Source organism: Limnohabitans sp. T6-20, from assembly GCF_003063505.1.
Lineage (GTDB): Bacteria > Pseudomonadota > Gammaproteobacteria > Burkholderiales > Burkholderiaceae_C > Limnohabitans_A.
In genome coordinates, this window is sequence record NZ_NERW01000002.1 from 560,650 (window position 1) to 672,569 (window position 111,920).

The following is a 111,920-nucleotide window of genomic DNA, read 5'->3' on the forward strand; positions in this document are numbered from 1 at the left end:
CCGCGCCTCAATTGCAAACCTGGATGAGCCCCGAAGTGGCCGATGCCTGGAAGCAAGGCTACAAAGGCTCGGGCGTCACGGTCACGGTGGTCGATGATTTCCGCAGCAACCAAGGCTTGTATGGCAATTTGGGGCAGGGAACCCAGCTGCTGCGCCACGGCGAGTGGACTTTGAAAGAGGCCAGCATGATTGCGCCATCGGCCACCCTGCGTTCGCAAGACTTCACCTCGGGCACAACGGTGGCGTTGAACCGTGGGCTGAACGTGCTGAATTTGAGTTACGGCATGTATGCCGCAGCGGGTTTCACCCCTTCCCAAATTGGTTGGAGCGCGCAGGAAACATCCATCATCAGCTACGCACAGAATGGCAAAGCCGTCATCTCCAAGGCGGCGGGCAATGATGCGGTGGCCATCGGCGCTGCCAATGCATCTGGCAATGTCGACTACCTGAACGTGTCGCTCAAAGGCGCGCAGTCCGCGATTTATGTTGGTGCCTTGAATACCAACGGCACGACCAGCGCACCTGCAAGTTTGGCCTCCTACTCCAACACGCCCGGTGCCGATGCCACCGTGCAGAACCAGTTCCTTGTGGTGGGGGTGGACGGTGCCAAAACGGGTTTGTACGGCACTTCTTTTGCAGCGCCCATCATCACAGGCTATTCGGCTATTTTGGGCAGCAAGTTCACCAAAGCTACGGCAACTCAAATCACCAACCAGTTGCTGAACACGGCACGCCAGGACACGATCTCCAACTACAACGCGGCCACACACGGCCGCGGTGAAGCGAGCATCACCCGCGCATTGGCGCCCATCAGCATTCAATAAAGACCCTGAATTCATCCCGTCAAGCCCTGCAGAGGACGCGACCTGTGTCGAGCGCGTCACCCTGCAGGGCTTGCCTGCTTTAGGATGTCCGGCATCGAAAGGTCTTTGATGCCCCATCTTCTTTCCGCTTCTTTTCGCAGGCTGGCTTGGTCCAATTTGTTGGCGCAGTCGGCCGAGCAACTGAGCCTGGCTGCCGTGCCCATCGTGGCGGTGCTGTTGCTCAAGGCCGGGCCGGGCGAAATCGGCTTGCTGGCCTCCATCCAGTCCTTGCCATTTTTATTGCTGGCCATGCCTTTGGGCTTGCTGGCAGATCGCACTTCGCGCACCCGTTTGATGGCTTTGGCCGAGTCGTTGCGGGCAATGGCTTTGCTGCTGTTGCTGGCGCTGATCGTCACGGGGCATGTGTCGATTACAGCGCTGGCCATCATCGGCTTCATGGCGGCGGTCGGCACGGTGGCTTTCAGTGTGGCTGCACCTTCGCTGGTGCCTGCGCTGGTGAATGTAGAAGGTTTGGCGCAGGCCAATGGCCGGCTGGAGCTGGCGCGCAGCGCCGCGTTTGCTGCAGGTCCCGCGTTGGCCGGAGCCCTGATCGCCTGGACAGGCGCATCGGCGGCCTTTGTGCTGTCGGGCATGTTGTCGATGTCGGCCGTGCTGTGCTTGCGCGGCATTGCCGAGCCGGCTCGTGCGGCGATGCCAGCACGCCACCCTTTGCTGGAGCTGCAAGACGGGGCCAAGTGGGTGTGGAGGAGTGATTTGCTCCGCCCCATCGTGTTTTGCTCCATCGCCTGGAACATCTCGTGGTTCATGCTGCAGGCGGCTTATGTGCCGTATGCGATCCATGACCTGGGGTTGGACGCGAGTGGGGTGGGCGTGACGCTGGCCTGTTACGGCGTTGGCATGATCGTGGGCGCTTTGCTGGCACCGCGTGTCGTCGCACTGCTGCCATTCGGTCGGGCGATTTTGCTCGGGCCTTATTTCTCGGTGTTGGCGGCGACCACCATGGCCATGACGTTGTTTTGGCCACACGGCTGGTTGGCAGCCTTGTCTTACTTTTTCTTTGGCGCAGGCCCGATCATCTGGACCATCACCTCCACCACTTTGCGCCAGACCGTGACGCCCCGCGCCATGATCGGGCGGGTCACGTCAATCAACATCGTGGTCAGCACAGGCGCTCGCCCTTTGGGGGCGGCGCTGGGCGGTGTGTTGGGTGTGAGCTTTCCGGTGTCGGTCAGCTTGTGGTGCGTGGTGTTGGGCTTTGGTGTGCAGGCGATCATCATCAGCGCGTCCAAGGTGAGGACGCTCAAGCGCCTGCCCGAGCCCTTGCCGGACTGACCGTGCTCAGCGCGGCAGCGTCATCAGCGGGATGTCTTTGGCTTCGGCCAGTTTGTCGAGCTGGGCGCGTGTTTGGCCTGCCAGGAAGGCCTCGATGGCTTTGCGCGTGGCGGGCTTGAAGAGGTCGTTCACCGGGTGCGCCAGCTTGACGCCAGCGGCTTCGCACAGGCTCAGTGCAAAGTGGGGTTCAAGCGCCGCCACGGCCACACGACCGTTTTTACAGGCATACATGCGGTAGCCTGCGTGTGCACCGCCCACCGCGCCATCGGGTGTGGTCATGCGCAGCTGGCGGGGCAGGGCCAGCCAGGCGGCCGCGTCTGACAAGGCCACTTCGTGGCGCGAGCCTTTGCCTGTGGTCTTGAGCGAGATCAGTGCCTTGAGCGTGGCTTCGCTGGCCATGAGCGCACCGCCCATGTCGGCGAACAAGCTTGGGGGCAGGTCCATGCCGTTGACCAGACCTGCCTCGGCTTGATAGGTCAAATCATGGCCAGGAATCTCGGCCAACGGGCCGGGGGCACCCACCACTTCGATCAGGCTGAGCGTGGGGTATTGCTTGTGCAGCGTTTTCCAGCTCAGGCCGAGCTTGGTCAGGGCCGAGGGGCGAAACGAGGTCAGCAGCACATCGGTGCTGGGCAGCAGCTTGTGCAGTGCGGCTTGGCCTGCTTCTGTTTTGAGGTCCAGCGTTTTGTGCTTGACACCTTTGTGCAGCAAGTCGTAGCCGCTGGGCGTGTAGTGCTGCATCGGGTCACCGGCGGGTGGATTGACCTTGGTGCAGCTGGCGCCCATGTCGGCCAAACGCATGAGGGCGGCGGGGCCGGGCAGGTTGAGGGCAAGGCTCAGGATGCGCGTGCCGCGCAGGGGTTTGTGGGTGCTCATAGTGCCCTGCATTTTAGGAGGGCACTTGGCCAGTGGCTGCCCATGCGCGACACCCATGCCAAGTGGGAGCGAGCCCCTGCTCGCGAATGTGGGCTGTGGCTGTGCAGGTATTCGGCTGCAGGGGCAGCCTCCCACAGGGATCAACAATCAGCCGCAGTGGCGAACTCCTTGCGGGAGCGAGCCCCTGCTTGCGAATGTGGGCTGTGGCTGTGCACGTATTCGGCCGCAGGGGCGAACTCCCACAGGGGCCTCGTCGGTCGCTGTGCAGCTCAGATTTCTGCGGGTTTACTGGTCGCCGAAGTCCAGTGGCAGGCCCACGTAGTTTTCGGCGATGGTGCGTGAGCCCGCTTCGCTGTGGATCAGGTAATCGAGTTCGGCGTCCTGGAACTTCTGGCCGATGTCGCCGTTTTCCGGGAAGTTGTGCATCAGGCTGGTGAACCACCAGCTGAAGCGCTCGGCCCGCCAGATGCGGCGCAGGCAGCGCTCTGAGTAGCTGTCGATGCCTGCTTCGGAGTTCTCCTGGTAATACTCGATGATGGCGGTGGACAGGTACTTCACGTCGGTGGCGGCCAAGTTCAGGCCTTTGGCGCCTGTGGGCGGCACGATGTGGGCGGCGTCACCGGCCAGGAACATGCGGCCAAAGCGCATCGGCTCGGTCACAAAACTGCGCAGTGGGGCGATGCTTTTTTCAATGCTGGGGCCCGTCACCAGGTGCTCGCGGGCTTCGGGGTCGAGGCGCTTGCGCAGCTCTTCCCAGAAAGCCTCGTCGCTCCAGTCTTCCACCTTGTCGGTCAGCGGCACTTGCAGGTAGTAGCGGCTGCGTGTGGCGCTGCGCTGTGAACACAGGGCAAAGCCGCGTGTGCTGTTGGCGTAAATCAGTTCGTGGTGAACAGGCGGGGTGTCGGACAGCACGCCCAGCCAGCCGAAGGGGTAGACCTTTTCGTATTCGCGAATCTTGTCTTTGGGGGCGCTGGCGCGGCACACGCCATGAAAACCGTCGCAGCCCGCGATGAAATCGCACTCGATGGTGTGGGTCTGGCCGTCTTTTTCGTAAGTGACGCGGGGCTTGGCCGAGTCGAACTCGTGCACCTGCACGTTGTCCGCTTCGTAAATGGTGGGCAAGCCTGCGGCCTGGCGGGCGTCCATCAGGTCGCGGGTGACTTCGGTTTGGCCGTAAACGATGACGTTTTTGCCGCCGGTGAGCTGGTTCATGTTGATGCGGTGGCGCGCGCCCTTGAACAGCAGGTCAAAGCCGCCGTGGATCAGACCTTCTGCGTGCATGCGCTGGCCGACCCCTGCTTCATCGAGCAGGTCCATGGTCACCTGCTCGAGCACACCCGCGCGAATGCGCGAGAGCACATAGTCGCCGCTTTGGCGCTCAAGGATGATGGTGTCGATGCCGGCTTTGTGGAGCAGCTGCCCCAGCAGCAAGCCCGAAGGGCCTGCGCCAATGATGGCAACCTGGGTGCGGGTGGCTTTGGTCATGAATTTGTCTCCGTGCGGTGTCCAAACAATGCCCGCTAGCTTAGGTGGGCGCTGCGCTGTCGCGTCACACCGTGCGCTGAGTTTGTGCGATCGTTGAGTTTTTTGTGCGATCATCGCGCAAAACCATTCAGCTGCAATGGCAGCCTCCCACTTCATCAAGGTGCACATGACCATCGCCAAAGCAGACTACATCGAAGGCCTGGCCAAAGGCCTGGCCGTGCTCGAAGCCTTTGACACCGAACGCCAGCGCCTGAACGCCACGCTGGCCGCGCAGCGCACCGGCATCACGCGGGCAGCGGCGCGGCGGCATTTGCTCACGCTGGCCGAGTTGGGCTATCTGGAAACCGACGGCAGCCACTACTGGCTGTCGGCTCGGGTGCTGCGCTTGGCGGGCAGCTACATGGCCACTTCGCGCTTGCCGCGCACTTTGCAGCCCACGCTCAACCGACTGGCGCAGCAAACACAGGCGGCTTTCAGCGCGGTGGTGCTCGACGGTGGCGAGGGTGTGATCGTGGCGCGCAGCGCAGGCATGGCCGAACCTGTGCGGCATCAGGCCTATGGCCTGCACTTGGGGGCACGTCTGCCTGCACACGCCACCTCCACCGGCCGTGTGCTGCTGGCCAATTGGCCCAAGGCCGAATTCAATGCCTGGCTCAAGGGCCGTGAGCTGGCGCGCTTGACGCCGCAAACCGAAGTGGGCTTGGCCCGGTTCAAGACCTTGATCGACAAGGTCAGGCAAGACGATCATTGTCTGGCCCGCGATGCGCACGAATTGGGCATTCACGCCTTGGCCGTGCCCCTGCGCAACATGCAGGGGCAAACCTTGGCCGCATTGAACGTGGTGGGTACGCCCGATCAGCTGTCCGATGCGGCCGTGCAGCACAAATGGCTGCCCTTGTTGTTGGACGCAGCGCGAGAGTTGCGGCCTTTGCTCTGACAGCGGGTGAGCGCCCACGCTGGGGTGATCAGCGTTTGACTGGGCGGTTTTGTCGTGCTCGCGCCGCCACAAACGCCTCGAATGCTTGGGCGCTGGTTTTGGCAGGGGGGTAGCCAAAGTGGGTTTTGAGTGCCGTGTTCAGCAGCACCGGGCGGTAGCGCAAAAAGTCAAGCTGCTCGGGGCCATAGCGACTCACCCCCAATCGGCTGCCCAGCCACAAGGCCGATTTGAGCAGCCAAGCCGGTAACACGTGAGGCTGTTTGTTCAGCCGCTGGGCGATCTCGAAGATCGTGAGCGCGCCGTCACCCGCCAGGTTGAAGCAACCGGTTTGGGCCTGTCCACTCAGCGCGTGCAGGATGGCGCCGGTCACGTCTTCATCCCAAATGAACACAAAGGGGCTGTCGCTGCCCCGGATGGCCAGCAGGCGAGGCTTCTCAAACAAGGCGGTGATCTGGTTGTCCACCCGCTCGCCCAGGATGGTGCCGATGCGCAGCACGGTTTGCGCCAGTTGCGGGTGGCTTTGGCGGTAGTGCGCCAGCATCTCTTCGACCAAGCGTTTGTGGTGTGCATAGGCAAAGGTCTCGTTGCCGCGCAGGGGCATGTCTTCGGTCAGCCATGGGGCGTTGTCGGCGTGGTAGCCATAGGCCGCGCCGCTGGATGACACCACAATGTGCCGCACACCGTGCTGCACGCAGGCTTGCAGCACGTTTTGCGTGCCGCCTACATCGACTGAATATTCAAAAGCACGGTTCGAGTCTTTGCCCGGCGTGACGATGGACGCCAGATGGACCACGGTGTCGATGCGGTGCGCGGCCATGGTGTCTGCCAGCGCCGGGTCGCGCACGTCTTGCGTGACATGTGTGATGCCGGGCAGCTGCTGCGCTGCAGGCATTTCGCGCACATCCACGGCGACCACCGTCTCGCACCGGCTGTCTTGGGCCAATGCCCCGATCAGCCCTTGCCCCAGAAAACCAGCGGCACCGGTGACCAGCACCCGGCATGCCTTGGGGGATGTGGCATTCATGCGGCGCTTTCCGCCACCGGCCCGCCACTGCGCAGAGGTCGGCGCGCCCAGAAGCCGGCCAGGATCAGGCCCGCGATGATGTCCCAAAAGCCCCACACACCGGCCACCACGGCCATGCCGCCCAGCCCGTCAAAGAAGCTGAAAATCAGCACCAGACCGAGGCCCGCATTGCGGATGCCCACCTCGATGGACAGCGCTCGGCAGTCGTAGTCGGACAGGCGTGCCACCCGTGCCACGGCGTAGCCGGTGCCAAAGGCCAGCGCATCGTGCAGCACCACGGCCAGCAGCACCAGCCCGACGTAATCCATGAAGTAACGCCAGTTGCCCGCAATGGCACCGACGATGAAGCCGATCAACGCCAGAAAGCTGATGATGCGCAATGGTTTTTTGAAGCGCTCAGTGAAGGCCGGAAAGCGCTGCACACAGGCCAGTCCCAGCACAAAGGGCAGGCCAATGATGAGCAGGATGTGGCCAAACATTTGCAGCGGATCGAGTGCAATGGTGGTCAGCAGGCCAGAGGCCGTGGGGTGGATGCTGCCCCAGAAAGCAAAGTTGAGCGGCATGGCAAACACCGAGATGGCGTTGGACACGGCGGTCATCGACACACTGAGCGCCACATTGCCATTGGCGCGGTGGGTCAGTATGTTGCTCACGTTGCCGGGCGGGCAACAGGCCACCAGGATCATGCCCAAAGCGATGCTGGGCGAGGGCTGCAGCACCAGGGTCAGCACATAGGTGATGGCAGGCAGCAACAAAAATTGCGCAGCGATGCCCACCGCAAAGGCCATGGGCATGCGCAGCAGACGGCGAAAGTCGTCGATGCGGGTATCGAGCGCGATGCCGAACATCAAAAAGCCCAGCACCGCGTTGAGTACGGCCAGCGAGGCAGGGTTGAAGTTCAAGCGGATGTCGTCAACAGGCAGCATGTGGGCTTTCGTGAAGAGTGAAGGTCAGGCCAGTTGAGCGGCAGTTTTGCGCATGGTTTCGCGGTACACGTCTTTGTTGACGTAGCAGGCCATGCGCTCGACTTTCAGATAACGGTAGCCGCCCGACAAATCGGGCGAGGGGCCTTGGCGCGCTTTGGACAACGCCAGGGCTTGGGGCGCGGCTTGGTCAAGCCCTTTGAAGTACCTTGCCATGACTTCGGCCTGTTCGGCGCGGCCTTCCCAGCCCAGGCCTGCCGCCTCGACCATGCCCAGCACGGCCAAGCGGTCAAATCGGGGCGCAAAAATATTTAGGTACAGCTGCGGCGCCATGCCTTGCCAGTTGAGCAGCGCGTTGTTGATGAAGGGGTAATGCAGTTTGTAGCCGGTGGCAGCCATGACCAGGTCGTAGTCGGCTTGGCTGCCGTCCTTGAAGTGAACGGTGTGGCCATCGAGCCGCGCGACATCGGGCCGCACTTTCACGTCGCCGTGACCGATGTGGTGCAGGATGAGCGAGTTCACGATGGGGTGTGACTCGTACATCTTGTAGTCGGGCTTGGGAAAACCAAAGCGCACCGGGTCGCCGGTGAACCACTTGAGCATGGTGCTGTCGACTTTTTGCTTGAGCCAGCGCGGCAGCTTGGTCTTGCCGCCCACGGTGTCGGCGGGCAGACCGAACACGTATTTGGGGACAAAGTAATAGCCCCGGCGCACCGAGATGTCCACGCTTTGCGCGTGGTGCACGGCGTCCACAGCGATGTCGCAGCCCGAATTGCCAGCGCCTACGATCAGCACCCGTTGGCCCTTGAATTGCTCGGCTTTTTTGTAGGCTGAGGTGTGCAGGAGTTGCCCGCTGAACTGGCCAGGCCAATGCGGCATGTTGGGTTCGGCCAGGATGCCGTTGGCAATGACCACCCCTTTGTACTCGTGGGTTTCCAGCTGGCCTTGGCCTGCATCGATGGTCACGCGCCACAGCGTGTCGGGCGCATCGCTCACGGGCTCAACCTGGATGACCCGCACGCCAAAACGGTAGTGGCGCTTCAGGTCAAAGTGCTCGGCATAGGCCTTGAAGTAATCCAGCAACTCGCGGTGGCTGGGGTAGTCGGCCGTGCCCTCGGGCATGGGGAACTCCTTGAACTCGGTGGTGCGCTTGCTGGAGATCAGGTGGGCTGACTCGTACACCGTGGAGCGGGTGTTGCCGATGTTCCACAGCCCCCCCACATCGGTGTGGGCTTCAAAGCCTTGAAAGGCGATGCCGTGTTGGCTAAGCGCACGTGCGCCCGCCAAACCAGAAGGACCTGCGCCGATCAAGGCAATTTGTTGTTGTGTCGCGATGCTCATGAGGATGTGTGGGTGTCTGAGAGTCCGGGAATCGGGGTGGCACCGGCCTGGTGGGCGCGGGGTTTACGGGGTTGGCCGAGCAAGATGCGGTCGTGCCAGCGCGCGGGCAACAGCGACAAGGCTTGCGACAGCCAGCCGATGCGGCGGGGCAAAACAATGTGTTCACGCCCCCGGGCCACGCCTTGCAGCAAGGCTCGGGCAGCGGCTTCGGGCTCCAGCAGGCCGGGCATGGCAAAGGTGTTGCCTGCCGTGAGCGCGGTGCGCAAATAACCGGGGCTGATGGTGTGCACGGTCAGGCGGCTGGGGCGCAGCTCAGCGCGCAGGCTTTGCAAATAGGCGATGAGTCCGGCTTTGCTGGCGCAATAGGCGCCGTTACCGGGCATACCGCGCCAGCCCGCCACACTGGCCACACCCACCAAGGCGCCCGGGCGCTGGCTGTCCAGCATGGCCTGCAAGAAAGGCTGAAAGGTGGTGGCCGCGCCCAGCAGGTTGATTTCGAGCATGCGGCGCATCACGACTAGGTCGGCCGGGTCGGCCGTTTCAAAGCCACCCGCCACACCGGCGTTGGCGATCACCAGATCGGGCGTGCCGTGGTGTGCAAGCCATTCACTGGCCATGGCTTGCATGGCCGAGGCATCAGACACGTCGGGGGTGTAAATGCGGGTGCGATCCGGGGCCAGAGCGGCCAGCGCTTGCAGGGCGGGGCGGTTCAAACCCACCAGCGCGACCTGCGCGCCCGATGCCATCAGTTCTTGGGCCAGGGCCTGGCCCAATCCACCACAAGCCCCTGTGATCACCGCGTTGCGAAACATGCACCCTCTGAGTCTGAAGTCAAAAGGCTATTCTGGCACCGGTCAGCGCGTTTGCACGCTGGTGAAGACCCTTGCTGTTAAGTGGATCGAAGCGGTTGTGGGAGCGAGCTAAGAAATTGGCTTTTTCTTGTGGGAGCGAGCCCCTGCTCGCGAATGGATGCTTGACCCAAAGCCTTGGTTCAGGTTCACGCCTGCGACAAGCTTCGGCCGCAGGGGCGACCTCCCACAATGGGCTGGGTTGCGTCTTTTGCAGAACAGGCCTCCTGCAGAGATTTCGCGGCGACGTTCAAACGCCCAGATGCTGCTCCAGCACGCTCGGATCGTCGTGCAGGGCTTGCGACGAGCCTTCAAACACCACCTGGCCTTTGACCAAAATGACGTTACGGTCGGTGATCTGGGTGACGTGTTTCCAGTTTTTGTCCACGATGATGGCGCTGATGCCGCTTTCTTTGATCAGACTGCAAATGCGCCAGATTTCGCGGGCGATCAGCGGGGCCAGGCCCTCGGTGGCTTCGTCCAGGATCAGCACATCGGGGTTGGTCATCAAGGCCCGGCCAATGGTCAGCATTTGCTGTTCACCGCCAGACAGCTGCTGGCCGCCGTGGTTCAGGCGCTCGGTCAGGCGCGGGAAGGTTTCCAACACGCGCTCGTACGTCCAGTCGCGCTGGCCACGGGTGCCTGCACGGGCGGCCATTTTCAGGTTCTCCACCACGCTCAGGTTGCCAAAGATGCCCCGGCCCTCGGGCACATAGGCGATGCCCAGTTGCGCCACTTGAAAGGTGGGGCGGCCGTTCATGGTCTGGCCCTTGATCTGCACGGTGCCGCTTTGCGGCGGCACGATGCCCATGATGGACTTGAGCAGGGTGCTTTTGCCCATGCCGTTGCGGCCCATCAGGCCAATGGTTTCGCCGCGGCCGACAGTGAAGTCGATGCCGCGCAGGATGTGGCTGGCCCCGTAATAGGTTTGCAGGCCTTGGGCGTTGATCAACAACTCGCTCATGTCAGTGTTCCTCACCCAGGTAGGCCGCTTGCACGCCGCTGTCGGCACGCACGACTGGGGGTTTGTCGCTGGCGATCACCTGGCCGTTGACCATCACCGTCAGGTGGTCGGCCAGGGTGAAGATCGCGTCAATGTCGTGTTCCACCAGCATCATGGCGTGGTCTTTTTTCAGGCGCAGCAAGAGCTGCACCATGCTTTCAGCTTCGGCCACGCCCATGCCGGCCAGCGGTTCGTCCAGCAACAAGACCACCGGTTCGGTGGCCAGCGTCATGGCGATCTCCAGCTGGCGTTGCTCGCCGTGGCTGGCCGCGCCGGCGATGGTGTTGCGGCGGTTTTGCAAGCCGGCCAGCTCCATGGCGCGCTCGGCCCGTTCGTTGACGGCCCGCATGTTCGTGGCCTGACTGAGCCAGCCCAGCGGGTTGAAGGGCGAGGGCTGCACGCGAGACTGCGCCGCCAGACGCACGTTGTCCCACACGCTGAAGGTGCGGAAGATGTTGGTCTTCTGGTAACTGCGGCCCAACCGGTGGCGCGAAATTTTCTCGGGTGTCCAGCCGCTGATGTCGTGGCCATTCAGTGTGATCTGGCCCGAGGTGGGTGGCAGGTCGCCCGACAGCAAGTTGGTCAGCGTGGATTTGCCTGCGCCGTTGGGGCCGATCACGGCATGGATGCGCCCGTGCCACAAATCGACGCTGACTTCGTTGACGGCCGCCAAGCCCCCAAAACGCTTGGTCAGCTGGCGGGCCGACAGAAGAACTTGGGCTTCACTCATGGCTTGACTCCTTGCGTGCAAACGCCCGGTTGATCAGGCCCAAAATGCCTTTGGGCGCAAACACGATCAGGGCCACGATGAACAGGCCCATCCACATCTGCCAATGTTTGCCGGTCTTGAACTCTCCCACATCGGGCAAGTCCTTGAAGATGTGCAGCAGCATTTCAAAGCTGAACGCACCGACGATGGCCCCGGCAAAGTTGCCCATGCCGCCCAGGATGACCATCATGATGGCGTGCGCGCTCATGTGAAAGCCCATGAGTTCAGGGTTCACAAAGCCGCTTTGCGCTGCCCACAAATAACCGGCCAAGCCAGCCAGTGCGCCTGCCAGCGTGAAGGCCGCCAGCTTGTGGCTGAAGGTGCCAAAGCCCAGTGCACGCATGCGGTGCTCGTTCACGCGGATGCCCGACAGGGCCCGGCCAAAGGGGCTCCACAGCAGTCGGCGCAAGAAGGCATACACACACACCAGGCAGGCCAGCGTGAAGTAATAAAACACCTGTTTGTTTTCAAGGTCGATCAGCACGGCATCGGGCTTGAAGTTCAAGAAGATGCCGTCCGAGCCGCCCAGCGCCTTGTTGTCAAAGAACAGGAAAAACACCATTTGCGCAAAGGCCATGGTGACCATGATGAAGTAGATGCCGTGCGTGCGCACCACCAGAAAACCGATGACGAGCGCGGCCAGCGCCGAAGCACCCACCGCCAGCGGCAAGCTGGTATACAGGCTTGCAGGCGTGTCTTGTGGGGTCAGGAAGGCCAGCGCGTAACCGGCGATGCCAAAGTAGGCCGCATGACCCAAAGACACCAGGCCGGTGACGCCTTGCAGCAAATCGAGGCTCATGGCAAAGATGGCCAGGATCATCATGCGGTTGACCATGTCGATGTAGAAGTTGCTGCCGACAAAGGGGAAGGCCAGCAGGGCCACGAGGCCCAGCACGAGCAGCAACTGCACGCTGCGCGGCAGGATTTCCAGATGGGTTTGGGGGGCGCTCATGAAGATCTCACTGTTTGAAAAGGCCTTCGGGCTTGTACAAAAGCACCGCGGCCATGAGCACATACACCAGCATGCCCGAAATTTGAGGCAACAAAACTTTGCCGAAAGTGTCGACCAGTCCGACCAAAAGCGCTGCGATCAGTGCGCCGCGCACCGAGCCGATACCGCCAATGACCACGACCACAAAGCACATGATCAGCACTTGGCCGCCCATATTGGGGTAGACGCTGGAAATTGGAGCGGCAATCATGCCGGCAATGGATGCCAGGCCCACGCCCAGCGCAAACACCACCGCGTGGATCAGGCTGATGTTCACACCCAGCGCTTCGGTCATTTCGTGGTTGAAAGCACCGGCGCGGATCTTCATGCCCAGCCGGGTTTTAGAGATCAGCAAATACAGGCCAAGCGCCAGCACCAGGCACACGCCCGACATGAACAGGCGGTAGACCGGGTAAGACAGCGTATCGGTCAAGGCAATGGAGGCCGATAGCGCTTCGGGAATCTGCACGCCGTGCACGTCGTCGCCCCAGAGCATGGAACGCATTTCTTCAAACACGTAGATCAGGCCAAAGGTCAGCAACACCTGGTCCAGGTGGTCACGGTGGTAGAAGTGTTTGAACAGGAGCTTTTCGAGCAAGAGGCCAAACACCACCGACAGCACAGTGCCCACGATGATGGCCAGTGTGAAACTGCCCAGCATGCTCGACAAGGACCAGGCCAGAAAAGCGCCCAGCATGTAAAAACTGCCGTGGGCCAAATTGACCACGCCCATGATGCCGAAGATCAGCGTGAGGCCAGCGGCCAGCATGAACAGCAGCAGCCCGTACTGGACGCTGTTGAGCAGCTGGATCAAAAAGTTTACGAAGTCCATCAGGTCGGTGCCCAAAGCAAGGGGGTCAAAGGAGTCAAAGGGAAATGCTTGTGAAAACGGCGGAACAGGTCCGCCGTTGGGTTCTCACTCAGTCGCTCGGCCTGTTGCAGACCGGGCGACTTGGGCGCTTACATGCGGCAGCCGGCACCCGAGTCGGCCAGTGCCTTGGCGGCAACGCCGATCACCTTGTTCTCTTTGTTGGAGACTTCGCGCAGGTAGATGTCTTGCACCGGGTTGTGCGACTTGCTCATGGTCCACTTGCCGCGCGGGCTGTCGATTACGGCCACTTCCATGGCCTTGATCATGGCGGATTTCTTGCTGACATCGCCTTGCACCGCGTTGGCGCCTTGCACCAGCAGCAAACCGGTGTCGTAGCCTTGCACGGCATACACATCGGGCTGCAACTTGAAGGTCTTGGCATAGTTCAGGCGGAACTCCTTGTTGCGCTTGGTCTCGATGCCGTCACCGTAGTGCAGTGTGGTCAGCACGCCATCGGCTGCGGGGCCTGCGGCGTCCAGCACGCCTTCGGTCAGGAAGCCCGAGCCATACAGCGGAATCTTGCCCTTGAGGCCCGCGGCTGCGTAGTCCTTGAGGAACTTGGCGGCACCGCCACCGGCAAAGAAGCAGGCCACGGCATCGGGCTTGAGTGCGGCGATTTCGGTCAGCAGCGCCTGGAACTCGACGTTGGGGAAGGGCAGACCCAGCTCTTTGACGATGGTGCCACCGGCCTTGGTGTAGCTTTCCTTGAAGCCTTCGTAGGCTTCGTCGCCAGCGGCGTATTTCCAGGTGATCCAGACCGCCTTTTTGTGGCCGCGTTTGACCATGGCCTCGCCCAGCGCCATGGTGGGCTGGCTGTTGGAGAAGCTGGTGCGGAACACGTTGGGGGCGCACTGGGCGCGGGTGGCGATGTGCACGCCAGCGTTGGGGATCAGGGTGATGACGCCGCTGTCGCGGGCCACTTTGTGGATGCCCATCTGCACACCGGAGTGGACAGTGCCAATCAACACATCGACCTTGTCGCGCTGCACCAGTTTGTTGGCGTTCTCGATGGCCTTGGACGGCTCGGATTCGTCATCGACCTTGAACCACTCGATCTCGCGACCGCCGAGCTTGCCGCCTTGCTCGTTGATGGCCATGCGCACGCCGTTTTCAATGGCTACGCCCAGCTGGGCAAAGGTGCCGGTGTAGGGCAGCATGAAGCCGACGCGGATCTTGCCGCTTTGGGCCAGGGCACTTTGGGGCAGCATCAGGCCGGCGGATGTGGTGCCCAAAAGGGCCGCACCTTGTGTCAGCAGCTGGCGGCGGGATGTGACGGAATCGGTCATGGGATGTCTCCGGGTTGAAAATCTTGTACTGGCCATGCGCTCTGCATATGCTGTGATGGGCATTGGACGGAGCTGAATGGCCTACTTTTTATGCAGTATATTGCCTAAATTGCCGCCTGTAACTTAGGTGAATTCCCTATGAACTGAAGTGTGGTGCACAAAAATACCATCTCAGCGCACGCAGACATAGCGGATGTCGGCGCCATGAATCTCGTCGGCCGTTCGCACCGGAGAGGGATGGGGCATTTCAGGGGCCCAGATGCGTTCTTTGCTCAGGGCCCACAGACCCTTGGCCGCATTGATGCCACCATTCCAGTCACCCAGTTCACTCAAAAACACGTATTCCCCCGGGGTGGGCAGGCGTGCCTGGATGCTTTGACAGGCGTGTTCGGCTTTGCGAGGGGCGCTGACTTCGCCGATTGGCGCACCGGGTGAGCCGAGCAATTGGAGTTTTTGCCCCCGATAAGTCACCATGGAGGGGAAGTGGGTCTTTTGAAATTGCTGGAAGGCTTGCGAGGCAATGGTGTGCATTACCGATTCGGGCAAGCCTCGCGCCTGGAAATTGAAAGTTTGACCTTTGTCGGTTTCAAAGTGCAGTGCGGCCACCACTTCGCCTTTGCATCCTGGGCTGTAGGAATAGCTGCCCCAGGCCACGGCATTGAGACCTTTGAGCAGGCTGGCATCCAGATAGCCTTGGCGTTTTTGGTTGCGCAATTCGCGCACCAGCTCATTGAGGGGGGCTGGGTTGAAAAAGCTGATGTGCCGGGTTTTGGGGTGAACTTCGTCGTAGATCCGGTCGAGTGCGGCTTTGAAACTGCTTTCCAGCAGCATGTCCATGCCAAAGCCACTGGTCGCTTGCCTGCGGCCTTGCTGAATCAGCTTGTCCACGGTTTCCAGCAACTCCACCGATTGCTTGGGGTCTGCTCCGCCTTGCAATAAAGCACCGAGTTCACGTGAGAACTCTTGGGCTTGCTGTGCCCGGGATTGACCATACGCATCTTGGTACTGGCATAAATCCTGACCCCGGATGAAGGGTATGGTGGGCCACAAGCTCAGTTCCGGGAGGTGATCGGCCCGGCTCGTGATGTTCAGCAACATCAGACTGACAAAAATCCCGATGTAACGCACACGCCACTCCTGCCGCTAATATTTTTCAGTATAGCGGAGTTAATGCTTATTTCGTGAATTTATCAATTTTGGGCGCGCATGTTGAACTGACGCACACCCAAAGCATCCATTTGTCGTTGTTCGTATTGGTTGACTTCACGCTGAACGGCTTTGAGGTCTTGTTCTTCCAGTGCCCGCATTTTTTGCAGTTCCATCTCGGCCAGCTGGCGCTTTTTGCGCAATTGGGTGACTTGGGCCTCGGCTTTGCTGATGTCGAGCACCACGCGGTGTTGCAAGTTGAGCAACTGGGCCATGAACTGGCGCTGGTTCATGCTCGCTTGCATGCCCATGACTTCGGTTTGGCCTTGTTGCTCTTTCAGGCGGTATTCATCGTACAAGCGGCAAAGCCGCTGGTGGCTGGCATTGAGCTGGTCCACGCGGGCCATCGCCGCAGCCAGCTCGGTTTGGGTCTGAGTGACTTCGTCGCTGGCTTTTTTGACCAAGGCAGGCCAGCAGTTTCGGGCTTGTCGCATACGGTGGTCCTTAGGTTCAGCCAGCCATCAGGGCTTGGAGTTCCTGGCGGGTGGTCGCCACATCCATGTTGGTGTGCATGTCTTGTTGCAAGAACTTTTCCATGGTCTGGCGCAAGCGGATGGCCTGATCGAGTTCGGCGTTGCTGCCCATTTCGTAGGCACCCACCTGGATCAGGTCCTGGTTTTGCTGGTAAAGCGACCACAAGCGCCTGAAGCGGTTGGATTGTTTGAGGTCTTCCGGACTGAGCAGGTTTTGCATCACCCGCGAGATCGAGCCGTTCAGGTCAATCGCCGGGTAGTGGGCCGCATCGGCCAGCTTGCGCGAGAGCATGACCTGGCCGTCGAGCGAGGCGCGTGCGATGTCCACGATGGGGTCGTTGGCGTCGTCGCCTTCGGCCAGCACGGTGTAGATGGCGGTGATCGACCCAAAACCGTGGCGGCCAACACCGGCGCGCTCGATCAGGTTGGGCAGCAGGGCAAACACCGAAGGCGGGTAGCCCTTGGCCGTGGGCGGCTCGCCAATTGACAGGCCGATTTCGCGCTGGGCGTGGGCCACGCGGGTCAGGCTGTCCACCAGCATCAACACGTCTTTCCCCTGGTCGCGGAAGTATTCAGCGATCACATGCGTCATGTGCGTGGCTTTGAGGCGCAGCACGGGCGACACGTTGGCGGGCGCTGCTACCAGCACCGATTTGGCCAGGCCCTCAGGCCCCAGGGTTTCTTCGATGAAGGCTTGCACTTCGCGGCCGCGCTCGCCGATCAGGCCGATCACGACCACATCGGCTTCGGTGAAGCGGGTCATCATGCCCAGCAACACGCTTTTGCCCACGCCGGAGCCGGCCACCAGACCCAGGCGTTGGCCGCGCCCGATGGTCAGCACGCCGTTGATGGCTTTGACACCCACGTCGAGGATCTGGTTGATGGGGCCGCGCTCCATGGGGTTGAGTGGGCGGCCAAGCAAGCTGAGTACGTCGGGGCAGTTGGGCGCTGGCTTGCCGTCCAGCGGCTGGCCACGGCCGTCGATGATGCGGCCCAACAAATCGGGGCCCAGGTTCACGTTGGATGAATGGCTAAGCACCGTCACGCGCGCGCCGGGGCCGATGCCGTTGGGCTCGGTGAACGGCATCAGGTACAGCGTGTCGTCGTTGAAGCCGACCACTTCGGCCTCGACCCGGTGGCCGGTGGGGTCGAGCACTTCGCAGCAAGCGCCCAGGGGGGCCATCAGGCCACGGGTTTCTAGGCGCATGCCCACCGAGCGCACCAAGGTGCCGCTGCGGCGGGGCTCTGGCGCATGCAGGTCGGCCATCATCTGGCTGACTTCGGCGTCGAAATTCATCATGCCTGGTCCTCTTGTGGACTGTCAGCCGCAGGCTCGCTGATGTCGATGTCGCCATGGGTGTTGTCAGCGTTTTGGCTGTGCGCACTGTCTTGGGTGTCCAGCACATCGACCACATCCGGGGTCTGGCGGCTCCAGTCGCGGCGCGGGGTGTCGGCGGGCATGGCCTCGACCGTGTCCTTGACCAGACTGGACTTTTGCATCCAGGCTTCGGGCTGGGCCAACAGGCGGCGGGCCAGGGGCTCCAGGCGGTGCTCGATCAGGTCTTGCACCACGGTGTCTTGTACTTGCACCTTGACGCTGCCTGGTCGCAGCAGCGCGTCGGCTTCCAGGCTCAGGTGGCCCGTGACCGACTCGCCCATGGCTTTGAGGCGGATCAGGTCTTCAGGGTTGACGCTGACGTGCACCGGTTCGACCGCGTGGTCGAGTTGCTGGATGCAGGCCTGGATCAGGCCATGTACGGCCTGACCGGACAGTTGCAGCTCGGCGCGCACCAGTTGTTCGGCGATGTGCAGCGACAGGCGCTTGAGCGGTTCAAAAAACCGCTGTGGGTCTTGGCTGATGCTGCGCAACTCGATACCCAAATGGCGAATGAGCTCACGTTCTTTGCTGCGTTCACTTTCAAATTCGGCTTGCACTTGGGCTTGCCCCTCCAGCAGGCCACGCTCGTAGGCTTCGTCGCGCAATTGGTTGAGTGCCGCCTCGGTCCAGGGCGACTCGGGCTCTGCCAACGCTGTGGGCTCTTCGGTGGCCTCAGGTGCGGCTTCGGTGTCTGTGGCCTCTTGTGCAGCGGCAAGTGCAGATGCAAGTGCAGCGGCTTCGGTCATCAAACCTTCGGTCGGCTCGACTTTTTCGGCCACACGCCACGGACCAAACGAGCGGGCGGAGGCCTCGTCCCACTGGGTGCGCAAGAAGCGGGGGGCCTCGGCCTTGCTGTTGAGCAAGGGGTTGGTACTCCAGGGGGCAGGCTTTTCGTTCAGGTCAGACAAAGCCATCGCCGCCTCCTGCCAACACCAGCTCGCCCGCATCGGACAGCTTGCGTGCCAGACGCATGACGTTCTTTTGTGCTTCTTCCACTTCAGTGATGCGCAGCGGGCCCTTGCTTTCCATGTCGTCCACAAACATGACGCGGGCACGGGCCGACATGTTGTCGAGGAACTTGTCCTTGACGAAGTCGGGTGCACCTTTGAGGGCCACCATCAACAGGTCGGGTTCGGCCGTGCGCATGATCGCCTGGATACCCCGGTTGTCCACACCCACCAGGTTTTCGAAGGTGAACATGTTGTCCTGGATCTTTTGCATCAACTCGCCGTCGATCTGTGACAGGCCCGACATGATCGAGGACTCGAGTTCGACCTTGACCGAGTTCATGATCTGGGCAGCGGCCTTGACGCCACCGAAGCTGGACGATTTGGACGAAGAGTTCGTGGCGAACTGTTTCATCATGATCTGCTCCAGCTCTTCCATGGCCGACGGTTGCACCGTCTCCAGGCTGGCAATGCGTTGGATGATTTCCGGGCGTGATTCGCCAGGCAAGAAGTTCAGCACATCAGCGGCCACGGTGTATTCGAGCACCGACAAGATGATGGCCACCACCTGCGGGTGTTCACCGCGGATCATCTCTGCGATCGAACGGGCATCCATCCATTTCAGAATTTCGAGGCCTTTGCTGCCCTGGCCCGGCATGATGCGGCTGAGCACCGATGCGGCTTTGTCTTCGCCCAAGGCGCGCTTGAGCACTTTCTCGACATAGTCGCCCGTGCCCAAACCCAGGCTGGTTTGCTTTTTCAGCATGGTCACAAATTCGTCCAGAACAATGTTCACCGCTTCTTGCGACAGGTCAGACACAGAGACCATGGCGGCACCCAGAGACTGCACTTCCTTGGGGTTCATGAAGCGGATGATCTCAGAGGCTTGTTGCTCACCCAAAAGCAGCATCAACACAGCAGCACGCTGTGTGCTGGTCAGCTCGGCCAGTTCTTTGGCCAGCTCTTCGGTCATGTTGATGGCGTTATCGCCCAGCAGGGCGGGGGCTGCGTCTTTAGCGTCTTTGGGCTTGTCGGCTTTCGCGTCTTTGTCGTCGGGTTTTTTGGTGGCCATGGTGTTTGTTCCTGAAAGGCGTTAGCTGGACTTGATCATGCCCTTGAGCACGTTGGCCACACGGCCCGAGTCTTCGGCGACCAGCATGCGGATGAGCGCCACTTTATCGTCATAGGTGTTGGCCGTGTCCAGCATGTCCATGGAGATGCTCGACTTCTTGGGCTTGAGTTTGGCCTTGATTTCTTCCAGGCTCTCGCCTTCGCCAATCTGGATCATGCGCATATCGTCTTCGCTCAACTCGCCATCGCTCAACGCGGCCTTGGCTTGGTCGTCGTCGGTGGTCGCATCGCTGGCGTACATGTTGCGCATGATGGGGCGAACCACGATCAGCATGAAGACAATGAAACTGATGGCCAACAAGCCGCCTTTGATGCCGGTTTGCACCGCATCTTCCAGATACCAAGGGATGGTTTCCAGCGCAGAGGCGGGCTCGAACTTGGCGGGCACCACCGAGACGTTGTCGCCGCGCTGCTGGTCGAAACCCACCACGCCGCGCACCACCTGCAGCATTTGCTCCAGCTCTTGCGGTGTGTAGGCTTGTGTGGTCGGGGCATTGGGCACCACGGGGGCGTCTTTGGCGGGAGGCGGTGCAGGGCGCTCGTTCACCACCACCGCCACGCTGACTTTCATGATGCCGCCTGTGGCGTTGCGCACATGGCGCACGGTGCGGTCGAGCTCAAAGTTGCGGGTCGATCGGCTGCTGAGTTTGTTGCCCGATTCGCCTTGGCCTTTGTTGCCATCCACCTGGGTGGAGTTGGATGTCGTCGGATCTGCGGGTGGCGAGTTGGCCAAAGCACCCGGAATGCCTTCGGCAGCCCGGCTGGCAGCGCGGTCTTCGGCCAGCACTTCCGAGCGGGTGCGGGGGCCTTTGTCGCGGTTGTCAAAGTCTTCGGTCGTGCTTTCGATCTGGGTGAAGTCGAGCGTCAGGTTCACCTGTGAGCGCACGTTGGCCTCACCCACCATGGGGGCCAAAATTTGCATCACGCGGTTGCGGTACACCTCTTCGAGTTGTTGCTTGTGCTGCTCTTGGGCCGAAGTCAAACCGAGTTTTTGCTCGGTGGCCGACTCGGTCATGAGCTTGCCCACGTTGTCGACCACAGTCACATGGTCAGGCGCCAGATAAGGCACGCTGGACGAGACCAAATGCACGATGGCCTGCACTTGCGAGGCCGACACGGCACGGCCAGGGTAGGGGGCCAGCACCACAGAAGCCTTGGGTGGCGTGCGGTCACGCACAAAAACGCTTTGCTTGGGGGTGGCCAGGTGCACGCGGGCGCTTTGCACGCTGCCAATTTGCATGATGCTGCGGGCCAGCTCTTGTTCCATCGCGGCATTCACCTTGACCTGTTCCATGAACTGGCTGGTGGTCATGGACGACTGTTCTTTCAGGCCGTCCAGGCCTGTGGCTCCGGCTTTGGGCAAACCTTGCGAGGCCAGAAAAATCCGGGCTTCGTGAAAGCGCTGGCTGGGCACGGTCAGTTGGCCTGTGGCCGGGTCGATTTTGGGGCTGAAGTCTGCGGTCTTGAGCGATTCAAAGGCTTTTTGCTGATCGGCTTCTTGCAAGCCGGGCATCACCGGGCGGTAGGGCGTGGCCTGCATCCAGGCATAAACCAAACCAAAGATGACCAGCACCGCCAGCATGACGATCAGTGGCAACACCCGTCGCACGGCGGGTTGGTTGATCACGTTTTTGAAGGTGTCGGCCATGCCCTCTGTGCGCCAGGGGCTGAGCATGCTGCCCACGCTTGTGGCGTTGGTGGTGCCGTTGCCATTGGCCCCCGGGGCGTTGGCCAAAGCCGTGCTGCCGGAGCCGTTGGCTGGCAAGTTGGCCGGGGTGTTGTTGGACGCTTGTGGCGAGGTCATCAAGCCGGTGTTCATGGATGCGGTTGCTGTGGCCATGTTTATTCTTCTTCAGTTAAGAGGGTCAGACCGGCATGTTCAAAATTTCTTCGTAGGCCTTGAGTACTTTGTTGCGTACTTGCAAGGTGGCTTCAAAGGCCAGCGAAGATTTCTGCATGCCCAGCACCACGTCGGTCAGCGCAATGTTTTCGCCACGGTCAAAGGCGTCGCGCATTTCCGAAGATTGGACTTGCAGGTTGTTGACTTGCCCGAGCGCGCCCGAGACCAAATCGGAAAAACCTGTTTTCTGGACGCCGCCTGCAGCACCGTTCAGTTCGGTTGCACCGGGCATGCCCGCTGCTTTGCCCGAGGCTTCGGCCTGGTGGCTGCGCAGGGTTTGCAGCATCGACTGGATGCTGGCAGGAGAGATGGCTTTGTCGATCATGCGTGTCTCCTTCAGTAAGCGACGCTGGCCATGCCCAAGCCGTGCTCGCGCAGCTGGGCCATCTTGTAACGCAAGGTGCGTGGGCTGATGCCCAGGCGCTTGGCGGCTTCTGTTTTGCTGGGTGTGCTGGCCAATGTGGCCATGATCACCTGGTGTTCGTTCATGCGGGCCGCGCTGTGCAGGTCGGTGGGCAAGCTGTCAGCCTCTTGGGCGGTGTCTTGCTCTTGCAGGCCCAGGTTGTCTTTGGCCGCTGCCATGAATTGTTCAAAATGGGCCACGGACTTCGTCTCGTCCAGCAGGGGGGCCGCCTGGGCGGTCACCAAAGCAGGTGCCTGTGCCGGGACGCTGGTGGTCAACCAGTCGTCAAACATGAGGTGTGCGGGCGTGACCACATGGTCGGTGCACAGCACCATGGCGCGGCGCATCACGTTTTCCAGCTCGCGCACATTGCCAGGCCAAGGGTATTGCAGCAGCTGCATCTGGGCTTGCGGGTGCAGTTGCCAAGGCTTCTTGTCGTGTTGTAGCAGGCACTGCATGGCCAACGGAATGATGTCGCCGGGGCGCTCGGCCAGGGGCAGCAAGCGCATGCGGAACGTGGCGATGCGGTAGTACAGGTCTTCGCGGAACTCGCGGTCGATGATGGCTTTTTTCAGGTCTTTGTTGGTGGCGGCCACGATGCGAACGTTCAATGCAATCACGCTTTGGCCACCCAGGCGGGTGAGTTGGCGCTCTTGCAGCACACGCAGCAGTTTGCTTTGCAGGTGCATGGGCATCTCGCCGATTTCGTCCAAAAACAAGGTGCCGCCTTGGGCTTGCTCGAACAAACCCTTTTGCTCACGGTGAGCGCCAGTGAAGGCCCCTTTTTCGTGACCAAACAGCATGTCTTCGATCAGGTTTTCCGGCATGGCGGCGCAGTTCAGCGCCACAAACGGGCCTTGCGCGCGACCCGAGGCTTCGTGCAGCACGCGTGCCAGCACCTCTTTGCCCGAGCCGGTGGGGCCCACCAGCAAAGCAGTCACATCGGCCTGGGCCACCTTTTGGGCCAAGGCCAGCAGGTGCTGGCTGGCCGGGTCCACAAACACCACGCTGCGCACCGGTTGCGGCGTGCTGCGGGCGGCTGTGGGGTTGAGCTGGTTTTGCAGTCGCTGCCAAGAGGCGGTGCGCACGTCTTGCGCGGCCAGCACGGTCAAAGCGCCTGCTTGGGTGGCTTCAACGGCCAGGTCCAATTCGTGGCGGTCAACGCGGCAGACCAAGGGGGTGCTCAAGCCGGCGTCTTGCAAAAGTTGTTGAACGGCTTTGAGCCGAGTCACGTCCAAAGCGAGGTGCAACACCACCATGGCCGCATCGGCGGCATGGGCCAGCAAGTGGTCCAGTGTGTTCACGGGCATCACAGCCCAGCCGCTGACCTGCAAGGCATGGCTGTGCTCGGGGCTCAGGGCTGCTTCGGGGTCCAGCCAAAGGGCCAGAGGGGTGGAATGGGGTTGTGACTTCACGGTGTTGGTCTCAGGTTCAGATGAAACCAACTAAGCAACCCCCGTGCCAGATAGAAAAATACCTTTTAAAGTATTTAAATATCGGAAAATGAATACTTTAATAGTTTATTAAATATGGTTATTTTGACACTTTGCTTGACGGAAGATTGACAGCGGCCGACTCAGCGAACCACTGACGTGTCCTTGGGCTGGAAGACGTGGCAAAACCGCCCATCCACACGCAACACCTCCAGCGAAGGCAAAAGGCGCGACTGAAAGCCCATGGCTTTGCAGGCATAAGGTGCAGAAGGAACGTGGCTGATGGCAAAGAACCGGCACTGCCAACAATTGGGGCCGCGTTCTTGTGCAGGGCTTGAAGGTGTCGTGTGCATCAACCACACCCCAGCCGTAAACAAATGGATGGCACAACCAAGCAGGCTTCATCCGCCCAGCCCGGCATTTGTGTTTTCAACATGTCACAGCTTCAGTGACGCAGAAGTTCCAGCACATCGGTCAGGTTCAGATTGGCTTGCGCCAACACTGCGGTGTGCGGGTTTTGCATCAAGCCTTGGCCCGTCAACTGGCTGTTGGCTTGGGCGCATATCGACATCAAAAATTGGCGGGTGCTTTCTGGCGTGTGCTGGGCAATCGGGGACATGTCGTTTCCTGGCGCGTTCGTGAGCTGAAAATTGGCTGAATGGAACAAATACCCAGGGCGTGCAACACGACAGGACATGCGGGGGCGTGTCAACAAAACGTCGTCTTCCAATGAGCCGGAGGCTTGCCTTTAATCTGAGCAAAAGCTGTGCCAGTGAGGGGGTATTGACGCGAAAAAAAACCTGCAAACCCGTTCGGATTTACAGGTGCGCGGTCAACGCGACAAAGTGGCTTAGCCTTGCAACAGCTTCATGACCGACTGGGGTTGTTGGTTGGCTTGCGCCAGCATGGCGGTGGCTGCTTGCGAGATGATCTGCGTGCGCGCCAGCTCGCTGGACGCCTTGGCGTAATCGGCATCCATGATGCGGCTGCGCGACTCGGAGGTGTTTTGCGAAATATTGGTCAAGTTGTCAACGGCATAAGTGATGCGGTTGATGATGGCACCAATGCCGGCTCGCTCGGTGTTCAGACGGTTGATCGCCACATCCACCTGCTCGATGGCCGCATTGGCGCTGGAGTTGGTCGTGATTTTTGTGTCTTTGATGTTGGTCAGGGCACCGTCTTTGTTGACCGGGTTCAGTACAACGCCACCGGCTGCAGGTGCTGTCGCGAATGTCAAAACACCATCTTGTGACGAGACCGTTTGACCCAAATCTGCGGACAGCTTGGTTGCCATATTGGCCGCAATGGTTTTGAGCATGGTGTCAGGTTCGCCGCTCAGCAAGTCGTTGCCTGAAACGGTGTAGCTGGAGGTGACCGCGCCCACTGTCACGGAGAGTTTGTCGCCAACAGAAAAGCCGCCAGTCAAAGTCAGATCTGATGCCGCCAGCGTGGCAACGCCTGTGGATTCCTGGAAGCCCATGGCGCCGATGGTGTGTGTGATGACCTGGCCTTCGTTGCTGCCCACCTGGAAACGGAAGCGGCCCACTTGGTCGGCATCGTTTTTGAATGCGCCATTCAGGATGTCCATGCCGTTCCACTGCGTGTCGCGGGTGATGCGGTTGACTTCGGTTTTGAGTTGCTGAAACTCCAGATCCAGATAGCCACGGTCGTTTTCGGTGTAGGTGTCGTTGGACGATTGAACCGACAACTCGCGCATGCGCTGGAGCATGTTGGTCATCTCGACCATGGCACCTTCTGTGGTTTGCAGCATCGAGACCGAGTCATTGCCGTTGCGAACGGCTTGGTCCAACCCGCGAATTTGCGAGGTCATGCGCGAAGAAATCGCCAAGCCTGCGGCGTCGTCGGCCGCGCTGTTGATGCGCTTGCCGGTCGACAGTTGTTCCATGGCGGAAGACAGTTCGCGGTTGTTCTTGACCATCGCATTTTGCGAGACCAGCGACTTGATGTTGGTGTTGATAACGGTCATGGCAGTGAGTCCTTAACGTTGAATAGGGGGCTGTAGAAGTTTTGAAGTCAGCGCGGGTGCATCAATGCATCTGGCGCGAAGCTTCAACCGGCAATTGATCGGAAACGAGGTCTTGCAAAGACAGCAGTTCTTCGCGCAGCAAATCGTCTTGAGGGTGTTGGGTCAATGCCTGCTGGGCGGCCAGCATGGCTTTGCCTGGCTCGCACTGGCAACGCAGCACACGAATCAGGTGACGCCAGGTGAAGGGTGTGGCGGCATCGCCTTGGGTCTCAACCAGTTTGCGCAGCATGTCTTCGGCGGTGGTCCAGTCTTGCTGGATCTCGGCCAGCAAAGCGCTGATGGCCAAGATGTCTTCGCTTTCTGGGTACAGGCTTTGACCTGCAGCGGCCAATGCGTTGGCCAGATCAATTCGGTTGGCGGCCACCAGATCGGCCAAAGTCTGGCGAATCTCGCCGGCCGAAAACTGCGACACATCGCGCATGCTGAGCATTTGGCCGGAAACGGCTTGTGACAGCATGGCTTGGTAAAGGGATGTCATGTACAGGTCTCCTGAAAAGGGGGTGTCAAAATTTCGGTGGCACGACGCCAAAACCGAGGATGACCCTTTTAAGCAAACCGCGTGCCAGCATTTCTTTAGCCGATTTCTGAATTTATTTGCAAATAAATCCATGGAAATCGAAAAATTTCCAATCCTTTGGACCGCAAAAACGGTGAAAACTGTTTTTTAAAAGAAATCTGCCCGATGTCACTGTCGGTCCAGCGGCAATCCATTGCCTAAGGACGACAGCCTGCCGGGGCCAGGGGCGCGCTGTTGGCGCATGCGATTGACTTCAAGCGAGGTCGTCTTTGTGCAGCACAGCGTCAACGCAGAAAAGCGTGAACGGTGGAGAGCGTTGCAGACGCTTCATGGCGGGCAACAAGCAACACCCTGTCATGGGAAGAGCAGGTCAAACAAAAAGAGGGTTTCGTGTCCGGCGTGCGGCGGGAAGTGGTGAGCGCGGGTATTGGATGCCCAAAGCAGACAAGACCATGCCCTGTCCGGGGCTGGTCTCGTTTGTTCAAGCGATTATGTTGGCCGGCCCCACAGTCACCAAGGCGGCCGATCTGTTGCGGGCACCCCTGAATCGGGGCTGCCCCTCGGTGGCCTCAGGCCGCCTTGAGCGCAGGCTTGACGTCCACACGCTGCAAAGCATTGAACTCTTCGAGCAACAACTTGTCTTGGGGGTGCGATGCCAGGCCCTGCGCAGCAGCGGTCAGTGCGCGGGCATCATCGCCTTGGCAGCGCAACACGCGCACCCATTGGCCCCAGGTCACGGCCTGAGCGGCGTGGCCTTGCAGCTTGATGAGTTTTTCAAGTGCGGCGCTGGCGGCGGCCCAGTCTTGGCGCACCTGGGTGACCAGGGCGCGGATGACCAGAATGTCTTCGCTTTGCGGAAAGCGCAGCAGCGCCTCATGGGACAACAAATCGGCCTCGGTCAAGCGACTTTGACCAACCAGGTCGGCAATGGATTGCCGGATTTTGGCGGGGCTGAGCTCTTGTGTAGCGCTGGCGAGCAGTGCCGAGTAAGACGTTTTAGCCAAAAAGGCGGGGGCGGCATGCAGCATGAAGGCTCCTTGTTTTCTTGGCGGAGGCAGAAAATTGCCGCCGCATGGATTCATTGCAGAAAAGCAAGGTGCATGCCATATGTGACTACTGTCACCCACATTCTTGAGCGCTTCGAATTACATTTCAGAAATTTCCAGGGGGTTTGCGATAAACATGGTGTTCGACTCAATAAGGCAACGAGCCAATTTGATCCGAGGTAAACGCTTGCATCTGATCTGAAGTCAAGGCGTCGAGGGTTGCCGTGTTGAGTGCTTTGACCTGGGCTGTAGTCAAGGCAGCGATGGCGGCGGTGGACAGGTGTTTGATTTGAGCGGTACTCAGGGCGGCCACATCGGTGGTCTCCATCAAGGCGATCTGATCGCTGGAGAGCTTGCTCAGCTGATCAGAGGTCAGGGCGCGCACTTGGGCGGTGGTCAGCGCCTTGAGGTCGTCGCTGGCCATAGCATTGATTTGCACGGAGGTCAAAGAGGCGACTTGGCCAGTGCTCAAAGCGGCGACTTGGGCGGTGGACAGACCCACGATCTGGGTGGTGGTCAATTTGCTGACCTGGTCGGTGCTCAGGGCTCGTACCTGCGCGGAGCTCAGCGAAGGCAGCTGGGCGCTGGTCAGGGCATTGAGCTGAGCAGAGGTCAAAGCGGCGACTTGGTCGCTGCTCAGGGACTTGAGCTGAGCAGAGGTCAAGGCGGTGACCTGCACAGAAGTCAGCTGAGCGAGCTGTGCGGTGCCGAGCTTGCTCAGTTGGGCGGTGCTCAGGACGGCCAGATCGGCTGTCTCGATGGCGGCGACCTGTGCGCTGGTCAAGGCATTGATGGAGGCCGTGGTCAGTGCTTTGGCTTGAGCGGTGGTCAAAGCGGCGATGGCGGCGGTGGACAGGTGGCTGATCTGAGCGGTGCTGATGGCGGCGATGTCATCGGTGGCCATCAGGGCGATCTGATCGCTGGAGAGCTTGCTCAGCTGATCAGAGGTCAGGGCGCGCACTTGGGCGGTGGTCAGCGCCTTGAGGTCGTCGCTGGCCATGGCATTGATTTGCACGGAGGTCAAAGAGGCGACTTGGCCAGTGCTCAAAGCGGCGACTTGGGCGGTGGACAGACCCACGATCTGGGTGGTGGTCAATTTGCTGACCTGGTCGGTGCTCAGGGCTCGCACCTGTGCGGAGCTCAGCGAAGGCAGCTGGGCGCTGGTCAGGGCATTGAGCTGGGCAGAGGTCAAAGCGGCGACTTGGTCGCTGCTCAGGGACTTGAGCTGAGCAGAGGTCAAGGCGGTGACCTGCACAGAAGTCAGCTGAGCGAGCTGTGCGGTGCCGAGCTTGCTCAGTTGGGCGGTGCTCAGGACGGCCAGATCGGCTGTCTCGATGGCGGCGACCTGTGCGCTGGTCAAGGCATTGATGGAGGCCGTGGTCAGTGCTTTGGCTTGAGCGGTGGTCAAAGCGGCGATGGCGGCGGTGGACAGGTGGCTGATCTGAGCGGTGCTGATGGCGGCGATGTCATCGGTGGCCATCAGGGCGATCTGATCGCTGGAGAGCTTGCTCAGCTGATCAGAGGTCAGGGCGCGCACTTGGGCGGTGGTCAGCGCCTTGAGGTCGTCGCTGGCCATGGCATTGATTTGCACGGAGGTCAAAGAGGCGACTTGGCCAGTGCTCAAAGCGGCGACTTGGGCGGTGGACAGACCCACGATCTGGGTGGTGGTCAATTTGCTGACCTGGTCGGTGCTCAGGGCGTTGATGTCCGCTGTCTCGATGGCCGCAATGTGAGCGCTACCCAGACTGTTGAGTTGGGCTGAGGTGAGCACCCTAATTTGCAAGGTAGACAGAGCTTTGATGCTCGCTGTTGACAGGCTGGAGAATTGCTGTGTATTAAGGCCGACCAATTGATCTGTCGTCAGTGCCTGTACCTGCTGTGTGCTGAGGTTGGCAATGACGCTGGTTTTAAAGCTGTTGAGTTGCACTGAAGACAAGCTGGCCATGTCTTTGCTGTCAAAAAAACCCAAGTGTTGGCTGGTGAAAGAACTCAATTGCGAGGTGGTGAGTCCTTGAACTTGCGTGGGGCTGAGCAAAGAACTTTTATTGCCGTAGACGAGCAGTCCATCAGAAAATTTACTGCCATCAAATGCGCTGATTTGACCACTGGTCAAAACCACAAAGTCTTGTGCTTCGATGGCACTGATTTGTGTGCTGCTCAGCGCTGCAATTTGATCAGTGGACAACAGTGCGACATCTGAGGTGGACAGATTTTTGATCTGGCTGGTGGTCAGGTGAGGAATTTGACTGGCAGATAAAAAACTGATGGATGACATGATGTGACCTCTGAGTGATGTCGAGAATCCGGAACTCAGCAACGTGGCCGTGCAATGTCCCCGATGGGTGCGAAAAAATGGACTTGGGTATTGGTTTTTGTCGCAACTGGCGTGTCCAAACCGTTTTGCATTTCGCTCGACGGTTCGGACACATTCAATGTCAGAAGTTCAGTGCACCCAACTGACCCGATGTCATGCTGTCAATCTGACCCGAGGTCAGGGCACTGGTTTGAGCTGTGCTCAGAGCTGCGACTTGGCTTGTGGTCAGGTTGCTGATCTGGTCGGTGCTGATGTCGTTGATCTGATCCGACGTCAAGGCGCGGATCTGGCTGGTCAACAGCGCTTGCAAATCGTCAGAAGCCATCTTGTTGATTTGCAAAGAAGTCAATGCGGACACTTGTGCGGTAGTCAAGGCCTGGATTTGACCGGTTGTCAAAGCCTCCATTTGTTCTGTGGTCAGACGTGTTACTTGTGTAGTCGACAAGTTCTTGACTTGTTCAGTGGTCATGGCAGTGACGTCTTCTGCTTCGATCGCTTTGATTTGATCGCTGCTCAGGGCGTTCAGAGCGGCGGAGCTCAAGGCCTTGATTTGATCGGTTGTCAGTGCTGCAACGGCTTGCGTCGTCAATTTTTCAGCTTGAGTTGATGTCAAGGCGGCAATGTCAGCAGTCTCCATCAGTGCGACTTGCGCCGCTGTGAGCGTGCTGATCTGGGCTGTTGTCAATGCCCTGACTTGCGTGCTTGTCAATGCTTTCAGGTCATCGCTGGCCATGTTGTTGACTTGATCAGAGGTCAGCGCGGCAATCTGTGCAGTGGTCAAGGCTTGTGTCTGTGCGGTGGTCAGAGCTTCTATCTGTGATGTGCTCAGTTTCACGACTTGCTGGCTGTCCAGCTTGCTCAGTTGCGTGGTGGTCAGTGCGGCGATGGCATCAGACTCCAGTGCTGCCAATTGACCCGTGGACAAAGCGTTGAGTGCGGCGGTACTCAGTTGCTTGATTTGGTCGGTTGTAAGCGAGGCGATCGCATCGGACGAGAGTTTGGCAACCTGCAAAGAACTCAATGCAGCGATTTGTGTGGTTTGCAGCAGCGGTACTTGCACAGTGCTGAGCGCACTCATTTGATCTGTGCTCAGTGCCTTGATCTGGTTGGTGGTCATCGCTTGCAGGTCATCGCTGGCCATGCCGTTGATCTGGTCAGAGGTCAAGGCGGTCACTTGGGCTGTGGTCAATGACTGGATTTGAGCAGTGGTGAGTGCCACAACTTGATCGGTGCTGAGTTTGGCAATCTGTGAGGTGACCCACTTGCTCAGCTGTGCAGTGGTCAAGGCGGCGACATCAGCGGTTTCAAGGGCCTCCAGCTGGGCGCTGGTCAAAGCGTTCAGTGCACCCGATGTCAGTACCTTGATTTGATCGGTGGTCAACGAGGCAATGGCCGATGGGGTCATTTTTTCAACTTGTCCAGCGCTCAGGGCGGCAATTTGTGCTGTTTGCATCAGTTGCACCTGGTCACTCGAGAGGTTGCCGATTTGGCTGGTGGTCAGAGCCTTGATCTGGCCTGTGGTCAATGCTTTGAGGTCATCGCTGGCCATGGCATTGAGTTGCTCAGAGGTCATGGAGGCCACTTGAGCGGTGGTCAGGGCTTGCACCTGAGCGGTGGAGAGGGCCACGACCTGCTCGGAGCTGAGCTTGGAGATCTGCGTGGTGGACAGCTTGCTCACTTGCAGTGTGGTCAAAGCGGCCACATCGTCGGTTTCCAGGGCAGCGAGCTGATCGGTGGTGAGCGCGTTCAGAGCGGCCGTGGTGAGGGCCTTGACCTGGGCTGTTGTCAAGGCGGCAACGGCGTCTGTGGAGAGTTTCTCTGCCTGAGCTGCGCTGAGGGTGGCGATGTCAGCGGTTTCCATGGCGGCGACTTGAGCGCTGCTGAGGGTGCTGATCTGGGCGGTGGTGAGGGCTTTGACCTGGGTGGTGGTCAGGGCTTGCAGGTCATCGCTGGCCATGCCATTGAGCTGGTCAGCGGTCAGCGCGGCCACTTGTGCGGTGGTGAGGGCTTTGACCTGGTCGGTCGTCAAGTTGACGATCTGATCGGTGCTCAGCGCAGCAAGCTGTGTGGTGCTCAATTGGCTCACTTGGCTGGTGCTCAAGGCTTGCAGGTCGTCGCTGGCCATGCCATTGAGCTGGGCAGAGGTCAGTGCGTTTATTTGTCCAGAGCTCAGGGCCTGAACTTGTTGGGTTGTCAGCGTGTTGAGTTGATCGCTGGTGAGTTTGTTGACTTGCGCAGAAGTCAGCGCCTTGACCTGTGTGGTGCTCAAGGCTTGCAGGTCATCGCTGGCCATACCGTTGAGTTGTTCAGAGGTCAATGCGGCCACTTGAGCCGTCGTCAGTGACTGGACTTGGCCAGTGCTCAAGGCCACGACCTGATCGGAGCTCAGTTGAGCGACTTGTGAAGTCGTCATTTTGCTCAGTTGGGAGGTGGTCAGGGACGCCACAACGTTGGTTGTCAGCGCGCCGAGTTGGTCGCTGTTCAAGGCATTGAGTGCAGCGCTGTTAAGGGCTTTGGCCTGGTCTGTGGTCAATGCGGCAATGGCATCGGTGGACAACTTGGCCGCTTGTGCGGCGCTCAGTGTGGCGATGTCAGCCGTCTCCATGAGGCTGAGTTGAATGCTCGAGAGGTTGCCGATTTGGCTGGTGGTCAGAGCCTTGATCTGGCCTGTGGTCAATGCTTTGAGGTCATCGCTGGCCATGGCATTGAGTTGCTCAGAGGTCATGGAGGCCACTTGAGCGGTGGTCAGGGCTTGCACCTGAGCGGTGGAGAGGGCCACGACCTGCTCGGAGCTGAGCTTGGAGATCTGCGTGGTGGACAGCTTGCTCACTTGCAGTGTGGTCAAAGCGGCCACATCGTCGGTTTCCAGGGCAGCGAGCTGATCGGTGGTGAGCGCGTTCAGAGCGGCCGTGGTGAGGGCCTTGACCTGGGCTGTTGTCAAGGCGGCAACGGCGTCTGTGGAGAGTTTCTCTGCCTGAGCTGCGCTGAGGGTGGCGATGTCAGCGGTTTCCATGGCGGCGACTTGAGCGCTGCTGAGGGTGCTGATCTGGGCGGTGGTGAGGGCTTTGACCTGGGTGGTGGTCAGGGCTTGCAGGTCATCGCTGGCCATGCCATTGAGCTGGTCAGCGGTCAGCGCGGCCACTTGTGCGGTGGTGAGGGCTTTGACCTGGTCGGTTGTCAGGCTGTTGAGCTGATCTGTGCTGAGCTTGGCGACCAGCGCGGTGGACAATTTGCTCAGTTGCACGGTGGTCAGTGCAGCGAGGTCTGTCGACTCCATCGCCGCCAGTTGGTCGCTGCTCAAAGCGTTGAGGGCATCGGTGGAGATCGCCTTGATTTGCGCGGTGGTCAAAGCTGCGATCGCTTCGGTGGCGAGCTTGCCGGTTTGTGCGGCACTCAATGCGCCCACTTGTTGGGTTTGCAGAAGTTGAATTTGATCGCTGCTGAGGTTGCTGATTTGTGCACTGGTGAGGGCCTTGACCTGTGTGGTGCTCAGGGCTTGCAGGTCTTGGCTGGCCAGCTTGTTGATTTGTTCGCTTGTCAAGGCTGCCACCTGCGATGTGGTCAACGCCTGTGTCTGGGCTGTGGTCAATTTGTTAAGTTGATCGGTGCTCAAACTGTTGATTTGATCGGTTGTCAAGGCCTTGATCTGAGCGGTGCTGAGTGCCTGCAGATCGTTGCTGGCCATGCTGTTCAATTGATCGCTGGACAAGGCTGCCACTTGGCTGGTCGACAGTGTCCGGATTTGTTCTGTGCTGAGGGCCACGATCTGATCTGTCGTGAATTTGCCCAGTTGCTGTTCCGAGATCTTGCTGATTTGCCCGGTGGACAAGGCCGCCATGTTTTCTGTCTCAAACACAGCCAGTTGATCGCTTGTCAGCGCATTCAGCGCGACCGATGACAAAGCCTTGGCTTGCGCGGTGGACAAGGCCACGACCGCGTCGGTCGATAAGCCCGCAATTTGCAGATTGCTCAGCGCGGCGACATCCGCAGTTTCCAGTGTCGAAATCTGCAGCGAATTGAGGCTGTTGAGTTGCTCTGTGGTGAGGACTCGGATTTGCAAAGTGGTCAGTGCCTTGAGACTGCCTGTGGACAGGCTGGCAAATTGTTCGGTGTTGAGACCCACCAACTGGCTTGTGGTCAAAGCTTGCACCTGCTGTGTGCTCAAGCCGGCGATGACATCGGTTTTAAAGCTGTTGAGTTGCAAGGTACTCAGGCTGGCGATGTCTTTGGTGTCAAAAAACTCCAAGTGCGAGGTGGTAAATGTGCTCAATTGCAAAGTGCTCAGACCTTGCACTTGCGGGGCAGTCAAAAGAGAGCTTTTGTTGCCATAAACAAGCAGACCATCCGAGAAGTTGCTGCTGTCAAATGCGCTGATTTGTCCACTCGTCAACACCAGCATGTCTCGCGATTCAAAGGCCCCGATTTGCGCGCTGCTCATCGCGGCAATTTGTGCGGTCGACAGCAGTTTGACGTCTGCTGTAGACAGATCGCGGATCTGATTGGTGGTCAAATTTTGGATCTGTGTGGGTGAAATTGAGCTGATCAACGACATGACGGTTCCTTTTTGTACTGGCTCGATCCCGAGCAAATACCGCGGTGAGTGTTTTTGACCAATGCTGTTCTTTGCAGAAAAACTTGGTGACCTCTGTGAATCGGTCCAGGACTCCATTACTTGAGGTGTTTTTCTCGTTTTTGTCTTTTGGTTTGTGGGACCGGCAAAATTTGACCGCAGGGGTCTGTTGCTTGCCGCTTTCAAGAACTTTGGACCAACTTTCGGCTGATTTTGTTTGGGTACGCTTTTTGCATGGGGTGACCTGTTTGTCATGCGTCCGGTTTTGCGGACAGCAATGGCCCCTGAAGGGGGTGACACAATTTTCAAAGGTATGGATTCATGAACGCACGAATTGACATGGCCAGTCTGGCCTCTTCTCAGGGCAGTCCCGCATCGGTTTCGGACGATCTGATTGCGGCCATGAGTCAGGGCCTCATGACCCAGTTGGACCTGATGAGCCACATCCAACATCTGGAAAGCTTGGGCGAGTTGCGGGCGGCTGCGAACCTTTATGCACTTTGGATCAACCATGCCAAGGCCACAGACAAGCACTTTGCCTTGTTCAACTACGGGGGCATGTTGCAAAACCTGCAGCGCCCCGAGGAGGCGCTCGCCGCGTATGCCGCGTGCATTGCTCTGAAGGAGGACTTTCCTCAGGCCTACATCAACCGAGGGTTGTTGTTCGAAAAGCTGGGGCAAGACGCTCAAGCATTGCAAACCTGGTTGAGTCTGGTCAGTCGACGCTACATGGCCAAGCCTCCGACGGATGAATTTTTGACCATGGCGCTCAATCACATGGGGCGCTTGCAGGAAAAGCTCAAGAACTATGCCCAGGCGGAGCAGGCATTGGAAGAAAGCTTGAGCATCAATCCGGCGCAGCCCGGTGTGATTCAGCATTGGATGCATATCAGGCAAAAAGCTTGCCAGTGGCCGATTTACAAGAGTTTGCCGGGCATCAGTCTGGCTGAGATGAAGCGCTACACCTCACCGCTGGCGATGCTGGCCTTGACCGAAGATCCGGCTGAGCAGCTGCTCAATTCCCAGTCGTTTGTGGCGAGAACCTATTCTTTCCGTGAGGAGCGCTTGTCAGACGGTCAGATTTACCAACACCAGCGTTTGCGGGTGGGGTACGTGTCGGGTGATTTCCGAGAGCACGCGGTGGGCTTTTTATTGCCATCCATGCTGGATGGCCATGGTGATGCCTTCGAGTTGTTCGCTTATGACTACACCCCTGAAGAGCGCACGCCATTGCGCGAACATCTGAAAGGGCAATTTGACCATTTCAGATCTATCAAGGATTTGTCAGACCGACAGGCGGCCGAGCTCGTGTTGGCCGATGAAATTGACATCCTGATCGATTTGCACGGGTTGAGTTCAGGGGCCAGGCCAGGTATTTTTGCCTTGCATCCAGCCCTCAAACAAGGCACCTATCTTGGTTTCATGGGCCCCACGGGCATGCCGTGGTTTGATTTTGTGATCGCAGACCGACAAGTTCTGCCCGACGAGTTGGCGGTTTATTTCACAGAAAAGCCGTTGCATGTGGAGGGCAGTTATTTGCCCATGGTTTCTTATGCAGACCATGCGCCCGTTGTCACGCGGGAACAACTGGGTCTGCCCGAAGGGGCTTTCGTGATGGGGGCCTTTGGCAACACCTACAAAATCACGCCAGACATGTTTGCTACCTGGATGCGACTGCTGCAGCGGATTCCCGATGCATTGCTCTGGTTGGTGGATGACAACAAGTCCAGTACCCAAAACCTGAAAGCGCAAGCCTTGGCCCATGGTGTGCCCACTGATCGGCTGGTTTTTTCCTCCCGCACAGCGCACCCTGAGTTTTGCGCCCGCCTCAAATTGGCCGATGTTTACCTGGACACCTACCCCTATAACTGCGGATCGACCAGCAACGATGTGATCCATGCTGGCGTGCCCTTGGTCACCTTGTATGGCAAAACGCTGGTGTCTCGGATGGGGCTGAGCTTGTTGACGGCCTTGAACTCTGCCAGCAATGCCACCCGAAGCTACGCCGAATACGAAGACAAAGTACTTGAGCTGTCGATCAAAAAGAAGGCAGGCAAATTGCCTGTGGCCTTGCCGCGTGGTGAGCCTTTGAAAATTGGTCAGGCCTTGGCGAATTTGAATCAAGCCCGCAGCTGTGCCGATACCGTGCATTTGCCCTCTGTTACCAAGCGCCCAAGTGTGCAGTTGTTCCAGATTTGTTATACCGAAGAGACGCTCCAGAGCGTGCCCACAGGTTTTGGTGTGCTCGACAATTTGTCCAATGAGCGCCCTGACTGGCGTGAATTTTGGCCCATGCGCAATTACCTGATGAGCCATGCGCTGGAGGACGATGTATTTTATGGATTCTTTTCCCCCCGTTTTTCGTACAAGACAGCGCTTGATTTTGAAAAAATAAGCGAATTTGCCCTTCAGCATGGTTCAGACAACGACGTTTTGATCTTCAGTCCATTTTGGGATCTGAACAGTTTGTTTCTCAATTCATTTGAGCAAGGTGATTTTTTCCATCCAGGTCTGATGTCTTGTTCTCAGCAGTTTTTGCAAGCAACGGGACATGATTTGCGTTTGCCAGAATTGGTGATGCACGGCGAAAACACGGCATTTTGCAATTACTTCATTGCCAAAAAGAAATTTTGGCTGCATTGGTTGGAGTTGGGTGAAAAGCTCTTTCAAGCGGCGGAAACCACAGGTACCCCGTTGGCGATTGCGCTCAACCAAAACACAATTTACAGCCATGATGTACTGCCTCAAAAGATATTTGTTCAAGAGCGCTTGGTCAATATGTTGCTGGCAGGACCACAATTCAAATCGAAATCGTGGAGCATGTTCGGTTTGCCTTGTTCAGTCACGCCTTTGAGCCAGTACCAATCGCAGGCTGCAGAAGCCAATGCACTCAAAATGGCCTACGCCAAGACAGGTGATGCTTTGTACATCAATGAGTTCCACCAGTTGCGAGACAAGGTCTGGAAAGACAGTGGCATTGGCGAGTTGGCCAATGCCCGAGATCGAGTTTTGCGCGGTGAGGCCTGAATTTTAAAAACAATAATTAATTTCAATATATATTAAAGGTGATTTAATGATAAATTTAAGTTTTGAGGAAATCCATAAAGCAAAAACAGGCAAGGTGAGTGATAAATGGGAATCTTACCTTCGTCACTACGACAGCTTGTTTGCCATGTATCGTGATCAAGAGGTTTCGCTTCTCGAAATCGGTATACAAAATGGCGGTTCTTTGGATACTTATTTGGAGTACTTTAAGAATGCTAAAATTTTAATTGGCTGCGACATCAACACCAATTGCAATAAACTTAATTATCAAAATAATAAAATTAAGATTGTGGTTGGTGATGCCAATTTGGACTCCACTTACAAGGAAATTCGGCAGCTTGAAAGTGTTTTCAATATCGTGATTGACGATGGATCGCATGTTTCAATGGACATCATCAATTCATTCATCCGTTATTTCCCATTGGTTTCCCCCGGTGGTGTTTACGTGATTGAAGACACCCACACTTTGTACAGTCGCAATTTTGGTGGTGGACTTTTGAATGAATTTTCTGCCTATAATTTTTTCAAAAAACTCATAGATATTGTGAATTTTCAATGGTGGCGCGATCATTTCAAGATGGAAGATTATTTGACGACGTTCTTCTTGCAAGGCATTCCGGATTTCATCCATCAAGGTTGGATTGAATCGATTGAATTCAAAAATTCCGTGATCACGGTCAAGAAATCCAATCAAGCAGGGCACGACAAATTGGGGCCAAGGATTATCCGAGGCACAGAGGCGCTGGTGGTGGATTTGCCAAGGTGAATTCGTCCATGGCCGGATGGATGGGCACGGCGCGTGCCAAAAATGGTCGGTTTTTTGACAAGCGCCTGGCCTGCAAATTGCTATTTACGCCCCATTGATTCCAAAGGTAAACCATGAGCATCATCCATCTGACCAAGACCGTCCAATCGGTTCAACCCCGCTATGTCGGTCGATTTTCATGCACGGGTTCGGCTTGTGAGGACAGCTGCTGTTCAGGCTGGACGGTGCACATCGATAAAAAAACCTTCAATGCCTACCGGCAAGCCAAGCAGCCTTTGCTCACGGAGCGAATGGCGACTCAGGTCAAGAGGATCAGGAGCCTGGCCAGCGATACGAAATACGCCCGCATTGAGATGCAGCCTGAAACCCTGGATTGCCCTTTTTTGGAAGAAAAGTTGTGCAGTGTCCAGCGGGAGTTGGGTGAGGACAAGTTGTCTGATACCTGTGCCACTTACCCGCGCAAGAGCCGTGTGATGGGTGGGCAGCATCAACAAGCTTTGACGTTGTCCTGTCCCGAGGCGGCCAGGTTGGCACTTTTGGCGCCGGATGCTTTGGATTTCGTTGAGGTGTCTGGCAAAGTGCGTGTCGAATCTGTCATTCAAATTCGCAGTAAGCAAGGGTTGACGCCAGAAACGATGGAGTCGGTCAGTCTTTTTTGCTTGAAGCTGATGAAGGTTGGCAGTTTGTCGTTGTGGCAAAAATTGGCGGCCCTTGGGGTGTTCGCCGAACAATTGACCTCGACCCTCAAGCAGGGCGGTCACGCGCGCATTCCCGCTTTGCTGAAGGATTTCGAAACGATGGTGGCATCTGGTGCCATCGATGGGGCTTTGTCGGCCATGTTGCCAGACTATGTCATTCAGGCCACGACTTTTTCAGGATTGTGGCAACTTAAAAAGGGCCGAAAGAACTCGGCGGTTCAAGCATCAGTGCAGACCCAAGTTGCCAAAGGTTTGGGCGCCGACCCCGTGACCCATCTCGTGACGCAGCAGCAACTGATCGACAACTACCGTACAGGTGTCCAGCGACTGCCCGATGCCATGAAGGACGCGCCGTTTTTGCTGGAAAACTTTCTCGTCAATGAAATGTTCAGTGAGGGGTTTCCATTTTCTGAGACAAGCCCTTACGATCATTTCTTAAAGCTGGTGACGCAGTTTGGGTTGCTCCGTTTCATGTTGGCGGTGCAATGCAATGATCCCGAGCGCTTGCCCGATCTGGCGCAATTGGTTCGAACTGTTCAGGTTTTCAGCCGCAAATACCAACACGATGCAGATTTTGCAAAGCGTGTGAATGGTGCATTGAAAAATGCAGGCTGGGATTCGCTGGAAAAGATTTACCGGTTTTTGCGGACTTGATCACCAACTGAAGCCGATACATGTGCCTCAGCGAAACCACAGAGAAAGTCATGGTCGATGTGTTCAGCTGAGCAATGCCAGCACGTAATAAGGCTGCTGGTTGGCCTGTGACAGCATGGCTGTCCCAGCCTGGTTCATGATCATGCTGCGGGCCAACTCAGCTGTAGCCTGCGCATAGTCGGTGTCCATGATTCGACTGCGAGAAGCGCTGGTGTTCATTGACACATTGCTGGCATTGTCTGCTGCATAGGTCAGGCGGTTCATCATTGCACCCCACTGGCTGCGTTCACCGTCGATCTGCACCATGGCTTTGTCGATCAAGTCTATGGATGCTGTGGCTTTGCTGCGTGTGTCAATGGCTGCCGAATTGCCCAATGCTGCAGCAACATCGTTGCTGTTCAGTTCTGCCAATGGCAAGGCAATGGAGTCGCTGCTGCTGGCGCCCACATGAAATTTGACCACGCCATTGGTCCCAGCTTCACCTTTGAGCAGCTTCATGCCGTTCCAGCTGGTGTTGGTAACCGTATTGGCAGCTTGTTGTTGCAGTTGCAAAAATTCCGACTGCAAGGCATCGCGTTCGTCTTGCCCATTGGTGTCGTTGGAGGACTGGATGGCCAATTCGCGCATGCGAACCAGCATGCTGGTCATTTCACTGGTAGCCCCATCGGCTGTTTGCAGCATTGAAATGCCATCGTTGGCATTGCGCACGGCCACGTCCAGACTGCGGATTTGTGCCGTCATTTTGTTGCCCATGGCCAATCCAGCCGCATCGTCAGCGACAGAGTTGATGCGTTGACCTGTGGCCAGCTGGGCCATTGACTTGTCCATGGTCCGTTGATTGACGACCAGCGCTTGCTGCGCAGCAAGGGACTTGACGTTGGTGTTGACAAAGGCGCTCATGGGCTGGCTCCTGTTAAAGGCGGGGGGGCCTTGTGGCGCTGTGAATGAATCTTTTTTTCATGGCGGCGTAGACACAAGACGGTCTTGCTCGATCTTCACCTTCACGACAAAAAGCCCGAATGGGCTTTTTGATCGTTGAGGTTTGCAACGCGTTAATTAACGCAGCAGAGACATCACTGTCTGAGGTGCCTGGTTGGCTTGAGCCAACATGGCGGTCGCTGCTTGCGAGATGATCTGCGTGCGGGCCAGCTCAGTGGTGGTCGCTGCGTAATCGGTGTCTTGAATGCGACTGCGTGAGGCTGCAGTATTTTGTGACACGTTGGTCAAGTTGTCTGCCGCGTAATTCAGGCGGTTGATGGTCGCGCCGTAAGTAGAACGCTCTGCGTCGACCAACTTCAGTGCGCCGTCGATGGAATCAATCGCTTTGGTCGCATCGGCTTGGGTCTTGACATCCAAGGCATCGATTTTCAGCGACTTACTGTCCATGCCCTGTGTGCCGAAATCAATTTTGATTGCTGCAGAGGAGCCAGTGTTGGCGCTGACGTGCAATTCGGCAACCCCTTTGGTGCCGACTTCACTGTCAGCTGTGCCCTTGAAAATTTGCATGCCGTTCCACTGGGTGTTGTCTGCGATGCGTGTGATTTCGTCCGACAAGGCATCCACTTCGGATTGCAAGGCTGTACGGTCTTCAGAAGTGTTGGTGTCTGTGGCTGCCTGCACAGACAATTCACGCATGCGTTGCAGCATGTTCGTGATTTCTTTGGTGGCACCGTCGGCTGTCTGAATCAGCGAAATGCCGTCATTGGCGTTGCGAACCGCCTGGTTCAGGCCACGGATCTGGGCTGTCATTTTGTTGCTGATGGCCAAGCCTGCAGCATCGTCAGCAGCGCCGTTGATGCGGCTGCCGGTTGACAGTTGCTCCATGGCTTTGCTCAGGCTGCGGTTGTTCACCGTCAACGCATTTTGGGCGATGGTGGACTTGATGTTGGTGTTGATAACGGTCATGGTCTTACTCCTTGAAGAGATTTATTTCAAAAGGTTGGCAGGAACCCGAAGGGAGTAGGACCTGCCTGTTTTCACAGAAAATCTGATTTGAATCTCTGTTACTAAATGATTCGGAAGTTGCAGAAAAAGCTTTAGGCTTGGATGCAATTTTTTTCGCATCAGGACTTTTCGTCCTTGAACAAACCCTTCATGTTTTCCAGGTTGTTGGCTACGCGCAAAGCGACTTCACTGGGGATCTGGCGAACCACTTCGCCGTTCGCAGTGTTTTTAACGGTCACCACAATCTTGTTGGACACATCGTCCACGCTGAAGCTCAGATTGCGCTGGTTCTGTGTCATTTGCTTGTTCAGGTGTTCGGTAGCTTCTTTCAAAGCACGGCGTGCTTCCTGAGGATCAGGTTTCTTGTCGACAGCGGGTTTGATGTCCACGGGGGGCTGTGGGCGGGCCTGTACTTCAGCCGTGCGCACACCAGGAATGGCCACGGGTGCCGATACGTGCGCTGCGTTGGTTTGGATGTCGTTGCTCATGGCTTTGTCCTTGGTCTAGTCCCCGCTGACAGTACTGGCGCATGGCCAACCGCTTGAACGGTTCACCAATTGGGGATGTCGTGACTAGGATTCGGCCGTCGTGGGCAGAACTTGAGCGGTTTTTTGCAAAAAGCGGCAAAAAATGGCCGAAATCTGGAATTTGCCAAGAAATCCAGTCGGGCTGGTGCCCATTTAGCCGGTGTAGGCCTTCATCATGCCGTCAAAGGTGCCCTTGAGGCTGGCGCGCGTGCTGTTGCTGTTGCCCACGATGCTTTCCATGATGCTGAATTGGTTCGTATAGCGGGTCATGAGCTTTTGCATGCGCTCTTCCAGCACCGTCAAATCTTCTTTGTATTTGGCAATCTGCTTGGTGGCGTTTTGGCTTTGGGTGTCGATCAGACCGGTCGACAGCAGCATTTTTTCGAGCTTGTTGATGGCCCCGCCGGCCAGACCAGCTGGTGCGGTGCTGTAGATGCTTTTGTTGTTGGTGCCTGCGCTGAACATGGTGGCGACTTCGCCAAAATTGTTTTGCAGGGCTTTGTCCAGCTTGGCTTCGTCCAGCGTGAGTTTGCCGTAACGGTCGATGCTCAGGCCGACATCGCGCCCGGCCTTGATGGTGGTGCCCGGGGTTGTGGATGTGGCGGTGATCATGTCACGCACCTGCTTGCGCACGCTTTGCAGCAGGTTGTCGCCCGCCAGTGCGCCGCCAAAATCTTTGACTTCGCTGGCACTGTCGCCCAGGATGTTCAGGGATTCTTCAAAATCGTTGTAGGCAGTGACCAGGCCCTGGATGTTGCCCTTGATGCCTGCGGTGTCGCGGTTCAAGTCCAGTCGGGCTGCGCCTGTGCTGGTGGCATACAAATCCAGGGTCACGCCGTCGATGACGTCGCTGATGGTGTTGCTGCTGCGGGTGACAGGCAAGCCGTTGACTTTGAAGCTGGCGTCGGTGGCGGTTTGCAAGTTGCTGCTGAAACTGACGCCCGGCACCGGCACCTTGGGGTCCGTGCCTGTGGCTGTTCCGTCGTCGCTGGTCAGCGTGAAGTTTTTGGCCGCGCCGGTTTCGCCTGTGATGACCACGTTGTAGCCGCTGCCGGTGTTGATGAGCTGTGCCGTGACCCCAAGTTTGGCGCCGTTGATGGCGCTGACCATGCCGGCCGGGGTGGCGGTAGTGACCTGGATGTCGCCTTGGCTCGCGCCGCCTACGCTGAGGTTCAGTTTGAAGGCGGCCCCACCGTTGAGGGGGGTCGCGCGGTCGGCAAAGTTGCTGCTCGCGGTGCGCTGAGCCAGCGCGGTTTGCAACACCTCGATGCTGTAGCTACCGGCTTCGGCGGTGCTGCTGGCCGAGATGCCAAAAGCGCTGGGTTGCGTGTTGCTGGGCTGGATGGAGCTGAAGTCGCTGGCGTCGTTGAGTTTGCCAAAGGCGGTTTTGAGCGTCGACAGGGCGAATTTGATGGCGCTGTAGCCCGAGATGCGGGCTTCGGTCTTGGTGATTTTGGCGTCGATCCGCTCTTTTTTGGGCGTTTTTTCTGCGTCCACCAGACTTTGGGCAAGCGCTTTGACATCGATGCCGGAGCCGGCGCCGAGGGTGTTGACAATGCTGCTGGTGGCCATGGGGTGGGTTCGCTGGTGGGGTGTTGGGTCGAGGTCCGCTCATGAATCGGCGCGAGGCGCTGAAACTTGAGCCGAGATGTTGGTCTTAGCCTCGGATGTAATCAAAAAGTGACAAGCCGGAGATTTTGGAGAAGCTGCTCATGGCCGCTTCCAGCGACATCATTTCCTTGTTCATGCGGGTCACGGCTTCGGCGTAGTCCAGGTCTTCAATCTCGGACAGCGTGGATTTCATGCGCAACTGGGATTCCTCGAGCACGCCTTTTTGGGTCGAGATCACTTGCTGGTCGGAGCCATTTTTGGCTTGTGACAGTGTCAAGGTGTTGTGCATTTGGGTCACGTCAGCGATGCCCTGTTGGATGCCTGTGGTCTCGTTGTTGTTTGTGGCGGAGATCATCTGGTCCAGCGAATCAAAAAAGCCGATGGCCTCACCGTCGCCGCGCACCACACGGCTGAACACGTCGGTGCCTGCGCGTGTGAATTGCACCGTGCGCTCTACGCCTGCCGGAATACTGGTCTGGGTTTGGTCGCCTTGGTATTGCACCTGGCCCGTGCCGTTTTCGGCAAATGCAGGGGTGTTGACCCGCGTCCCGGAGAACAGGTAGTTGCCGCTGTCGTCCTGGGTGTTGCCCAAGCTGAGCAATTGGTCGCGCAGGGCTTTCATTTCCACGCCCACGGCTTTGCGGTCGTCAGGCCCCAAGGTGTCGTTGGACGCTTGAATGGCCAGCTCTTTCAGGCGGATCAGCAGGTCGTTGGAGGCGCTGAGGGCGTTTTCTTCGGCGCCAAAACGGCGCAGGGCCACATCCAGTGTGCGCATGTGGCTGTCCTGGCGTTGCACCTCGCCCTTGAGGCGCTGGATGGCGGCGGCCTGGTCGGGCGCAGAACTGGGTGACAAGATTTGCTTGCCCACGGCCAGCTGGGCCTGAGTGGTCGCCAGTTTGTTCTGGGTGGTGCTCATGCGTTCGGTCGCACGGTCAAACAAGAAGGAGGTGGAGATTTTCATGAGAACGCTTTCGGGGTTCAGCGGATCTGCAAGATGCTGTCAAACAAGGCCATGGCGGTTTGCATGACTTTGGCGTTGGCTTGGTAGGCCTGTTGAAAGCGCACGAGCGCGGAAGCTTCCTGATCCAGGCTCACACCTGAAATACCGTCGCGTGCTTCTTTGGCTTGCTCATGCACCACCGTCAGGGCTTGCTCTGCAATGGCCGCTTGCCGCGCCACGTTGCCCACCTGGTTGACCCGCTCAATGTAGGCCTCGGTCATGGTGAGGCCACCGGGCATGATCGGCGCTTTTTCCAGATTGCCCAACTGCAGCATGGCTTCGTTGTTGCCGATGCCGTTGCGGTTGCCGTCGATGGTGAACTTGTCGCCCGTCTTCGGCAGGGTTGAAAAGTCCAACGACAAGCCGCGGTATTGCACGCTGGGCGGCGGCATGCCGGGCAGGGCGACCATGCTGCGCTCGGCCAACACCGTCTGACTGTTGACGTCGCGAATCACGTAGTCGGTGTCAGAGATGAATTCCACCTCGAGCGGCGCGCTGCGCAACGCCTGCTTCATGTTGTTGTCCAGGCCGCCAAACTGGGCGGTCACGCTGGCTTGGGTGGGCTGTCCGCTGGTGTCGGTGACAAACACCAGCAGGTCATCGGGGGCCGTGCCCTTGATGTACAGGCTGGTGGAAAAACCCAGTCGCTGCAAATCTGCCGGGCTGCCGTTGGAGCCCAGCCCCAAGCGAATGTCCCCCGTGCTGGCCGTGGCAGACGTGCGGCTGAGCGTGATCTGTCCTTGCGCATCCAGGCTCGCTTGCAGGCCTGTTTGGTTTTGTTGTGCCGGGGCATTGACCCAGGCCACAAAATCTGCAGCGGTGTTCAGCCCGTCGGGGATGGCCACGCCGTTGAGTGTGAAGGTGCCCCCCGTGGTGGGCAGCAACAAGCTGGCATCCAGCTTGAGTTGCGCAGGCTGAGCGATGGGGTCCAGGCGTTCGCCCGTCAACACGTTGAACTGCTGTTCCTGTACCACTTCGGCTTTGACACCCAAAAAGATGTCCATGTCCATGTAGGTGGACGCCCCGCTTTTGTTCAGGTAGGCATCGCTGTAAGTCGCGCCGTTTTCTGCGCCGTTGCTGGAGCGCAGCAGCAAACCCTGATCGACTTCGCTCAACGGTGTGCCAATCAGGTGGCGACCATCGCGGGTGATGACTTGCAGGTTTTGCAGATCGCTGGCGGTGGACAAGGTCAGGGTGAGGTCGCGCATGCCCTGGGCCACCAAGCCTACAGAGGCAAAGCTTTGGCCAAATCCGATGGGCAGTGTTTCGGTGGCCACAGCGGGCGCTTGGGCGCTGCCCAACGCCCCCAGCAGACTGGTCGGGCCAGCGAACTCGGGTTCTGCGTAGCCAATGCGTGCCTGAGCAGTGCCCTTGTTGAGTGGGTCGTCAATGACCCGGAATTGCCCGGCCACGGCCACGCGGTTGGCATCCTGGATGAGCATGCGCATGCCGCCAGCGGTGTCGGTTTCACCTGCCGCAAAGCCAAACAGATCACCTCCGAGCAGGCCTTCGGCATCGATGCCGGATCGGTGCACGGCGTTGATTTCATCGACGACCACGCGCGACAAATTGTTCAGTGAGTCGGCCGCCGGTGCCAGCACCTGCTCTCGAAAATTGAGCACACCACCCAACTTGCCGTTGGTGATGGGAGGCAATGCCAGCTGCAGGCCTGTGACCGGGTTGGTGGGCGGATAGCGGTAGTTCAGTTGCAGGTCACCATTGGTCGCAGTGCTGACCATGATGTCGCGTGACTCGTCTTTGTTGACCAAAAAACCTTGGCTGCTGGTGTCGCCCAAGGTGACCAGCACTTCGCCGTTTTCCGAAAAACTGGTTTTGATGGCCGTCAATTCGGACATTTTGCGCAGCAGCAGGTCGCGCTGGTCGAGCAACTCCGACGGTTGCTTGTTGACGTCGGTGTGTTTGCCCAGTTGCTTGTTGACCAGTGCCAATTGCTTGGTCATGGCATTGACTTGGCCCACATCGGTTTCAACCGACTGGCGGGTTTCGTTGTTCAGCAATTCAAATTGGCTGGACAGTTGCCGAAAACGCGCAGCCAGGCCATCTGAATCGCGCAAAAAGCTGGTCCGTGAGACGGTGGAAGCCGGGTCGCTGGCCAGGTCACGCGCCGATTCATAAAACCGGTTCATGGCGGTGGTCAGGCCGATGCTTTCGTCGCCCATGATGTCGATCAGGCGGTTGACGTACGACAGCAGCGGCTTTTGGCTGGCCAGATCGCTGTTGCTGTTGCGCAGGTTGGATTCGACAAAGGCGTCGTACTGGCGCTGCACTGCGTCAAAGCGGGTGCCCGTGCCCAGGTAACTGTTGCCCATCTGACGCGGCTGGTTGGCCGCCAAGGAAACGTCCTGGCGGGTGTAGCCGTCGGTGTTGACGTTGGCAATGTTGTTGGAGACGGTCGCCAACGCACGTTGGTACGCGTTGACGCCTGAGCTGCCAATGCTGAGCAAGTCACTCATGGTTTAGCCCCCGGTGTGACGGTGTCGAGCTTGTAGCCGGTGATGCGCTCAAGCTCGTAGGCTTTGATGGCCTCTGGTTTGAGTGACATGGCTTCGCGAGCCGGATTCAGGGGCATGGCCTGGTTATCTGTTTTGTGCAGTTGCAGGGCGTCTTGCGTGCTCAGACCCTGTGCCAGCGTCATCTGGCGCTCCATCATGTTCGCCAGGCCCATGCCGCCGCGCTTGACCATTTGCAAAGAGACTTCCTTGTCCATCAGGTCTTGGTACATGTCCATGTTGCCGCCTTCAACCAGGTCGCTTTTTTCAATCGACTCACGCATGGTCTTCATCATTTGCTGAATGAAATAAGCTTCAAACTGCTCTGAGGTTTGACGAATGGCTTTGGACGGGTCTTGCGCCGCCTCACCCTTCAAGCGCGTGAGGGCGTTGAAGTCCAGGTAGGTGCTGGAGGTGTTGGTGGACAGGTCGCTCATGGGGAGTCTCTTTAGGGGGTGTCTCTTTAGATCACGATCAGTTCGGCACGCAAACTGCCCGAGCTTTTGAGGGCTTCGAGGATGGCGATCAGAGCCGAAGGTGTGGCACCCACTTGGTTGACTGCATCGACCACCTGGCGCAAGTCCACGCCGGGTTGGAACAGGAACATCGGATTTTTGGGTTCAGACACGGCAATGTCGGCGTTTTGTACGGCAGCCGTTTGACCGCGTGAAAACGCATTGGGTTGAGAGACTTCGTTGGTCGCCGAAATCGCCACAGAAATCGTGCCGTGGGCAACGGCAGCTGCCGTCACGCGCACGTTGCGGCTGATGACCACAGTGCCGGTGCGCGAATTGACCACCACGCGAGCGGGTGGATCGCCAGGCACGACGTCCAGGTTTTCAACCATGCTCATGAACGCCACGCGTTGCGACATGTCGCTGGGGGCCTTGATCGCAAAGGACATGCCGTCCAGCGCCGTGGCGGTGCCTTGACCGAAACTCTTGTTGACGGCATTGACGATGGCGGTGGTGGTGGTGAAGTCCGACTCGCGCACGTTCATGACCACATGGTCAGATTTTTCAAAGGGCGTGTCGACGATGCGCTCGACGGTGGCGCCACCTGGGATGCGGGCCGATGTGGGCACGCCGATGCTGACTTTCGAGCCTGCGGCGCTGGTTTCCACGCCCGTGGCAGTCAGGGCACCTTGTGCCAGGCTGTAAATTTCGCCATCGACACCGCGCAGGCTGGTGAGCAGCAAATTGCCGCCGCGCAGGCTGGTGGCCTTGCCGATGGCCGAGACGTTGATGTCAATTTTTTGGCCTGGCTTGGCAAAACCGGGCAACTCGGCGGTGACCATCACGGCGGCCACGTTCTTGATGTCGATCTTGCCGCTGGTGGCGTTTTGTTCAAAGTCAGACAGCGGGCCGTCAATGCCGACACCCAAACGGGCCAACATGGATTTCATGCTTTGGGCCGTGAACGACACATCCGAGCCATCCCCCGTGCCTTGCAAACCGACCACCAGGCCGTAACCGATCAGCTGGTTGGTACGGCCAGCGGCGACCGATGCCAGGTCCTTGACGCGGTCAGCCCAGGCCGAGCCGGACAGACACAGCAACAAAAGAAGGGTGAAGAGGGGGGATTTCATGGAGTTTCCAGCGTTTCGTTGGCTCAGAAGGGCCAGAACTTCATCAGGGCGTTGGTGCCCCAACCGGCTTTGGCCGCGTTGGCCATGTCGCCTGTGCCGCGGTAAGCGATCTGGGCATTGGCCAAACGGCGCGATTGCACGGTGTTGTTGGGCGAAATGTCTTCGGGGCGGATGATGCCGCTGACCTGGATGATTTCGGCACCCTCGGTCAGGGCCAGTTGTTTTTCGCCGCGCACCATCAGGTTGCCATTGGCCAGCACATCGACAACGGTCACCGAGACATCGCCGATCAGGCTGGCTTTTTGGTCAGCCTCGCCGCCGCCCACGCTTTCGATGTTGGCTTTGCTCAAGTCCACGCCGCCCATGACGCCATTCAGGGTCGTGCCCAGAATTTTGGTGGGCAGGTGCATGCCTTGCACCCGGGCATTCAAACCGTTGGGATTGCCGACAGCAGAGGGAATCACGTCGTTCTTGGCGGCCCGCTTGACACTGCCGCTTTGGGTGCGGCCCGCTTGGGTGGACTCGTTGAGCAAGACGGTGATCACATCGCCCACGTTGTAGGCACGCACGCGACCAAACCAGTTGTCGCTTTGACGTCCGTTGTAAATGGCACCGGTGGCCATTTTGGGTTTTTCGACAGCGACCGGCAGGACCGGGGCGAACTGCGGCGAATGGGCCATGGGCGCGTTCGTCGATGAGCAACCGCTCAGACCCAGCGCCAAAGCGATGCCAGCCAAAGAAAAGGGAAGTGTTTTGTTCATGGTGCGCCGCTTACATGTTGTTGTTCAAGAAGCGCAGCATGCCGTCCACAGCCGAGATGGCTTTGGAGTTGATTTCGTAGGCGCGCTGGGTCTCGATCATGTTGACCATTTCCTCCACCACGTTCACGTTGGACGCCTCCAGCGCCCCTTGCATGAGCTGACCCGCACCTGCCACGCCGGGCTGACCCACTTGGGGTGCGCCGCTGGCGGTGGTTTCTTTCATCAGGTTCTGGCCAATGGATTGCAAACCGGCAGGGTTGGCAAAACGGGCGATCTGGATTTGACCGATGATCTGGCTGCCGCCACCCGCCGCAGCTTCAATCGACACGGTGCCGTCCTGGCCCACGGTGATGCTGGCCACGTTCGCGGGAATGGTGATGGGCGGTTGCAGTGCTGCGCCGTTGGCCGTGACCAATTGGCCCGTGGCCGACAGCTTGAATCCGCCATCGCGGCTGTAGGCGGTGGTGCCATCGGATTGGGCGATCTGGAAAAAGCCTTCGCCTTGCACAGCCAGATCGAGCGCATTTTTGGTGGTCACCAAGCTGCCTTGGGTGTGTGTCTTTTCAGTGGACACAATGCGCACACCCGTGCCCAGCATCAAGCCCGTAGGGGACTGTGCGTTGGCGCCCACCTGGGCGCCGGGTTGGCGCAGGTTTTGGTAGAGCATGTCTTCGAATGAGGCCCGGTCGCGTTTGAAACCGGTGGTGTTGACGTTGGCCAAGTTGTTGGAGATGACCGACATGCGCGTTTGTTGCGCGTCCAGGCCGGTTTTGGCAATCCACATTGATGCATCCATGGGGGGCTCCTGTCAGTGTTTAGGCGGTTTTCATCATGGAAGCACCCGACTCGTCGAGCGTCTTGGTTTCCTTGATGATGCGAATTTGGGTTTCGAAGCTGCGCGATTGGTCGATCAGCCGGGTCATGGCCTCAATGGCGCTGACGTTGCTGCCTTCCAGCGCCTGAGGAATCAGTCGGGGTGGCGTGTTGCCGGCCGGGATGTCGGCACCGTCGGCTTGGCCGTCGACTTTGAACAAACCATCCGAGCGGCGGCCGAGCTTGACATTCGAGCCATCGCGCAAGCGCAACTGGTCGATGAACACGGAAGGGGCTGCGCCCACTTGTGTCGGGTCTTTGGCGTAGACCGAGCCATCGGGGTTGATGGAAACCATCATGCCCGGTGGCACGGCGATGGGGCCACCTTCTCCGAGCACCAGATGGCCAGAACCATTTTCCAACTGACCTTGCGGGTTGACCTTCAGGTCGCCCCGGCGTGTGAAGGCCAGGTCGCCATTGGAGGCTTGCACCGCCAGCACGGCTTTTTCAGCCAAGGCAATGTCCATCGGCCGGCCTGTGGCCATGATGGGGCCGGGTTCCAGTCGAATCAGGTCACGGGCCACGGCTTGGGCCTGGAACCGGGAGTCAAAACCCGGGCCTTCCACTTTGACCGATTGCAGGGCCACGTCGTAGCTGCTTTTGAAGCCCACCGTGGACACGTTGGCCAGTTCATTGACCAGCACCTGGCGAGCAGTGGCCTGCTCCTTGATGGTGGCGTTGGAAGTGAAAACAAGGCGGTCCATGGTGTTTTTCTCAGGTGTTCGGTCAGGCGTGCTTCAGTGCATCAAGAACGGATGTTGATGATGGCGCTGGTCATCGTGCTGCTGGTCTCGATCGCTTTGGCGTTGGCCTGGAAGTTACGCTGAGCGGTGATCAGGTCCACCAACTCTTGCGTCAAGTCCACGTTGGCGCGCTCGGTGGCACCGGCACGGATGGTTCCGAAACCGGCCGATCCGGCTTCGCCCACTTTGGCTTGACCCGAAGAGGCCGAAGCCAGGTAGCTGGCATCACCCACTTGGCGAAGACCTGTGGGGCTGGAGAAGTTGGCCAGCACGATCTTGCCCAGTGAGTTTTGTGAGCCGTTGGAGTAGGTAGCGTTGACGAGACCGTCCACGCCGATGTCCAAGCCCATCAAGTCACCTTCTGGTGCGCCATCTTGCGATTGCGACAGCACGGCAAAGGAGCTGGAGTATTGGGTGGACTGGGTGAAGTCAATCGACATGGTCAGCGCGCCTTTGCCGCCTTGCAAGAACGCTGTCTCGAAACCCATGGGTTTGATGGGGGAGATGGGCTTGCCCGTCAGGTCGAAAGTCAGCTCGCCACGGTCCAAAAACACGGGCCACCAGTCGTTTTTGGTGTTCAGATCGGTGATGTCCTCGGTCTGCTTGCCGTTGCGCACATATTGCAGCGCGCCGTTGTCGGTGTTTTGGGCCAACTTGATCCACTGGGTGGTTTGGCCAAAACGCATTTCGGTGTTGGCCAAACCCCAGTCGGGGTGACCTGTGACCTGGATGGACGCTGCATCACCGGTGGTGCCGGTGGTGAAGACCATTTGTTTGGCCTTGGCGTCCCATTTCACGTCCACGCCAGCCACTTCGCGTTTGCTGATGGGGTCTACGATTTTGTTGATTTTTTCTTTCAACTTCGCCGCCAGCGTGTCCATCGAGTAGCTGCCTGTGTCCACGGTGATCTTGGTGGTGATGCCGTCCACCGACACCGTGAAGTCGTTGTTGGCCTCGACCACGGCAACGTTACCTGAGGTGTTGATGGTCATGGTCTCGCTGGTCATGGTGGCCGGGTAGCTGGGCTTGCCGCGCTGCGCGCTGTCCAGCGAGCTGGGGGTTTGCAGCAGGCCAGCGCCCGCCGCGTCTGCCGTGATGCCCAGCAAGTTGTTGGACAGTTTTTGCGCATCGGTGTCGCCGGTGCCCGAGGTGGTTTCGACGCGGATGTTGGAGCTGTCACCTGTGGAGCCCGAGTTGAAGGTGAAACGGCCCGAGTCAGGGTTGAAGCCCAAGCTGATGCCGTAACGTGCATTGACTTTCGGGTCGAATTCGTCTGTCAAAGCGTCATCGGGCGTGTCGGGCAGTTTGCCCATGACGTTGTTGATCTGAACTTGCAGATTGCGCGCCAGCGTGGAGGGATCTTGGTCAGCGCTGGTCAGCTCATAGCTGATGTTGGTCAGCGGGGAGTCGTCCACCGACAACTTGAAGGACATGGTGTTGCCCACCTTGAAATCGGTGGCCGTCGCGGTCGGGCTGGTCGTGTAAAAACCAGAGTTCGCATCAAAAAAGCTGCTGTTGAGTGTGCCGCCCACAGCCGGTGCTGGCGTGGAGTTGCGCACGTCGGTCAGCTGGTCCAGCGTGTACATGGCGACAGTGCCGCTGGGTGGGGTCACCGAAGGGTCGGACTTGGGGCGGATGTCGCCGTATTTGTTGACGAACAGCTCGGAGCCGGTGCTGTTCGATGCTTGCTGCAGACCCGGTTTGACTTGGGTGTCGCCCACAAAAAACTGGGATTGCCACTTTGAGAATGGGCTACCAGGACTGGCGTTTTGGGTCTTGGTGTAATAAACCGTGGCCAGGTAACCGTTACCGCCGCTGTCGTACACGGTCAAGGCGGTGCTCTTGTTGTAAGTGGCGGGGTTGCTTCGGTCAAAGTCGGCCAGGATCACAGGGGAGTCGGCCGGCAGGTTCAGGCCCAGCTGGATCTTGGTGGTTTCTCGGGCTTCGCCCGATGTCTTGGGTGGGATGACCAGCGGCGACAAGCGTTGCAGGTCGGCCTTGCCGGACGAGTCCACCGAGGCGGCCAGCAGGCGTTGGCCCGTGGAGTTGACCACGTTGTTCTGGTCGTTCAGGGTGAAGGAGCCGTTGCGGGTGTAAATGTCTTGCAGACCATCTGGCGTTTTGAGCGGGAAGAAACCGTCACCCGTGATGGCCAGGTCCAGCGAGTTGCCCGACGTCGAGATGTTGCCCTGGCTGAATTCCTGGCTCACCTGCTTGAGCGAGACGCCCTGACCGATGTTGCTGGACGATTTTTGCAGTGGCGAGGTGGAGAAAATGTCGCCAAAGTCAGCCCGCGAGCGCTTGAAGCCCGAGGTGCCCACGTTGGCAATGTTGTTGGAGGTGACGGCCAGCTGGGCGGTGGCTGAGTTCAGTCCGGTGAGCGAGGTGTAAAAAGACATGCTGTTGGGCTCCTGAGATGCGGGGGTATGAGGTGTCTAGGGGAAATGGCGTGTAACGGTCGCGCGGTTTAGAGGCCTACGCGCTTGACATCGCTGAGCAGCAAGGTCTTGCCGCCATCGACTTCAACGCTGACACTGCCGTCGGCCGGGTTGGTGGCGATGGCGCGCACGGTGGACAGGGTGCTGACCGGGACCGGTGTGGTCTGGCCATTCACCACGGCCACAGCGCTCAGGCGGTACAAACCGGTTGGCACGGGGTTTTCAGCCGCGTCTTTGCCATTCCATGTAATGGGTGTGGTGCCCGGCATTTGAGGTCCGGCGATCAGCTCTTGCACCAGACGTCCCTGGTTGTCGAGGACATTGATCTGCACCCCGCTGGCCCCCATGGGCAAGTCGATGCTGGCGTCCATGCTGCTGCCCGATGTCAGCAAGGTGGCGGCATCGTTGATGGCCACTTTTTTGCCGATGAGCGAGGCACTGTTGAGCATGCGTTCGCCCGACATGGAGCCCACAAACTTGTCCAAAGAGCCTTGCATGTTGGTCAGTGCTTCGAGCTGCGAGAACTGAGCGAGCTGGGCCACAAAGGCTTCGTTTTTGACGGGCTCCAGAGGGTTCTGGTTTTGCAGTTGGGCGGTGAAAAGGGTCAGAAAGTCCTGTTTGCCCATTTCCTCGCTTGTTTTGGATTTGGCCTTGTCTTTCACGTCTTCGTAGCGGGTGACGTTTTGGAGCAGGCTGGAGGAGCTGACGGTGTCGGTGGCCATGAGGTGCTTTCTGATCAGGCTTTGGTGAGGTCCAGCGTGCGCATCATCAATTGACGCGCCGTGTTGATCACCTCTACGTTGTTTTGGTACGAGCGGGCCGCAGCCATCATTTCCACCATTTCGGTGACTTCGCTCACGTTGGTTTGGTAGACATAGCCTTGCTCGTCTGCCAACGGGTTTTTGGGGTCCGAGACCCGGCGCGGTGGTGCGGTGTCGTCGGCCATCCGATCGATCTTGACCCCGCCGACATAAGAGGCCCCTGCGTTGGTCATTTGTTCGTCAACCAGCGCCTTGAAGACCGGGCGTTTGGCGCGGAAGGCATCTTTTTCTGATCCGGCGACGGTGCCCGCGTTGGCCAGGTTCGAGGCCGTGGCGTTCATGCGGGTCAGCTGCGCGTTCAGCGCTGTGCCGGCAATGCCAAAAATGTTGTCCATGCTCATGTTCAATCTCCTCGCAGGGCTTTGCGGATGCCGCTGACCCGGTTTTCCAGGAAGTTCAGCGTGGCCTGGTAGTCGGCAGCCGCTTTACCGTACTGGGCTTGTTCAACGCTCATCTCGACGGTGTTCCCGTCAAACGAAGAGTTGAAGGGGGTGCGATACCGCATGCCATCGGGGCTGAGTTCTTCGCCTGCGCCAAAGTGTCCGGCGTTGGTCGCTGCCATCGCGTTGTTTTGCTGTTGGGCTGCACCCATGACCGCCTTGAAATCGATGTCGCGGGCTTTGTAGTGCGGTGTGTCGGCGTTGGCAATGTTTTGCGACAACACTTCCAGGCGGCGGCTTTTGACTTGCAAAGCTTGTTCATGCACGCCAAGTGCTTGGTTCAACAAATTCATCTGGACTCCTGGGCTACGGTCTTGGATTCGATGGTCACGGTTCGTCGGTCTTTTGACGCTGACCCCTCAAGTTGAGCGGTCTCGGGTCGATTGATGCAAAAGCTGTGCCAAGTATTTGTGTCACCTTTTGACGGGGTGTTCAGGGGGGAACCCGGGCTCTCATATAGTGGGGCGGCAATGTTTGGTCGTCTGCGGCAAGGGTTTGCCGGTGCGGCCATGGGGCGCTGTCGGCTTGGGTTGGTCCTGTTTTTGCTTTACACCATCCCATCAACCGACTGTCAAAACTTCTACACCGATATGAAATACGCTTTGCAAATGCTGTGCCGCCTGCTGGATCTCTTGATCGCCCGTGGACTTTTGCTGGGCCTGGTGGTGTGGCTGTTCAGTGCACCTTCCTTTGCGGCTGGCCCTGCCAAGCCTGGGGCAAATGCAGCTTCCCCCCTGGACGCGCTGCAGCTGTCAGTGAAAAACTGGGTGGCCCAATCGCGAAAAGTTTCTCCCGAGCAGGTGTCTTTGGCCCCTCTGGATGCCCGCGTCAAGGTGCGCACTTGCGACAAAGCCTTGGCCATGGACTTGCCTTTTTCAAGCGCAGAGACCGTGCGTGTGCGCTGTAGCCAACCGGTTTGGCAGCAATATGTGCGCGTCAGCGTTGCGGGCAAAGCCCCAGAGACCTTGGCGCAAACCAAAGCGGTCATGCCAGTTGAACCTGCCAAGCGTTGGGTTCTGGTGGCCAGCATGCCCTTGCAGCGGGGCATGACGCTCAACGAAACTCATGTTCAGCGCGCTCAGGTCGATGCTTCCATCATGCCTGTGAATGTGCTCGAACAAAGCTCTGAAGTCCTGCATGCCGAAGTGGTGCGGGATGTGCGCCCCGGCGAGCCCCTGCGAAGCCACGACATTCGGCCTACGGTGTTGGTCAAAAGAGGCCAAATGGTTCTTTTGTCTGTGGGGCAAACGCAGGGTTTTCAAATCTCCGCCCGGGTGGAGGCGATGCAAGACGGACGCTTTGGTGAACAAATCAAGCTCAAAAACCGCGACTCCGGTCGGGAATTGAGTGGCCGGGTGCAAGGCCCCAACCAGGTGATGGGCTTATAAAGTGGGCTGGACGCTTTTTGTGCGGGAGTCTTGTGCGATGGAATTTGAAAAAATCTGTTTTTTTCCTCAAGTTCTAGAATCTCATGCCGATTCAGTATTCGAGCAGGGTCTCAGCTCAATGTTCAGAGACCAGAAAAGAGAACCATCATGACCGATTCCATCTCTCAGTTTGGCCGTAAAGCCCAAATAGATTCCGCCAGCCGGCAAGCGGTTGCCAAGGGTGAGCCGCGCATGTTTTCGCCAGCTTCCCAGGAAGCGACCCGATCGGCGGCACCCGCCACAGACGAACTGCGACTGAGCAAAGTTGCCCAACAAGCCATGCAAGAGCCTGAATTTGACCGCGCCAAGGTGGAAGCCATCAAGACCGCCATCCAGCAAGGCCAGTACCCCATGGATTCGCGCCGGATTGCCGAGAACTTCGTGGCGATCGAAAAAATGATCAAAGGCTGATCGATCCATGACCGACATGAGCCGATCTGATGAGCCCGATCACCCTTTGGAAGCCGCCTTGCTGGCCGCGCCAGAGGCGGTTGCCCGTCTGTCGGAGATTTTGTCTTTGGAGTTTGAAGCCCTCAAAATTCGCGATCTGACGGCTTTTGAGGCCATTCAGGAAGAAAAAAACAGCCTGTTGCAGGGTTTGGCCAGCTTGGCCGAGTGGGCCGCCGCCCAAACCCCCACCCCCACCGTGTGGCAGCAGCAGCAAGAGAGTTTGCAGCAGAGCAAACAAGACCATTTGCGCAATATCCAGTTGTTGCAGCGACAACTGGAGGCCGTCAAGGGGACCTTGCAGGCTTTGCAGGGCGAGTCGTCCGCCCCCGCCGTGGATTTGTACGACCGCATGGGGCAGCTGGCACGCCGCCCAGGTGCCTGGGGTTACCAGCTGGCCTGAAGGCCATTGGGGCAGGGCCATCGCCAGACGCCACTGTCCGCAGCAACCCCACTGACTGCCCCCACAAACACCAGGGGATTCCCCCTTAGTTTGTCTTTTTCTCATCGCCAGGGCGCATGCCCTTGAGCCAATACACCCACGACAAAATGACCGCCACCGCCGTGTACATCTCGGGCGGAATCTCGGCATCCAGGTCTACGCGGCTGAGCAGGGCCAGCAATTGGGGGTCTTGCGCCACATAAACCCCGTGTTTCAAAGCTTCTTCGATGATTTTTTGGGCGAGATCGTCCTGCCCTTTGGCGCTGATGACCGGCGTTTTGCGCCGCCCGTATTCCAGGGCGATGGCTTCCTTGAGCTGGGATTTCATGTTTGCACGTCCAGCAAGCTGCCCATGTCGGGCGGGGCATAAGGCGTGGGCGTTTTGGGCCCCTGGCCATGGATGATTTGCAGCCGCGTCATGTGCAGCCCGGCGCTGTCGAGTTCCTGCTCCAGATTGGTGGCCATGGCCTGGGCTTTGTTGACCACATCCTCGCGCTCGGCCCACATCACCATGTCGACTTCGGTCTCGTCACTGATGCGGGTTTGCAACCAGAGTTCACCCAGATCGCGGTTGCGGGTGTGCAGGTGGATGACCAGCGGTGGTTTGTCCTGTCCGGGCTGACGTCGGCCACGCACCAGCCGCAGGGCCACGGGCTCGGCGTCGGCAAAAGGCAGCATCATCGAGAACACCCATTCCTGGCCGTTCAAGCTCTCGTTGGCCAGCAGTTGCCGCGACTCGATGTCGTCCAGACTGTCGCTGAGCAAGCTGTCTTTGTCCGTCGCTGTGCCGTTGCGCATCAGTTGCCGCAGCACACTTTTCAGGTCGACCAGTCCGGCCCCCAAGCCTTGGGTGAGCAGGTTTTCGGTCATGAAGCCGCTGCGGCGCATGGCTTGCTGCAGTTTGTCGGGGGTGAGTTGGGCCATGCTGGGGCGTAACTTGAGCCATTGCTGCAAGGCCCCCAACTCGGGTGCCGAGGCGCTCAGCCCTTGCAGCATGCTGTCCAGCACGCCAGGCCTGAGCAGCTGGGCCAGACCTTGCATGTCCGGGGGCCTGAAGCCCAATTGTTCTGTTCGGCCTGGTAGCGGGGCAGCGGCCGGGGGGGCGCTGGCGGCAGGCGCAGGGGCGGCTTGCAGGGGGCGCAGCAAGATGTTGCCGTTGGCCAGCACCTGAACCCGGAACAAGGCGGTGTCGCCCGACGCCATGCGCAAACCGCCCGGCAGGTCTTTGGGCAGGTCAATGTAGGTGCCGTTTTGGGGGCCTTGCAGGTTCAGGCGCAGGGTGTCCAGTTTGGACTCGAGGGTGCCTTGCACCACTTGGCCATCGCGCAAGCCCAGCTCGGCAGCGGTTTTTTCGATGACCAGCGGCAGCTTGCCCTCCAGGTAAATGGTGGGCGTTTTGGGGGTGAGGTGGGCGGTCTCAGCCCCCGTGATCATGCGAAACGGCCTGCTGGAAGGTCAAGGAAAGCGCACCCAGCGGCGCTTGTCGGGCCCAGGCGGCGCATCGGACGCATCGTTTTGTTCGGCAGAGGCCTGAAACAAAGCCGCCGTTTGGGGGTATTGCAACAGGATTTGCTGGCGCAGGGCCTCAGGCGAGGGCAGCACCAGCACCGTGCCAGGCCTGACCGGGTAGGTCCGACCCTTGGGGAAAATGCGCGGGTTGGCTTTGGCCAGCGCCTGGCGCATGAATTCGTCGTTCAAAATCAAGCCAGGCAGACCGCGACGGATCACCGCATCGATGCTTTCGCCTTTTTGAACCGTGATGCTGGTGCCCGAGTGCCCGCCATCGGTCATGGCGGTAGCGGACGAGCTGTTCGCATCGGTCAACGGTGCCGTGAGAATTTTGAGTGCAGAGGCTGCCGCAGCGGAGGTTTCAGCGGCTAGGGCCCAGGCGGGGCAAAACGCCGCGACAGAGACAGCGCCAAACAGCAGACATTGCGCCAGCTGGCGGTGGACCCATGAACCTTTGGCTCGGATGAGGGGCAGGGCGGTCTTGGGGTGTTGTTGCATAAAAGAGCTCATCGTGCCAGTTCAAAGGGGCAAGGCCATCCAATGCCCTTGTGGTGCCAGCGCCGGGCCGGCCAGTTGTTGCAGCTCGGTCCGATCCGGGCCCACTTTGACCACTTGGGCCAAGGCCAAGTGCTGGGTGGCGCCGGGTTCCAGCATCTGACTGGGGATGTGGGCGGGGCTCATCAGCAGAACGCGGTCACCGGCGCGAAGGCCGCTTTCGAAGCCAGCCTGCAGTTGCAGACCCTCCGGGCCGCTGCGACGCACATGGAATTGAACCGGTTCGCACTCGGAGCGCTTGTCCAGTTGCTGCACCCAAGCTTGCATTTTTTGTTGCAGCTGCTCTTTGAGACGGTGCACCCAGGCGCTCGGGTTTTGGCTGGCCGCCAAGGGGTCGATCGCGATGACCTGTTCAATTTGCCAACGCGGCTCGATGGTGCCCGTTGCCGAATGCCGCTCACCCAGCGTTAAGCTCAGGGTCCAGCGCCAGTCGGCTTCGTTCTGGTTCAGGGCATGCCAGGCTTTGCGCACATTGAAGCCTTCATCGGGCGCATGCGGCTTGAGCAGCAGCTCAGCGGTCCAGCCGGTTGGGCTGTCATTGGGGCCAGTCAAGGCCCGCAGGTAGCTGTTGTCAGGGGGCGTCGACTTGATTTGGGCACGCCAGCGCTGCGAGGCTTGCATTTTTTGCGTCCACGTCTGGCTGGCCATGCTCAGCAAGGCCTGGCTGGCGAACTGTTGCGCGCCCATGAAGCCGCCATCCAGGCGTGTCTGGAGCGTCAGGGGCAAGCGCCATGGGCGAGGAGGGGCCTTGCATTCGGTGGCCTTGGTCTGTGCTTCACGCCAGCCCCAGGGCAGCACTTCGGCACTGACTTGCGGCGTGGCGTCTTGTTCATCCTGGAGGTACGACAACACGCGCACGCCCCGAACCTGGGCTTCCGACTGGAAGTGGGCGCTTTCGTGGAGCGCGCCTTTGTCATCGATCCAGGCGCTGCTGAGCACGCGGGTGGGGCGGTCAATGGTGGCTTGCAAAATCGCTTGGCGAATCGCACTCAGCTGGGCTTCGTGCTGTTTGGCCGTGGCGGCACGCGTTGCTGGCTTGGCCGCACTCGTGTTCAATGCCGCATCAGCGCCGGGCCCTGTCATCTGGGAGGTTTGCGCCTGCACTTTCCAGGCAGAGGTGCATAAAATCAGGATGGTCAGGCATTGGCCCAGACGCGTGAACGCGCTGGCCGCAGCAAAGGGCTGTGTGCTTGACGCGAAAGATGCAAAAGGGGTGAACATGGTGTCAGCGGCGGCGTGCGGCCAATTGACTCAGGTAGAGGCTGCGCAGGTCTCTGACCACGTGTTGGTCGAGTGACAAGGTGGTTTCGTACGTGTCGTCACCCACGGGGGCAATGCTGACCAGCACAGCGCCATAAATCACACCCTCGACTTTGGCCCTGAAGGTGTCGCTCATGACGGTCATGTCGGCCACGGTGGTGGTGGCGTCCAGTTGCTGTCCATAAACCTGTTCGGTCAAGGAACGGTAAGCGTCGAGCTTGGATGCCCGGATGGCCAACAGGCGCTGTTGAGCCGGGTTTTTGTGGTTTTGCACGCTGACCACGGCGTAACCCGTGGCCACCAGGGTTTCGCGTTTTTCGACCAAGGGCGTGATCATCGATGCCGGCGCAGCCGTGCCCGCACTGGAGGACTGCCCGGACAAAGGCATGTTTTCACAGCCCGTCAAAGCCAGCAAGCTGAGCAGCGTCAAAGCCACAGATCGGTTGAATGTCATCTTAAAACTCCAAAAGCAAGCACGGCACGCCCCCAAGTGGTCGGCCCAGCTGATTTCTCTTGATGGATGTATCGGCAGCAAGGCCAAAGTCTTGAGCGGGGCACTTGTCAAGCGCAAGCGTCGGACTTTTGCTTGGGATGTGTCGGAAAGTAGACAGTATTGTTGATTTTGATTCTTTTATCTCTAAAGTTATCATTTAATCTTGTTAAAAGTGACATTTATCATTTATAAACGAGGTATTCGCAATTCAACCCACTTTTATCCGACCGTCTTGCTTGTGTGCCACAGGCTCCGAACGATCAGACATTTGACAATCACCCAGCCCTTTCCAGATGAAAACCAACGCCAAACCCCGCATCATTGGTGAAAGTCAGGCCACGCTGTTTCTGCGTGAGTTGATCAAGACTTTGTCGGCTTCTTCTTCGACCGCGCTCATCACGGGCGAGAGCGGCACGGGCAAAGAGTTGGTGGCACAGGCGCTGCACATGCAGGGGCCGCGTGCCAGCGGGCCTTTTGTACCCATCAATTGCGGCGCCATTCCGCGTGACTTGATTGAAAGCGAGCTGTTTGGTCACCGCAAGGGTAGTTTCACCGGTGCGGTGGCCGACCGACTGGGCCGGTTTGAGTTGGCCCATGGCGGCACCCTGTTTCTGGACGAGATTGGCGACTTGCCGATGGACATGCAGGTCAAACTGCTGCGGGTCTTGCAAGAACGTTGTATCTTGCCCGTGGGGGCCTCACGCGAGGTGCCCATCGATGTGCGCGTCGTGGCCGCGACCCACAAGAAACTCGAAGCCGAGGTCGAAGCTGGCCGTTTCCGTGAAGACTTGTACTACCGTATCAATGTTTTGCCGGTCACCACCACGCCCCTGCGCGAGCGCCCCGAAGACGTGGCCGCCTTGCTGAATTTTTATGCCGAGAAACACGCTTTGCCACAGACCAAGGCCGTGCGTTTTTCCCCTGAAATGACGCAGATGCTGCAAGCTTACGCATGGCCTGGCAACGTGCGCGAGCTGTCCAATTTGGTGGACCGTTTCTCAACGCTGTACCCATCGCAATTGCTGCAGATCCAGACGGTGCCGGCTTGCATGATGCCTTTGGGCTTGGCCGCCTTGCAGACCGAATGGCTGGCACGCCACGGCTTGACGGCCAATGCGCTGACTTTCCCACCTTCGCTGAGCACTTCAGCGGCGGTGTCTGTCGTGGTGGAGATGGGCAGCGATGTGGATGGACCTTTTCCATTCTCTGGCGAAGATGACCCGATGGCCCATTTGTTGTCGAGTCCTTCAGGCTCTTTCAGCATGCCCACGAAAGCGCCAAGTCCAGCGCCCCTGGTCGCCTCCAATGACGAGATCAACGACGTAGAGCAGGCGATTTTGCTGGCGCAAGGTATCCAGACGCTGCCGCCGCAGGGCATGTCTTTGAAGCAGCATTTGGTCGAGGTCGAGCGCAGCTTGATCGAGCAGGCCTTGGCCCGCACGCAGGGCAATGTCTCTCAGACGGCCAAGTTGCTGCAGTTGCAGCGCACCACACTCATCGAAAAAATCAACAAGTACGAGCTGCGCAGCGTGGCCTGAAGTGCCGCTGTGCCAAGCAGGCCGGGCTGCTCGGTCGCTGTTCAGAACGGTGGCTTGATCACCTTGGCACAGGTGCCTTTGATCAGTTTGACGGTGCGGCCGTCTTGCAAACTGAGTGATTGCACAAAACTGCCGGTTTTGCGGTCCACCACAAACTCTTCTCCCGTGATCATCACTCCAAAACGCTGGAACATGGCCGGGCGATTGACTTTGAGGCGGGTGCCCACCAGGCTGAGGGTGCCGGCACGGCTTTCCGAGATGGCGATCTTGCCTTGGTACCAGCCAGAATTTTTCTCGAAATCAATTTGGGCCATGGTGATTCGGGAGGGTTCGTTCTCCTTGATCGCCAAGGCCAGCTGACCGTCCAGGTCCAGTTCCAGTTCGCAAATCAGATCGATCACGCCTTTGTTGCCCCCCGGCATGCTGGCAGCTTCCAGCTCGGGGGATGGCGCGCTGTCTCCCATCACGTGCACCAGGCCCCAGACGCCGCCCATCAGCAGCAAGCCGATGGCGATACCGATCGAAGTGTTTTTTAACATGGTTGAACCTCTCGCAGGACGTGTGGTGGCGTGATGGGGCTTGAGATCATCGGTCAATGTCTGCGCGTTGATCTTCAAGCCGCATCACTGGTTGAGCACGGTGATACTGACCCGGCGGTTTCTGGGGTCGGCAGGGTTGCCCGGCACGTTGGGGTTGGTGTCTGCCACCCCCTCGATGCGTGAAAACCGGTTGGCGCTGATGCCTTGGCTTTGCATGAATTGGCGGGTCGCATCGGCCCGTTCAGTCGACAAAGACCAGTTGTTGCGCATGCTCTCCGGCGGGAATCCCGTGCTGTCGGTGTGCCCGCGAATGGCCAGTTTGTTCGGCAATGGCTTGAGCGATTTGGTCACCTCGGACATCAAGGCGGCCGCCTTGGCCCCCATTTCTGCACCGCCCGAGCCATACATGGCGAAATCGGCTTTGTCGATCACTTCAATGCGCAGGCCCTCCTTGTCGCGGGTGATGCTGACTTGGTCCTTGACCTTTTCGAACTGCTTGCTTTCCGACAATTTTTGCTTGATTTCCTTTTCAAGCTTGTCGAAGTTTTCCTTGTCCTGTTTCTGACCGGGCGTGCCGGTGCCGCCACCTTGGCCAGGTGAGCCGGAGCCACTGTCCTTGCCCGGGTCTTGCTCAGAGGGGCCGTCTTTGTTGTTTTCTTCTTTGGACGAGCCAAAGCTTTCTGCCGGACCACCTTGGGCCTGAGGCGTCAAGCGCTCCAGCATGGCCGTTTGTTTGGCGGTGAAAGGAAAACCGTCGGTGTCGATGATGGATTTGCCACCGAACAAACCATTGGAGCCCGCCAATTCGCCGAAAGCAATCTGGCTGTGGGAGGCTGGCCTGAAGTAGTCGGCCACGCTTTTGCGCTTGTCTTCGTTGCTGGCACCCAGGAGCCACATGAGCAAAAAGAAAGCCATCATGGCCGTCATCATGTCGGCCAAGGCGATTTTCCAGGCACCACCGTGTGCACCCGCATGACCATCGTCCGCAATGATTTTTTTGATGACGATGATGGGCCGCAAGGCCTCTGCTGCGGCAGCGGCTTCTGCTGCCGCAACTTCTTCGGGCGTTCCTGTTGCGGGTTTGTCTGCCTCGGCCATCAAGAGCCTCGCATGCCGTCAAAGACCTCAGAGAAGCTTGGCTGGCTGTGGTGCGCAATACAGGCCCGGGCCGACTCGATGATCAGGGGTTGAGGATGACCCTTGAGGTTGCAAACGATCATCTCGCGGATCACGTCGAAGGCTTGCGCATCTTCGTTGATGATCTGGGTCAGACGCCCTGAAAAGGGCTCGAACATGCCGTAGGCCAAAAACACGCCCATCAAGGTGCCCACGAGGGCGGAGCCGATCAGCCCGCCCAGCACGGGCGGTGGTTGGTCAATCGCACCCATGGTCTTCACCACACCCAGCACGCAGGCCACAATGCCCAGCGCAGGCAAGCCGCCTGCAATGCCCGCCAAGGCGGCGGGTGCCAGCAGGGCTTCGTGGTGGTGAACCTTGATGGCTTTTTTCATCAGATCGTCCAAAGCATCGGCGTCCAGGTTGCCCTGGGAGATCACCATCAGGCGCAATGGATCACAGATCATCTGGACAATGGAGTGGTCTTTGGCCAGTTTGGGGAATTCACCAAAAATCGGGCTGGAGTCGGGGTTTTCAACGTGAGATTCCAAGGCCACAACGCCTTCTTTTTTCATCACGGTTTGCAATTTGCCGATCAGGAGCATGAGGGCCAGATAGTCGGCTTGGTGCCATTTGGGGCCTTTGATGCACTGACCGATACCGCCCATGGCGGCCTTGAAAACCGGGAAACTGTTGGCGACCAAAGAAGCGCCAATGGCCGAGCCGGCAATGATGATGAACTCGAACGGCGCAGCCTTGATGATGGGTGCCATTTTTCCGCCGGCAAAGACGTAGCCACCAAACACCGCAATGAAAACAACCGCTAAACCGACAAAGAAAAACATGGTGGCCCTTTAAATCTAGACAATGCACCAAATACCGATGCACCAACCCAGTGTCCATTGAAAAACAAAGTCCATCAAATTGCCCAACACCAGGATGGGCAAACCCAAATACACCGCCCCCCATGCCCAACCAGAAGCCGTCAAGCGGGCTTTGGGTATGTCATGGCCAAGGATGGTCTGATCTTTGTGTGTTGGCATGATCAGTATTTTCCATTGACACCGGTGTTCATCGGCAACAAATGGGGTATCTTGAGTTGAATTTGAAAAATTTACCTATTATGACGATATGAATGTGAGATGGGAGCATTTGCCGCAGGCCGAGTGGGAAGAATTTCACGCCTTGCATCACGGCGCTTTGCAGCAGGCCTGGGCCTACGGTGAGGCCTTGACTTCGCTGGGTGTGACCATGTTGCGGGCCATGGTCTGGCAGGATGATCGGCTGGTGGCCATGGCCCAGTTCATGTGCAAACGCATGCTGGGCTACATTTCCTTGGCTTCGTGCACACGGGGCCCTGTTTTTTCCCCTGAGGTCAGCCCGGTTCAACGCGCTGAAATTTACAAACGCCTGCGGCAGTCGATCCCGTTGCCGCGCCTGAAAGTGGTGTTGTTTTCGCCTGACCGCACAGCTGACCAGGTGGACCGTGCCGAAACCCGTGGAATGTCGCGAGTCATGACAGGTTACGCCACTGTGTTGCTGGATTTGAAAGCGCCGCTGCCGACCTTGAAAGCCCATTTGGAGGGCAAGTGGCGCAACCGCTTGAACAAGGCGCTGTCGAACGACAAGATACGGGTCCATGTGCAACCGAGTCTGAAGCGCTGCGAATGGTTGCTGGGCAAGGAGTTGGATCAGCGGGAGGCCAAAAAATTCCATGGCTTGCCGACCGAATTTGTGCAGGCCTACATCGCCGCTGCGGCGGATCACCGCCAGGCGTTTGTTGTGGCCTATGCCGAGCTGGGCAAGAACACCATGGGCGGTATGCTGTTTTTGATCCATGGCCGTGTCGCCAGTTACCATATGGGCTGGGCCGACGACGAGGGCCGCCGGCTCAATGCCCACAACGCGCTGTTGTGGGAGGCCATGGCTTATCTGCAGGGCCAGGGCATCGAGGTGCTCGACTTGGGCGGTGTCAACACCCATGATTTGCCCGGCATCTCGCGCTTCAAATTGGGCACCGGCGGTCGTGCCGTGACGCTTGCGGGGACTTATTTTTGAGAAGAAACATGACTTTGCCAGGGTTTTCAATGCGCGCTTCAGTTTTGAGTGGTTTGGTCGGCTTGGCCTTGCTTGGCGGCCTCATGCCGGCTTCGGCCCTGGCCTGGACCCGCATTGGCGAAACACCCGAAGTGACGCTTTACGTCAACCGCAATTCGATTGAGAAAGAAGACAACGTTCGCCGAGTCTGGGAAATGCAGGATTTGAAAACCCCTGACGCCGAAGGCGTGCGGTCCAGACGTTACCTCAACGAGTACGACTGCAATTACAAGATGCACCGCATCGGGCAAATGACCAGCTTTGCCGGCCCCAAAATGTCCGGCCAGAAAATCGCCAGTGTCGACGATATGGGGTATTGGCGAAAAATCCCGCCCAATGGGGTTTTTGTGCTGACCTACATCGCGGTGTGCATCGAGTAAGCCTTCGCCCACCCGATGCCACGCAGGTCGCTGACCCGATCAGGGCTTTGTGGCCGATGGGGCTGTGGCGTTAGGCGAAGGTGCAGGGGCCTCGCCCGGCTTGGGTGCCACGTACCTGGGGAACTGTACGGCGCGCTCGCGTGAGGCGCTGGCATTGTTCTTTTGTACGGTCTCCAGGTAACGCTCTTTTTGCAGCGTCACCAAGGCTTCGACATCGCGCTTCAAACCATCGACATTGCCAACGGCTGATTTGAGCGATTTCACCTCGTTGCCCAAGGATTGGACCGCGTTGGCCTGGGTTTGCAATTTTGAATGGATCCCCTGAACCTGGCGCATCACCGAGTCGCTGCTGGCGGCCACTTGCTTGGCGGTTTCGCTGGGCACCTTTTGAACCAGACTTTCGGACTGCTTGAGGGAGGCGTCAATGCGTCCTTCGATCTGGCCTTGTGATTTGGTCAAGGCCACTTGCTGGGCCGCCAGTTCTTTCACGCTTTGGTTAACCCCTTCCAGGGATTCCATCCCTGAGTTGAGTTCAACCACGCGCTTGCCCACGGCCATGAGCATGGCATCGAGCTGGTTGATGCGGCTGACCAGGCGCACGCCCATGATGAGAAAGAAAATCAGGCTGACGATCAGCACACCGCTGGTGATGGCCAGCAAGAGACGTGCTTTTTTGTGACCCTCGTCGGTGAGTTCTTTGAAGTCGGCCGTGGTTTGCCGCAGCTGGCTGCTGACGTTGGCGGCAGCTTCGGCCGATTTGGTGGCCAAGTCTGCCGAATCCAAAACCACTTGGGCCAAGGATTGGTACTGTTGGTAAGCACGCTGGTCTACCGTGATGCCTGCGTGCTGAGGCGGTTTGGGGACCGCATGCGCCATGGGCGGTGCGGCCACTGGTTCAACGTGGGGAGCCGGATTTTCAGGGGCGTGCGATGCTGCCGTGCTGACGGTCACCGATGCCGCTTCGCTGTGCTCGGCTTGCGAAGTCTCTTGCGGTTCGGCGGCGGGCGTGAAAGTGTTCTCGCTCATGGTTTCTTTCCTCGGGCTTTGATGGGGGTCTTCAGTTTTTGGAGTTGCTCATCCAAAAGTGAATTGCGTGTTCTCAGTTTGGCCAAACGGTTTTTCACCGGGCTGTCTTGTTCCCACAGGTCCATTTCATCGAGGACCGGGGGCGCTGGCACAAGCGGGTTTTCCGGGGGCAGGGACGCTTTGACGGCTTCAGGGCTTGGCGCCACCTCTGGCGTTTTCAGGCGGACTTTGGCGCGAGGCTTGGTCGGTGTGCGCTTGGCGGCTTTGACCGGCGCAGGGGGGGCTTCTGCAGGGGCAGGCGCGCTCACCTTGACTTCAACTTTGGCTTTTGCCGCAGGCTCTTTGGCCCCCGCCACTTTGCGGGACTTGTGCTCGGCCACATTGGAGCCCGCCGTCATCTTGACGGCATGGGGCGATTCGTTGCGCAGGACTGTGTTCTTTTTCATCGGTGTGCTTTCATCGCTCAGGTCGGGCTTTTCAGCAGTTCTTGCAAGCCGCGCGTGGGGCGAACCCAGCTTCTCGGGATGCCGGGGCGCTTGGAAGCCTCGTAGCCTTGGTTCAACTCACTGAACGGACCCGAGACGATCACGAAATGGGCCAGTTTTTCGCCGGGGCGATAGGCCGCGATGATCTTGGCGTCTTTCAGGGCCGGGTGTTTGCGTTGGATGTCCAGAACTTTTTCATAAGAGCTGGCGGTGCCGTGCTGCAGCAAGAAGCTGCTGGCGTCCAGTTGCTTGAGCCAGGCCTGCGCTTGCAAGGTGGCCTCAGGGGCCTCGATGGGGGTCTCCGGCGGGGTGACGGCCATGGGGGCCTGCGTGCGTGGGGTGTTTTCAGGCGAGACGGTCGGTTCAGCCGCAGGCTGCGTGGCCGCCAGCTGAGGGCTCTTGAGGGGGGCTGCCGTGACGGGCTTGCCCGATTTCAGGCCAAACGCTTCGGGTTGAATCCACAGCATCATCAGCGTGGACATGACCAGCGCGAAGGCAATGCCCAGCGCCAGCTTGCTGTTGTGCCGAAGCCAGTCTGTGGCTTGGCCCAAGCGCAGCCCCTTCAGGGACTGGATGGCGGATGCACCGCGGTGCTGAAAAGCGTTGACCTTGTTTTTGAGGGCCGACGCCGGGGCTCGTTCGGGCTCGGCGCTGGCCGCGACGGCGGGCAACACCGGGGCATGGAAGGGCATGTCCAGTTCCGGGCGTTGCTGGCGCTGGATGCGCTGGATCAATTGCTGCACCGCGTTGAAGTTGCCCTCATGGCGGGCTTGGTCCAGGGCGGCCTGCGCTTGTTCTTCGGTGGGCGCTTCGATGTCCCAGCGCAAAATTTTCCGACCAAAGGCCGACAGGGGCGATTTGGCGGCATTGGCACTGCCCGACATCAACAAGATGGCCCGGATGTTGGCCCCCGGAAAGTTCTGGATCAGGCGCGCGAGCAACTGGATTTCACTGTCCGGCAAGCTTTGGGCGTCATGCACCAGCCAGATTTGCGCCTGGTTCGGGGTGGACGAGGCTTTGACGGCCTGGTTGAGCGACTGGCTGGCCAGCACTTCGTTGAAGCGGCCGAGCAGGGAGTCGGTGTTGGCCGGAAAGTAGACCTCGATCCGGTGGTCCGGCGCTTGTTGGCGCAAGCGGCTGAGCAGCAGGTTGACGTAGTGGTCGAGCAAGGCCTCAAACGGGCAGTAGAGCGCCAGGCTCAGGCCTTCGTGGGCCACGGCGTTGGCGCAGCCATCGATCCGCATGCGGTCGGCCGCACGAAATACGTAATGGTTCAAGGCGTCGTTCTCGGGATGGATCTGGATGTTCATGCGCGGGCTCCCGCTTTCTCAAGGCGACTGCCGTCAGGATTGAACAGCATGCTGGGCGGAACTTTGACTCGGGGTTTGGCTTGTGGCGGGTTCATGGGCGATGCCGCCTCCAGGCTGAAGACATAGGCAATGACCTGGGCCACGGCGTGGTACAGGTCTTCGGGCACTTGTTGTTCGACTTCGGTGGTGAAGTAAATGGCACGCGCCAGCGGGGCGGCTTCAAACAGGTACACGCCGTGGGCCTTGGCTTCTTCCCGAATGAGCGCGGCCATGTGGTCCGAACCCTTGGCCACCATGACGGGCGCGCCATCGCCCGTGGGGTCGTATTCGAGCGCCACCGCGAAGTGTTCCGGGTTGGTGATCACGACGTCGGCATCCTTGATCCGCTGCATCATGCGCGAGTTGGCCATCTCGCGTTGGCGGCGGCGGATCTGGGCTTTGACCTCCGGGCTGCCTTCCATCTGCTTGTACTCGTCTTTGACCTCTTGTTTGGTCATGCGCATGCGTTTGTTGAACGAGTATTTCTGGTACGGGACATCGATCAAGGCGATGACCGCCAGACTCAAGGCGACCCACAAGGCCGACTTCATGATCATGACCCCGGCCGCAGAAAGCGCAGGCTCCAGCCCCATTTGGCCCATTTGGATCAGGCCGTCCATATTGGACATGAGTGACCACCACAGCACGGCCGAGACGAGGGTGAACTTCAGGACGGCCTTGCCCAGCTCCACGGCAGCGTGTGCGCCGAAAATGCGTTGGAGCCCGCTCATCAGGCTGAGCTTGGAGCCCTTGGGCGCGACGGCTTGTAGCGAAAACAGGTAACCGCCCGTCACGCCCGAGGCCACAATGGCCGCAATCACGGTGAAGACCATGATGGGCATCACGGTCACGAAGGACGACAGCAGTTGGTCGCCAAAGTGCGCGGGCAGCAACAGGGGTTTGTTGAGGGTGGTGCGGTCAAACACAAAGCCATTGGAAAAAATCGTCGCCATGCGCGTGACCAGCCAGCCGCCAGTCGTCAACAGCATCATCATGGCGCCGATCACGATGACCGCCGCCGGCAACTCTGAAGAGCGGGCGACCTGACCGTCTTCCCTTGCCTTGCTCAGTTTCCTGGCCGTCGGCTCTTCTGTTTTGTCCTGATCCGAGCCTTCAGACATGGGGCACTCCCATCACGTCACGGACCACGGTGAAGCCCTGGACCCACAGCCATTCAATGCGGGCACCGATGCTTTCCATCGAGATGATCAGGATCAGGAAGCCCGCGATGATCATTGCGGGAAAGCCGACCGCAAAAATGTTCAGGCTGGGCGCAGCGCGGGTGACCACGCCCAGCCCGATGTTGATGAACAACAGCGAGACCATGACGGGCAGGGCCATCAGCACAGCCCCGAGAAACACCATGGAACTCCACTGAAGCACGCGCCCGTAGACGTTCTGGTTCAGGATGGAGGTGCCAATCGGCAGGGAGTAAAAGGATTCGGAGATCAGCCCCAGCATGATGGCGTGGCCACCAAAGCCGACAAAAATCAGGGTCGACATGACGATCATCAGCTGGGAGATCACGGGCACGTTGCCCATGTTGGGGTCCATCATGTTGGCCATGGACAAGCCCATGGCGGCGGCAATGCTTTGGCCGCCCACCACCATGGCCGCCACCACCACTTGCAAGATGAGGCCCATGACCGAGCCGATCATGAGCTGGTTGAACACCTCGACCAGCCCAGGGGCGGTGGAGGGGTCCAGCACAGGCCAGCGGTGCAGCGGATAAATCAGCCAGGCCAGGACCAAGGCCATCAAGACGCGCAAGCGCACATTGAAGGCATTGATCGAGAAGATCGGTGCCGTGATCATCAAGGCCGAGATGCGCAACATCGGCCACAAAAAGGTGTAAAACCTTTCGACGATGTCGGCTGCCAGGAAGTTCATGGTGAAGACGGTCCGCGTTCAGGAGAACAGGGTCGGGATGCGCTGGAAAATGCTGCGCGTGAAGTCGATCAGGGTGACCAATTGCCAGCTGCCAAAAATCAGCAAGGCGAGCGCCAACGCAATCAGTTTGGGGATGAAGCTCAGCGTCGATTCGTTGATCGAGGTGGCGGCCTGGATGATGCCGATCACCAGGCCGACGGCCAGTGCAACGCCCAGCAAGGGCGCCGAAACCAGTACGGCGGTCCACAGGGCGTGTCGCGCCAGATCAATGACCATTGCGGTGTCCATGGTGCGCTCCTTCAGGGCATGGCAAAGCTGGCGGCCAGTGAGCCCATGATCAGGCTCCAGCCATCGACCAGCACAAACAACATCAGTTTGAACGGCATCGAAATCATCATGGGCGACAACATCATCATGCCCATGGACATCAGCACGCTGGCCACGATCAGATCAATCACCACAAAGGGGATGTAAATCAGGAAGCCGATCGTGAATGCGCTTTTCAGCTCAGAGGTCAGGAAGGCCGGTACCAAAGTCATGAAGGGCACATCTTGCGAGCTCGCCACGCCTTTGTTGCGGGCAATTTCCATGAACATGGCGATGTCGTCTTCACGCGTTTGCAAGAGCATGAAGGCCCGAATGGGTTTTTCTGCGGCGGCCAGGGCTTTGTCAAACGACATCCCCTGGTTCATGTAGGGCAGCAGGGCGTTTTGGTAGACGTCGTTGAGCACGGGCGACATGACAAACAGTGTCAGGAACAGCGACAAACCCACAATGACCATGTTCGGCGGGGTCTGGCCAGTGCCCAGGGCTTGGCGCAGGATGGACATGACGATCACGATGCGCACGAAAGCGGTCATCATGAGCAGCAAAGAGGGCAGCACCGACAAAGTGGTCATCAAGGCCAGCAATTGCAGCGTGATGCTGTACTGCGTGCCTTTGCCCGTGTTGCTGCTGGTGATGGCCGGCATGTCGGGGGCCGCTTGCGCCAAGATGGGCAGCAACCCCAGCAGCAAGGTCAGGATCAGGCCGATGTGGACGGAGCGTTTCATGGGTGAGCGGTTTCAGTGGTGGGGACGGACGCCTCAGGGGCGGCAGGCATGGCGGGGGTCGCGGGCCACGGTGTCAGCACGGTCATTTGTTGAGCGGTGATGCCCACCAGGATTTCGCGCTCGTCCACCCGGACCAGCATGATTTTTTGACGGGGGCCGACCGACAGGGTTTCCAATGCTTGCAGACGTGCGGTGCTCTTGCGCAACAGCGATGAGCCGTTTTGCAATTTGCGCAAAGTCCACAACAGCGACAGCAGCAAGCCGATGACAAAAATGAAGCTGAACAGGTATTGCAACCAGTCTCCCAATGTCCATACCGAGTTCATGCTCTGACTGCTTTCGTTCAGAGGTTTTCAAGTCGCTCGGAGGCCGGCACGACGCGCGTCAGGCGGATGCCGTAACGGTCGTTCACCAGAACCACCTCGCCTTGGGCCACCACGGTGTTGTTGACCAGCAGGTTCAGTGGCTCGCCTGCGATGCGGTCCAGCTCGACCACGCTGCCTTGCGTCAGGCGCATCAGGTCACGGATTTTGATCACGGCGCGGCCGACCTCGATGGACAAAGTCACGGGGATGTTTTGCAAAACATCCGAGTGAATTTGGCCTTTGTCGTTGGTTTCCGGGCTGAATTCGGCGGTGGGGGTCAGTTCGCTCATGGGCGCTCCTCAATGGGGGTGTCGTGTCAGGCTTGGATATTGGGGCTGATGGCTTGGACGATCTTGACCGCCACCTGGCTGCCCATGGCACCCACTTCAACATCATAGACAGGCATGTCTTCAATCAGCGCTCTGGCCGACTCGGCCTTTTTGAAGGGCAAAACGTCGCCAGGCTGCATGGTTTGCAATTGCTGGAGCGACAAATGGAGTTTGCCCAGCAGGATCTGGATTTCCAGATCCGCGTCTTTGACGGCGTCGGCCAGTTGACCGCGCCAGACTTTGTCGGATTCTTCGTTGCCATCGCCGGTTTGGACCCGGCTGCGCAGCAAGTCACGCACAGGCTTGAGCGCCACATAGGGGATCACCATGTCGATGAAACCAGCCCCTTGCGTGGCGTTGTCCGATTCGAAGCGGCTGAGCACGACCAGGTCGTTCTCATCGGCAATTTGCGCAAACTGGGGGTTGATCTCGGAGCTCACATGCTCGAAATCGATGGGTGCGACGGGCGACCAGGCTTCTTTGAACGAGCGAAAGAAGACCTGCAGGATGATCTTGATGATGCGCGTTTCGGTGGGGGTGAACAGCCTGCCGGGTGGCAGTTGGCCGACACCGCGGCCGAAGCCGCCAAAGAAACTGTCCAGCGAGCTGAACACCACAGTGGGCTCGATCACGACCATGGCATAACCGCGCAAAGGAGCCATGCGGATGATGTTGACCGACAGCGGCGCTTTGAGGTCCTTGATGTAGTCGCCGAAACGCACGATCTGGGCGCGGCTGGGGTTGATGCGGGGGCTGGTGCGCAGCACCTCTAGCATGCCCAGGCGGAACATGCGGATGAAGCGCTCATTGATCATGTCAAGTGATGAGACGTTCACGCCCAGGCTGCTGTCTTCTGCCGCCAGGTCGTGCTTGCGCACCTGGGCATCCAGGTTGTAGCCCGTGTCAACATCCAGGCTGCCATCGCTGATGCTGGCCGACAAGGCGGCCAGTTCGTCTTCGGACAACAGGGGTTGGTTTTCAGCCATGGTCAATGGTTCTTTTCAAGGGTGCGCAGAATCACTGCACCACAAAGCTGGTGAAGTAAACCTCTTCGATGCCGCCGAAGTCTTCGTACTTTTGCAGAACGCCGTTCATCTCTTCACGGATTTTGGCCGCCAACTCCTTGCGGAAATCGGGTTTGGCCAGATCGGCTTCGGTCATTTGACGCATCGCATCCAGAGCTACCGAGCGCAGCGCAAATTCATGCTTCTTGGCATTCTTGAAAACGCGCTCGTCGTAGTGCGTCATGATGGCCAGGTTCAGCTGGATCACTTTGCGGGTATTGGTCAGGTTGGAAACCAGAGGCTTTTCCAGCTCCATGTAGCTGTTTTCGAAGCGTTGGAGCTCTGGAGACTCTTTGGCCACCTTTTGAGGCGCGGCTTCACTGGCCGCAGCTTTGCTCTCGGCGGCGCCTTCTTCCATGTGCTTCAGCGCTTCTTCGGCTGCATGGGTGTCTTTTTTGTCGAAAAAGCCGGTGACGAACATGGTTCCCACCGCCGTGCCGACCAGCAGCAAAATGGCCACCAGGGCGATCACCACAATTTTGATCAACGGCGATTTCTTCTTGCCTTCAACTTCGATTTCTTCGTCTGCCATGTTCATTCCTTGATTGATTGCGTGTCAAACCAGCACATCCCAGCCGTCTTTCCCCATTTTCATGCGCGGGGCGTTGGCGACGAGCGGTACCGTGGATTCTGAATCGTTGACGCTGGACATTGTCGATTTTGACATTTGTCCAGGTGTCGACTCTCCGCCACGTTTTTGTGTTTGGCCATCACCAACCTGCATTGAAGCAACATCCATGCCCATTTGGTTCAGGGTGTCTTTGAGCTTCGCCATGCCGTCTTGCAGGAGTTCACGGGTCACGGCTTGCGGGGCCGTGAAGACGGCGTCCAGCTCACCGCTGCGCATCCGCATTTCCACTTCAATATGGCCCAAGGTGGCGGGCCGCAGTGAGAGTTTCAGGTGCCATTGTCCTTTTTCGATCTCGGACAGGATGCGCTGACCCACCGCTTGGCCCATCTTTTCGGCCAGGTTCTGAAGGTTTTCGCTGCGTTGTGCTGAGCCAGACTCAGGCGCGGAGGCGCTGGCGTCCGGGGTCTGGACGTCCTGTTTGGCCGCTGTGGCGATCTCTTGGCGGTGTCCTGTGTGTCCTGACAAGGGGGTGGGTGCATCTGACGATACCGATGCGCCGGCTTCGGCCAATGCCAGGCTCAAGCCCTCCAGCAGTTCCGGGCTTGCCGCTTGCGTCAAGTCCAGCTCGCTCTCGGCGATCTCGGTCGGTTTGGTGACGGTTGGCTTGTCCGGTGCGACGGCCAGGGTGTTGCGGAGCATCCAGATGGCCGCAGGTGCAGCAGGGGCCATAAGGTTGATTTGAACTTTGGCCGCGTCCGACGGGTCTTCTTGTGCAGAGGCGACCACGCGGGCTTTTTCGGTCTGTTGGGCCATGGCCCACAGTGCTGCCGTGTTCAAAGCATTGTTTGCGATCTGCGTGTCTGATTTGGTCGCTGCGCCTGTTTTCATCGGATCACCGGGTAAGCTTGCGGCGGAATCTGCCGCAACCATGTCGGATGATACTTCTAAAGTACTCACTTCAAAGCCTTGAGGCAAGGTTCCGACCGCACTCAAAGGGCTGGCACTTGCCAGGCTTGTCACGCTCTCGCTCGGTGCGGCAGGGGGGGGCATCGTCAAGCCAGGGGCCGTGCCCATGAGCCATTGCACAGCGGTTTCGTCCAGTCCTTGTGATCTGGCAAAGGCTTCGAGGCTCTGCTCATCGGGCGCTGCGGTTTCTGCGGTGATGACATTCAGGTGGGGCCCTAGATGGACGGCTTTCAAAAAATCTCCCCCTAGCGCGGTGCCGAAACCGGGCAACACAGGCTGCATGGCCAGGTCAGCGGCCACTTCTTGCCTCGGCAAGTTTTGCCCCGGTTCATGGGGTTGGCCCATGACGTTCGACATCACCTGACCAAACTCAGAGGCATCCGAGCCGGTATTTTTGTCATTTTTGAGATCCAAAGAATCGCTTTTAGGGCTGCTGGTGACGCGGATCGGTTGTTCAATCAAGGCGAAAGTCATGGGCGTGGCGCTTTTTTCAGGGGTTTTGACAGGGTCAAAGGGCTCATTCACAGCGGAAAATTTTTGCCGCTTGCGTCTGATATCACCTGATTCAGCAAGTTGCGCACCAGCTTTCAAGGGTTCGCGGTGACCGGGTCCATCGCAGGGTGTCGGTGGGCGTGGCATGCCCCTTGCTTAATGGTGTTGAAATATTTACACCCGACCTCCTGTTTACTCTGCCCGAGCCCTTCCACCCATGAGCACATTGACCCTGTCAGCGATCCGACAGAACTTCTCCCGCTTCGATTTGGCGGGCTTGGGTTTGCCCGCTTTGGTCTTGTTGATCATGGCGATGCTGGTGGTGCCGCTGCCGCCTTTGTTGCTGGACATCCTGTTCACTTTCAACATCATGATCGGCCTGGTGGTCATCATGATCGCAATTGGCACGCGCAAACCGCTGGAGTTTTCGTCCTTTCCCTCGGTCTTGCTGTTCGCCACCATGTTGCGGCTGGCTTTGAACGTGGCCTCCACCCGCGTGGTGTTGGTCAAGGGCCACGAAGGCCCCGAGGCCGCCGGCAAAGTGATTGCCGCCTTTGGCGAGTTCGTGATCGGCGGCAACTACGTGGTCGGTTTCATCATTTTCGTGATCTTGATGATCGTGAACTTTTTTGTGGTGACCAAGGGTGCAGGGCGCGTCTCTGAGGTCAATGCCCGCTTCACCTTGGACGCCATGCCCGGCAAACAAATGTCGATCGATGCCGACCTGAACGCTGGCGTGATCGATCAGGAAACCGCCAAAAAACGCCGCGAAGAGTTGGCACAGGAGTCGGACTTCTTCGGCTCCATGGACGGTGCCTCCAAATTCGTCAGCGGCGACGCGATGGCGGGTTTGCTGATTTTGATCATCAACATCGTGGGTGGCTTGGCCATCGGCATTGGCCAGCACAGCCTGTCCGTGGGCGATGCGACCCGTATTTATGTTCTGCTGACCATCGGTGACGGTCTGGTCGCCCAGATCCCGTCCTTGTTCCTGTCGCTGGCGACCGCCATCATCGTGACCCGGGTGACGACTTCCGAGTCGATGACCGAGCAGGCCACCACCCAGCTGTCGAATGTGCCCGCCTTGTTCATCGCTGCAGGCATCCTGACCGTTTTGGGCCTGGTGCCGGGCATGCCGCACCTGGTCTTTTTGACCCTGGCCGCTGCCACCGCCGGGGTGGCGTTCATGGTCATGCAAAAACAGATGCAGCTGGAGCAAAGCACCGCAGCCCCCGCATTGCCCACCACGGATGCCCCCAAAGAACTCGACTGGGACGATGTGGAACAGGTGGATTTGATTGGTTTGGAAATTGGCTATGGCTTGATCCCTTTGGTCAACGTCGAGTCGGGCGGTCAGCTGATGACGCGCGTCAAGGGCGTGCGCAAGAAACTTTCGGCCGAATTGGGCTTTCTGGTGCAGCCGGTGCGTATCCGCGATGCGCTCAACCTGGAGCCCGACGCCTACCACATCGTTTTGAATGGCGTGGTGCGCGGGCGTGGCGAAGTCAAGGTCGGTCGTGAGCTGGCGATCAACCCCGGCAAGGTCTACGGCAAAGTCGAAGGCCAGCCCACCAAAGAGCCTGCTTTCGGCCTCGAAGCCGTCTGGATCGAGCCCGCCTGGCGCGATCAGGCCCGCGCTTTGGGTTACACCGTGGTCGACCCCAGCACGGCCATTGCCACCCACATGAACAAGGTTCTGCGTGACAACGCTTCTGAACTGATGAGCCACGATGAGGCCCAAAAACTGCTGGACAAGTTGGCCGCCAAATCGCCCAAACTGGTCGAAGAGCTGGTGCCGGGCAAGTTGTCTTTGGGCGTGGTGACCCGCACCTTGCAAAACTTGTTACTGGAGTCGGTGCCCATTCGCGACATGCGCACCGTCGTCGAGGCCTTGACCGAGGTCTGCGGTCGCACGCAAGACCCCGATCAGTTGACGCAGCTGATCCGTCCCAAGCTGGGCCGCATGATTGTGCAAAGCCTGACTGAAAACCGTGACACCTTGTCGGTCTTGACGCTGGACCCCCAGCTGGAGCAGTTGCTGCACAACGTGCTGCAACAAAATACCAATTCGGCCGGCATGGTGCTGGAACCCAGCCTGGCCGAAAGCCTTTTTGCCGCCCTGCGCGAAAGCGCCCGGGCCACCGAAGAGCAGGGCCTGCCCGCTGTGCTGGTGGTTTCCCCCGCGATTCGGCCCTGGATGTCGCGCGCTGTGCGCTACCGCGTGAACGACCTCACGGTGCTGTCTTACAGCGAAATACCGGATGACCAGTCTGTCAAGGTGATCAACACCGTGCAAGCCGATCCACGCAACAACCCTTCTGTTAGCAAAGCCTGATAAATCATGGAACTCAAACGCATCATTGCCCGCGACAGCCGATCAGCGAATGAAAAAGCCATTCAGTTGTATGGTCCCGATGTCCTGATCATTTCAAGCCAAAGGGTGGATCAGCAAACTGAATTGATCGTGGCCGTCGACGTGGCCAGCGAAGCGGCCTTGGCCGATACGGCAGCGCAGCAGGCTCAGCCAACGGTGACGTTCAACAATCCGTCCGACGACCTGGCTTTCAAGGCTGACAAAGACCAGTCCCTGCCTTTTGCCGAGGTGTTTCAAAACGCCAACGCCCAAGCGGTGTCTGTGCCTGAGCCAGAAGCGGCAGACACAGGGGATTTTCAGACAGCCCAGGCCGGTTTGATCGCGCGCACTGTGGCGGCTGAGCGCCAGGCGCCAAGCGCTGTGGCCTTGCAAGAGGCTGCGCTGGCCCAAGCTGCACAAGCCGCCCACTACGAACAACAACGCAGCCAGGAAATCGTCGCCATGCTGCGCGAGGAAATGTCGGCTTTGCGCCGTGAGTTTGCGCTGTCCCGTCAAATGCAGCCTTGGCAGCAAACGCTGGGCTTGTCACCCGACATCCAGAAGCTGTCCATGGCCATGCAAGAAGTCGGCATGCCTGTGGCCCTGCGCAGCTTGCTGACAGACAGCATTCAAGGCCTGCAGACGCTGGGTGAGGCCTGGCCTGTGGTGCAAAGCATGTTGGCCGATGCCATCAACCGCCCCGCCATGAAGGTGCCTGATGCGGGCGTGCATGTTTTGTGCGGGCCTTCGGGCGCTGGCAAAACCTCCATGCTGGGTCGTTTGGCCTATGCCGCCGCCCAGACACACGGGGCTGAAAAGCAAGTCATGATCAGTTACGGCGACCAACGCCCAGGTGCTTGGTCACAAATCCAGTTGCTGGCTTCGCAGGCGGGTGCATCCTGCTTCCGGGCTGCTGACTTGGCCATGCTGCAGACCTTGTTGGACGACTTGCATGGCAAGACGGTCTGGATTGACACGCCGGGTACCGATTTCGCGGCCCATGCACAACAACTCAAGCAGTCCTTTTCTGGTGCAGGCATTCATGCTGTGCTGCCTGTTGATGCTACAGTGACCAGTGTGCAAAAAACCCTCCAAAATTCGGACATCCGCTGGTCATCCCTGATGCTGACCAAAGTGGACGAAGCCGCCTATCCTTGGCCTTTGATCAAAGGCTTGTGTGACCAGCCGCTGAGCGTTTCGTGCATGGCCGAAGACAGCCGGATCAATGTGGCCCCTCTGGCTTTCGGTGTTGAGCGCCTGGTCGGCTTGGCGATGACGCCTTTGCAGGCCCTGTTGCCCGAAATCCAGCATGTGTCAGCCTCGGCGAAGCCCGCCAAAGCGGTGCGCAAACCCCGAGTCAAAAAAGAAGCAGATATGGCCTTTGAAGTTCAACCCAAGCCCCGTGCTGTCAAGCCACGGGCTGTGACGGCCAAGTCGTCTGCCAAGGCTGTTCATGGATAAGAAAAGTTTCCCTCAGGTGATCGGTGTGGCCAGCGGCAAAGGCGGTGCGGGCAAAACCACCGTGTCGATCAATTTGGCCGTGGCTTTGGCCATGCGCGGCCACAAAGTGATGCTGCTGGACGCCGACTTGGGCATGGCCAATGCGCAAATTGCGCTGGGTGCACATGCCCCCTACAACATCAGCCATGTGCTCAATGGCAGCAAAACGCTGCAAGAAGTGTTGATCACCACGGCGCAGGGCGTTCGTTTGGTGCCCGGTGCCTCCGGTTTGCGCGACATTGCCGCGTTGGATTCGGCGCAAATCGCCACCATGATCCACGCCTTTGACACCCTGGATGAGCCCGTGGACTACCTGGTGGTCGATGTGGCTGCGGGCATTGCGCCCGCCGTGCTGGAGTTCATGGCTGCTTGCCAGCGCCGCTTTGTGGTGGTGTGCGATCAGCCATCTTCGATTGCCGATGCCTACGGCTTGATCAAAGTCATGTCGACCGAGCAGTCGTTGGACGAGATTTACCTGATCCCCAATATGGTGGGCAGCGCCCATGAAGGCCGGCAGCTTTACCGCCGCCTGAACGATGTGTGCACCCGTTTTCTGGGTGTGTCGATCCGTTATTTACACGCCATTGAGGGCGATGAGCTGGTGCTGCAGGCTTTGCGCAAATACCAGTCGGTCCTTGATTACGCCCCGGGCAGTGCCGCTGCGCGGGATTTCCGAGGTCTGGCCGAGGCGGTGATCCAGTTGCCCCTGGTCCAGTCGGCCTCTGGTCGCATGCAATTTTTCATGGAGCGCATGCTCCGTGTTCCAGTGGGCGGGTAAGGCGCATGAGCAGCAATGTCTCCCTGTACGAAGAGGTCGGGAACCGGCACGAGTCGTTGATCCTGACGCATATGCCGATGGTCAAACGCGTGGCGGTGCACCTGAAAGCCCGTTTACCGCCTTTCATGGAGCTGGACGAATTGGTTCAGGTGGGCATGGTGGGTTTGATCGAAGCCGCACGGTCTTTTGATCCCACCAAGGGTTTTGAGTTTGAGCACTTCGCCCTCAGTCGGGTGCGTGGGGCCATCCTGGACGAAGTCCGCAGGCAGTCCTTCTTGCCTCGCTCGGCGGTCGCTTTCAACAAAAACGAGAATGAAGCAGTCCATGTGCTCGCTGCAGAGCTGGGGCGCGCACCGACCCAGGTCGAGTTGGCCCAGTTCATGGGCAAGGAAATTGAAGAGTTTCACAAAGAGCGAGGCCAGGCCAAACGCTTTGAAACTTTCTCGATGGAGGTCGTGAACGACGAGGTCATGAGCATGCCGGGCGACAGTTCGATGCAGCCCGAAGTCATGGTGGAAGAAGCCGAATTCATGGAGGCGGTGGTGCAAGCCATTGACCAATTGCCCGAACGGGAACGCATGGTCATGTCGCTTTATTACGTCGAAGAGCTTAATCTCAAGGAGATTGGCGAGGTTTTAGGCGTCAGTGAGTCTAGGGTCAGTCAAATTCTTTCTGCAGTGGTGAAGAAATTGCGGCAAAATCTGCAAATATCATAAATTCACCAAAAACTCTGATGCTCAGTATTTTCAACCGCAACAGCCCTGCCGATGACATGCGACGCGCCGTCGCGGCGTTTGAAAAAGTGACATCCCTCGAATCGGATTCGCGGGATGCGCGCAGCTTGCGCATGCGCATGGGTATGATTTGCCGCGCCCATCTGGACAAGACGTTTGTGGCCGGTGCCGAACAAACGGCCGCTTGGCAAGAGCTGGCCCGAATGGCGCTGGTGGCAGGCAAGCCGGTGCCAGAAGCCCCTGCGCCCTCCAAATTCCAGAAAATTCGCGCAGGCGAATCCGATATTTACGCTTACTTGCCGGAAGAGTACGTGACCGAGGCCTTTGCTTTGGGCGCACGCTACCAAAAAACGGATCTGTCAGCCCCCAAAGCTATTGAAGCCATGCAGGCCTTGGCCAACCAGATCAGTTATTACGAACTGCGGCTCGAAGAGCCGTTTCAGGTACTGGCTTTCCTGCGCGATGAGTTGGCGGCAGAGGCTGCCTTGCAAGAAGCTGCAGAGTGCTTGGCGCAGGCCGCAGAGGACGGCTGCTCCTCCACGCCTTCAGGCGGATCGCCTGCTGCTTGATCGCCATGGAAGCTTTGGTCAACGCCCTGATGGCGATCGGCATGTTGCTGATCCTGATATTGGTCATTTATTTGATTGATCGGGTCAATGCGATTGAAAAAGAAACCCGCAAAGTAGTGACGTCCATCAATGAAAAGTCGGCCCGTGCGGCGACGCCTTTCATGGGCTTGTCCTCCAAAAAATTGTGGGATGCCATGACGGGCAGGGCCGCTGAGGGCCTGGATGCGGAGGCCATCATTGAATTGCGCAGTCAATACCAGTTGGTGCTTTCGAAGCACATGGAAGCGCTTTACAAGGAGGGCTTCAAGGATGGGCAGCGCGGCTTGTCCGGCGAGCCCAAGAACACCAAGCAAATTTCCACATCCAAAGGCCTGGTGGAGTCCTGGATTCCATCGGCACAGGCCAATGCCTTGTACCAATGTGGTCTGAATGCATCGCAAACCCCTGAATCTGAGTGGGCCCCCATTCGGGCCTCCATGGACGAAGCAGGGCAGTTTTTGTTGACCAAAACCCAGCAGGATGCGAGCAGTCCTTTGTCGGATTGGTTGATGCCGTCTTCTGCCCTGAATGCCGCCCCCTCTTTTGTGACAGCCGATTTGGTCTTGCCTGTTCAAGTCCCCGTCGACGAAGCCGCTCGTTGATCGGGTTGGGTGACGGCCCGAAAGAATGTGCCTTGATTGGCCCGATCGGACTCAAGTTTTCTCAGATCCCGCCGATTCCTCTGTTACTGAAGTAGTAAAGGGGTTTTTTCCATGCGTGCCTATTCCAAGTTTGCTGAGAGTTACGGTTCTGTTCAAGTCGTGACCGGCGTTGCCACCGCTGACAACATCCAATTGATCCAGATGTTGTTTGATGGCTTGTTGGAGAGCCTCGCAACCGCATCGGGCCACATCCAGAACAACGTCATTGAAGAAAAATCCAAAGCATTGGCCCGTGCAGGCCGTATCGTGGTGGGTTTGCAAGGCGCACTGGATTTCGAGCGTGGCGGTGAGTTGGCTCAAAACCTCAATGAGTTGTACGCCTACATCACACGCCGACTGTTCCACGTCAACGCACAGAACGACTTGACGGCACTGGAAGAAGTCAAAACCCTGATCAGGGACATTTCGCAAGCTTGGCAGACCCTGCCCAGCTTGTTGGCAGACGCCAGCCGCAAGACACATTACGCCAACTGATGGGGTGTGGGATCGGGCAAGGCCGATTGGTCTGCCCGACAGGGATCGAACCTGTGACCCACAGCTTAGAAGGCTGTTGCTCTATCCAACTGAGCTACGGGCAGAAGCAAAGATTCGCGAGAAACACAAAAGGCCCTGATGGGCCTTTTTTGTGGGCGTCCAAGACGCTATTTTTGGAGATGACCCTGGAAGTTTGATTCCGGGGAAATGGTCGGAGCGGCGGGATTCGAACTCGCGACCCTCTGCTCCCAAAGCAGATGCGCTACCAGGCTGCGCTACGCTCCGACTGTCGATATTCTAACCTCCAAATCAGCCATTCCGGGCGCAAGCCGCAAAAAATCGCATCTTCATCGTTCGGATTCGCCGACAACAGGGATGGGGCGGTGGCGTTTTGTCAAAAGCTTTGCCCAGCAAAACGGCCTGTCGAGGCAGGCCGTTTTGGGTGGGCGCATGACGTGCTCAGCTGCCGCGTGTGATGGGCATGTCCACTTCACCGGGCATCGCCAGGTGCTTGGCCAACTCCAGCTTGGCCAGTGAGTTGCGGTGCACCTCGTCCGGACCGTCTGCCAGACGCAGGGTGCGCTGGTGGGCGTAGGCATAAGCCAGTGGGAAGTCTTGCGACACACCGCCGCCGCCGTGGGCCTGGATGGCCCAGTCGATGATCTGGCAGGCCATGTTGGGGGCCACGATCTTGATCATGGCGATCTCGGCCTTGGCCACCTTGTTGCCCACGGTGTCCATCATGGAGGCCGCTTTGAGGGTCAGCAAGCGGGCCTGTTCAATCATGCAGCGCGATTCGGCGATGCGTTCTTGCCAGACGGTTTGGCGTGCGACTTCGCGGCCAAAGGCGACGCGGGTGTTCAGGCGCTGGCACATCAGCTCCAGTGCGCGTTCGGCAACGCCGATGGTGCGCATGCAGTGGTGAATCCGGCCTGGGCCCAAGCGGCCTTGTGCGATTTCAAAGCCACGGCCTTCGCCGAGCAGGATGTTTTCAACCGGCACGCGCACGTTCTTGAGCAACACTTCCATGTGGCCATGCGGCGCATCGTCGTAGCCAAACACCGATAGGGCGCGCACCACGGTGATGCCGGGGGCGTTGGCGGGCACCACGATCATCGATTGCTGCTCATGGCGGCCTGCATCGGGGTTGGTCTTGCCCATCACGATGTAAACGGCGCAACGTGGGTCACCGGCACCGGACGACCACCATTTGCGGCCATTGATGACGTATTCGTTGCCTTCGCGGCGGATTTCGCACTCGATGTTGGTGGCGTCGGATGACGCCACATCGGGCTCGGTCATCAGGAAAGCCGAGCGGATTTCACCGCGCAGCAGAGGCTCAAGCCATTCGTCTTTGAGGCTTTCGCTGGCGTAACGCTCCAGCGTTTCCATGTTGCCGGTGTCGGGGGCCGAGCAGTTGAAGATTTCGGCCGCAAAAGGCACCCGGCCCATGATTTCGCAAAGCGGCGCGTATTCGAGGTTGGACAAACCTTGCGGTGCGCGTGTGGACTTGGGCAGGAACAGGTTCCACAAGCCTGCCGCCTTTGCTTTGGGTTTGAGTTCCTCGACAATTTTGGTCGGAATCCAGGCATTGCCCTTGGCGCGGTTTTCGGCTATTTCCTCAAAGAAACGCGCTTCATTCGGGTAAATGTGCTCGTCCATGAAGGCCAGCAAGCGGGCTTGCATGTCTTTGACCTTGGGGGTGTATTCAAAATCCATGGTCTATCTCCTAGGGTTGGGATTCGGTTTGATGAAGAAAATCAGGCTTGACAGGCAAAACGCCACGCCAGCTCGGCCATGGGCTTGGCACCCGCGCCCGATGTTTTGGCTTGGTCACTGGACGCCGTGCCGTCTTCGACGCGTTTGGCAATGCCTTGCAAGATGGCCGCGATGCGGAACATGTTGTAGGCCAAGTAAAAGTTCCAGTCTTTGGCCAAGGCCTCGGGCGTGGTGAAGCCCGTGCGGTCGCAATAGCGGCGGATGTATTCGGCCTCGCTGGGGATGCCCAGAGCCTGCAGATCGAGCCCGCCAATCCCTCTGAATGTGCCCGGGCTGATGTGCCAGGCCATGCAGTGGTAGCTGAAGTCTGCCAGCGGGTGGCCCAGCGTGGACAGTTCCCAGTCGAGCACGGCCATCACGCGGGCTTCGGTCGGGTGGAACATCAGGTTGTCCAGGCGGTAGTCGCCATGCACGATGCCCACCAGCGAGTCGTCTTGGGCGCTGGCCGGGATGTTTTTGGGCAGCCACTCGATCAATTTATCCATCTCGGGGATGGGCTGCGTGATGGAAGCCGCGTACTGCTTGCTCCAGCGACCGATCTGGCGCTCGATGTAGTTGCCGGGTTTGCCGTAGCTGCTCAGCCCTTGTTTGGCGAAGTCAACCTTGTGCAAGGCGGCCATGACGCGGTTCATTTCGTCGTAAATCGCGCCACGCTCGGCGGGCGTCATGCCTGGCAAGGATTGGTCCCACAGCACACGGCCTTGCACGAATTCCATGACATAAAACGCCCGACCAATCACCGATTCGTCGTCACACAGAACGTGCATCTCGGCCACCGGCACATCGGTGCCGTGCAGGCCTTTCATCACGGCGAACTCGCGCTCAATCGCGTGCGCAGAAGGCAGCAACTTGGCCACGGGGCCGGGCTTGGCCCGCATCACGTATTGGCGCGACGGCGTGATGAGTTTGTAGGTGGGGTTGGATTGCCCCCCCTTGAACATTTCCACGCTCAAGGGGCCCGCAAAGCCGGGGAGTCTGGCGCTGAGCCAGTTTTCCAAAGCCAGGACGTCGAAGGTGTGAGAGCCCGTGACAGGCCGGGTCCCCACGAAATGATCAAAAGCACTCATGGGGCACCTGTGTCCGCTGCGTTCAGCGGTGATGGGTTAAAAAAAGAGCGTGTCAGTGGTCCGCGTTCACGATGGCCAGCAGGGCATCGCGGTCCAGCACCACCAAGCCACCCGGCTCGATCCGGATGATCAGCTCGCGTTCCATTTGCTTGAGTTCCTGGTTCACGCGTTGACGTGAGGCCCCCAGCAATTGCGCCAATTCTTCTTGCGCCAGTTGCAAACTGATGCGCACGGCTTTGGCGTCCGACAAACTCGGCACGCCATAGCTGCGCAACAAGTGGTTGAGCTGTTTGGCCAGGCGCGCACGCAAGGGCAGGGTGTTGAGGTCTTCCACCAAACCATACAGCTGGCGAATGCGCCGTGACTGCAGTCGCAGCATGGCTTCGTAAAACTCGACGTGCTGTGACAGGATTTTCTTGAAGTCGGCCTTGGCCACGTTCAAGGTGGTGGTGTCGCCGTGTGCATAGCAGTCGTGCGTGCGTCGGTCTCCGTCGAAGATCGACACATCGCCAAACCAGATGCCTGGCTCCACATAGGTCAGCGTGATCTGCTTGCCCGACACCGAGGTCGAGCTGACACGCACGGCGCCCTTGGCGCAGGCGATCCACTGCTCGGGTGGATCTCCCCGTGCAGCGAGCATGTCGCCATCTTTGTGTCGTTTGACGTAAGCGCATCGAAGTATGTCGTGACGTAGTGAAGGTGAAAGGCTTGAGAACCAGCGACCACTGTTGATCGCTTCTCTTTCCTCCATTGTCAGAATCGGTTCGTCCATGCTCTGTCCTTTGAGTGACTGGTGATCGGATTTTTGTCGCCTGGGGGACCAGACGGCTTATTCGTATTGGGGTTTTTGCTTGTTCAAAAACGCTGCAATGCCAATGCCAGCATTGTTGTGGTGCAGGTTTTTGACAAAGTGGTCGCGTTCGCGGGCCAACTGTGCGTTCAGGGTGCTGTCGTCGGCATCCGACAACAACTCCTTGATGCTGGCCAATGCATTGGGTGCGCGGGCATTGATTTGATCGGCCAGCTTCAGCGTTTCTGCCAGTGCTTGCCCCGCATCGGTCAATCGGTTGACCACGCCCAGTTGCTGCAGACGCTCGGCACCGATGCGTTCACCGCACATCAAGAGCTCGGTGGCCAGCTGGCGAGGCACAGTACGTGACAAGCTCCAGCTGCCGCCGCCGTCGGGCGACAGGGCAATGCCGCTGTAGGCCATCACGAACACGCTGTTGCGCGCCGCGACAATCATGTCGCAGGCCAGCGCCAGTGAAAAACCGGCTCCGGCCGCAGGCCCTTCCACGGCCGCGATGACGGGCTTGGGGAAGGTGCGGATGGCTTCGATCCAGTTGTGCAGGCCTTCGATGCTTTGCGCCTGATGCTCGGGCGGCAGCTGGCGGTTGTTTTGCAGGCGCTGCAAATTGCCGCCCGCGCTGAAGATGCCGTTGGCCCCGGTGATGACCACGCTGCGCACATCGGGGCTCGATTCGGCCACGCTCAGGGCTTCGACCCCGGCGGCGTACATCTCGGGCCCGAGGGCGTTGCGAAACTCGGGATTGCTGAGGGTCAGGATCAGTGTCTGACCTTCGCTGGTACTGAGCAGTTGAGCAGTCATCTTCAGTCTTCCGTGTGCATGAGCGACAGGCCAATCGCACCACGGCGGCGCAACCACGGGCTGGGGCGGTAACGCATGTCGCCATAGACGGTTTGCATGTTGAACAGCACTTCGAGGATGCTGTCCGGGCCAAAGCGGTTGCCCATGGCCAATGGCCCCAGCGGATAGGCCAGGCCCAGCGTGACGGCGGTTTCCAGGTCTTGCGGGGTGCAGATGCGCTGCTGACAGATGTCGGACGCGATGTTCACGATGGTGGCCACCACGCGTTGGGTGACAAAGCCGCCGCTGTCGCGGATGACCGAGACCGCTTTGCCGTCGCGCGCAAACAGGGCGTGCGCCGCGTCGCGCATGTCGGCACGGGTGGCGGGGTTGGTGGCCAGCACACGGCGCTTGGTGGCGCTGTCGTTGACCAGCATGTCGATGCCCACGGTGCGGGCCGGGTCCAGGCGCTCGACCACGGCCACGGTGGTGATGTCAAAGCCCAGCGGGGCGACGATGGTCAGCGCTTCTGGTGAGGGCGATGCGCCGGTTTCAATTTTCGCACCCAGGTCCTTGAGCAGTTGCAGCAGCTCCATGCGGCGCGCCGCACGCGGCGAGACCCACACGGGCGGAATGGTGTCCACCACGGGCACGGGTGGTTCGGCGGGCACTTGCGCCACGCCGTCCACGTATTTGTAGAAGCCTTCGCCCACTTTTTTGCCGACCACGCCTCCGGCCAGGCGCTGGGCAGTGATCACGTTGGGACGGTAGCGCGGCTCTTCGTAATACTGGTGGTAAATCGCCTCGATCACATGGTGCGAGACATCGAGTGCCGTCAGGTCAAACAGCTCGAACGGGCCGAGTTTGAAACCGACCTGGTCGCGCAGGATGCGGTCAATGGTGGCGAAATCAGCGATGCCCTCGCTCACGATGCGCAGGGCTTCGGTGCTGTAACCGCGCCCGGCGTGGTTGACGATGAAGCCGGGTGTGTCTTGTGCCTGCACGGGCGTGTGGCCCATCTGGCGGGCAAACTCAGACAAGCGCTCGCAAACAGCAGCGTCGGTCTTGAGGCCTGCGATGACCTCGACCACTTTCATCAGGGGCACGGGGTTGAAGAAGTGGTAACCGGCAAACTGGCCGGGGCGCTGCAAAGCGGCGGCAATCGCGGTCACCGACAGCGAGGAGGTGTTGGTCACCAGCACGGCGGTGGGTGCCAGCACTTTTTCCAGATCACTGAACAGGCTTTTCTTGATGTCGAGCTTTTCGACAATGGCTTCGACCACCAACTCGCAACCGGCCAGGTCTTGCAGGTTGGTGGCACCCAGCAGGCGGCTTTTGTGGCCGGCCACGGCTTCGGCCGTCAGTCGGCCTTTTTCCTGCAGCTTGTCCCATTGCTGGAACACCGCGTCGCGGGCTTTGGCGATGGCTTCGGGCTGGGTGTCGTACAGCCAGACCTGGCTGCCTGCCTGGGCGGCGATTTGGGCAATGCCCCGGCCCATGGCGCCTGCGCCAATGATGGCGACTTTTGAAAATGCGAGTGTCATGTCGAAAAAGTCAGAGTCAAAAGGAAATCGTGGACCGGTGTCACCGGTGCGTAACAGGCCATTATCGCCCCGCTTAAAGGGCCTCAACCGGGGGCGGGTAAGGGGTGCAGGCGTGCGTAGCGGGTGGCCAGCAGGCTCAGGGCCATGGCCAGCAACATGCCAACCAGGCTGAAATGTGGCAATGCCTCCAGACCACGCTGCACGATCACAGCCGCACCGATGGTGGCCCCCAGAGCCTGCCCGGCGTACATGGCCGAGGTGTTGAGTGCGATGGAGGCCGACGCCAGCCAGGGCGCTTGCCCCACCAGCCGGGCTTGCTGGGCCGAGTTGGATGCAAACACCCCCAAGCCCCAGGGCAACAGCACCACACCCATGGCCAGCCAGCTGTTGGCCCAGGGGGCCATGAGCATGCCGCAGCAGATGCAGCCCAGTGCCATCAGCACGGCCCGGGATGCGCCCACCCTGTCGATGTAATGCGAAAGCAGGGCGTTGCCGACAAAGCCCATGCCGCCGTAGCAGACCAGCAGCGCGCTGAACTGGGCCGGGTCGGTGTCAAAACGGGTGTGTATGTAGGGGGCCATGTAGCTGAACAGCACAAACTGCCCGCCTGCAGAGATCACGGTCACACTCAGTGTCACCAGCAAAGTGCGCGATGAAAGGATTTGCCGCCAGGCCGCCGCCGACAGGGCTGGGGGGACCACGCCATCGGGCATGCGCCGCCACAGCCACTGAGCGCCGACCAGAGAAAGTGCGGCAATCAGGCCCATGGACCAACGCCAGCCCAGCGTGCCGCCGATCCAGGCCCCCAAAGGCATGCCCAGCACCGAAGCCACCGACCAACCCAAAAACACAAACGTGATGGCCCGCCCGCGCTGATGCGCGGGCACCAGCAGCCCGATGCACGAGGCCGCCTGTGGGGTGAAGATGGCCGCCGACACCAACGCCAGAGAGCGCAACAGGGTGAGGCTGGCAAAGCCGGGGGCGAATGCGGCCAGCGCTTGCCACAGGCCGAACCACAGCAAGCTTCCTGCCAGCAATTTGCGCCGGTCCCAGCCAGCCACCAGCGCCGCAAACAAGGGCGCACCCAGACAAACCACCAGCGCACCCACAGATATCAGGTGCCCGGCCGTGGCCACCGACACCGAGAGGGACGAAACAATGTCATTGAGCACCCCGGCGGCAATCATGACGCCAGTGCCGATCACGATGTTGCCAAACATCATGGGCCACAAAACGCCCGGTAAACCGGCCTTGGGTGTGGGTGTGGTGGTTAGGTTCAAAGGGCGATTCTGCTGGGGTGCCGCGTTTTCAGCGCCGCACTTGCAATGCGCCAGGGTTGACGATGTTGGTCGGTGTGCCCTTGATGAAGTTCACCACGTTGTCAAACGCTGCGCCGAAATAGTGCTCGTAGCTGTCTTTTTCGACATACCCGATGTGGGGTGTGCAAATGCAGTTCTCCAGGCGCAGCAAGGCCGAGCCTTGCAAAATGGGTTCGGATTCGAAAACGTCGATGGCCGCCAAACCAGGGTGGCCGCGGTTCAAGGCCCCGATCAAGGCGTTGGGTTCGATCAGTTCGGCGCGTGACGTGTTCACAAACAAGGCGGAAGGCTTCATGCGGCCCAAATCATCGCTGGTCACGATGCCTTGAGTCGCCTCGTTGAAGCGCAGATGGAGTGACAGCACATCGGCTTCTTCAAAAAAAGACTCGCGACTGGCGGCGGCACGGTAGCCATCCCGACTGGCTTTGGTGCGAGATTCATCGCTGCCCCAAACCATGACATCCATGCCAAACGCCTTGCCGTAGCCCGCCACCAATTGGCCAATCTTTCCGTAACCCCAGATGCCCAGGGTTTTGCCTTTGAGCACCGTGCCCAAGCCAAAGTTGGCCGGCATGGACGCGGCTTTCAGTCCGGACTGCTGCCATGCCCCGTGTTTGAGGTTGCCAATGTATTGCGGCAAGCGCCGTGCTGCGGCCATGATCAAGGCCCATGTCAGCTCCGCTGGCGCCACGGGCGAGCCCACACCTTCGGCGACAGCCACGCCTCGTTCCGTACAGGCCGCCAGATCGATGTGCCCGCCCAAGCGGCCTGTCTGGACAATCAGTTTCAAGCGGGGCAGTTTTTCGATCACGGCACGCGTCAACTGGGTGCGTTCTCGAATCAGCACGATGATGTCAGCGTCTTTCAAGCGCACCGAAAGCTGGCCAATGCCTTTGACGGTGTTGGTGTAGACCTTTGCCGGAAAATTTTCGAGTTTGGCTGCGCAACTGAGTTTGCGCACCGCATCTTGGTAGTCGTCAAGGATCACAATGTTCATCCCTCCATTGTGCCTTGACGGAGCGGCCTGATCAGGCCGCCTGGGACGCTTTTGTGATCAAACGCGGGCTTGCGCGGCCTCCAGGGCCGCCAGCCTGTCCAGTTCGGCACAAACATCGGCCATGCGACCTGAAATCACCATGCGACCGGCACCTTTGACCCGTTGATCGCTTTCGGTGACCCGCAGGACACGCAGTGCGGGCGTGGTGGCAGCCGAGCGGGCGCAGCTGACTTGTGGCATGGCTTTCTGACCCGCTGGTGCACAAACGGGTCGGCGTGTGGCCCAGACCGGACGCAAATAGGCGTTGGCGCGTTGGGGTTTGGCCGCCAAAGGTGCAGCGCGGTTGAAGTTGGAGAAGCCTTGAAAAAGACCCGAAAGAGCAAGCAGAGCGATTCCCATGTGAAACCTTTCAAAAGCATGGAGGTTGGACACAGGCAGGATTGCTGAAAAAGCCCGTTGCATCAGGGCTGACAAAAATAGGCTGTCAGCGCCCGCCACCTGATGCAACAAGCAGGTGCGTTACATCAGGAGCGTGTTGCGGATCAGACCCACGGCCAAACCTTCGATGTCAAAAGGTTCTTCGGGGTTGACCACAATGGTTTGGTAATCGGGGTTTTCGGGCAGCAGTTCAATGCCGCTGGCGGTCTTGCGCAGGCGCTTGACCGTGACTTCATCACCCAATCGGGCGACCACGATCTGGCCGTTGCGGACTTCTTTGGTGGATTTGACGGCCAGCAAGTCGCCGTCCATGATGCCCGCGTCGCGCATGGACATGCCACGCACCCGCAGCAAATAGTCGGGTTGCTCGCTGAACAGGGTGCTTTCAATTTGGTAGGTCCGATCCACATGCTCTTGCGCGAGAATGGGCGACCCGGCGGCCACGCGGCCCACCAGTGGCAAACTCAGCTGGCCCAGACCGGGCAGGGTGAGGCTGAACAAATCGGACGGTGCGCGCAGGCTGCTGCGGTTGCTGCCTTTGAGGCGAATGCCGCGCGAGGTGCCGCTGACCAATTCGATGGCCCCTTTGCGGGCCAGGGCCTTGAGGTGTTCTTCGGCGGCGTTGGCCGACTTGAAGCCCAACACGCTGGCGATTTCTGCACGCGTGGGAGGCGCACCGGTGTTGGCAATGGTGTTCTGGATGAGTTCCAGAATTTCTTGCTGCCGGGCGGTGAGTTTGGGGCTGTCGGTCATGGCGGTTTCCTTGTGAGGACTGGATGAACTGTTTTTTCATCCAGTGACTGTATTTTTAACCAGTTTTTGAGGCTGTGCAAGTGGTGGATGCAAAAAAAATTCAAAAAATAGTGGTTTTGGGCACAGGCGGCACCATCGCGGGCACGGCCGCCAGCGCCAGTGACCACACGGGCTACACCGCGGGGCAGCTGGGCGTTCAGCATTTGTTACACGCTGTGCCCGGCCTGAGCGATGCCCTGCAAGGCGATGCCCTGGTGTGTGAGCAGCTCGCCCAGCTGGACAGCAAAGACATGGACCATGCCACCTGGCAGGCGCTGGCGCAGCGCTGCACCCACTGGCTGGCTCAGAGCGATGTGGGCGGCATCGTCATCACCCACGGCACCGACACGCTGGAAGAAACCGCCTGGTTTTTGCAACAAGTGCTGGACAGCCCCAAACCGGTGGTGTTGACCTGTGCCATGCGCCCCGCCTCGGCCCTCACGCCCGACGGCCCGCAAAACCTGCTGGACGCGATGGCGGTGGTGCGCGACCCGATGGCCCACGGTGTGTTGGCCGTCTGCGCTGGCCGCATCCACAGCGCCCGTGATGTGCAAAAAGTTCATCCTTACCGGCTGGATGCCTTCAGCTCGGGCGATGCTGGCCCGCTGGGCTGGGTCGAACAAGGGCAGGTGCGCTGGGCATACCCATGCCAGTCTGCTGAGCAGCACCCCCATGCCCAACGGGCGCTGAACCAATCCGCCGCCGGCTGGCCCTGGGTGGCGGTGTTGCTCAGCCACGCGGGGGCCGATGCGCGTCAGGTCAGCGCACTGGTGGCAGCGGGGGTGAAAGGCCTGGTGGTGGCGGGCACTGGCAACGGCACGGTGCACCACCACCTGCTGAACGCGTTGGCCCAGGCGCAGACCCAGGGCATGGCCGTGCGCCTGACGACCCGCTGCGCTGAAGGCCAGCTGGTGGGGCAACCGGCAGCGTTACAGACGGCTCCTGGGGGGCTGAACGCCTGCAAGGCCCGCGTGAGCCTGATGCTTGATTTGATGGGCTAAGGCCTCAGGAAGCCCCCAAGAGAAAACATTTCAGCAGTCCCTGAACAACAAAGCCCCGCATTGCGGGGCTTTGTTTTGAGCGAAACCGCTGAAAAAGATCAGTCAACCAAAGCTGCAAAGGCGCGGGTGGTGATGTCTTCCACGCTGCCGGTGCCGCTGATGGCGCGGTACCTGGGGGCGGCTGCCGCGTCGGCCTGAGCCCAACTGGAGTAATAGTCCACCAGGGGGCGTGTCTGGGCGCTGTAGACGTCCAGGCGTTTTTTGACGGTTTCTTCCTGGTCGTCGGCACGCTGCACCAGCGGTTCGCCGGTCACGTCGTCCACACCGTCCACTTTGGGTGGGTTGAACTTGACATGGTAGGTGCGGCCCGACGCGGGGTGCGAGCGGCGGCCACTCATGCGTTCGATGATGGCGTCAAAAGGCACATCGATTTCGAGCACATAGTCGAGCTTCACGCCAGCGGCCTTCATGGCGTCGGCCTGGGGGATGGTGCGGGGGAAACCGTCAAACAGGAAGCCGTTGGCGCAGTCGGCCTGGGCGATGCGCTCTTTGACCAGGTTGATGATCAGGTCATCGCTGACCAGACCGCCCGAATCCATGACGGCTTTGGCCTGCAGGCCCAGCTCGGTGCCGGCTTTGACGGCGGCACGCAGCATGTCGCCGGTCGAGATTTGGGGGATGTTGTATTTCTGGCAGATGAAGGTGGCTTGTGTGCCTTTGCCGGCGCCGGGTGCGCCCAACAGAATCAGTCTCATGGGAAAAGTCCTCTTATCGTTTGGAATCTGGGGTCAGGCAAGCCTGACACATATCTTTTTAAGAATATCACGCCTGCCTCTAAGCAGGCTTACGGTGGATTTGGAAAAAAATGGTGTCGGCTTAGCCCAGCAGCGCCCGCACCCGGGCCAGATCTTCAGGGGTGTCCACGCCGGGGCCGGGGGCCTGATCGGTCACATGCACCGCAATCCGGTGACCGTGCCACAGGGCGCGCAGTTGTTCCAGCGATTCCATGGTTTCAATCGGCGCGGGGGGCAGGGTCGGGAACAAGGCCAGAAAACCGGCGCGGTAGCCATAAATGCCAATGTGGCGCAGCGGTGCCGGGCTGGGCAGGGCCTTGAAGCCACCTGCGGCCTGGCCATCGCGCCACCAGGGAATCGGCGCGCGGCTGAAATACAGCGCCATCTGGCGCGCGTCCATGACCACTTTGACCACGTTGGGGTTGGTGAATTCTTCGAGCGTGCCAATGGCGTGTGCTGCGGTGCTCATGCTGGCTTCGGGGCGCTCGGTCAGCACGCGGGCCACATCGTTGATCAGGGCGGGCGGGATCAGGGGTTCGTCGCCCTGCACATTGACCACCACCGCATCGGCGGCCAGGCCCAGCAGTTGGCAGGCCTCGGCCAGGCGGTCGCTGCCGCTGACATGGTCTTGGCGGGTCAACAGTGCGCGCACGCCGTGGGCAGCACAGGCGGCCACGATGCTTTCGTCGTCAGCGGCCACCACCACTTGTGTGGCCTGCGACTGCAGGGCACGTTGCGCCACGCGCACGACCATGGGCAAACCGGCGATGTCGGCCAGCGGTTTGTTGGGCAAACGGCTGGACGCCAGACGCGCCGGAATGACCACGGTGAAGCCTTGCGGCTTGGCTGAATCGCTCATGGTGGGGCCTCAGAGCGGCGGGCGCAGGGCCGCGAGCTTGTCGATTTCTTCGTCGCTCAGGGTGCGGGCTTCGTTTTCCAGCAGGATCGGGATGCCATTGCGCACCGGATAGGCCAAGCGGGCGCTGCGCGAGAGCAGTTCTTGCCGCTCACGGTCGAAGTCGAGGGGGCCTTTGGTGACGGGGCAGACCAGCAATTCAAGCAATTTGGTGTCCATGTGGCCAATGATACCGGTCCCAATGCCTGTGGGGCGGCTGCAGGGGAGAACCCAAACATGTCAGCGCGGCAGAAGTTGCGCGATGCGGGCGTCCAGCGAAGACCAGAAAGCCGCTTCGGGCGTGATCACCAAGGGCACGGCCAAGGCAGCGGGCTCGTGCGGCCACAGTTTGGCCGCGTCTTTTTCGGTGCACAGCAAAGTGCGGCCGGTATTCGCCGTTGTCCAGTCCTGGAAATCATGGTGGTCGGGCAGGGCGATGGTGTGTGCCAAAGTCAGGCCTGCTTGGCGCAGCATCCCGAAAAAAGCTTCAGGCCGGGCCAGTCCGGCCACGGCATCGACCGCTTGGCCTTTCAGCGTGCTCAGCGCCACGCGTCGGCCATCTGCGCCCACAGCATGGTCAGCCAACTGACGCTGGGCCCGGTACCCGCCCATCCCTGCGTTGTCCGAAAGCTGAGGGCCCGTGTGCAACACCCAGTCCACCGGGCGCGGCCAGGTTTCGCGCAAAGGCCCTGCGGGCAACAGCCAACCGTTGCCCACGCCGCGTTCGTCCATCACGCAAATTTCGAGGTCGCGGGCCAAAGCCCAATGTTGCAAACCGTCGTCACAGATCAGGATTTGCACATCCGGATGCGCCTGCAACAAGCCCTGCGCCGCATCGGCCCTGGCGTGAGCCACCCAAACGGGCACGCCTGTGGCTTGGTGAATCAACAAGGGCTCATCCCCTACATCCAGCGGGCGGCTGTCGTGTGCCACGGCGCGCACATGCTGGGTATGCCGTCCGTGGCCTCGCGAAATCACGCCCACCCGCCAGCCTTGGGCCAGCAAGTGCTTGGCCAAGGCGATGGTGACGGGTGTTTTGCCTGCGCCACCTGCGACCACGTTGCCCACCACGATCACCAAAGCCGGCACACGCCGGGTTTTGAAGACGCCTGCGGCGTAGCCCCATCGCCGCAGCGCCATCAGCATGCCGTAAACAGCGGCGATCGGACGCAAGGCCCAAGCCACGGGGCCGCGTTGGGCCCATTCACGCGGCAAGCGCTGATGCAAAAAGGTGGACAAGCCCATGCCGATCAAGAGCCCGGTGTTTCGGCCGATTGGGCCGCAAAAGTGATTTTGGACAAACCGCTGCGGCGTGCCGCTTCCATCGCGTTGATGACGTTCTGGTGCGTGGCCGATGCGTCGGCGCTGATGACCAGCATCGCGTCCTTGTCGGCCAGTGGCGTCAAAACCGACACCAAGGCCCCCACCGAACTGCCCCCAACGGGCGATTTGTTGACCGCATATTGGCCTTGTGAGGTGATCGTCAGCACGATCTGGCGTGGCCGCTGGCTGGGTGGGTTGGCATCGGCCACGGGCAGGTTCAGCTGGATCTCGGTCAGGCGTGACCAGGTGGTGGTCAACATCAAAAAGATCAGCACGACCAGCAGCACGTCAATGAACGGGATCAGGTTGATCTCCGGCTCCGGCGAGGTAGATCTGGGTTTGAAGTTCACAAGCAGCCTTTAAGCGCGCAAACGGGCCAGATGCCGGGCGAAGGTCTCGGTGGCCACTTCCATGGCCAGCACATGGCGGTCCACCAAGGCCCGGAAGTAACGCCAGAACATCAGGGAGGGGATGGCCACGATCAAGCCAAAGGCCGTGTTGTAAAGCGCCACCGATATGCCGTGCGCCAGCAAGGCGGGCTGGTTGCTCGACGCTGTGTGGGCCCCAAAAATGTCGATCATGCCGACCACCGTGCCCAGCAAACCCAGCAGGGGGGCGGCTGAGGCGATGGTGGCCAAAGCGGGCAGGTAGCGCTCCAGTTGCTGAGCCGCCAAGCGCCCGGCCATCTGCATGCTCGACTGCAAGTCTGCGTCAGAGGCCTTGGGGTTTTCTTGCAAGCAACGCAGCCCGCTGGCCAAGACCGGCCCCATGACACCCGCTTGGTCCAGCTTTTGGATCATCTCTTGGGCCGGAACACCGCGTTGCGTGGCCTCAATGGTCTGCGCGAGGATGTTGGCGGGCACGACTTTGTCGTCTTGCAGTTGAACCCAGCGCTCCAGAACCAAAGCGAGGGCCAGAACGGAGCAAAGGATCAGCGGCCAAATGGGCCAACCTGCGGCTTGTATGATGGACAACAAAAAAATACCTTCCAGTTTTTCGGCCTCGAAAGAGGCTGATTATCGGCGAATGCCCTGGCTTTGTGAGAGATGGGCCCCGGTGCTGGCAAGAGACCGCTGTTTCTGTGGATAACTTTGTGAAGAACTTGGCTTTTCGCTTTGTTCAGCATACTCAGGTATATATAAATTATTTGAAATTTGACCGGTTATTTTAAAAAAGTTAAATGAAATCAATGACTTGCGAATGCTTTTTTCTGTCGCTTGTTTCGCCTTTGCGCCATCCCGCGTTGGGCTTGGCTTGTGGAGTACTTCTGCCCACCCGGTGTGGGTTTGACGCCTGAAAGTCCCTTCAAACGCTGATGAAACCTCAATGCCATGCCCCCCATTGACGATTTGAAGCCCCGTGCGTGGACAGTTTCCGCGCTGTGCCACGCTGTGGCTGACAGCTTGGATGCCCAGTTCAATCCTGTCGCGGTGCGCGGCGAAATTTCGGGCTTCTCGCGCGCGGCCAGTGGGCATTGCTATTTTTCGATCAAGGACGACACGGGGCAAATCCGCTGCGCCATGTTCCGCCGGGCCGCCAGTTTGGTGGATTTTTCGCCTCGCGATGGCGAGCTGGTCGAGGTGCGGGGCCGCTTGGGGGTGTATGAGGCCCGGGGCGATTTGCAATTGATTGTTGAGTCGATGAGCCGGGCGGGGCAGGGGGCGCTGTTCGAGCAATTTTTGCGGCTCAAGGCCAAATTGGAGGCCGAAGGCCTGTTCGATCCAGCGCTCAAGCGCGAATTGCCAGCGCAGCCCCGTGCCATTGGCGTGGTGACCTCGCTGGGCGCAGCCGCCTGGCACGATGTGGTCACCGCCTTGCAACGGCGCGTGCCGCACATTCCGGTGTTGATGGCGCCAGCCTTGGTGCAAGGGGCAGGCGCAGCAGCCACCTTGGCGCAAGCCCTGCAAAGCCTGTATGCCTTCACGGCCGAAGACAACCCGCTGAGCCCGCCTGTGGATGTGATTCTGTTGGTGCGTGGCGGCGGTTCGATGGAAGACCTGTGGTCTTTCAATGACGAAAATCTGGCGCGGGTGATCGCCCAAAGCCCGGTGCCGCTCATTTGTGGCGTGGGCCACGAGACCGATTTCACCATCGCCGACTTTGTGGCCGATGTGCGCGCCCCCACGCCCACGGCCGCTGCCGAGATGGCCGCGACAGACCGGGGTGTGGGCCTGGAGGCTTTGAGCGTGCTGGAGCACCGATTGACCCGGGGCCTGCTGCGCCAGCAAGACCGGCAGGCCCAGCGTCTGGACAGTGTGGCTGCCCGTCTGGGCGTGGGGCTGGCGCGCCAGCAAGATCGCCAAGCCCAGCGCCTGAGCGCCATCGCCGCCCGTTTGAGCCGCCCGCAAGCCTTGCTCGGCCAGCACCGGCAGTGGCTGGACCAATTGGCGCACCGTTTGCAAGCGGGTGTGCAAAGCGAGTTGACCGACAGTGGCCACCAGTTGGAACGCCTGAATGACCGTTTGGGCTTCAACCAGGGCCAGCAGGTGCAGCAACGCGCCCAACGCCTGGAGCGTGCCGCTTTGCGTTTGACGTCGGTGGACCCGCGTCAGGTGCTCGAGCGGGGTTACGCCTGGCTGAGCGATGCGCATGGTCAGGCCCTGACACACGCCGCCCAGTTTCAGCCAGGCCAGGCGGTTCGGGCGACGCTGGCTGACGGCGAAGTGCCCTTGAAAGTACAGGGCTGATCGCGTCAATGAGAGATGCCTTGTCTTTGTGGGAGGCTGCCCCTGCAGCCGAATGCCTGCATGGGCTGAGGCCGATTTTGGGGATGTGGGTAAGCCATCATGGGTCGGGGCCTAGGCACCTCATGAGGGAGTACCCAAAATCGGTGCCCAGGCCCCGGCCCATGACGGCGATGGACAGCGTGAGCTCTTCAAAATCGGTTTCTGGGCATTAGCCCACGACGGCGATAGCCGGGTTGACGGCGTTTTCAGTGACCTGCTGCGCCAAAGGGCGATCGCTCAGCCCCTAAAATGCACGGGTCTACCCTCAACCCGCAACAACAAAAGGACACCCTCATGGAACACACCTTGCCCGCACTGCCTTATGCGATCGATGCTTTGGCCCCCCATTACAGCCAAGAAACTCTGGAGTTTCACCACGGCAAGCACCACAACGCTTATGTGGTGAACCTGAACAACCTGCAAAAAGGCACTGAATTCGAGAGCATGTCCCTCGAAGAGATCATCAAGAAGTCCAGCGGCGGCATTTACAACAACTCTGCCCAAATCTGGAACCACACCTTCTTCTGGAACTGCATGAAGCCCCAAGGCGGCGGTGAGCCCACAGGCGCTTTGGCCACAGCCATCAACGCCAAGTTCGGCAGCTACGCCGCTTTCAAAGAAGCCTTCGTCAAGAGCGCCGTGGGCAACTTCGGCTCCGGCTGGACATGGCTGGTCAAGAAAGCCGACGGCTCGGTGGACATCGTCAACATGGGCGCTGCCGGCACACCACTGACCACTGGCGACACCGCTTTGTTGACTGTGGACGTGTGGGAACACGCCTACTACATCGACTACCGCAACATGCGCCCCAAGTTTGTTGAGACTTTCCTCGACAAGTTGGTGAACTGGTCGTTTGCTGAGAAGAACTTCGCCTGATCGACGGTTTCTTCAAGTCAAAAAGCCCGCTGATGCGGGCTTTTTGCTGGGTGCAGACCTTGTGAGCGGCTGGATTCAGAACTTGTAGTTGATCCGCAGCTTCAGGCTGCGTCCTGCGTAGTCGGCATACCTTGTGTCCACGCCATTGGGTCCGTTGCTGCTGATTAGTGCGAGACGAACGGGTGGCTGTTTGTCCAGCGCATTGCTCAAGAGTGCTTGCCACGTCCAATGTGGGCCCCGTCGCCATTGGACGCCCAGCCCCAGAGTCCAAAATCCAGGCACCTTCCGGTTCAGGGTTTGGTAGCTGTCGGTACTGAAATCATAGGCATCGAAGGTTTCCAGATTTCCGGACAGATGGTCTACAAAGCCACTCAGGGACAGGCCGTTGGCCATGTCGTAGCCCAGCATGACGCGGGTTTTGAAACGTGGCACAGCCTGCCCCGTTTTGGTATTGAGTTCGCCCAACTCATTGTTCCAGGGGCCCGTGGGGCTGTCCTGGTGTCGTGCTTTCAAATACTGGGTGACCTGAATTTGGCTCCTCAGGATGGCCTGGTCCAGTGGGTGACGAGACGTCCAGTGCCAATCGATGCCTTGCAGCTGTTTACGGCCCAAATTGAGGTTTTCTTGCGTGATCCGTTGGCTGCCGTCTTCTTGCGTTCGGATGTAGCGGGCACGCCATTCGGGATTTTCTTGGATGCTTTGCGTTGAAAGGATGCCAAAACTGTTGTTGACATCGAGTCGCCACCAGTCTGCACCCAAAATCCACTGGGCCGAGGGCTGCCACTGCACACCCAATTGATGTAATCGTGACTTTTCGGGCTGAAGCTGCGGATTGCCCCGCGCAAAGGCCTGAATGGCGTTCCCACCGGTGATGTCTGGTGCATAGCCTATAAACCCTTCCGAGTCATTGACTTGGGCTAGTGATGGGGCCCTGAATCCGTTGCCTGTGGATGCCCGTAAAAACCATGCTGGCGTGAGCTGCCATTTCGCCCCCAGTTTGCCGGTGTTGGCTTTGCCGAAATCGGAATAGTGGTCTTGGCGAAGGGATGCCGTGGCCTCTATGGTCTCAGCCAAAGGAACCTGCAGCTCAAAATGGGCCGCCAGGACTTGGCGGTTGCCTGACATGTCGGGTGACCTGCTGGTGTTCCAAAAACGCTGCGCAAACGATTCCCGCCGCCAGTTGAGCCCGGTGCCGAGCATCCAGGGGCCGTGTGCCCCTTCAAAAATTTCTTTAGACGCCAGCCATTCCAGACTTTGTTGGCGTGTCCAGCCAGACTCTACCCACCTTGAGGAGCCATCCCACAAGGAGTTCAGCCGGGCTCGGGTGGCAGGACTGTATTGGTTCGGATCGGTCAGCAGTTCTTCTTTGCTTAGTCCTAAGCTTGCGAAATCATTGTCGGTCAGCCAGCCGTTGCCAGACATGCGGCGGTCGACCCTGTGCTGGCCGGTAAATGCCGATAGCACGTAATCCCAATCTTGCCACTGACCTTTGAGTCCCAAGGAAAGCCGGTGGCTTTGGTTCAGATCTTGCGAAGTGATGGGACCTAAAGTGTCTGCACTGAACAATGCGCCTTCGTCGTTGGGCAATGCAATGTCGGCCAAAGCCGGTGGCCTATAGCCGTAATTCAAGGTTTGTCTGGTCAGCTGGATCTCGCCCCAAATCGCGTGCTGCGCGTTCATGGACCACTGCGCCTGTGCCAGCAGCTGGTGACGATCGGTCTGCGGATAAAGGCTCAACCAGCGCTGCCGATTGCTCCAGCATTCAGCTCCACTGGACCAAGGCAGGTTGTAAAAATGGGGGGCACAAGTGCCGGGGCCTTGTCCGGGGTGGGGTTGAATTTGGCCATGGGCATCGACGATGTTGGCCGGAGCCCCGTAGGGACTTGCATATTCAGCGCCCACCCATAATTCTCGCCCACCGACCAGAATGCTGCGGGCTGCTTGTGCGCTGGCGGGCCTGGCACCTGCGCTAACGGCGTCTTGCTTGGCGCTTTGCCAGTTGAGCTGAAAGCTGTAGCCGTCGCGGTCAAACTGGCCATGGCCCCAAGCCAAGTCAAACTGCCTGGATTGGCCGCCCGGATGCTGCGGTTTACCTTCTTCCACACTCAGGTGGCTTTGCGGGCGTTCTGATCTGGTCACCACATTGATGACGCCCGCCAAGGCATCTGAACCATAGCGGCTGGATGCGCCAGAGGCCATCACTTCGATCCGCTCCACGGCACTGAGCGGAACAAAGCCCAAATCAACCGCAGCGCGTTCGCCCCAAAGCGTTTGCAAGCCGTAACTGGGCAGTCTGCGGCCATTGAGCAAGACCAGGGTGCCGTGGGGCAGACCATGTAAAGCAGCTGTATTGGGTCCGCCAAGGATCGTGCTGGCCAGTTGGCCATGGTTCTGGAAGTTGAGCTGGTCGGCCATGCTCTGGATGGCTTCGTCTAGGCTGCTCAGTCCACGACGGTGGATGTCCTGGCGGGTCAGGATGCGCAGCGGCATGCTGGCCTTGGACTCCCGTTGCAAGATGGCAGAACCGATGATCTCCACCTTCTCAAACTGACGGTACTCCTTAGGCGGGGCACTGGGCTCCTGCTCTGTCTGTGCCAGCGCGCTCACCGACGAAGTGAGCATTGTGCAGGCCATGCCCAAGGCACAGACACCTTGGGCTCCCATGTTTGCAGGTTGTTGCACGGCTCAAGACTTAGCGATGTCTGTTCCGCTTATTTGCAATTTTTATCGTTAGGGAACTTGCAGGGCACCAACTTGAGAGATGCAGCAGGTGCAGGCGCAGCTGCTGCCACAGGTTCAGCTGCAGCGGTCGCTTCCGTGGTGACTTTCTGGGCGTCTTTGGCTTGCGTTTCGGTTGTTTTGCTGGGGACATCGCAAGCGGACAAAACGAACAAACTGACCAAGCCAGCGAGGTAAATTGAAAGTGCTTTCATGCGGATCTCCTGTTGTGGAGATCCAATGTTATTACTTAAATACACATAAATCAATAAATTTATGTGTAAGAGATAAATTCATCGAATCATCATCCCGCCATCGGCCACGATGGTCTGGCCCGTCACATATTGCCCGGCCGGGCTGGCGAGGAACACCGCCACCCCGCCAATGTCATCCGGCTCGCCCATGCGACGCAGGGGCGTCTCGCCGTTGTACTTGGCGCTCAGCACCGGGTCCTCGTGCAGCGCCTTGGCAAAGTCGGTCTTGATCAGGCCCGGGGCGATGCAGTTCACCCGGATGTTGTCCGGACCCCATTCCACCGCCAAGTTGCGCGCCAGCTGCATGTCGGCCGCCTTGGAGATGTTGTAGGCCCCGATGATGGCCGAGCCGTGCAGGCCGCCGATCGAGGACACGATCACGATGGCCCCGTCCTTCTTGGCTTTCATGTCGGGGTAGACCATGGTGCACAGCCAGGTGTTGGACAGCACGTTGTTGCGCATGACTTTGTCAAACACCTCGTCGCTCATGCCTGTGGTGGGGCCGTAATAGGGGTTGGTGGCCGCGTTGCACACCAAAATGTCGATAGGCCCCCACGCTTGGCGGGTCTGGTCGATCAGGTTTTGCAGCTGTTCCTTGCTGGAGATGCTGGCGGCAATCGCCATCGCCTCGCCGCCTGCAGCCTGGATCTCTTTGACGACCACTTCGCAGGCGTCTTGCTTGCGGCTGGACACGACGACTTTGGCGCCTTGCTTGGCCAGCTGGTGCGCGATGGATCGGCCAATGCCCCTGCTGGAGCCGGTGACGATGGCGACTTTGCCTTTGAGATTGAACAGCGACATGAAACGGTCTCCTTGTTGAATGCTGGGCAGTCTGCCTGCGCACGGTGCCCGTGTCTGTCTTGCGGGTGTCACTACTGCAGGACCAAGCCTGCGCCACAATGCTGCCCATGGAACAAGTTGAAGCTGTTGTGATCGGGGCCGGTGTGGTCGGTCTGGCTGTGGGGCGCGCGCTCGCGCTCTCGGGTCGCGAGGTGATAGTGCTCGAATCGGAAAACGCCATCGGCACGGGCACCAGCTCGCGCAACAGCGAGGTCATCCATGCGGGCATTTATTACCCGGCTGGCTCGCTCAAGGCGGGCCTGTGTGTGCAGGGCAAGCAAATGCTCTACGCCTATTGCGCCGATCGCGGCGTGGCGCACCAGCGGTTGGGTAAGCTGATCGTGGCCACAACTCCTGAGCAAGTGCTGGCGCTGGACGGCATCATGGCCAAGGCCGCCTCCAACGGCGTGCACGATTTGCAAAAACTCACGGCTGCGCAGGCCCAAGCTCTGGAGCCTGCGCTGTTTTGCGAAGCGGCGCTGCTCTCGCCCAGCACTGGGGTGATAGACAGTCACGGCTACATGCTCGCCTTGCAAGGCGATATGGAAAACGCAGGCGGTCTGCTGGCACTGGTCTCGCCCGTGCAGCACATCGGCGTGAAGCACGGCACCGCCACCCACCCGATCCGCGTGACCACGCAAGACGGCACCGAGCTGGCGTGCCAAGTGCTGGTCAACGCCGCTGGGCTGAGCGCCATGGCATTGGCCGAGCGCATGGACGGCCTGGACATAAGCCTCTTGCCCCAAGCCCATTACGCCAAGGGCAACTACTTCACGTTGGCGGGCAAGGCGCCGTTTTCTCGCCTGATTTACCCCGTGCCCGAAAAAGCTGGTTTGGGCGTTCACCTCACGCTCGATCTGGGCGGTCAGGCCAAGTTCGGCCCGGATGTGCAGTGGGTCGACGACCCCGCTGACTTGCAGGTCGACCCGCGCCGAGGTGACGCCTTTTATGCCGAGGTGCGCAAGTACTGGCCTGACATGGCTGACGGTGCCCTGCAGCCCGGTTACGCAGGCATGCGGCCCAAGATCAATGCGCCGCACGAAGCGGCGGCGGACTTCATGATCCAAGGCCCCGCCGATCATGGCGTGCCGGGCTTGGTGAACCTGCTGGGCATCGAATCGCCGGGCCTCACGAGTTCGCTGGCGATTGCGCAAGAGGTCTGCGCCCGGCTGGGCTGATCGCTTGTGAGACAGCGCAGGCTCCGGCGTGCACCTATGCTGCACTGGATCGCCGCGAGAGCGCGGCTCCCACTAAGACAAGGCCATTGTCCAACGTGTGGGAGCGACGCCCTCGTCGCGAAGACACCATGATCCACCAGCCCCATTTTTCGCATGCACCCTCTGGACGAAGCCATTGACCTGAAAGCCTCAGAGCGTCAGGACTTGCCCCACGAATTCACGGGCGCGACCCACTCAGCCTACGCCAACATGATTGGGCCCTTTGGCGGCACCACTTCAGCGCAGTTGCTGCAGTCGGCCATGCTGCACCCCGAGCGCCTGGGCGAACCCGTGGCCCTGACGGTCAACTTTGCGGCTCCGGTGGCCGATGGCGAGATCCGTTTTGTGGCGCGGCCCGTGCGCACCAACCGCTCTACCCAGCACTGGATCATTGAAGCCCACCAGACGGAAGGCGTGGTGGCCACGGCCACAGCCGTGTTTGCCGTGAGGCGCGAAACCTGGTCTGACGTGGAGGCCGTGATGCCCGTCAACGTGCCCGAGCCCGATGCCGTGCCCCGCATGCCCGTCAAAGGCATGCCCGCCTGGCCGCAGCGCTACGACATGCGCTTTGTCGAAGGCGCGTTCCCCGCTGCCTTTGACGAGCTGGAGCAAGCCCATTCGCGCTCTACCTTGTGGGTGCGCGACGAGCCCGAGCGGGCGATGGACTTTGCCTCATTGGTCGCCATCAGCGACAGCTTCTTCCCGCGCATCTACATCCGCCGCCGTCGCCGCGCCTTGATTGGCACGGTGTCCCTCACCACCTATTTCCACGCCGACAGCGCCTTGCTGGCGCAGGTTGGCACGCGCCATGTGCTGGGTGTGGCCAAGGCACTCAACTACCGCCACGGCTACTTTGACCAGACCGGCGAGTTGTGGAGCCCCGAAGGTCAGCTGCTGGCGAGCACGCACCAGCTGGTGTACTTCAAGGATTAAGCGCTCAGCGCTTCATCTGCTGTAAAGCACTCGCCACCTCGGTCACCAGTGCCGGGCCTTTGTAGATGAGACCTGTGTAAATCTGAACCACGTCAGCCCCGGCTTCGATTTTCGAGATCGCGTCATGCCCGCTCAGGATGCCGCCTACGCCGATGATGGGGAAATCTTTGCCCAGGGCAACGCGCAGGCCGCGGATCACGCGGTTGCTGCCTTCGAGCACGGGCGAACCGGACAGGCCACCCATTTCTTCGGCATGCGGCAGGCCGCTCACGGCTTCGCGGGCGAGGGTGGTGTTGGTGGCGATGACGCCGTCCATGCCGTGTTTTTGCAAGGTGGCAGCGATCACGCCCACTTGCGTTTCGTCCAGATCGGGCGCGATTTTCAGGAACATGGGCACGCGGCGGCCGTGTTCGGCGGCCAGTTCTTCGCGCCGCGCCACCAGTGCGCCCAGCAGGCCGTCGAGCGCTTCGTCGCTTTGCAGGGCGCGCAGGTTTTTGGTGTTGGGACTGGAGATGTTCACCGTCACATAGTCGGCATGGGGGTACACGCCTGCCAGTGCGATCAAATAATCGTCGGTGGCGTTTTCAATGGGTGTGGCGGCGTTTTTGCCGATGTTCAGGCCCAGCAGGCGGCCCTGTTGGCGGAACTTGGAGCGCTTGACGTTGGCGATGAAGGCGTCCAGCCCGTCGTTGTTGAAGCCCAGGCGGTTGATCAGGGCTTGCGCTTCGGGCAGGCGGAACATGCGCGGCTTGGGGTTGCCCGGCTGCGCCTTGGGCGTCACGGTGCCCACTTCGACAAAGCCAAAACCCATGGCGCCCAGGCCGTCGATGCAGCGGGCGTTTTTGTCCAGACCCGCAGCCAGACCCACCCGGTTAGGAAAGTGCAAACCCGCCAAAGTGACGGGTTGCGCCACAAAGGGCTGGCGGTAGACGCGGTCGAGCGGGGTGTTTTGGGTGCGGGCCAGGCCCTCGATGGTCAGTTCATGGGCCTCTTCGGGGTCCATCTTGAACAAAAAGGAGCGGGCGAGGGCATAAGGGATCAGGGACATTGGATAATTCCGGCCAGCAAAGGCTTTGAAGACATTGGCTCCGATTGTCTCAAACCCCGGCGTACTTTTATTTTTTACCCAGACCCGACCCCATGACACAAGACGAACTCAAAGCCCTGGTGGGCCAAGCCGCCCTGAAATACGTTGTTCCCGGCGAGATCGTCGGCGTGGGCACCGGCTCCACGGTCAACAAATTCATCGATGCGCTGGCCACGATGAAAGACCAGATCAAGGGCGCGGTGTCCAGCTCCGAAGCCTCTACTGTGCGCCTCAAGGCCTTGGGCATTCCGGTGTTCGACAGCAACGAGGTCGAGAGCCTGTCGGTCTACATCGACGGCGCGGACGAGATCGACCACCAAGGCCACATGGTCAAGGGCGGCGGCGCGGCGTTGACCCGCGAAAAAATCGTGGCGGCTCAGAGCAAGCAGTTTGTTTGCATCGCCGACGAGAGCAAGTTGGTCGATGCCCTGGGCGCTTTCCCGCTGCCGGTCGAAGTCATCCCCATGGCCACGGCCCGCGTGATGCGCCAGTTTGCGGCCATGGGTGGCACAGCAGTAGTCCGCCAGAAAGACGGCCAGCCGCTGGTGACCGACAACGGCCAGCACATCGTGGACGTGAAGGGCCTGAAGATCACAGACCCGGTGGCCTTTGAGACCCAAGTCAGCCAGTGGCCCGGTGTGGTCACGGTGGGGGTGTTTGCGCTGCAAAAAGCGCAGGTGTGCCTTCTGGGCACATCGGATGGTGTGAAGACACTGAATTTTTAAATCACCCGATCCCTTGTGGGAGGCCGGGGGCAGGTCTTTCGTGGGAGGCCGCCCCTGCGGCCGAAGGGTGGTTCAGGTGCTTGGCTTGAACAGAGCACGCTCGGCACAACCATTCGCGAGCAGGGGCTCGCTCCCACATCCGTGCGGTTGGTTGCGCCAACTGTCGGCGGCTTCAGCCCCGACATGGGTGTTCAATCAGACCAGCCGCTGCCGCAGTTCGGTTTTCAGCACCTTGCCGTAATTGTTTTTCGGCAGGCTGCTCACCACTTCGTAGCGCTTGGGCCGCTTGAAGCGGGCTATTTCTTGCAGGCACAGCGCATCGAGCGCCGCCGTGTCGAGCGTGTGCCCGGCTTGGGGCACCACAAAGGCCACGACCACCTCGCCCCATTCGGCATCGGGTGCGCCCACCACGGCCACTTCGGCCACGCCTGGTGCGTGCAGCAGCACTTCTTCGATTTCGCGGGGGTAGATGTTGGAGCCGCCACTGATGATCAGGTCTTTGCTGCGGTCTTTCAGGGTCAAAAAGCCGTCGGCGTCCAGGCAGCCCATGTCGCCCGTGAACAGCCAGCCGTTTTGAATGGCGCTGGCCGTAGCTTCGGGGTTGCGCCAATAACCGGCCATGACACTGTCGCCTTGAATCAGCACTTCGCCCACGTCGCCCAGTGGCAGGTCTTGCCCTTGCGCATCGGTCACGCGGATGCGCACCGGCGTTTGCGCCACGCCCACCGTGGCCAGGCGTGCCAGATGGCGTGGGTGTGCCGTGTCTTGCAGGTGCTGGCGCGAGAGGGCGGTGCCTACCATGGGGCTTTCGCCTTGGCCGTAAATCTGTACAAAACGCGGCCCCATGACACGCAGCGCCCGCTGGATGTCGGCCGCGTACATGGGCGCACCGCCATAGACCACGGTTTTGAATGACCGGCCGCAGGCTTGCACGGACAATCCGTCCGCCTCGGCATGGTCCACCAGGCGCTTGACGATGGTGGGCGCGGCAAACAGCGACAGCGGCCCGAGCTGCTGGCCCAGCGCAAACAGCTCGGCCGGTTCGAACCCGCCCGAAGGCGGCACCATGTGCCGGGCCCCCGCCATCAGGTGGGGAATGGCGTAGATGCCCGCGCCGTGCGACATGGGCGCGGCATACGCGATGCAGTCTAGCGGGGCCACCGCATCGACATCGGTGAAATACGCCAGCCCCATGGTCATGAGGTTGCGGTGGGTGATCATCACGCCCTTGGGCCTGCCGGTGGTGCCGCTGGTGTAGAACAGCCAAGCCAGGTCGTCGGCGCGGCGCTCGGTGATGGGCGTAGCAAGAGGTGATGCTGGCAACTGCCACAGCGCATCGGCTTCGGCGCTGTCCACGTCGATGACGCGCTCCACCCCGGTGAGGTTTTCACCGGTGTCGCTGGTGATGTCACTCGTCACAAAGGCCCAGCGCGCCTGGGCGTTGTCGATGATCCATTGCGCCTCGCGCACATGCAGTTTGGCGTTGATGGGCACCACCGCCAGCCCGGCCCACCAGGCTCCGAACAACACCTCCAGATAGCGCACATGGTTGCGCATGAACAGCGCCACCCGGTCGCCCGGCTGCAACCCTGCCACCTGAAACTTTGCCGCCAAATGCTGGCAGCGCTGCGCCCACTGGCCATGCGTGGCCACGACTTGGGTGCCGTTCAGGATGGCGGGGTTGTGCGCGGCCATGCGGGCCTGGCGTTGCAGCAAATGGGCGAGGTTCAATTCAATGTCTCCAGCAAAAGGGCCGCTATTTTGACCCTGACAGTTGCGTGCAGTTGTAGGTCGGTGGCTTCAGGCCTGACATTGCGGGCTTTTGCGCAGCAGCAAGCGCAAATCCGGCCCCACGCGATCCACCGCATGAAAGGCCAGCTGCACCGCACCACTCAGCTCGGTGAGGGCTGGCAAATTGGCCAGACCTTGCCCCGGGCCGAGCAGTTGCGGGGCCAGATAGACCAAAAACTCGTCCACCAGCCCTTCGCGAATGAACGAGCCGTTGAGCTTGTGCCCGGCTTCGACATGCAGTTCGTTGATCTCGCGCCGGGCCAGGTCGCGCAGCATGGCCGCCAGATCGACCTTGCCACCGGGGCCGGGGCAGTCGATCACGGTCACGCCGCGTGCGGTCAGCGCGGCACGTTTGTCCAGGTTTTCGGATGTGGCGGCGGTGTAGATCCAGATCTGCCGGGCCTGGTCGCCCGTGCCTTGCGTGTCCAGCAGCTTGGCGCTCAGGGGCATGTCCAGGCGGCTGTCCACCACCACCAGGTGCGGCTGGCGCGGGGAGTCCACACCGCGCACATTGAGCAGCGGATCGTCTTCGAGCACGGTACCGATGCCGGTCAGGATGGCACAGGCCCTGGCGCGCCAGGCGTGGCCGTCGGTGCGGGCGGGGGCGCTGGTGATCCACTGGCTCTGGCCGTTTTGCAAGGCGGTTTGCCCGTCGAGCGAGGCGGCCATCTTCATGCGCACCCAGGGCAGGCCGCGCTCCATGCGGCTGAAAAAGCCGATGTTCAGCTCACGCGCCTGCACGGCGATGTCGCTTTGCGGGGGCAGGGTTTCGGTCTGCACGCCGGCTGCCGCCAGCCTGGCCATGCCCTGGCCTGCCACTTTGGGGTTGGTGTCGGTCATGGCCGACACCACGCGTCCAATGCCGGCAGCGGCCAACGCATCGCAGCAAGGCCCGGTGCGGCCCTGGTGGGCGCAGGGCTCCAGTGTGACCCAAGCGGTGGCCCCTTGAACGCTGTGCCCGCGTGCGGCGGCATCGCGCAGCGCCATGATTTCGGCGTGCGGGCCGCCTGCGCGCTGGGTGTGACCTTCGCCCAGCACGGTGCCATCGGCGGCGGTGATCACGCAGCCCACACGGGGGTTGGGCGAGGTCAGCCACAGGCCTTGGGCGGCCAGTTCGAGGGCGCGGTGCAGGGGGGATGGGCCCGTAGGGTGTGCAGCAGCAGGCAAGGATGAAGTCACAGTGAAAATCAGAAATATCGGATCAAGGCAAGGATACGCCAACCCAGGCGGGCACCTGGTCGCGGCTGCTGTGCAAAACCAGTTGGCCGGTGCCCTGCGCTGAGGTCCCGTTGGGTCCGGATGCCTGGGCCCGCCCCACTGCAGGCCATTGCACACGGACTTCGATGTCAAGCAGCGCCAACTCAGCGCGTGGGTGCAATTGGCTTTGCAGTGTGTAGCGGGTGCCCTGAACTGTCACCACCTGGTTCATTTCGCACAGCGCCCGACCGGATTGGAGACATTCCATCGCATCCGACCCCAAGGCTTGGGCCACCGTGTGTTGCCTGGTGTCGCTGGCCGTTTGCAGCGCATGCAGCGTCAAACGGGTGGCACCCGCCAAGCCAATGCCCAGCACGGCCGAGGCCACCAAGGCTTCGATCAGGGCCATGCCTCGGGTGTGCCGATAGGCTTGCAGGTGCGCGAAAACCCGGCTTCGACGTCCTGCTCGCGGGTGGGTTTTGGGGTGGTTCACCGCACGCCCTCCCGCCAACTACCGGCCACCCGCTGGACCTGGCTGGCGTCCATGCCCACGGGCCAGGCCAACTGATAAGCGGCAGGCGAATAGGTGCGGGCCTGAATGTGGCTGCCGCTTTGCAAGTCGGGCAGGCCGGATTCGACCACCAACTGGCCTTCGATGTTGCCCGCCCGCCAGGCCCGTGCTTTGTCGTCTTGGCATTGCGTTTGCAGCACCACCGTGCCCAGAATGCGCACCCCGCTGGCGATGCTGGGGCAGCGCAGGCCACATGCGGTGGCCGAAAACACCAGCAGCACAGGCGCTTCAGCTTGGCCCAGGTTTTGAGTCCAGCTTGCCGGGCTGTCGACCCAGTAGACGCTTCGGGGTGGCTGGCTTTGGGCGTGCAGACCATTGCGCTCTTGCGCGTCCGACCACGCCTTGACCTGTGCCGGCGTGATGTCGCCCAGCACATTGCTCCAGGCGCTGGAAGTGCAAGGCGCGCGGGGCAAGGCGGCGGCGGGCCCGGTCAAGCTGCCGCCACCCGGCCGGTGTTCGGGCAACAAGGCCAGGCAGTTCAGGCGCTCGGCAGCCGAAATCACGCCATTGCCGTTTTTGTCGGGCAGCCAGAAACTGTGCACGGCATCGCCTGCAGGCGTGCCGCTGCAGGCCGAGCCTTTTTTGCTCAAAGGGCAGACCGTGACCGCCGCATCTGCGGCGGGCGATACGCAACCATTGACCACCAAAGCGGC

The 111,920-nt window shown here is 59.5% G+C and carries 110 protein-coding genes and 2 tRNA genes (2 of these 112 only partly in view); 25 read left to right on the plus strand and 87 right to left on the minus strand.

Annotated features, from left to right (window positions below; all coding sequences use genetic code 11):
* Together B9Z33_RS08720 and B9Z33_RS08725 are read left to right on the plus strand one after the other, a co-directional pair.
* Positions 1-824, plus strand: the 3' portion of a protein-coding gene (locus B9Z33_RS08720; RefSeq protein WP_108286617.1) for a S8 family serine peptidase. 94 nt of this gene lie to the left of the window's left edge; only the last 824 of its 918 coding nucleotides appear in the window; its start codon lies off the left edge, out of view; the stop codon is at positions 822-824.
* A 108-nt stretch (positions 825-932) separates the two neighbouring features.
* The gene (locus B9Z33_RS08725; protein WP_108287067.1) at positions 933-2,156 is read left to right on the plus strand and encodes an MFS transporter; all 1,224 of its coding nucleotides are present in this window, start codon (positions 933-935) and stop codon (positions 2,154-2,156) included.
* Between the two features lie 6 nt (positions 2,157-2,162).
* Here the strand turns inward: B9Z33_RS08725 and B9Z33_RS08730 are convergent, their stop codons facing one another.
* Entirely contained in the window at positions 2,163-3,032 is an 870-nt protein-coding gene (locus B9Z33_RS08730; protein ID WP_233252773.1) for a CoA transferase, read from the minus strand.
* 285 nt (positions 3,033-3,317) lie between these two features.
* Positions 3,318-4,517: a 4-hydroxybenzoate 3-monooxygenase gene (gene pobA / locus B9Z33_RS08735; RefSeq protein WP_108286618.1), complete on the minus strand. Its 1,200-nt coding sequence runs from the start codon at positions 4,515-4,517 to the stop codon at positions 3,318-3,320.
* A 166-nt stretch (positions 4,518-4,683) separates the two neighbouring features.
* On the opposite strand from pobA, the gene B9Z33_RS08740 reads away from it, so the two are divergent.
* The gene (locus tag B9Z33_RS08740) at positions 4,684-5,454 is read left to right on the plus strand and encodes an IclR family transcriptional regulator C-terminal domain-containing protein (protein WP_108287069.1); all 771 of its coding nucleotides are present in this window, start codon (positions 4,684-4,686) and stop codon (positions 5,452-5,454) included.
* Between the two features lie 28 nt (positions 5,455-5,482).
* On the opposite strand, the gene B9Z33_RS08745 is transcribed toward B9Z33_RS08740, so the two are convergent.
* From B9Z33_RS08745 to B9Z33_RS08855, 24 genes are all read right to left on the minus strand, one after another.
* Positions 5,483-6,478 (minus strand): SDR family oxidoreductase, encoded by a 996-nt coding sequence (locus B9Z33_RS08745; RefSeq protein WP_108286619.1) that lies wholly within the window; start codon positions 6,476-6,478, stop codon positions 5,483-5,485.
* The gene (locus B9Z33_RS08750; protein ID WP_108286620.1) at positions 6,475-7,404 is read right to left on the minus strand and encodes a bile acid:sodium symporter family protein; all 930 of its coding nucleotides are present in this window, start codon (positions 7,402-7,404) and stop codon (positions 6,475-6,477) included. Before B9Z33_RS08750 ends, B9Z33_RS08745 begins: the two co-directional genes overlap by 4 nt.
* Before the next feature lie 24 nt (positions 7,405-7,428).
* Positions 7,429-8,742, minus strand: a complete 1,314-nt coding sequence (locus tag B9Z33_RS08755; protein WP_199220315.1) for an NAD(P)/FAD-dependent oxidoreductase — start codon at positions 8,740-8,742, stop codon at positions 7,429-7,431.
* Positions 8,739-9,554 carry an SDR family oxidoreductase gene (locus B9Z33_RS08760; protein ID WP_108286621.1) on the minus strand — a complete coding sequence of 272 codons (816 nt, stop codon included), beginning with the start codon at positions 9,552-9,554 and terminating at the stop codon, positions 8,739-8,741. The genes B9Z33_RS08755 and B9Z33_RS08760 overlap by 4 nt, the downstream gene beginning before the upstream one ends.
* A gap of 286 nt (positions 9,555-9,840) precedes the next feature.
* A complete protein-coding gene (locus tag B9Z33_RS08765) occupies positions 9,841-10,554 on the minus strand; it encodes an ABC transporter ATP-binding protein (RefSeq protein ID WP_108286622.1) in 714 nt (237 codons plus the stop codon).
* A 1-nt stretch (position 10,555) separates the two neighbouring features.
* A complete protein-coding gene (locus B9Z33_RS08770; protein WP_108286623.1) occupies positions 10,556-11,323 on the minus strand; it encodes an ABC transporter ATP-binding protein in 768 nt (255 codons plus the stop codon).
* Positions 11,316-12,314 (minus strand): branched-chain amino acid ABC transporter permease, encoded by a 999-nt coding sequence (locus B9Z33_RS08775; RefSeq protein ID WP_108286624.1) that lies wholly within the window; start codon positions 12,312-12,314, stop codon positions 11,316-11,318. Before B9Z33_RS08775 ends, B9Z33_RS08770 begins: the two co-directional genes overlap by 8 nt.
* Positions 12,315-12,321: 7 nt before the next feature.
* The gene (locus B9Z33_RS08780; protein ID WP_108287071.1) at positions 12,322-13,185 is read right to left on the minus strand and encodes a branched-chain amino acid ABC transporter permease; all 864 of its coding nucleotides are present in this window, start codon (positions 13,183-13,185) and stop codon (positions 12,322-12,324) included.
* A 128-nt stretch (positions 13,186-13,313) separates the two neighbouring features.
* Entirely contained in the window at positions 13,314-14,510 is a 1,197-nt protein-coding gene (locus B9Z33_RS08785; protein ID WP_108286625.1) for an ABC transporter substrate-binding protein, read from the minus strand.
* 171 nt (positions 14,511-14,681) lie between these two features.
* Complete coding sequence (locus B9Z33_RS08790) at positions 14,682-15,638, minus strand: hypothetical protein (RefSeq protein ID WP_146183846.1); 957 nt, start codon at positions 15,636-15,638, stop codon at positions 14,682-14,684.
* 62 nt (positions 15,639-15,700) lie between these two features.
* The gene (locus B9Z33_RS08795) at positions 15,701-16,150 is read right to left on the minus strand and encodes a flagellar export protein FliJ (RefSeq protein ID WP_108286627.1); all 450 of its coding nucleotides are present in this window, start codon (positions 16,148-16,150) and stop codon (positions 15,701-15,703) included.
* Between the two features lie 16 nt (positions 16,151-16,166).
* The gene (locus B9Z33_RS08800; protein ID WP_233252774.1) at positions 16,167-17,489 is read right to left on the minus strand and encodes a FliI/YscN family ATPase; all 1,323 of its coding nucleotides are present in this window, start codon (positions 17,487-17,489) and stop codon (positions 16,167-16,169) included.
* On the minus strand, positions 17,486-18,481 hold the full coding sequence (locus B9Z33_RS08805; RefSeq protein ID WP_158270197.1) for a FliH/SctL family protein: 996 nt from the start codon (positions 18,479-18,481) through the stop codon (positions 17,486-17,488). The genes B9Z33_RS08800 and B9Z33_RS08805 overlap by 4 nt, the downstream gene beginning before the upstream one ends.
* Complete coding sequence (fliG, locus tag B9Z33_RS08810) at positions 18,468-19,586, minus strand: flagellar motor switch protein FliG (protein WP_108286630.1); 1,119 nt, start codon at positions 19,584-19,586, stop codon at positions 18,468-18,470. Before fliG ends, B9Z33_RS08805 begins: the two co-directional genes overlap by 14 nt.
* Before the next feature lie 21 nt (positions 19,587-19,607).
* On the minus strand, positions 19,608-21,485 hold the full coding sequence (gene fliF / locus B9Z33_RS08815; protein ID WP_233252775.1) for a flagellar basal-body MS-ring/collar protein FliF: 1,878 nt from the start codon (positions 21,483-21,485) through the stop codon (positions 19,608-19,610).
* 25 nt (positions 21,486-21,510) lie between these two features.
* Positions 21,511-21,870 (minus strand): flagellar hook-basal body complex protein FliE, encoded by a 360-nt coding sequence (fliE, locus tag B9Z33_RS08820; RefSeq protein WP_108286631.1) that lies wholly within the window; start codon positions 21,868-21,870, stop codon positions 21,511-21,513.
* Positions 21,871-21,881: 11 nt separating this feature from the next.
* Positions 21,882-23,363, minus strand: a complete 1,482-nt coding sequence (locus tag B9Z33_RS08825; RefSeq protein WP_108287073.1) for a sigma-54-dependent Fis family transcriptional regulator — start codon at positions 23,361-23,363, stop codon at positions 21,882-21,884.
* Between the two features lie 161 nt (positions 23,364-23,524).
* Positions 23,525-23,734 (minus strand): hypothetical protein, encoded by a 210-nt coding sequence (locus tag B9Z33_RS08830; RefSeq protein ID WP_108286632.1) that lies wholly within the window; start codon positions 23,732-23,734, stop codon positions 23,525-23,527.
* Between the two features lie 92 nt (positions 23,735-23,826).
* Entirely contained in the window at positions 23,827-24,000 is a 174-nt protein-coding gene (locus B9Z33_RS15535; RefSeq protein ID WP_158270198.1) for a hypothetical protein, read from the minus strand.
* A 231-nt stretch (positions 24,001-24,231) separates the two neighbouring features.
* On the minus strand, positions 24,232-25,368 hold the full coding sequence (locus B9Z33_RS08835) for a flagellin (RefSeq protein ID WP_108286633.1): 1,137 nt from the start codon (positions 25,366-25,368) through the stop codon (positions 24,232-24,234).
* A 61-nt stretch (positions 25,369-25,429) separates the two neighbouring features.
* Positions 25,430-25,906 (minus strand): tetratricopeptide repeat protein, encoded by a 477-nt coding sequence (locus B9Z33_RS08840; protein ID WP_108286634.1) that lies wholly within the window; start codon positions 25,904-25,906, stop codon positions 25,430-25,432.
* Between the two features lie 608 nt (positions 25,907-26,514).
* The gene (locus tag B9Z33_RS08845; RefSeq protein ID WP_108286635.1) at positions 26,515-26,973 is read right to left on the minus strand and encodes a hypothetical protein; all 459 of its coding nucleotides are present in this window, start codon (positions 26,971-26,973) and stop codon (positions 26,515-26,517) included.
* 166 nt (positions 26,974-27,139) lie between these two features.
* Entirely contained in the window at positions 27,140-29,266 is a 2,127-nt protein-coding gene (locus tag B9Z33_RS08850) for a hypothetical protein (protein WP_108286636.1), read from the minus strand.
* Positions 29,267-29,426: 160 nt separating this feature from the next.
* Complete coding sequence (locus tag B9Z33_RS08855) at positions 29,427-33,857, minus strand: S-layer family protein (protein WP_108286637.1); 4,431 nt, start codon at positions 33,855-33,857, stop codon at positions 29,427-29,429.
* Between the two features lie 339 nt (positions 33,858-34,196).
* Between B9Z33_RS08855 and B9Z33_RS08860 the strand changes: the two genes are divergently transcribed.
* From B9Z33_RS08860 to fliB, 3 genes are all read left to right on the plus strand, one after another.
* The gene (locus B9Z33_RS08860; protein ID WP_108286638.1) at positions 34,197-36,902 is read left to right on the plus strand and encodes a hypothetical protein; all 2,706 of its coding nucleotides are present in this window, start codon (positions 34,197-34,199) and stop codon (positions 36,900-36,902) included.
* Between the two features lie 46 nt (positions 36,903-36,948).
* Positions 36,949-37,686 carry a class I SAM-dependent methyltransferase gene (locus B9Z33_RS08865; RefSeq protein ID WP_108286639.1) on the plus strand — a complete coding sequence of 246 codons (738 nt, stop codon included), beginning with the start codon at positions 36,949-36,951 and terminating at the stop codon, positions 37,684-37,686.
* Positions 37,687-37,799: 113 nt separating this feature from the next.
* Complete coding sequence (gene fliB, locus B9Z33_RS08870; protein WP_108286640.1) at positions 37,800-39,038, plus strand: flagellin lysine-N-methylase; 1,239 nt, start codon at positions 37,800-37,802, stop codon at positions 39,036-39,038.
* A 63-nt stretch (positions 39,039-39,101) separates the two neighbouring features.
* Here the strand turns inward: fliB and B9Z33_RS08875 are convergent, their stop codons facing one another.
* The 15 genes from B9Z33_RS08875 to flgB form a co-directional block, all read right to left on the minus strand.
* Entirely contained in the window at positions 39,102-39,938 is an 837-nt protein-coding gene (locus B9Z33_RS08875) for a flagellin (protein WP_108286641.1), read from the minus strand.
* A 156-nt stretch (positions 39,939-40,094) separates the two neighbouring features.
* Positions 40,095-40,943, minus strand: a complete 849-nt coding sequence (locus tag B9Z33_RS08880; RefSeq protein WP_108286642.1) for a flagellin — start codon at positions 40,941-40,943, stop codon at positions 40,095-40,097.
* Positions 40,944-41,101: 158 nt separating this feature from the next.
* Positions 41,102-41,470, minus strand: coding sequence for a flagellar protein FlaG (locus tag B9Z33_RS08885; protein WP_108286643.1), 369 nt, complete (start codon positions 41,468-41,470; stop codon positions 41,102-41,104).
* A 192-nt stretch (positions 41,471-41,662) separates the two neighbouring features.
* Complete coding sequence (gene fliD / locus B9Z33_RS08890) at positions 41,663-43,081, minus strand: flagellar filament capping protein FliD (RefSeq protein WP_108286644.1); 1,419 nt, start codon at positions 43,079-43,081, stop codon at positions 41,663-41,665.
* 85 nt (positions 43,082-43,166) lie between these two features.
* Positions 43,167-44,081 (minus strand): flagellar hook-associated protein FlgL, encoded by a 915-nt coding sequence (gene flgL, locus B9Z33_RS08895; RefSeq protein ID WP_108286645.1) that lies wholly within the window; start codon positions 44,079-44,081, stop codon positions 43,167-43,169.
* 17 nt (positions 44,082-44,098) lie between these two features.
* Positions 44,099-46,594, minus strand: coding sequence for a flagellar hook-associated protein FlgK (flgK, locus tag B9Z33_RS08900; RefSeq protein WP_108286646.1), 2,496 nt, complete (start codon positions 46,592-46,594; stop codon positions 44,099-44,101).
* Complete coding sequence (locus B9Z33_RS08905) at positions 46,591-47,067, minus strand: rod-binding protein (protein ID WP_108286647.1); 477 nt, start codon at positions 47,065-47,067, stop codon at positions 46,591-46,593. The genes flgK and B9Z33_RS08905 overlap by 4 nt, the downstream gene beginning before the upstream one ends.
* A gap of 26 nt (positions 47,068-47,093) precedes the next feature.
* Positions 47,094-48,218, minus strand: a complete 1,125-nt coding sequence (locus B9Z33_RS08910; RefSeq protein WP_108286648.1) for a flagellar basal body P-ring protein FlgI — start codon at positions 48,216-48,218, stop codon at positions 47,094-47,096.
* Positions 48,219-48,241: 23 nt separating this feature from the next.
* The gene (locus B9Z33_RS08915; RefSeq protein WP_108286649.1) at positions 48,242-48,979 is read right to left on the minus strand and encodes a flagellar basal body L-ring protein FlgH; all 738 of its coding nucleotides are present in this window, start codon (positions 48,977-48,979) and stop codon (positions 48,242-48,244) included.
* A gap of 10 nt (positions 48,980-48,989) precedes the next feature.
* Positions 48,990-49,775, minus strand: a complete 786-nt coding sequence (flgG, locus tag B9Z33_RS08920; RefSeq protein WP_199220316.1) for a flagellar basal-body rod protein FlgG — start codon at positions 49,773-49,775, stop codon at positions 48,990-48,992.
* 19 nt (positions 49,776-49,794) lie between these two features.
* On the minus strand, positions 49,795-50,556 hold the full coding sequence (locus tag B9Z33_RS08925) for a flagellar basal body rod protein FlgF (protein WP_108286651.1): 762 nt from the start codon (positions 50,554-50,556) through the stop codon (positions 49,795-49,797).
* Positions 50,557-50,597: 41 nt separating this feature from the next.
* Positions 50,598-52,994, minus strand: coding sequence for a flagellar hook-basal body complex protein (locus B9Z33_RS08930; RefSeq protein ID WP_108286652.1), 2,397 nt, complete (start codon positions 52,992-52,994; stop codon positions 50,598-50,600).
* A gap of 68 nt (positions 52,995-53,062) precedes the next feature.
* Entirely contained in the window at positions 53,063-53,755 is a 693-nt protein-coding gene (locus B9Z33_RS08935; protein WP_108286653.1) for a flagellar hook assembly protein FlgD, read from the minus strand.
* A 14-nt stretch (positions 53,756-53,769) separates the two neighbouring features.
* Positions 53,770-54,195 (minus strand): flagellar basal body rod protein FlgC, encoded by a 426-nt coding sequence (flgC, locus tag B9Z33_RS08940; protein WP_108286654.1) that lies wholly within the window; start codon positions 54,193-54,195, stop codon positions 53,770-53,772.
* A 2-nt stretch (positions 54,196-54,197) separates the two neighbouring features.
* On the minus strand, positions 54,198-54,587 hold the full coding sequence (gene flgB / locus B9Z33_RS08945) for a flagellar basal body rod protein FlgB (RefSeq protein WP_108286655.1): 390 nt from the start codon (positions 54,585-54,587) through the stop codon (positions 54,198-54,200).
* A gap of 297 nt (positions 54,588-54,884) precedes the next feature.
* On the opposite strand from flgB, the gene flgA reads away from it, so the two are divergent.
* From flgA to B9Z33_RS08960, 3 genes are all read left to right on the plus strand, one after another.
* Positions 54,885-55,682 carry a flagellar basal body P-ring formation chaperone FlgA gene (flgA, locus tag B9Z33_RS08950; protein WP_108287074.1) on the plus strand — a complete coding sequence of 266 codons (798 nt, stop codon included), beginning with the start codon at positions 54,885-54,887 and terminating at the stop codon, positions 55,680-55,682.
* Positions 55,683-55,829: 147 nt separating this feature from the next.
* Entirely contained in the window at positions 55,830-56,132 is a 303-nt protein-coding gene (flgM, locus tag B9Z33_RS08955; RefSeq protein WP_108286656.1) for a flagellar biosynthesis anti-sigma factor FlgM, read from the plus strand.
* A 16-nt stretch (positions 56,133-56,148) separates the two neighbouring features.
* A complete protein-coding gene (locus B9Z33_RS08960) occupies positions 56,149-56,571 on the plus strand; it encodes a flagellar protein FlgN (protein ID WP_233252776.1) in 423 nt (140 codons plus the stop codon).
* A gap of 85 nt (positions 56,572-56,656) precedes the next feature.
* On the opposite strand, the gene B9Z33_RS08965 is transcribed toward B9Z33_RS08960, so the two are convergent.
* From B9Z33_RS08965 to B9Z33_RS08985, 5 genes are read right to left on the minus strand one after another with little or no spacing between them, the layout of a single operon-like run.
* Positions 56,657-56,938, minus strand: coding sequence for an EscU/YscU/HrcU family type III secretion system export apparatus switch protein (locus tag B9Z33_RS08965; RefSeq protein ID WP_108286658.1), 282 nt, complete (start codon positions 56,936-56,938; stop codon positions 56,657-56,659).
* Entirely contained in the window at positions 56,935-58,044 is a 1,110-nt protein-coding gene (locus B9Z33_RS08970) for a flagellar hook-length control protein FliK (protein ID WP_108286659.1), read from the minus strand. Before B9Z33_RS08970 ends, B9Z33_RS08965 begins: the two co-directional genes overlap by 4 nt.
* Positions 58,045-58,065: 21 nt before the next feature.
* The gene (locus B9Z33_RS08975; RefSeq protein WP_108286660.1) at positions 58,066-58,617 is read right to left on the minus strand and encodes a hypothetical protein; all 552 of its coding nucleotides are present in this window, start codon (positions 58,615-58,617) and stop codon (positions 58,066-58,068) included.
* Between the two features lie 21 nt (positions 58,618-58,638).
* Positions 58,639-59,895 (minus strand): hypothetical protein, encoded by a 1,257-nt coding sequence (locus B9Z33_RS08980; RefSeq protein ID WP_108286661.1) that lies wholly within the window; start codon positions 59,893-59,895, stop codon positions 58,639-58,641.
* Positions 59,896-59,899: 4 nt separating this feature from the next.
* Positions 59,900-60,388: an LPP20 family lipoprotein gene (locus B9Z33_RS08985; RefSeq protein WP_108286662.1), complete on the minus strand. Its 489-nt coding sequence runs from the start codon at positions 60,386-60,388 to the stop codon at positions 59,900-59,902.
* A 332-nt stretch (positions 60,389-60,720) separates the two neighbouring features.
* Between B9Z33_RS08985 and B9Z33_RS08990 the strand changes: the two genes are divergently transcribed.
* Complete coding sequence (locus B9Z33_RS08990; protein ID WP_108286663.1) at positions 60,721-61,965, plus strand: sigma-54-dependent Fis family transcriptional regulator; 1,245 nt, start codon at positions 60,721-60,723, stop codon at positions 61,963-61,965.
* Positions 61,966-62,006: 41 nt separating this feature from the next.
* Here B9Z33_RS08990 and B9Z33_RS08995 read toward each other — a convergent pair whose 3' ends face one another.
* From B9Z33_RS08995 to B9Z33_RS09010, 4 genes are all read right to left on the minus strand, one after another.
* A complete protein-coding gene (locus tag B9Z33_RS08995) occupies positions 62,007-62,504 on the minus strand; it encodes a hypothetical protein (RefSeq protein WP_108286664.1) in 498 nt (165 codons plus the stop codon).
* Between the two features lie 84 nt (positions 62,505-62,588).
* Complete coding sequence (locus tag B9Z33_RS09000) at positions 62,589-63,602, minus strand: flagellar motor protein MotB (RefSeq protein ID WP_108286665.1); 1,014 nt, start codon at positions 63,600-63,602, stop codon at positions 62,589-62,591.
* Positions 63,602-64,465, minus strand: a complete 864-nt coding sequence (motA, locus tag B9Z33_RS09005; RefSeq protein WP_108286666.1) for a flagellar motor stator protein MotA — start codon at positions 64,463-64,465, stop codon at positions 63,602-63,604. Before motA ends, B9Z33_RS09000 begins: the two co-directional genes overlap by 1 nt.
* Positions 64,466-64,480: 15 nt before the next feature.
* Positions 64,481-64,663: a hypothetical protein gene (locus B9Z33_RS09010; protein WP_108286667.1), complete on the minus strand. Its 183-nt coding sequence runs from the start codon at positions 64,661-64,663 to the stop codon at positions 64,481-64,483.
* 88 nt (positions 64,664-64,751) lie between these two features.
* On the opposite strand from B9Z33_RS09010, the gene B9Z33_RS09015 reads away from it, so the two are divergent.
* Together B9Z33_RS09015 and B9Z33_RS09020 are read left to right on the plus strand one after the other, a co-directional pair.
* Positions 64,752-65,678, plus strand: coding sequence for a GNAT family N-acetyltransferase (locus tag B9Z33_RS09015; protein WP_108286668.1), 927 nt, complete (start codon positions 64,752-64,754; stop codon positions 65,676-65,678).
* A gap of 8 nt (positions 65,679-65,686) precedes the next feature.
* Complete coding sequence (locus tag B9Z33_RS09020; RefSeq protein ID WP_108286669.1) at positions 65,687-66,097, plus strand: surface-adhesin E family protein; 411 nt, start codon at positions 65,687-65,689, stop codon at positions 66,095-66,097.
* A gap of 39 nt (positions 66,098-66,136) precedes the next feature.
* On the opposite strand, the gene B9Z33_RS09025 is transcribed toward B9Z33_RS09020, so the two are convergent.
* From B9Z33_RS09025 to B9Z33_RS09080, 12 genes are read right to left on the minus strand one after another with little or no spacing between them, the layout of a single operon-like run.
* A complete protein-coding gene (locus B9Z33_RS09025; RefSeq protein WP_108286670.1) occupies positions 66,137-67,123 on the minus strand; it encodes a hypothetical protein in 987 nt (328 codons plus the stop codon).
* Positions 67,120-67,569: a hypothetical protein gene (locus B9Z33_RS09030; protein WP_108286671.1), complete on the minus strand. Its 450-nt coding sequence runs from the start codon at positions 67,567-67,569 to the stop codon at positions 67,120-67,122. The genes B9Z33_RS09025 and B9Z33_RS09030 overlap by 4 nt, the downstream gene beginning before the upstream one ends.
* A 17-nt stretch (positions 67,570-67,586) precedes the next feature.
* On the minus strand, positions 67,587-68,918 hold the full coding sequence (locus B9Z33_RS09035; RefSeq protein ID WP_108286672.1) for a hypothetical protein: 1,332 nt from the start codon (positions 68,916-68,918) through the stop codon (positions 67,587-67,589).
* Positions 68,915-70,078, minus strand: coding sequence for a flagellar biosynthesis protein FlhB (gene flhB, locus B9Z33_RS09040; protein WP_108286673.1), 1,164 nt, complete (start codon positions 70,076-70,078; stop codon positions 68,915-68,917). The genes B9Z33_RS09035 and flhB overlap by 4 nt, the downstream gene beginning before the upstream one ends.
* The gene (fliR, locus tag B9Z33_RS09045; RefSeq protein WP_108286674.1) at positions 70,071-70,847 is read right to left on the minus strand and encodes a flagellar biosynthetic protein FliR; all 777 of its coding nucleotides are present in this window, start codon (positions 70,845-70,847) and stop codon (positions 70,071-70,073) included. The genes flhB and fliR overlap by 8 nt, the downstream gene beginning before the upstream one ends.
* An 18-nt stretch (positions 70,848-70,865) precedes the next feature.
* Positions 70,866-71,135 (minus strand): flagellar biosynthesis protein FliQ, encoded by a 270-nt coding sequence (gene fliQ, locus B9Z33_RS09050; protein ID WP_108286675.1) that lies wholly within the window; start codon positions 71,133-71,135, stop codon positions 70,866-70,868.
* Between the two features lie 11 nt (positions 71,136-71,146).
* Positions 71,147-71,899: a flagellar type III secretion system pore protein FliP gene (fliP, locus tag B9Z33_RS09055; RefSeq protein ID WP_108286676.1), complete on the minus strand. Its 753-nt coding sequence runs from the start codon at positions 71,897-71,899 to the stop codon at positions 71,147-71,149.
* Positions 71,896-72,225, minus strand: coding sequence for a flagellar biosynthetic protein FliO (gene fliO / locus B9Z33_RS09060; protein WP_108286677.1), 330 nt, complete (start codon positions 72,223-72,225; stop codon positions 71,896-71,898). Before fliO ends, fliP begins: the two co-directional genes overlap by 4 nt.
* Positions 72,226-72,242: 17 nt before the next feature.
* Entirely contained in the window at positions 72,243-72,554 is a 312-nt protein-coding gene (gene fliN, locus B9Z33_RS09065) for a flagellar motor switch protein FliN (RefSeq protein ID WP_108286678.1), read from the minus strand.
* Between the two features lie 26 nt (positions 72,555-72,580).
* Positions 72,581-73,579: a flagellar motor switch protein FliM gene (gene fliM / locus B9Z33_RS09070; RefSeq protein WP_233252777.1), complete on the minus strand. Its 999-nt coding sequence runs from the start codon at positions 73,577-73,579 to the stop codon at positions 72,581-72,583.
* A gap of 31 nt (positions 73,580-73,610) precedes the next feature.
* Positions 73,611-74,189 (minus strand): flagellar basal body-associated protein FliL, encoded by a 579-nt coding sequence (fliL, locus tag B9Z33_RS09075; protein WP_108287075.1) that lies wholly within the window; start codon positions 74,187-74,189, stop codon positions 73,611-73,613.
* A 24-nt stretch (positions 74,190-74,213) separates the two neighbouring features.
* Positions 74,214-75,668: a flagellar hook-length control protein FliK gene (locus B9Z33_RS09080; RefSeq protein WP_158270199.1), complete on the minus strand. Its 1,455-nt coding sequence runs from the start codon at positions 75,666-75,668 to the stop codon at positions 74,214-74,216.
* A 235-nt stretch (positions 75,669-75,903) separates the two neighbouring features.
* Here B9Z33_RS09080 and flhA point away from each other — a divergent pair, with 235 nt between their 5' ends.
* The 7 genes from flhA to fliS all read left to right on the plus strand — a co-directional run bounded on the left by flhA (position 75,904) and on the right by fliS (position 82,795).
* Positions 75,904-78,021 (plus strand): flagellar biosynthesis protein FlhA, encoded by a 2,118-nt coding sequence (gene flhA / locus B9Z33_RS09085; RefSeq protein WP_108286681.1) that lies wholly within the window; start codon positions 75,904-75,906, stop codon positions 78,019-78,021.
* A gap of 6 nt (positions 78,022-78,027) precedes the next feature.
* Positions 78,028-79,500: a hypothetical protein gene (locus B9Z33_RS09090; RefSeq protein ID WP_108286682.1), complete on the plus strand. Its 1,473-nt coding sequence runs from the start codon at positions 78,028-78,030 to the stop codon at positions 79,498-79,500.
* A complete protein-coding gene (locus tag B9Z33_RS09095) occupies positions 79,493-80,317 on the plus strand; it encodes a MinD/ParA family protein (protein ID WP_108286683.1) in 825 nt (274 codons plus the stop codon). The genes B9Z33_RS09090 and B9Z33_RS09095 overlap by 8 nt, the downstream gene beginning before the upstream one ends.
* A gap of 5 nt (positions 80,318-80,322) precedes the next feature.
* Positions 80,323-81,033 carry an RNA polymerase sigma factor FliA gene (fliA, locus tag B9Z33_RS09100; RefSeq protein ID WP_108286684.1) on the plus strand — a complete coding sequence of 237 codons (711 nt, stop codon included), beginning with the start codon at positions 80,323-80,325 and terminating at the stop codon, positions 81,031-81,033.
* 17 nt (positions 81,034-81,050) lie between these two features.
* Positions 81,051-81,620, plus strand: a complete 570-nt coding sequence (locus B9Z33_RS09105; protein ID WP_108286685.1) for a hypothetical protein — start codon at positions 81,051-81,053, stop codon at positions 81,618-81,620.
* A 5-nt stretch (positions 81,621-81,625) separates the two neighbouring features.
* Positions 81,626-82,261 carry a hypothetical protein gene (locus tag B9Z33_RS09110; RefSeq protein WP_233252803.1) on the plus strand — a complete coding sequence of 212 codons (636 nt, stop codon included), beginning with the start codon at positions 81,626-81,628 and terminating at the stop codon, positions 82,259-82,261.
* Positions 82,262-82,372: 111 nt separating this feature from the next.
* A complete protein-coding gene (gene fliS / locus B9Z33_RS09115; protein WP_108286686.1) occupies positions 82,373-82,795 on the plus strand; it encodes a flagellar export chaperone FliS in 423 nt (140 codons plus the stop codon).
* 27 nt (positions 82,796-82,822) lie between these two features.
* Here fliS and B9Z33_RS09120 read toward each other — a convergent pair.
* From B9Z33_RS09120 to lexA, 11 genes are all read right to left on the minus strand, one after another.
* Positions 82,823-82,899: transfer RNA gene (locus B9Z33_RS09120), tRNA-Arg, on the minus strand.
* Positions 82,900-83,003: 104 nt separating this feature from the next.
* Positions 83,004-83,080: transfer RNA gene (locus B9Z33_RS09125), tRNA-Pro, on the minus strand.
* Between the two features lie 174 nt (positions 83,081-83,254).
* Positions 83,255-84,514, minus strand: a complete 1,260-nt coding sequence (locus tag B9Z33_RS09130) for an acyl-CoA dehydrogenase family protein (protein WP_108286687.1) — start codon at positions 84,512-84,514, stop codon at positions 83,255-83,257.
* 41 nt (positions 84,515-84,555) lie between these two features.
* Positions 84,556-85,641 (minus strand): phosphotransferase, encoded by a 1,086-nt coding sequence (locus B9Z33_RS09135; protein WP_108286688.1) that lies wholly within the window; start codon positions 85,639-85,641, stop codon positions 84,556-84,558.
* 52 nt (positions 85,642-85,693) lie between these two features.
* Positions 85,694-86,413: a Crp/Fnr family transcriptional regulator gene (locus B9Z33_RS09140; RefSeq protein WP_026036857.1), complete on the minus strand. Its 720-nt coding sequence runs from the start codon at positions 86,411-86,413 to the stop codon at positions 85,694-85,696.
* Between the two features lie 57 nt (positions 86,414-86,470).
* Positions 86,471-87,250: an oxepin-CoA hydrolase, alternative type gene (locus B9Z33_RS09145; RefSeq protein ID WP_108286689.1), complete on the minus strand. Its 780-nt coding sequence runs from the start codon at positions 87,248-87,250 to the stop codon at positions 86,471-86,473.
* A 2-nt stretch (positions 87,251-87,252) separates the two neighbouring features.
* A complete protein-coding gene (locus tag B9Z33_RS09150; RefSeq protein ID WP_108286690.1) occupies positions 87,253-88,773 on the minus strand; it encodes a 3-hydroxyacyl-CoA dehydrogenase in 1,521 nt (506 codons plus the stop codon).
* Positions 88,774-88,856: 83 nt separating this feature from the next.
* Positions 88,857-90,053 (minus strand): MFS transporter, encoded by a 1,197-nt coding sequence (locus B9Z33_RS09155; RefSeq protein WP_233252778.1) that lies wholly within the window; start codon positions 90,051-90,053, stop codon positions 88,857-88,859.
* A gap of 28 nt (positions 90,054-90,081) precedes the next feature.
* Positions 90,082-91,089: a D-2-hydroxyacid dehydrogenase family protein gene (locus B9Z33_RS09160; protein ID WP_108286692.1), complete on the minus strand. Its 1,008-nt coding sequence runs from the start codon at positions 91,087-91,089 to the stop codon at positions 90,082-90,084.
* Between the two features lie 57 nt (positions 91,090-91,146).
* On the minus strand, positions 91,147-91,488 hold the full coding sequence (locus B9Z33_RS09165; protein ID WP_108287076.1) for a hypothetical protein: 342 nt from the start codon (positions 91,486-91,488) through the stop codon (positions 91,147-91,149).
* Positions 91,489-91,608: 120 nt separating this feature from the next.
* Positions 91,609-92,280 carry a transcriptional repressor LexA gene (gene lexA / locus B9Z33_RS09170; protein WP_108286693.1) on the minus strand — a complete coding sequence of 224 codons (672 nt, stop codon included), beginning with the start codon at positions 92,278-92,280 and terminating at the stop codon, positions 91,609-91,611.
* An 83-nt stretch (positions 92,281-92,363) separates the two neighbouring features.
* On the opposite strand from lexA, the gene B9Z33_RS09175 reads away from it, so the two are divergent.
* The gene (locus B9Z33_RS09175) at positions 92,364-93,320 is read left to right on the plus strand and encodes an asparaginase (RefSeq protein WP_369916700.1); all 957 of its coding nucleotides are present in this window, start codon (positions 92,364-92,366) and stop codon (positions 93,318-93,320) included.
* Positions 93,321-93,418: 98 nt separating this feature from the next.
* On the opposite strand, the gene adk is transcribed toward B9Z33_RS09175, so the two are convergent.
* The 6 genes from adk to B9Z33_RS09205 form a co-directional block, all read right to left on the minus strand.
* Positions 93,419-94,075 carry an adenylate kinase gene (adk, locus tag B9Z33_RS09180; protein WP_108286695.1) on the minus strand — a complete coding sequence of 219 codons (657 nt, stop codon included), beginning with the start codon at positions 94,073-94,075 and terminating at the stop codon, positions 93,419-93,421.
* A gap of 121 nt (positions 94,076-94,196) precedes the next feature.
* Positions 94,197-94,973, minus strand: coding sequence for a 3-deoxy-manno-octulosonate cytidylyltransferase (gene kdsB, locus B9Z33_RS09185; protein WP_108286696.1), 777 nt, complete (start codon positions 94,971-94,973; stop codon positions 94,197-94,199).
* Positions 94,974-94,982: 9 nt separating this feature from the next.
* A complete protein-coding gene (locus B9Z33_RS09190; protein ID WP_108286697.1) occupies positions 94,983-95,189 on the minus strand; it encodes a Trm112 family protein in 207 nt (68 codons plus the stop codon).
* A 60-nt stretch (positions 95,190-95,249) separates the two neighbouring features.
* On the minus strand, positions 95,250-96,254 hold the full coding sequence (lpxK, locus tag B9Z33_RS09195; protein WP_108287077.1) for a tetraacyldisaccharide 4'-kinase: 1,005 nt from the start codon (positions 96,252-96,254) through the stop codon (positions 95,250-95,252).
* Between the two features lie 5 nt (positions 96,255-96,259).
* Positions 96,260-96,682 carry a biopolymer transporter ExbD gene (locus B9Z33_RS09200; protein ID WP_108286698.1) on the minus strand — a complete coding sequence of 141 codons (423 nt, stop codon included), beginning with the start codon at positions 96,680-96,682 and terminating at the stop codon, positions 96,260-96,262.
* A gap of 9 nt (positions 96,683-96,691) precedes the next feature.
* On the minus strand, positions 96,692-97,309 hold the full coding sequence (locus B9Z33_RS09205; protein WP_108286699.1) for a MotA/TolQ/ExbB proton channel family protein: 618 nt from the start codon (positions 97,307-97,309) through the stop codon (positions 96,692-96,694).
* A 354-nt stretch (positions 97,310-97,663) separates the two neighbouring features.
* On the opposite strand from B9Z33_RS09205, the gene xseA reads away from it, so the two are divergent.
* Positions 97,664-99,019 carry an exodeoxyribonuclease VII large subunit gene (gene xseA, locus B9Z33_RS09210; protein WP_108286700.1) on the plus strand — a complete coding sequence of 452 codons (1,356 nt, stop codon included), beginning with the start codon at positions 97,664-97,666 and terminating at the stop codon, positions 99,017-99,019.
* A gap of 333 nt (positions 99,020-99,352) precedes the next feature.
* On the plus strand, positions 99,353-99,934 hold the full coding sequence (locus tag B9Z33_RS09215; protein ID WP_108286701.1) for a superoxide dismutase: 582 nt from the start codon (positions 99,353-99,355) through the stop codon (positions 99,932-99,934).
* Between the two features lie 75 nt (positions 99,935-100,009).
* On the opposite strand, the gene B9Z33_RS09220 is transcribed toward B9Z33_RS09215, so the two are convergent.
* The 3 genes from B9Z33_RS09220 to B9Z33_RS09230 all read right to left on the minus strand — a co-directional run bounded on the left by B9Z33_RS09220 (position 100,010) and on the right by B9Z33_RS09230 (position 103,707).
* Positions 100,010-102,616, minus strand: a complete 2,607-nt coding sequence (locus tag B9Z33_RS09220; protein WP_158270200.1) for a TonB-dependent siderophore receptor — start codon at positions 102,614-102,616, stop codon at positions 100,010-100,012.
* Between the two features lie 29 nt (positions 102,617-102,645).
* The gene (locus B9Z33_RS09225) at positions 102,646-102,867 is read right to left on the minus strand and encodes a hypothetical protein (RefSeq protein WP_108286703.1); all 222 of its coding nucleotides are present in this window, start codon (positions 102,865-102,867) and stop codon (positions 102,646-102,648) included.
* Positions 102,868-102,945: 78 nt separating this feature from the next.
* Complete coding sequence (locus B9Z33_RS09230) at positions 102,946-103,707, minus strand: SDR family NAD(P)-dependent oxidoreductase (protein WP_108286704.1); 762 nt, start codon at positions 103,705-103,707, stop codon at positions 102,946-102,948.
* A gap of 107 nt (positions 103,708-103,814) precedes the next feature.
* On the opposite strand from B9Z33_RS09230, the gene B9Z33_RS09235 reads away from it, so the two are divergent.
* Together B9Z33_RS09235 and B9Z33_RS09240 are read left to right on the plus strand one after the other, a co-directional pair.
* Entirely contained in the window at positions 103,815-104,924 is a 1,110-nt protein-coding gene (locus tag B9Z33_RS09235; RefSeq protein ID WP_108287078.1) for an NAD(P)/FAD-dependent oxidoreductase, read from the plus strand.
* A 153-nt stretch (positions 104,925-105,077) separates the two neighbouring features.
* Positions 105,078-105,896, plus strand: coding sequence for an acyl-CoA thioesterase II (locus tag B9Z33_RS09240; protein WP_108286705.1), 819 nt, complete (start codon positions 105,078-105,080; stop codon positions 105,894-105,896).
* Positions 105,897-105,900: 4 nt separating this feature from the next.
* Here B9Z33_RS09240 and B9Z33_RS09245 read toward each other — a convergent pair whose 3' ends face one another.
* Positions 105,901-106,944 carry a quinone-dependent dihydroorotate dehydrogenase gene (locus tag B9Z33_RS09245; protein WP_108286706.1) on the minus strand — a complete coding sequence of 348 codons (1,044 nt, stop codon included), beginning with the start codon at positions 106,942-106,944 and terminating at the stop codon, positions 105,901-105,903.
* 92 nt (positions 106,945-107,036) lie between these two features.
* On the opposite strand from B9Z33_RS09245, the gene rpiA reads away from it, so the two are divergent.
* Positions 107,037-107,708: a ribose-5-phosphate isomerase RpiA gene (rpiA, locus tag B9Z33_RS09250; protein WP_108286707.1), complete on the plus strand. Its 672-nt coding sequence runs from the start codon at positions 107,037-107,039 to the stop codon at positions 107,706-107,708.
* 195 nt (positions 107,709-107,903) lie between these two features.
* On the opposite strand, the gene B9Z33_RS09255 is transcribed toward rpiA, so the two are convergent.
* The 4 genes from B9Z33_RS09255 to B9Z33_RS09270 form a co-directional block, all read right to left on the minus strand.
* Complete coding sequence (locus tag B9Z33_RS09255; RefSeq protein ID WP_108286708.1) at positions 107,904-109,439, minus strand: AMP-binding protein; 1,536 nt, start codon at positions 109,437-109,439, stop codon at positions 107,904-107,906.
* Positions 109,440-109,508: 69 nt separating this feature from the next.
* Complete coding sequence (gene ribD / locus B9Z33_RS09260) at positions 109,509-110,678, minus strand: bifunctional diaminohydroxyphosphoribosylaminopyrimidine deaminase/5-amino-6-(5-phosphoribosylamino)uracil reductase RibD (RefSeq protein ID WP_233252779.1); 1,170 nt, start codon at positions 110,676-110,678, stop codon at positions 109,509-109,511.
* 22 nt (positions 110,679-110,700) lie between these two features.
* Positions 110,701-111,189, minus strand: a complete 489-nt coding sequence (locus tag B9Z33_RS09265) for a prepilin-type N-terminal cleavage/methylation domain-containing protein (protein ID WP_146183848.1) — start codon at positions 111,187-111,189, stop codon at positions 110,701-110,703.
* Positions 111,186-111,920, minus strand: the 3' portion of a protein-coding gene (locus tag B9Z33_RS09270; protein WP_233252780.1) for a hypothetical protein. It continues 531 nt past the right edge of the window; the window shows 735 of its 1,266 coding nt (coding positions 532-1,266); the start codon falls outside the window, past its right edge — the gene reads right to left on this strand; its stop codon occupies positions 111,186-111,188. The genes B9Z33_RS09265 and B9Z33_RS09270 overlap by 4 nt, the downstream gene beginning before the upstream one ends.

Bases quoted from the DNA above. Each gene is read 5' to 3' on its own strand.
- B9Z33_RS08725 (WP_108287067.1), top strand. From the start codon at position 933: ATGCCCCATCTTCTTTCCGCTTCTTTTCGCAGGCTGGCTTGGTCCAAT.
- B9Z33_RS08730 (WP_233252773.1), bottom strand. From the start codon at position 3,032: ATGAGCACCCACAAACCCCTGCGCGGCACGCGCATCCTGAGCCTTGCC.
- pobA (WP_108286618.1), bottom strand. From the start codon at position 4,517: ATGACCAAAGCCACCCGCACCCAGGTTGCCATCATTGGCGCAGGCCCT.
- B9Z33_RS08740 (WP_108287069.1), top strand. From the start codon at position 4,684: ATGACCATCGCCAAAGCAGACTACATCGAAGGCCTGGCCAAAGGCCTG.
- B9Z33_RS08745 (WP_108286619.1), bottom strand. From the start codon at position 6,478: ATGAATGCCACATCCCCCAAGGCATGCCGGGTGCTGGTCACCGGTGCC.
- B9Z33_RS08750 (WP_108286620.1), bottom strand. From the start codon at position 7,404: ATGCTGCCTGTTGACGACATCCGCTTGAACTTCAACCCTGCCTCGCTG.
- B9Z33_RS08755 (WP_199220315.1), bottom strand. From the start codon at position 8,742: ATGAGCATCGCGACACAACAACAAATTGCCTTGATCGGCGCAGGTCCT.
- B9Z33_RS08760 (WP_108286621.1), bottom strand. From the start codon at position 9,554: ATGTTTCGCAACGCGGTGATCACAGGGGCTTGTGGTGGATTGGGCCAG.
- B9Z33_RS08765 (WP_108286622.1), bottom strand. From the start codon at position 10,554: ATGAGCGAGTTGTTGATCAACGCCCAAGGCCTGCAAACCTATTACGGG.
- B9Z33_RS08770 (WP_108286623.1), bottom strand. From the start codon at position 11,323: ATGAGTGAAGCCCAAGTTCTTCTGTCGGCCCGCCAGCTGACCAAGCGT.
- B9Z33_RS08775 (WP_108286624.1), bottom strand. From the start codon at position 12,314: ATGAGCGCCCCCCAAACCCATCTGGAAATCCTGCCGCGCAGCGTGCAG.
- B9Z33_RS08780 (WP_108287071.1), bottom strand. From the start codon at position 13,185: ATGGACTTCGTAAACTTTTTGATCCAGCTGCTCAACAGCGTCCAGTAC.
- B9Z33_RS08785 (WP_108286625.1), bottom strand. From the start codon at position 14,510: ATGACCGATTCCGTCACATCCCGCCGCCAGCTGCTGACACAAGGTGCG.
- B9Z33_RS08795 (WP_108286627.1), bottom strand. From the start codon at position 16,150: ATGCGACAAGCCCGAAACTGCTGGCCTGCCTTGGTCAAAAAAGCCAGC.
- B9Z33_RS08800 (WP_233252774.1), bottom strand. From the start codon at position 17,489: ATGATGAATTTCGACGCCGAAGTCAGCCAGATGATGGCCGACCTGCAT.
- B9Z33_RS08805 (WP_158270197.1), bottom strand. From the start codon at position 18,481: ATGGCTTTGTCTGACCTGAACGAAAAGCCTGCCCCCTGGAGTACCAAC.
- fliG (WP_108286630.1), bottom strand. From the start codon at position 19,586: ATGGCCACCAAAAAACCCGACGACAAAGACGCGAAAGCCGACAAGCCC.
- fliF (WP_233252775.1), bottom strand. From the start codon at position 21,485: ATGGCCACAGCAACCGCATCCATGAACACCGGCTTGATGACCTCGCCA.
- fliE (WP_108286631.1), bottom strand. From the start codon at position 21,870: ATGATCGACAAAGCCATCTCTCCTGCCAGCATCCAGTCGATGCTGCAA.
- B9Z33_RS08830 (WP_108286632.1), bottom strand. From the start codon at position 23,734: ATGCACACGACACCTTCAAGCCCTGCACAAGAACGCGGCCCCAATTGT.
- B9Z33_RS15535 (WP_158270198.1), bottom strand. From the start codon at position 24,000: ATGTCCCCGATTGCCCAGCACACGCCAGAAAGCACCCGCCAATTTTTG.
- B9Z33_RS08835 (WP_108286633.1), bottom strand. From the start codon at position 25,368: ATGACCGTTATCAACACCAACATCAAGTCGCTGGTCTCGCAAAATGCG.
- B9Z33_RS08840 (WP_108286634.1), bottom strand. From the start codon at position 25,906: ATGACATCCCTTTACCAAGCCATGCTGTCACAAGCCGTTTCCGGCCAA.
- B9Z33_RS08845 (WP_108286635.1), bottom strand. From the start codon at position 26,973: ATGCTGCATGCCGCCCCCGCCTTTTTGGCTAAAACGTCTTACTCGGCA.
- B9Z33_RS08850 (WP_108286636.1), bottom strand. From the start codon at position 29,266: ATGTCATCCATCAGTTTTTTATCTGCCAGTCAAATTCCTCACCTGACC.
- B9Z33_RS08855 (WP_108286637.1), bottom strand. From the start codon at position 33,857: ATGTCGTTGATCAGCTCAATTTCACCCACACAGATCCAAAATTTGACC.
- B9Z33_RS08860 (WP_108286638.1), top strand. From the start codon at position 34,197: ATGAACGCACGAATTGACATGGCCAGTCTGGCCTCTTCTCAGGGCAGT.
- B9Z33_RS08865 (WP_108286639.1), top strand. From the start codon at position 36,949: ATGATAAATTTAAGTTTTGAGGAAATCCATAAAGCAAAAACAGGCAAG.
- fliB (WP_108286640.1), top strand. From the start codon at position 37,800: ATGAGCATCATCCATCTGACCAAGACCGTCCAATCGGTTCAACCCCGC.
- B9Z33_RS08875 (WP_108286641.1), bottom strand. From the start codon at position 39,938: ATGAGCGCCTTTGTCAACACCAACGTCAAGTCCCTTGCTGCGCAGCAA.
- B9Z33_RS08880 (WP_108286642.1), bottom strand. From the start codon at position 40,943: ATGACCGTTATCAACACCAACATCAAGTCCACCATCGCCCAAAATGCG.
- B9Z33_RS08885 (WP_108286643.1), bottom strand. From the start codon at position 41,470: ATGAGCAACGACATCCAAACCAACGCAGCGCACGTATCGGCACCCGTG.
- fliD (WP_108286644.1), bottom strand. From the start codon at position 43,081: ATGGCCACCAGCAGCATTGTCAACACCCTCGGCGCCGGCTCCGGCATC.
- flgL (WP_108286645.1), bottom strand. From the start codon at position 44,081: ATGAAAATCTCCACCTCCTTCTTGTTTGACCGTGCGACCGAACGCATG.
- flgK (WP_108286646.1), bottom strand. From the start codon at position 46,594: ATGAGTGACTTGCTCAGCATTGGCAGCTCAGGCGTCAACGCGTACCAA.
- B9Z33_RS08905 (WP_108286647.1), bottom strand. From the start codon at position 47,067: ATGAGCGACCTGTCCACCAACACCTCCAGCACCTACCTGGACTTCAAC.
- B9Z33_RS08910 (WP_108286648.1), bottom strand. From the start codon at position 48,218: ATGAAATCCCCCCTCTTCACCCTTCTTTTGTTGCTGTGTCTGTCCGGC.
- B9Z33_RS08915 (WP_108286649.1), bottom strand. From the start codon at position 48,979: ATGAACAAAACACTTCCCTTTTCTTTGGCTGGCATCGCTTTGGCGCTG.
- flgG (WP_199220316.1), bottom strand. From the start codon at position 49,775: ATGGATGCATCAATGTGGATTGCCAAAACCGGCCTGGACGCGCAACAA.
- B9Z33_RS08925 (WP_108286651.1), bottom strand. From the start codon at position 50,556: ATGGACCGCCTTGTTTTCACTTCCAACGCCACCATCAAGGAGCAGGCC.
- B9Z33_RS08930 (WP_108286652.1), bottom strand. From the start codon at position 52,994: ATGTCTTTTTACACCTCGCTCACCGGACTGAACTCAGCCACCGCCCAG.
- B9Z33_RS08935 (WP_108286653.1), bottom strand. From the start codon at position 53,755: ATGGCCACCGACACCGTCAGCTCCTCCAGCCTGCTCCAAAACGTCACC.
- flgC (WP_108286654.1), bottom strand. From the start codon at position 54,195: ATGAGCATGGACAACATTTTTGGCATTGCCGGCACAGCGCTGAACGCG.
- flgB (WP_108286655.1), bottom strand. From the start codon at position 54,587: ATGAATTTGTTGAACCAAGCACTTGGCGTGCATGAACAAGCTTTGCAA.
- flgA (WP_108287074.1), top strand. From the start codon at position 54,885: ATGAAATACGCTTTGCAAATGCTGTGCCGCCTGCTGGATCTCTTGATC.
- flgM (WP_108286656.1), top strand. From the start codon at position 55,830: ATGACCGATTCCATCTCTCAGTTTGGCCGTAAAGCCCAAATAGATTCC.
- B9Z33_RS08960 (WP_233252776.1), top strand. From the start codon at position 56,149: ATGAGCCGATCTGATGAGCCCGATCACCCTTTGGAAGCCGCCTTGCTG.
- B9Z33_RS08965 (WP_108286658.1), bottom strand. From the start codon at position 56,938: ATGAAATCCCAGCTCAAGGAAGCCATCGCCCTGGAATACGGGCGGCGC.
- B9Z33_RS08970 (WP_108286659.1), bottom strand. From the start codon at position 58,044: ATGATCACGGGGGCTGAGACCGCCCACCTCACCCCCAAAACGCCCACC.
- B9Z33_RS08975 (WP_108286660.1), bottom strand. From the start codon at position 58,617: ATGCAACAACACCCCAAGACCGCCCTGCCCCTCATCCGAGCCAAAGGT.
- B9Z33_RS08980 (WP_108286661.1), bottom strand. From the start codon at position 59,895: ATGTTCACCCCTTTTGCATCTTTCGCGTCAAGCACACAGCCCTTTGCT.
- B9Z33_RS08985 (WP_108286662.1), bottom strand. From the start codon at position 60,388: ATGACATTCAACCGATCTGTGGCTTTGACGCTGCTCAGCTTGCTGGCT.
- B9Z33_RS08990 (WP_108286663.1), top strand. From the start codon at position 60,721: ATGAAAACCAACGCCAAACCCCGCATCATTGGTGAAAGTCAGGCCACG.
- B9Z33_RS08995 (WP_108286664.1), bottom strand. From the start codon at position 62,504: ATGTTAAAAAACACTTCGATCGGTATCGCCATCGGCTTGCTGCTGATG.
- B9Z33_RS09000 (WP_108286665.1), bottom strand. From the start codon at position 63,602: ATGGCCGAGGCAGACAAACCCGCAACAGGAACGCCCGAAGAAGTTGCG.
- motA (WP_108286666.1), bottom strand. From the start codon at position 64,465: ATGTTTTTCTTTGTCGGTTTAGCGGTTGTTTTCATTGCGGTGTTTGGT.
- B9Z33_RS09010 (WP_108286667.1), bottom strand. From the start codon at position 64,663: ATGCCAACACACAAAGATCAGACCATCCTTGGCCATGACATACCCAAA.
- B9Z33_RS09015 (WP_108286668.1), top strand. From the start codon at position 64,752: ATGAATGTGAGATGGGAGCATTTGCCGCAGGCCGAGTGGGAAGAATTT.
- B9Z33_RS09020 (WP_108286669.1), top strand. From the start codon at position 65,687: ATGACTTTGCCAGGGTTTTCAATGCGCGCTTCAGTTTTGAGTGGTTTG.
- B9Z33_RS09025 (WP_108286670.1), bottom strand. From the start codon at position 67,123: ATGAGCGAGAACACTTTCACGCCCGCCGCCGAACCGCAAGAGACTTCG.
- B9Z33_RS09030 (WP_108286671.1), bottom strand. From the start codon at position 67,569: ATGAAAAAGAACACAGTCCTGCGCAACGAATCGCCCCATGCCGTCAAG.
- B9Z33_RS09035 (WP_108286672.1), bottom strand. From the start codon at position 68,918: ATGAACATCCAGATCCATCCCGAGAACGACGCCTTGAACCATTACGTA.
- flhB (WP_108286673.1), bottom strand. From the start codon at position 70,078: ATGTCTGAAGGCTCGGATCAGGACAAAACAGAAGAGCCGACGGCCAGG.
- fliR (WP_108286674.1), bottom strand. From the start codon at position 70,847: ATGAACTTCCTGGCAGCCGACATCGTCGAAAGGTTTTACACCTTTTTG.
- fliQ (WP_108286675.1), bottom strand. From the start codon at position 71,135: ATGGACACCGCAATGGTCATTGATCTGGCGCGACACGCCCTGTGGACC.
- fliP (WP_108286676.1), bottom strand. From the start codon at position 71,899: ATGAAACGCTCCGTCCACATCGGCCTGATCCTGACCTTGCTGCTGGGG.
- fliO (WP_108286677.1), bottom strand. From the start codon at position 72,225: ATGAACTCGGTATGGACATTGGGAGACTGGTTGCAATACCTGTTCAGC.
- fliN (WP_108286678.1), bottom strand. From the start codon at position 72,554: ATGAGCGAACTGACCCCCACCGCCGAATTCAGCCCGGAAACCAACGAC.
- fliM (WP_233252777.1), bottom strand. From the start codon at position 73,579: ATGGCTGAAAACCAACCCCTGTTGTCCGAAGACGAACTGGCCGCCTTG.
- fliL (WP_108287075.1), bottom strand. From the start codon at position 74,189: ATGGCAGACGAAGAAATCGAAGTTGAAGGCAAGAAGAAATCGCCGTTG.
- B9Z33_RS09080 (WP_158270199.1), bottom strand. From the start codon at position 75,668: ATGACTTTCGCCTTGATTGAACAACCGATCCGCGTCACCAGCAGCCCT.
- flhA (WP_108286681.1), top strand. From the start codon at position 75,904: ATGAGCACATTGACCCTGTCAGCGATCCGACAGAACTTCTCCCGCTTC.
- B9Z33_RS09090 (WP_108286682.1), top strand. From the start codon at position 78,028: ATGGAACTCAAACGCATCATTGCCCGCGACAGCCGATCAGCGAATGAA.
- B9Z33_RS09095 (WP_108286683.1), top strand. From the start codon at position 79,493: ATGGATAAGAAAAGTTTCCCTCAGGTGATCGGTGTGGCCAGCGGCAAA.
- fliA (WP_108286684.1), top strand. From the start codon at position 80,323: ATGAGCAGCAATGTCTCCCTGTACGAAGAGGTCGGGAACCGGCACGAG.
- B9Z33_RS09105 (WP_108286685.1), top strand. From the start codon at position 81,051: ATGCTCAGTATTTTCAACCGCAACAGCCCTGCCGATGACATGCGACGC.
- B9Z33_RS09110 (WP_233252803.1), top strand. From the start codon at position 81,626: ATGGAAGCTTTGGTCAACGCCCTGATGGCGATCGGCATGTTGCTGATC.
- fliS (WP_108286686.1), top strand. From the start codon at position 82,373: ATGCGTGCCTATTCCAAGTTTGCTGAGAGTTACGGTTCTGTTCAAGTC.
- B9Z33_RS09130 (WP_108286687.1), bottom strand. From the start codon at position 84,514: ATGGATTTTGAATACACCCCCAAGGTCAAAGACATGCAAGCCCGCTTG.
- B9Z33_RS09135 (WP_108286688.1), bottom strand. From the start codon at position 85,641: ATGAGTGCTTTTGATCATTTCGTGGGGACCCGGCCTGTCACGGGCTCT.
- B9Z33_RS09140 (WP_026036857.1), bottom strand. From the start codon at position 86,413: ATGGACGAACCGATTCTGACAATGGAGGAAAGAGAAGCGATCAACAGT.
- B9Z33_RS09145 (WP_108286689.1), bottom strand. From the start codon at position 87,250: ATGACTGCTCAACTGCTCAGTACCAGCGAAGGTCAGACACTGATCCTG.
- B9Z33_RS09150 (WP_108286690.1), bottom strand. From the start codon at position 88,773: ATGACACTCGCATTTTCAAAAGTCGCCATCATTGGCGCAGGCGCCATG.
- B9Z33_RS09160 (WP_108286692.1), bottom strand. From the start codon at position 91,089: ATGAACATTGTGATCCTTGACGACTACCAAGATGCGGTGCGCAAACTC.
- B9Z33_RS09165 (WP_108287076.1), bottom strand. From the start codon at position 91,488: ATGGGAATCGCTCTGCTTGCTCTTTCGGGTCTTTTTCAAGGCTTCTCC.
- lexA (WP_108286693.1), bottom strand. From the start codon at position 92,280: ATGACCGACAGCCCCAAACTCACCGCCCGGCAGCAAGAAATTCTGGAA.
- adk (WP_108286695.1), bottom strand. From the start codon at position 94,075: ATGAGACTGATTCTGTTGGGCGCACCCGGCGCCGGCAAAGGCACACAA.
- kdsB (WP_108286696.1), bottom strand. From the start codon at position 94,973: ATGAGCGATTCAGCCAAGCCGCAAGGCTTCACCGTGGTCATTCCGGCG.
- B9Z33_RS09190 (WP_108286697.1), bottom strand. From the start codon at position 95,189: ATGGACACCAAATTGCTTGAATTGCTGGTCTGCCCCGTCACCAAAGGC.
- lpxK (WP_108287077.1), bottom strand. From the start codon at position 96,254: ATGGGCTTGTCCACCTTTTTGCATCAGCGCTTGCCGCGTGAATGGGCC.
- xseA (WP_108286700.1), top strand. From the start codon at position 97,664: ATGCCCCCCATTGACGATTTGAAGCCCCGTGCGTGGACAGTTTCCGCG.
- B9Z33_RS09215 (WP_108286701.1), top strand. From the start codon at position 99,353: ATGGAACACACCTTGCCCGCACTGCCTTATGCGATCGATGCTTTGGCC.
- B9Z33_RS09225 (WP_108286703.1), bottom strand. From the start codon at position 102,867: ATGAAAGCACTTTCAATTTACCTCGCTGGCTTGGTCAGTTTGTTCGTT.
- B9Z33_RS09230 (WP_108286704.1), bottom strand. From the start codon at position 103,707: ATGTCGCTGTTCAATCTCAAAGGCAAAGTCGCCATCGTCACCGGCTCC.
- B9Z33_RS09235 (WP_108287078.1), top strand. From the start codon at position 103,815: ATGGAACAAGTTGAAGCTGTTGTGATCGGGGCCGGTGTGGTCGGTCTG.
- B9Z33_RS09240 (WP_108286705.1), top strand. From the start codon at position 105,078: ATGCACCCTCTGGACGAAGCCATTGACCTGAAAGCCTCAGAGCGTCAG.
- B9Z33_RS09245 (WP_108286706.1), bottom strand. From the start codon at position 106,944: ATGTCCCTGATCCCTTATGCCCTCGCCCGCTCCTTTTTGTTCAAGATG.
- rpiA (WP_108286707.1), top strand. From the start codon at position 107,037: ATGACACAAGACGAACTCAAAGCCCTGGTGGGCCAAGCCGCCCTGAAA.